This window comes from Thermodesulforhabdus norvegica (genome assembly GCF_900114975.1).
GTDB lineage: Bacteria > Desulfobacterota > Syntrophobacteria > Syntrophobacterales > Thermodesulforhabdaceae > Thermodesulforhabdus > Thermodesulforhabdus norvegica.
This window is the reverse complement of record NZ_FOUU01000003.1, coordinates 121,636-224,382: the sequence shown is the minus strand read 5'-3', so window position 1 is coordinate 224,382 and position 102,747 is coordinate 121,636. Positions and strand designations below refer to the sequence as shown.

Sequence of the window (102,747 nt, the reverse complement as noted above, 5' to 3'; positions counted from 1 at the left end):
CAGTTCACCGATCTTTTCCCTGTGCCGCTTGAGCTCCTTCTGGTAGACCGCCTCCATGGATTTCGGATTGACCTTGAGGGCCTGTGTGCCGAACTCAATGAACGTATCGATCCATTGCTGGATCTCGCTCTGCTTCAGATCGTGCTCGCGCGCCACGTCCACGATGGTCTTGTGACCCTTGAGGACCTCCAGCACGATCTCCCTTTTACGATTGGCTGTCCATCTTTGGATACGAACCGGCTTGACGACTTTCCCTTCCATCACGCTCCCCCTTTCCAGGACCAGATTTACCTCTTATTACTGGTCCAGTCCAGTTGGGGGTCACTATACAAAACATAGCATTACACTTTTTTAATAACAATTACGCGTAGTTAAAACATTAAAATGGGGCGTTTTGCGAAACTTGAGTCAAGGACTTAGGGCAGGTGTTCCCCCAAAATGGAAAACTTGATCTGATAGCACGATCGGCTTGCCTTTTTAAGGATATCCGAAAAGCAGAAGCAGAAAGGAGTTACATAAGGTTTAACAAATCAGCCAGTTTCCAGACAAATTGCCCATACCCTTTGCTGACATACACCCCTATCTGAGCAATCAGTGAGTAAGCCAATGCAAACTGGGCAAGTGCATAGAAAGCTATGGTAAACTGACTTATACTGACCACTCCGATACCGAACTGTGATATGTTGATTATTCCGACACCGAATTGACCTATGGAAATCAGGCCTTTAGCAACGACCGGAGTCCTGTTGGGCCTGTATTTGAATGAAACATGGATTAACGGCAATCCCAGAAATGTTGTTTTAGTTTTGTACTCCAGTCCCCAACCGTCCCATTTGTCCTTAGCAGGATCCGGTGTACCGCAATTCGGGCAAAACAAAGCATCTTCACTGATTTCATACCGACAGACCCTGCATTTTTTCATTTTCTCCCTCGACTCACTCATGAAGACGGAAGGGGGACAAATAAAAATGGTCGGGACGACTGGATTTGAACCAGCGGCCTCTGCGTCCCGAACGCAGCGCTCTACCAAGCTGAGCCACGTCCCGACCTTTAAAAACTTATTATCCTAAAAATCCCGGAATGTCCAGAGACAACCAAACAACGGGGTGGTTCATAAAGATGACCACCCCGTTTCTAAGGAATCAACCTTTCAGAGGACTTGGACCCAGGGACTTTATCTTTTCAACCATCTCCCGGGCAATCTCAACAAACCTGTTGGCCTTTCCTGCCCCCACATTGAACAGTGCCACCCGTTCGGGCTCCAGGCCGATATCCTCGAGAATCTTCTGAACGTATTTGACCTTTTTCTCGGCTTTCTCAACGCCGTGCTTGAACTGGCAACTGTCGGGCTGACACCCCGCCACATAAACTCCGTCGGCTCCGTTTTCGAGAGCCTTCAGAATGTGCAGGCTGTCGAGACGTCCTGTACACAAAAGCTGAACCACCCTGACGTTGGGAGGAAGCTGCCATCCCGCCTTGTCGGCCACCTGAGCGGCCGCCGACGCACAATTGGCACAACAAAAGGCAACTATTTTGGGTTCAAAAGCGCTCATATAAACACTCCTTTTTCTTCCGGTGGACCATAAGTTTCACGCTTCCTGTACAAGAGCACGGGTCATCTCAACAATCTGATCGTCGCTTAACTTCCTGTACATTATGGCTTTGCCCGGACACTCGCTGACGCACATTCCACAACCAACGCAAAGTGACGGATCGATATAAGCCGCTTCCTGAACGCTTTCTATGTAAGGGATACCGAAGGGGCAAGTCCTTACACAGGTAAGGCATACGGCACAGCGATCGGGGTTGACTTCGGCCACCACGCCTCCCGTCATGACCACACCCTGGCGCAGAAAACGCAGGGCTCTGCCTGCCGCCGCCCAGGCTTCAACCACACTTTCTTCCACGCCCTTAGGACCAAGGACGAGACCTGCGGCAAAAACACCTTCCATCTCGGCATCGACAGGGCGCATCTTGGCTGGAGACTCTCTCAGGAAACCCTCATCGTTGAGGCTCACCTTGTACATGGCGGCGAGCCTGTCAATGGGCTCCGCATATATGGCCGACTGCAACGAAATGAAGTCGGGTTCTATAAGGAGCTCCCGGCCCAGGATCGGATCAAAGACCCTTACCTTTATCCTGCCGTCTTCAACCTTAACGACGGGTTTTCTTTCCACATCAAACCTTACGAAAAGAACCCCCTTCTCACGGGCTTCTTTGTATATCTTTTCTCTTTCTCCAAAGGTGCGAATATCTCTATAGAGCACGTAAAGATCCAGATCGGGATTCTTTTCTTTCAGGTCACAGGCCGTTCTAACGGCAAAGGTGCAGCAAAGCCGGCTACAATAAGGACGTTCCGGTTCACGGGACCCAACGCACTGGATAAATACACCGCATCTGGCGCTCTTAAAGGCATCCGGATCGTCTATAAGCTTCTTGGCAAGGTCGGACCATCTGTAAATCTCCGGATGATCTCCGTAACAATATTCCCTGGGACGGAGTGAATGGGCACCGGTGGCTATAATCACGGCACCGTGCTTTACGGCAAGGCGATTCCCATTTTGCACTATGGTTGTTTCAAACTGGCCTCCAAAGCCCCTGGCACTGTCCACATTGGCATTGAGCAACACATTGATCCTCGGGTTGTTTTGAACCCTCTTCGTGAGGTCGGCTACGTAGGATTGAATATCCGTACCCTGCCAGGTCCCGTGGACCTTATGGGCATGCCCTCCCAGTCGATCCTTTTTCTCAACAAGCGTTACCTGAATCCCCTGATCCGCCAGGGCAAGCGCTGCCGTCATTCCCGCTATTCCTCCACCCACAACCAGAGCAGACTGCTCGACGGGAACGGCCTTGACGGGCAGGGGCTCGGTCAGGCGGGCATGGAGTACGGCGGCACGGATCTGGTCTCTGAGACGGGTCCTGTGATTTTCATCGGTGCCGACAATTCTCATGTCCACATAATCGTAAAGGGTCGGGTTAAGGCCCGCCTGTTTCATTGCCCACTCAATCATTTCACGATGCATAATGGGGTTACAGCTTGCGTAAATGAGCCTGTTTACCCCAGAGGCTTTGAGCCACTCCGCAACTTTTGCAAAGGCCTGAGAATCCACAAGATCGATCCGCTCAACCGAGGCAACCCCCTGAAGCTCTTTTCCAAATTTCATAAGATCATCCACAAGGGCGTCAAACCCGGCAGGTCTCCCGGGACACACACTGAAAAGAATTCCCACTCTGGGTTCCTCACCGCTTACATCTCTCAGGCTGACACCCGAAGCACCGTCACCACTTCCACCCAGATAGGCCGCAACTCTTGCAGCCGCTGCCTGAGCTTCAGTAACAGACTGAAATACATCACGAGGACCGGTGGCGGCTCCACAGGCAAATACTCCCGGAACACCGGTTGCACAGGGATCCAGCTCTGCCGTTTCTATATAACCGTATTCCGTAAGCTTCACACCAAGCTTTTCGGCCACTTCTTTGACGCCCGGCGAAGGTCTTAGGCCAACGGACAGAACGACCAGATCGAAAACCTCTTCCTTTTTATCGCCGTTCTCATCTACATACTCCAGAACGAGATCCTCACTCCCGGGACCGCGCTCTATGCTGTGAATTCTGGTTCTGACGAATCTAACGCCTTTTTCTTTGGCATTATTCAGGTACTGCTCATAGCCCTTTCCGTGAGTGCGCATATCCATAAAGAATATAGCCGTATCGGCCTCGGGAACGGCATCCTTGAAGTGCACGGCTTCTTTCAGGGCATACATGCAGCAGACGGAAGAGCAATAAGGTGCATCACACTTGTTAACGTCCCTGGAGCCAACGCACTGAAGCCACGCCACCTTTTTGGGCACCTGACCGTCAGAGGGTCTGGTTACGACACCCTTATTCGGTCCTATGGGCTTCTGCATCCACTCGAATTCAACGCTGGTGATGACGTTGGGGAAGGCAGAGTAGGCGTAGGTATCGTAGACAGAAGGATCGAAAGGCTCAAGGCCGGGAGCAAGGATAATGGCCCCCGCTTCAATCTGCTGGCTTCCCTGAAGTGTCTTAACGGAAACTTTGAAGGAAGGAGCAGAGCCGGAAATGTCTTCAACGGTTGCGCAAGTCATGACTTTTATGTTCGGATGCTGCTGGCATGCAATTGCCCGATTGGTCACCTTACAGCAACTGCAAATTGGATATAGTCTGTGGAGCTTGGGAATCAGGCCTCCAAGGGAATCTCCTTTTTCCAAGACGTACACATTGAAACCCTGATCGGCCAGATCCAGGGCCGCATTCAGCCCTGCTACTCCCCCACCAATTACCACAACATTTTTTAACTCACCTGATCCACCCATAAATTCCCCCGAAGTTTGTGTTGAAAGTTTTACTCATTTATTCTCAAACGACTTTGCACTAAATAGATCATTTCTTGTTTCCCGGCGTGTAAATTCAAGAAGACTTCTTTTCAGAAGACACACTTTCAAAGCGATATCATCGTGTACTTATGTGAAAAAAGCATCAGCGTCAAGCACAAACAATGAGAATAGATTCACAAAGCCCGTCAGGCATCGTATCCCGTGAGGTAGTTTTTGCTAAAGGTTCCCGGAACTACCGGTCTGGATTCAAGCTCCGGCGGTGCAAAGCCCCAGAAGACCTTTAAAAAGGTCATTACTATCCGATAAGTAGCGCCCCACAATATTTCAACGGACACTCCGTCCTGATAAAGGAAGCACGGGAAATCCACCCCTTCGTTTTCATCACGACCCGGAAGACCGTACAGCCTGTAAAGAGCGTATCTCTCTTTAAGAAAGAGATCTTTAACGGGTAACCAGATAACCTTTTCAACCTCTCGTCCGTTAACCCGAAGATTCGGATCGCCTTTGATTCTGCCCAGGAAGGGAATAATCCGTTTTTTGAACATAACAAGGTCCTGAGGCGGCAGTATCCCCAGCGGCTCGATTCTAAAGGGATTAAGCCGGAGCTCTTCCCAGCTTTCCCTAAACGCCGTTGACATAAGCAGCGAAATCAGACGTTTTTTCCCGCCTGCTTTTTCAACAAACCAGGGTTTCTTCAAAAGAACGCCCAACCCGATAAGGGTGTCCACCAAAGGCTCGATTCTGCCTCCGGGAAAGCATAAGTCGCCGGGTTGAGGCACGAATCTGCTTCTTTTGTTAAGCATAATCGACAAATGCCCCGATACCTCCCTGAGGGGAACGAGCACGGAAGAATAATTTCCAAGGTCCTCAAAGCGCAACACATCCAGTATCTCCGGATATATTTCCCGGGAGCGTGCTTCCAGATACTCAAAAGACCTCTCTTCACGGAAATCTAGTTCGGACATTTTTCCAGAAATTCCTCTACATAACGAAAAGACACTTTTTGCCACGGCTTTACTTCGGGTGCAAAAACCTGAATTTTCAAGGCTTCCACAAGCCACCTCAGCTCTTCGTAAAACCTCTTCAGCATCAGAGCATCGGGACGGCTCTGTATGCGCTTTTTAAGCTCCTCCAGCTTCGTTTCAAAAGGCCTTATGGTTCTTTCCTTTTCCACGTCCTTATCAGGGGACGTATAAGCCCGATCAACCCGTATGTTAAGTGCTTTAAGGCACTTCAAGAGCTTATCGAAATCGTCGAAGCAATATTGATTCAGAAAATCAGGCGGAACGAGTTGCTCGAGTTCATTTTCCATACAAGCCATCCGTTCGGAGACTGCCGGCACCTCCTTGCCCTGCTTCTCCCTGTAGCGCTCTATTTTTCGTCTAACAAGGTCACGCTCCCGTAATATTTCACACACCTTCTGAAATCGTTCCATCCCCTTGAGCGCAAGTTCGTGCCGTACACGCTCCAGTTTTTTACGTAACCCATTCATGTCAAAAGGTACAGGGCCACGGAGTTCGAAAAGGTCTTTTATAAGGAAGTCAACAAAAAGGCCGGGGAAGGGCCCCTCTTTTTGCATAAAAAAAAGGGCTCCCCGTAGATCTTCCGGAGGTGTCCAGCACTTTACGAGCTTCTTAAGATCCTGATGCAAAACACGGCGGATTAAAACCAGAATTCCCTTTTCATTGGCAATCATGGCTTCATAGCGAACGGGAAAGAGTCTGATACAGATCCTCCCGAATTCTTCCACAACCCCCGGATAGGCAAACCTTTTGTGGCCCGTCCCATCTTCACCAATCATTATTTCTTCCGGAATATCCTCCGGGAAATCCTCAATCCCTTCCCGTTCCCACTTCTTTCTCGCCCTCTCCCAGAGGTCGTCTTCGTAGGAAATCGGGGCGGTTTTGCGTAGCTCCTCGAGGTCTCTTCCGGAAGCTATTACTCTGCCTTCTCCGTCAACGATTTCAAACCTGAACTGCAGATAAACAGGAAGTTCCACCGATCTCCATTCCTCCGGAGCTATTTTCATGCCCGTAATTCTATAAACGGCCTCGCTGAGCCTGTGCCAGAAGTTCCCCTGCCCCCAGGACATGTCGGCTAGCACTTTTTTGACCGTCTCTGCGAGAGGAATAAATCGCCTTCTGACGTCCCTGGGCATACCCTTAAGGAGGAATGTGACTTTTTCTTCAAGATAACCGGGCACAAGCCAGTCAAAGGGCTCCGCCGGCAGCGACGCAAGCCAATTTACCGGAACAATTGCGGTAACGCCGTCTTCATCGCTGCCGGGACTGAACCGATACACCAGCTCTATCTCCATCTGGCCTATTTTTATCCGCCCCGGAAATAACCGCTCCAGGTCTTCGGAAAGAGCCTCTCTGAGCACGTCCTCACGGGACAGCTTCAGGAAATCATCACCACCCCGGGCTCTGATAAATTTTTCAAAAGCCCTCAGGCTCCAGACGTTTTCCGGAATTCGGCAACTGTAAAACCCATAAAGCCTATCCCGGTCCACAACGAGCCCTCTTCTGCGGATCTTTTCTTCCGTTTCCCTGACTTCCTCTATTATGCGCCGATTATATTCGATAAAGTCAAAAGAACGCCCTATCCTGCCATCTACGAGGGCTTCCGTTATAAATACCTTTCGCGCCTCCCCGGGATTAACCCTCCCGTAAATCACAGGTCTTCGCTCAACCACCGGGAGGCTTCCGAAGTGTACCTTTTCGAAGGCCACCACATTGCCTTTACCGGAATGCCAGTGAACATCAAAGTAACTCTTCCTGCACAGATGAATCCCCACTTCTTCGATCCACTCCGGTTCAATTTCGGCCACAATGCGGGCAAAAGTTCTGCTCGTTTCCACAACTTCCGCGGCAACAATCCACTTCGGTTCCCCTTTTACCCCTGAGGAAGGATGAAGATACAGCTCCTTGCCGTGTACGGTACGATATTTCCCTTTACCCTCATGCATTGCAACCTTTGTAAGGAAACCGCTTATAATACTGCAATGAACATCTTTGTAATCGGCGGTCTTCTTGCTCTTTTTAAGCATCCTTTGCTCTGACAGCACTGCTCTGAGTTCGTCCCTTACAGAGATCCATTCCTGAATACGCCGGTAGGACAAAAAATGCTTCCTGCACCAGGCACGCAGAGCATTCCGACTGGGAGCCCTTTCTGCTTCACGATGATAGGCCTTCCATATATTAAGAAGTGTGACGAAGTCGGATCGAGGATGCACGAACAATCCATGGACCATGTCCGCGATCTCTTCTTCTCCAAAAGGCCGCTCCCTCGGATCCTGTATACTCAATGCCGAAACGATCGTGAGAACCTCATCGGTTGCCCCTCGCCTTCCCGCTTCTATGAGTATCCTGCTGAGGCGGGGATCCAGCGGAAATCGGGCCATCTTCCGGCCCATAGTCGTGAGTTCTGTGTTTTGTTCCACAGCGCCGAGCTCTCTCAGTACCGCATAACCGTCCTTTATTGCGGTTTTGGGAGGAGGATCCATAAAGGGAAACTCGTCAACGCTTCCCAGCCCCAGGTAAAGCATTCTCAGGATTACCTCCGCCAGATTAGACCTTCTGATCTCAGGCGGAGTAAACTCGGGTCGCTGAAGAAAGTCTTCTTCGTCGTACAGCCTCACACATATTCCGGGCTTCGTGCGCCCACACCGGCCTTTGCGCTGTTCGGCACTGGCTCTGGAGATTTTTACAATGGGCAGCGCCTGAGTACCCGTTTTTGGGCTGTACTGAGGAACCCGTGCAAGTCCCGTATCCACGACGCATTCAACGTTTGGAATGGTAAGCGATGTTTCCGCCACGTTGGTTGCAACGATTATCTTTCTGTGAGGAGTAACTGCAAATATATCTGCCTGCTGCCATGCAGCCATTCTGGCATAGAGCGGGTATATTTCCGTGTTATGGTAGGATTTTTCCCTGAGTCTCTGAACCGCTTCTCGAATATCCCGCTCGGTGGGCATAAAGACAAGAATATCGCCCTTTACTTCAGCAACGAGGTCGTCCACCGCATCAACAGCGGCATCAATGTAGGTCACGTCGTCTTCGTCGGGTATCGGCCTGTAGCGAACTTCCACGGGATAGGTACGAGACGGGATTTCCACAACAGGAGCATTGTCGAAAAACCCTGAGAACTTTTCGGGGTCGATGGTCGCCGAAGCAATGATAACCCGCAAGTCCCGCCGAAGCTTTATGACCTGTTTTAACATTCCCAGGATAAAATCTATGTTGAGCGTCCGTTCGTGAGCCTCATCAACAATTATCACATCGTAGGATTCAAAGAGGCGATCGTTATTGGCTTCCGCAAGAAGAATACCGTCGGTCATGAACTTTATGATCGTTTGAGGGCCAAGAGAATCTCGGAACCTAATCCTGTATCCCACAAGCCCTCGGCCGAGGGACTTTAATTCCTCTCCTACTCTGTGAGCAAGGGAAACGGCCGCTATTCGCCTGGGTTGAGTACACCCAATGAAGCCCCGACGGCAAAGCCCTGCTTCAAGACATATCTTGGGCAATTGCGTACTTTTACCCGATCCGGTTGCCCCGGAAACGACAACCACCTGAGATGAGTGCAAAGCAGCAAGGATTTCCTGCCGCTTGCTTGAAATGGGCAGATCGGCCGGATAATTGAGTTCCTCAGGCTTCCATTTAGCTATTCTTTCTACATGGGGTTTAAGCATTTTAAATTACTTGGCAATCATAGCCCTCATCATATCCGCCGCATTTTCCGCATGATTGGAAATTTCCCCAATGTACTCGACGAGGCGAATGAGATGAAACGCCTGAAGAGGGTTATCAAAAGGGAAGGCGAACAGGTCGGCCAGCAACTTTCTCTCCACCTGGTCGGATTGAAACTCGTATTCCCTTATTTGCTTTATTGCATCTTTCACAACCTGGCGTGTTTCTTCCGAGAAGGATTCGAAGTAACTTTCTGCCGCCGAAACCATGGGATGAATTGCCTTCAGAGAATATATGGACCTGTCAACGAGCAAGAGCAAATCGTCAACCAGTTCGTCCGGTACATGGGCAAAACGGTAGGAGAGCCAGTGGAGAACGTTTTGCACAGAATCAAGGACCTTATCCTGCTCCCTCAAGTAGGCGAACAACTGGAACTTATCCATGGGAAGAAGAACGCCTCGAGGAAGATGTCCCCGGATATTTCGTTTTATTATGTCGCCCTGGGACTCCAATACTATAACCTCATTGTGATAACGCTCGAAGTCCCTCTGATCTCCGTCCAGATAAGCAATAACAGCCATACGATATACCTGAGAAACTTCCCGTATAACATCGGCATGCTTCTTCAGTCCCGGGAACGGCGAATGCCTGAAGAGTTTGAGAAACGCTGTTCTCATGTCAAACACTCCTTTGACCAATAGGGATAATTTTTCTCAAAGAAACAAAAATTTGAGAATTTTAAATATTACCATAGTCGGGATGGCCGACAGCGGGAGAGTTACTACCCAATAAAGCACTATACGCCAGACGACCCCAAAGTCAACAGCGCTTATACCTCCTGCAAGACCAACTCCTATGACCGCACCTACTGCGGCATGAGTTGTGGACACGGGAAGGCCCAGCTTAGAAGCCAGCAGGACGGACGTTGCCGTTCCGAAATCAACCGAATACCCCCGTGTATTGGTAAGTGTGGTAATCTTACTGCCCACCGTTTCTATGACCTTGTATCCCCAGGTAAAAACACCCAGTGCTATAAAGGCTCCTCCAACGGCCAGCAGGTATGTTGGAACGGGCACAGTGGGTGACACATTATGGGTCCGGTAAATTGCGTATATACCGGCCACAGGGCCGATGGCGTTTGCTACGTCGTTGGCACCGTGAGAGAACGCTACGTAGCAGGACGTAAATATCTGAAACCTGCGAAATGCCTCTTCGACGACGTCTTCCGAAGAAGTTCTTAAAAACTTCCTTACCCATAAAAAAGCAATTGTTCCTGTAAGCAGGCCACACATGAGAGCTATAATCATCGCTTGTATATTGGTTATATTGAATTTTTTCCCCAGAGGCGTTTTCAGCAACAGGGAAAGAGCAACTATGAAAAATGTGATACCGCCGAGCAGGGGGCTCCAGCGAAGCATTTGCGATAGACGCTCGGGATGCTGTAATATGCGCTTTCTGACAATGTTAAAGGTTAAAAAAGCAAGTATTCCGGCAAATATGGGGGATATAATCCAGCTCAAGATTATGGCAAAGAGCTTTCCCCAGTAAACGGCCTTTATTCCTCCTTCAATGAGTCCGAAGCCCAGAATAGCGCCCACAATCGAGTGAGTTGTGGAAACGGGAAATTCACTCCAGGTTGAAAAAAATACCCAAAATGCCGCCGCCAGAAGAGCAGCCAGTAACCCCAGCATCATAACCTGAGGGTCGGCGGTTATAGCATGGGCATCGATAATATTTTTGCGGATGGTCGTGGTTACATGAGAACCCACGAGGACGGCACCGGCAAAATCGAGAATACCGCCGATAAAAACAGCCTGACGCAAAGTAATAGCCCGGGCCCCTACGGCAGAAGCCATTCCGTTGGCAACATCGTTGGCTCCTATATTCCACGCCATGTAAGCGCCCGCTAAAAAACCGGCGAGAACAATCCAGAACTCCATATCGTCCTCCGGAAACAATCCTCATCAGCCAATTAGATCAGACAAAATTCCGCAAAGGATTACCATAAGCAACCCGGCAGATAAACTCTTTACTGTAACAAAAGAAAAGACTCAACAAGGTAATCCCGGAAGAGGATCTACAATCGGGTTGGATTATTCCGCCTTTTCCAAAGCATCTGCATATCTGGCCATAACAAACAGCAGATCCGCCAATCTGTTCAGAAAAGCGGGCACTTCTTTTCTGATGAATTCACCTCTCTCCCGCAGTTCGGAGCATCGTCTTTCGGCACGCCGTACTATGGTTCTGGCCAGATCAAGCACTGCCCCGGTCAGGCTGTCGCCCGGAAGGACAAAACGGCGGGGTAAGGTTACCTGCTCCTGAAACTTCTCAATCCATCGTTCCAGTCTGGATATGTGTTCCTCGGTGATGCGGTAACGGGAATTCCGGTCGGAACAGGCCAGTTCAGCTCCGAGCACAACAAGGTCCTGCTGTATTTCGGTTATCGTGCTTTTCAGCTCGGACAGCCCGGTAAGCGCTCTGGCAATCCCCAGAGCCGAACTGGCTTCATCAATAGTCCCATAGGTTTCCGGACGAATATGATGCTTGGGAACCCGCTCTCCCGAAAGAAGACTCGTTTCTCCCGAATCGCCTTTTTTCGAAAAGACAAATATTTCTTTCCCTTGAGAAGGCCTTTCCATAACCACCGGCTCCGTCAGTGCTTGGGCATGTCGTAAAGTTTTTTCAAAAAACTTTCACCGTAGAGAGCCCGAATCTCCTGAAGAAGTTTATTGGTGGCATCTTCAATCCGGTTAACTTCTTTTTCGTCCACCATCGCATCGTCCAGATCGGAAAAGGTCTGCTTAAGCCGTTTGAAATGTTGAATTATATCGGGACTGATCTTACCCTCACCGAGCCTTTCATTCAAATCAAGGATTGTATTAATACAGCTCTCCAGCCTATCCTTCGCCCTTTTCGACCTCTCCCTGCGCCGACCGAATCGGAAGATCATCTCCTATTCAGCCTTCAATATCTGCAGTTCTTCCAAGAAGGGTTCGTAAAATTTCCTCAATCGCACCGTTGTATAATGGAGGAGTTCCCCTATGAGGTCAACGTTATTCTTGTTCACAACAAGGTCAACCCCCAGCCTGAAGGCAGCCCAGAAATCTCGCGTCCGTAATTCCTGACCGAGAAGGCAAACATAAAACTTCCGCCTTATGTTCATGGGAAGGCGTTGTAAGTAATGGAGCAAAATATTCCTATCCAGTCCCCCACCGTCAAGAGCCTCATCTATTATCACAACGGAAAAATCCCCCTGTCGCAGTGCAAAAAAGCCGTCCCTACCCCGGTTAACCAAATGTACCTGATATCCTTCCCTTTGCAACGCACCCGAAAGACTTTTACCCAGTTCAACATCTCCGGTACAAACCAGCACTCCACCAGAAATCTCAAGAAAATCCGGACCCTCTTCCAGCTCTTCATATTTCCACTTCTCGATCTCTCTCTCAAAAACATCAGCCACCGCTTCTTCTCTTTCAACGATCACTTCTTCCCGGCAACCGGGGCATTTTACGCGAACCTTTTTTCCGAAGGGCACTTTATCGGCAGGCACGTAAAAACGCTTCTGACACTTCTGACAATACGCAACAATGTAATCCCTTTCTTCGTCGCGAGCCGTACGACCCGTAACCGTTTCATCACGAATCCTGGAAGCCTCCAGAATAAGATACTGCCAGTCGCTGTCAATGGTCACCCTGTTTCGCCATTCCCCTGCCAGAGGAGTCCAGCGAAATTCACCCTGCTTCCACAGGGCGATCTCAAAAAAGGCTTCCTCTCCTTCATGCCGTGCCGTTTCTGCGTGAAATACCCTTCCGTCCCCTATGCAAATGATGCCTTCTCCATCAGGAGATGAAACCTGCAGCCTGACCTCTGCACCACTTGTGCACAAAAATTGAATCAAATCCAGAAGTGAAACACCCGCCAGCGTTCCTCTGAATCCCTGCATAGCCTTATCTCTCCTGTAACTCCGAAGTTATGCCGACTAATAAAAAACAAATAACTCTCGCCTGATTTTTCCGGGAGGCACCTTAAAGACCTGTCTGATTTCTCTCATCACCATCTTTTGCATGGGTGCCGGACCGCAAACGTAGAAGCTTGCGTTATCGGGGTTTACGTATTTTTTAAGAACGCTTCCCGTAACCAGGCCCTGCTCCCAGAAAAATCCGTCCTCTGCCGTTTCTTCCCGCATCTTATCCGTTATCTTCTGCTCACTCAGAACGTGAACGACCCTAAACCTATCCGAGGACTTCACAAACCTGGATAGTTCCGAGTAGGCCACTATGTCCTTTTTGGCCCTGTTACCCCAGATTAGAGTGACCGAAACGGGGATGCTGTTGTCTCTAACATAGCGCATCATGCTGAGAAAAGGCGTAATTCCTATTCCGCCTGCTATGAACACGAGATTTTTCTCCCTTTCAAAGTCGGGCGTGAAGATTCCGTAAGGCCCCTCACATAAAAAGACCGTACCGGGCCTGCAGGTCCGGAGCTTTTTGCTGAAACTACCAACGCCTTTCACGGTACAGCAAAGGGAGTCACTACCTGGAGGGCAGGAAATCGTGAAAGGATGTGGATCGGACCACCCCCATAGCCGGGACTTCATACGAATGATCATAAATTGTCCGGGCCGTCGGCGGGCAAAGGATCCCTGACCTTCAGGTCTGATAAAGCGGCAGGTATGGACATCATGAGTCTCATAGTCAACACCTTCCAGAAACCACCTGAAGTTACGACTGCGCTGCAACAGGTAATTCAGACGATAAACACAGCACCCACCCCATACAAGTGCAAGACCGGCCCAGGGGACAAGTAGCGGAAAGCGCTTTACGTCTGATGCAAGAATCAAAGAATGCCCAAAGGCGGTAAAAATACCGTAGTAAATCATCGAATGCAGGGGCTTCCATATACGAAAAGGGATGAAGCCCCGGGATAATCTCGCCACCTTGGCAGCCGTAACCGAAAGCAGAATAACCAGCAATCCCCATCTGGCGGCAACCAGGGCATTTTCAGAAATTGCCCAGGAGTAAGGAAAAAACTGAAAAAGAAAATCCCAGCTCCACTTTTCACCGATCGATGCGGAAAAAGAAAGAGTCCGAAAGATGACGTGAATTATTGCAAATAAAAGTACTAGAGGCCCAAGAGCAGTATGAAACCGTATCAGCCGATCGAGCCCGAAAGCCCTCTCCACTAACGGGAGACGAACGCCTATTACCGTCATGATTACGGCGGTATAAAGGGCCAGTAGTCCGAAGAGATTTCCCACACCCCCGAGTTTGTTGCCCCAGGGCGCTTTTAGAAAACCCGGGACATATTCAACTCCCCAGGCAACCACCACAATAACGAACAACAGGAATGCCAGGATGCACCAGAGGAACCTCAAAAACTTCAGCCCCCACATCATTCACTCCTTCATACCGAATTAACCAGGTGAGTTCACATTGGACATCTTTTTAGCGAAAAGAGCCAGTGAAAACAAAAAGAAATTGAATTACGACTCTTCTATGGATCCTTCAAAACTTCGGACAGCTTCTCTGAAATCCTCGGGCACTTTGACAGGCCTTTCCGTTTCCCGATCGATCATGACATTTACCACGTGACCATCTGCTATGGGTTCGGTTGCCGAATCTTTGAAAATAGCCAGATCATATCTAAAGCTTGATCGACCTATTTTTGTTATTTTAGCTCCCACGTAAAGAGTCTCATCAAAAAAGGCTCTACCCCTGTAACGACAGCAGGCCTCCACGGTGAAAAAGTCATATCCCTTTGACAGCAATCTCTCATAAGGATATCCGATGGCTTTGAAATAATCGGTCATGGCCACGTCGAAGTAGACAAGATAATTGGCGAAATAAACGTGCCCCTGAGCATCGGTATCGGCATACCTCACCCTTACCTCTGCCTTAAAGCGAAATTCTTCCTGCGAAGCCATAAGTTCCCCCTAAAAACCGAACTGGGCCAACAGAGCATCCACTTCATCCTGGGACCGCAGGGCACCTTCAACACCTTCGTGGGCCGGTCCAATGAGCTCTTCCTTCTCCTTTTTCCGTCCTTCGATCTTTATGCCAAAAGTCTTTATGGCATTTACCAGGCGATCCTGGAGTTCCTGCATAACGTTCAGAACCTTTATCACGGTCTGGCCGCTGAGATCCTGAAAATTTTGAGCAGACAGAATACGGTCAACGTCCTCTTTTTCTTCTGCTAAAGAGCTTTCCAGCTCCTCAATCATGGCAATCATGTCGCCTATGCGCTTTGTTGCCCCGGAGCCTATCGGTTTAAGCCGTTCCAGATGCTTTCTCATACCCTCCAGAACTTCCTGACCCCTTCTTATGCGATCCTTCATTTTCTCCGTGCAATCAAGAGTCGTATTGGCCGCGTCCTCGGTCAATTTCATGAGATATCTGAGCCTGCTTTCAGAATCGGGCAGGTAATCAACGGCGAGTTCTTTCAGTGCCGGATCGAGAATTTTGGCAAAATCCTTAAAAGCCGTGTGCAGATGCCTTGCAATCTTGCCTATTTCCCCAAATATCTCGCTACCTTCCTGAATGCTCGAAAGTTCTTCGAGTATTTCCTCGGCCTTCTCAAAATCTCCCGACGAAAAGGCAACCATGAATTCCTTAACCTTGGCCAGAACCTTTTTTTCAAGGTCGTCTTCGGCAGGAAGGACGCTCTCGAAATCCATGTCGGGATCCGCAGGAGAAAGCAGCCGCTGAATCTGCGGTACGTGGGCCGGATCCACCCTTATCACTACGGAACCGTCGGGTTCGGTTACCGCTTCAACCCCCAGATTGCTCGTGGCTCTCATCAGAGACTCCAAAGGAACCTCTTCGTATTCGACTCTTTTTTCCACGAGCTCCGGTTCCTCCTCGGCAGGAATTTCTTCCGGTTCCCCTACAGAAGTATCTTCAACCGCAGATGGCTTTTCGGGCTCCACGACAAACTTGCTGGTTTGCCAATCCGTGGGCACGGGAAGTCCGAGAATTTCAAAGGTTTCCAGAACGGCCACGCGAATGTCTTCCACGGTCTCCTTTTCAAGCCCGCTTTTCAGGGTGGGAAAAACAAAAGCAAGCATTGTGACTTCATCGGGAGACAGACCCGGATTTTTAACATATTTTTCGATTTCTCTTCCCGTCCGCCTCAGTGCAATCAACCCAGATTTCTCTGCAACTATCTGGAATTCTTTCATGCGAACGGCAATCTCCCGGAGGGCTTCTTCTTGAGAGATTCCTCCTCCCTCAAGCTTTCTCACAATGTCTTCGCATTCGTCCAGTACCGAAATAAGTTCTTTGGCTCCCCTGAGAGGCATATATGCTCCTTTATCCCGTTATCTTTGAACTTTCATTACTTTCATGCCAGAGCGCTCTGGCCGTAAGAGATCTATCGGTAAAGTGTTTAAACTCATCAGGCGTACCCTGGGCCACAATTCTTCCGCCCGCATCTCCGCCTGTCGGACCCAGGTCGATAATATAGTCGCATTGTGCAATAAAATCCAAGTTATGTTCTATGGCAATAATCGTATGTCCCCTGTTCACGAGCTTTTTAAGCACGTTCAGAAGTCTTTTTATATCCAGGTGATGTAATCCCGTCGTGGGCTCGTCGAGAAGAAATATTGAAGGGCGGGAATTTTTCTTTAATTCCTTGACCAGTTTTATCCGTTGAGCTTCCCCTCCAGAAAGTGTTGGACTGGGTTGCCCCAGCCTCAGGTATCCCAGACCCAGCTCATTTACGAGACCCACGGTTTTGACAATTCTCGGATAGGCGGCAAAGTAAACCGGTGCCTCTTCAAAGGTCATTTCAAGCACCTCGGAAATATTTTTTTCCCGGTATCTAACCTCCAGAATATCCCGAGAAAACCTCATACCCCTGCATACGGGACACTCCTTCTTAACATCCGGGAGGAATTTCATCTGCTCGATTACATAACCCATCCCGAGACAGAATTCACACCTGCCACCTCGCAGATTGAAGGAAAAGTGAGCTGGCCGAAAGCCCCGCACCTTTGCCTCGGGAAGAGAGGCAAAGATATTTCTGATATCGTCCCATATTCCGAGATAGGTGGCCGGTATGGATCTGGAGGTTCTTCCTATCGGCTGATGATCCACGCACAAAACGGAGTGAATACCTTCGTAACCTTTAATTCCTGAATGCACAACACCGCCTGCCGAATACCAGAAGGAGCCCGTGATGACTTCCATCAGCAAAGGATAGAGAACATCGTAGACAAGGGTACTCTTTCCGGCTCCTGAAACGCCGGTCACACAGGTAAGTGTGCCCAGAGGAATCCTGAGGTCAACATCTCTGAGATTTCTGAAATTAGTCGAACGAATCTCAAGCCAGTTGTCGTATCTGCCAGCGGCCCTGCGGTAATTTCTTGCATTCCCGGAAGAAACACCAAAAGCCCGGGAAAGGGCGGTCTCCTTGTTATTTACCAGATCCTGAAAAGTACCAACACCCGTTACAATCCCTCCCTGCGTTCCGCCTCCAGGACCCAGCTCTATCAATAAATCCGCATTCTTAAGCGTCTCCAGATCATGCTCCACAACAATAACGCTATTCCCGCGATCACGAAGCAACTTCAGGCCGTCGATCAACCTCTCCGTATCCGCAGGATGAAGCCCTATCGTCGGTTCGTCCAGAATGTAAAGCACACCCGTAAGACCGGAGCCAAGGTGTGCGGCCAGACGAATCCTCTGAAATTCTCCCCCTGAAAGAGTATCTCCCGATCTCGACAGGGTCAGGTATCCAAGCCCTACTCTCCGCAAAAATTCAACACGGCTTCTGACCTCTTCGTAAAGGGAAGATAAAATGGAACCGGAAGAAAGCCCGTAAAGGCGGTCCCACACATCCGAAAATTCCTCTATGGTCATCTTCACCAGATCTGGCAGGGAATAGTCAGCAACGTAAACCGATCTGGCCTGTTCGTTAATTCTCGTTCCCCCGCAGGACGGACAATCCTCTTCAAAAAGATTGTGCAACACATCATCGGGCAGGAGGTCCTGGTCAATGAGCTCTTCAAGTACCGGTATCAGCCCCGGAACACCGTCTCTGCCGTAGAGCACGGTTCTTTCGAGATCGGGCGGCAGATTATCACCATCAACCGTCTGATCAAGCCTCAGAGTGTCGTACCAGTAGTTTTTCCATTTCTTCCGAGCCTTCTGAGGGATAAAAGGCGCCTGTAGCCATGCCTCCAGAATCCTTTTTCCGGAAATTCTCCCTTTACCCAGTACCTTCCCTGCATCGACCCTCCTGACCACCCCCGTACCGCCACATTCGTGGCAGAGACCGTAAGGGCTGTTAAAGGAAAAAAGTCTGGGATCCAGAGGAAGGTACCCTACGCCGCAGTGGAGACACATAAAACGAGTACTCAAGATTTCTTCCCCGGCACCATCCGGGATGACGGCCGTTATGAACCCCTCCCCAATTCTCAGAGCTCTCAAAAGATCTTCCAACAAATTCCCGCCTGCCGATGAAACTCCCAGCGCAACCTCAACGGTGTGGTCTTCGAAGCGTGTAAGGCCCTCTATTTCGCTCAGATTGACCCACTTCCCATCTATCCGGGCTTTTTCAAAGCCGGATCGTCGCAAGCGCCTTATAAGATCACGATATACACCTTTGCGACGGTACACCACAGGTATCAGAAGAATCGCACCCTTCCTATGGTATTCAAGCGCCTTCGAGGCAACCTCATCAATCGACAGGGCTTCAACCTCTCTTCCGCAACGAACGCACCTCTGGCGTCCGGCTTTGGCAAAAAGAAGCCTCAGGAAATGATAAATTTCCGTAAGCGTTCCGACCGTTGACTTCCTCAATCCCCGGGTCAGCCTCTGCTCTACGGCGACGGTAGGGGGAAGCCCGGAAATGGAGTCAACCTCTGGCTTCTCGAAAATTGCAAAATACTGTCTTATGTACGCCGAAAGACATTCCAGATAACGGCGCTGTCCCTCGGCATGCAATACGTCAAATACCAGACTCGACTTGCCGGAACCGCTTAAACCGGTTACGGCCACAAACCTTCCCAGCGGTATCTCCAGGTTATCGATATTCAAATTATTGTGACGAAGGCCGGAAATTTTTACGAAATGACCCGAATGGGCTCTGCGGGCAAGGCCAATATCACAGACGACCCGGTTGCCCGTGTCCTTTTCCCCGGAAGAATCTCTCAGCCTGCGCAACATGTGCCTACCGGTCAAGCTTTCTTTGCATTCGATAAGCTTCCAGGGAGGGCCTTCAAAAACCACTTCTCCGCCCCGTGCACCGCCTTCGGGACCCAGATCCACGATCCAGTCGCAGGCAGAAAGCAGGATCGGGTTATGCTCAACCACGACGACGGTATGACCCCTTTTGACAATCCTCCTGAAAACCTCGACAAGTCTCTCCAGATCTTCCGGATGAAGCCCCCTTGACGGTTCGTCAAGAATTACGAAAAGCCTTTCATCCTTCTTCGCACTTTTCTGGAGTAGAGGCGCCAGCTTGAGTCTTTGAGCCTCACCGGCGGAAAAGGTTGAAAGGGGCTGGCCGAGTCGGAGAGTATCAAGATTGAGCATCTCCAGGGGTTTTAAGGCCTCGAGCAGCTTTTTCTCATATCCAGCCGAACCGCCGAAAAAGGAAAGAACATCTGAAGCAGTTGCTTCCAGAAAATCACCTATAGACCAGCCCTTGTATTTAACCCTGAGCACCTCATCTTTAAAACGCCTGCCTTTACAGGCCGGACAGGGCGAATAAACATCAGCCAGGAACTGCATTTCCTCTCTGATGAACCCTTCACCGCGACAGACATCACACCGACCACCTGGCTGATTGAAGGAGAAAAAAGATGCGGTCAGTCCCTTCATCCTTGCGTCATCGGTTCCGGCAAGCAGCTTTCTGACCCATTCCATCGCCCCCGTATAAGTCAGGAGGTTAGCCCGAGGGTTTCTTCCCACGGGTCGGCGATCCACCAGAAGCATGTCGGAAATATTCTCAAAGCCTTCAACGGCGTCACATTCTCCCGGCGACTCCTTGAGCTCGAGCCCCTTAGCTCGCCTCCACTGCCCATAAAGTGTTGTTTCCACAAGGGTTGTTTTACCGGCACCCGAGACACCGCTTACGGCTACAAAAAGCCCCAGGGGGAAACTCACCGTGATGTTCTTAAGGTTGAAGGATCGGGCTCCCCTTACCGTTACGAAACCATAAGGCATAGCCTGAGTTCTGTGCCGGATGAAATCGTCCCGCAGAGGTTTTCTCAGATAGGGAGCCGTACGGCTTTCCGGGCACTCTTTAACCTGTTCGGGGCTTCCTTCTACAACGATCATCCCACCCTGTCTTCCTCCGCCGGGACCCAGCTCGATCAGATGATCACATCGACCGAGAACCTGAGGATCGTGATCGACTATTACGACGGTATTTCCGTTTTCCACGAAACGCCGCAGGGCCGTCATCAAAGTATCCTGGTCATGGGGATGGAGGCCCAGGCTGGGTTCGTCAAGAATATAAAGAACATTGCTGAGCGAACTGCCCAGGACCTTTACAAAGTGAACCCTCTGAACTTCACCTCCTGAAAGCGTACGGGAAGGCCTGTCCAGCGTGAGATACCCGAGGCGCAGAAAACATAGGGCATCCAGCCTTTTGACTATTTCTTCGAACAAAGCCGCAGAAGAAGGGTCATCTTGAAAAAAACGCCGGTTATCGTGGAAAAATTCCCTGCATTTCTCCACACTCCAGCTCTGCAACTCAAAGATGGGAACGCCCAGAAGTCTGAAATATCGTGCCGCCTCTCCATATCTCGTCCCACCACACTTCCAACAGGGATTGTAAGCCCTATACCTGGACAAAAAAACCCGAACGTGAACCTTGTAAGTCTTCGTTTCAAGCCACGAAAAAAAACCCTTTATCCCGTAATAGTCATCCGTTCCTTCGATGATCTTGAGTTGATCGGCTTCATCGAGTTTTTCGAAAGGCACGTCTAAGGGAATACCCTCACGCCGGCAGAACTCCAGAAGCTCATGATATTCGTACCGATCCGGCGTCCATATGCTTACCGCACCATCCCGGATGCTTTTTTTCCTGTCGGGAATTACCGCATCCATATTCACGCCTATGGTTCGGCCCAAACCACGGCATTCGGGACAGGCTCCAACGGGGCTGTTAAAAGAAAAGATTTCTGGAGTGCACTCGGGTATTTCCCTTCCACAATCGGCACAACTTCTGAGGTTGCTGAATTCCTGTAAAGGCCCGTCGGGGTACAGAACGGCCATGCGCCCTTTCCCCAGCTCGAAGGCCTGCTTAACGGACTCGTAAATTCTCTCTTCCCGTCCTTCCTCCCACACAACCCGGTCCTGTACGATCCAGACGGGCTCATCGGGATTTTCTGGAAAGTCCGGATCATCGAGGCGAACAACCCTGCCGCCCACAACGGCCCTCACGTATCCCATGCTTAAAAGCATCTGCCTGGCAGTTCGATCAAAACCCGATGTTCCGTCGAGAGGAGCCGTTATGTACAGGCGATCGTCCCGGCGGGCTTTTCGAAGGTACTCCAGCACCGTTTCAGGAGATGCGCATTTTACCGGCCGACCACAGTAAGGGCAAAAAGGATCGGACCTGAAGGCATACAGATACTTCAGGAAATCGTTTACCTCGGTAATGGTACCCACCGTGGAGCGGGCATTTTGAACCGTCGTACCGCTTTCAAGAGCTATGCTCGGCGGGATATTTTCAACGGCATCGACATCAGGGCTTCCAATCCGCTCCAGAAACTGCCTCATGTAGGGCGAGAAGGTTTCCACATATCTGCGCTGTCCTTCTGCATGCAGAACATGGAAGGCCAGAGTTGATTTTCCCGAGCCGCTGACCCCGCAGATGCCCGTAATTCCGTATAACGGGATGTTGCAATCAACGTTCTTGAGATTGTGCTGTCGGGCTCCTCTTACTCGAATGAACATGGCCGATCTGCTAGCCAACAGCCTGCTTTCTCATGAAGAGCGCAATTCTTCGATCGCCGTCATAGCTGTCAACGAAAGCAACACCGATCCGACCTTTTTCCCCGTTTGAGCACATCACCTCCGCCCGTTTGACCACCAGATCCTTTATTCCGTTGGGAAGGGGAAAAGAAAGGTTAACCAGATCGCCTCTGGAAAAAAGACGAACACTTGGAACTCTGATGCCCAGCCCTAAAGGCGACATGTCAACAATGGCACCGGATAACTTTGCGCCTTCGGGAAAGTGCCGGCTTTTTATAATACCGATCTCTACCGGTATGTTATCAACCTTAATCCTGAAAGAACGCCGAAAGTTCACAAGATAGGTCGTTTCTGAACCGCAAGAACAGAGCAGACGCACCCGCCCGCCTTTTTTGAACTTTTCTACAGGCACCTGCCTGGTTTTCCCACAAGCATCACAGACAAAACTCACATAGGGCCTCAGCGGGCTTTCCCACACATCTATCTCTTTCGGCCTGTCCGTCTTCCCACGCTCTTTCATAAAACTCCACCAAGGCTAACCGGCACTGAACCGGATGTGGAGTATATCCCCGTCCTTTACGATGTAATCCCTGCCTTCCAGGCGCATCAGCCCTTCTTTTCTGGCCGATGCAAAGGTTCCCACTTTTTTCAGATCTTCGAAATTAATGACCTCGGCCCTTATAAACCCCCTTTCCATGTCGCTGTGTATCGTACCTGCCGCTTTAAGAGCCGTTGTTCCCTCCTGGACGGTCCACGCTCTGATCTCGTCATCACCCACCGTGTAGAAGGTAACCAGTCTCAAGACCGAAAAAGAACGGGAAATAACGAGATCGCAGGCTCTGGATTCTAATCCGTATTCCTCCCGAAAAACTTCGCTTTCATCAGGGTTTAGCCTGTTGAGCTCCAGTTCGAGCCTTGCTCGCACCGCAACCGGCTCAACGTCACCGTAATTTCCCGGAGGTACCTCCGGATCTTCGTCATCGTTGTTCACAACAACGAGAACCGGTTTGCCGGAAAGGAAGGTAAAGCCTCTCAATTCATGAGCACCGGCAAGCTCCGGATATTTCCTGAGCGGTTCTTCCCCATTGAGCACATCCCTGCACTTTTCCAGCAGTTCCAGCTCTCTCTCCGGGATCCTGCGACCTTTCTTTTTTTCCTGCCCGATTTTTTCCAGCCTTTTTTCCACCGTCACCAGATCCGCCAGAACGAATTCCTGGGTCAGTTCTTCCAGATCGCGGCAGGGATCGGGAGGCGGAAAGGCAGGATTGGCAAAATTCCTGAGAACGATAACGAAGGCATCCATGGGTCGGGCGTAATTAAGAAGAGCCGAAACGTAAGACTTCTTATCATCCCGTCCGGAACCCAATCCATGAAAATCGACATAAGTGACCTGTACGGCCGTCTTTTTCCGCCCAGGAAATTGAGACACAAGCCAGTCAAGCCTTGCGTCAGGTACGGGAACGACACCCTGAACCAGTATCTCTTTTCCACCGCCGGATGACCTGTCAACTTCCTGACCCGTTAAAGCCATAAAAAGAGTGGTCTTTCCTGCTCCGGGCAGACCCACAAGGCCGAGCTTCATTTCCTCCCTTTCTCTGCAGGTTTGCTTCAAAATCGGCTTGTATAAACGTTATCGCCGGGAGTCCCCGGAGTCAACAACCTTTAGGCAAAGGAAGGCGCACACCCGGTAAATTCAACTCCTAGAGGTCGTTTTCCCACCATCGTATGAGAATACTTCCCCATGTATATCCGGCACCAAAAGCCGAAAGTACCAGGTAGTCGCCTTTTTTTACTCTTTTTTCCTCCACCACTATGTCGTAAAGACAAAGCGGTATCGTTGCCGCAGTCGTGTTGGCAAACCTGTCTATATTCACCACGACCCGTTCCATAGGAATCCCGGCTCTTTCGGCGGTTGCCTGAATGATCCGCAGATTTGCCTGATGGGGAACCAGGAAGGCCACTTCTTCACCCTTTAGCCCGTTTTTCCTGATTATCTGCTCCGTCACCGAAGCCATTTCCTTCACAGCAACCTTGAAGACCTGACGGCCTTCCTGATAAACGTAATGCTCCCGGTTCTTGACGGTCTCCAGGGACGCAGGACGACGACTACCACCGGCCTTCATGTGCAGGTACGGTTCGCCCGAACCGTCACAGTGCTGTATAAAATCCAGAATTCCGTAGTCCGGATCCGGACATGGTTCAACCAGCACGGCACCAGCCGCATCTCCAAAGAGTACACAGGTATTCCTATCCGTATAATCTATTATCGTGCTCATCACATCACTTCCGATAACCAGGACCCTGTCGTACCGACCGGATTCCACAAATTGTGCGGCAGTACTTAAAGCAAAAACAAAACCGGAACACCCGGCCGAGAGATCATATCCCCATGCTCCGGTAGCCCCCAGATCACGCTGCACAAGGCATGCGGTGGATGGGAAAAACATATCGGGAGTGACCGTAGCAACTATAATCACGTCAACGCTTTCGGCCGAAACCCCGGCCCGATCCAGACATTCTCTGGCCGCCCTGACGGCCATGTAGGAATTGCCCAGCCCCGGCTCCAGAATCCTCCTCTCCCTTATGCCCGTACGGGTCACTATCCATTCATCAGACGTATCAACCATCTTTTCCAGATCTTTATTCGTGAGCCGTTTTTCCGGCAGAAAACGACCAACAGACCTTATATAAGCTTTCCTCCCCGTCCCGCTCACATTTCACTCCTACATAACACCTTTGTAATATCCACCGTCTATGTGTATCGATGCGCCCGTGATGTAGCCCGCCCTTTCGGAAGCCAGGAAAGTAACGAGGGCCGCAAATTCTTCCGGAGTGCCGAGCCGCCCCATCGGGATTTGTGCTTCCCAGCGCTTTATGACTTCCTCGGGTGTCGTTCCTTCCTTCTCGGCAGTCACCTTTGCAAGATTCCTAACGCGATCCGTAAGAGTATACCCCGGGCAAACATTATTCACCGTGACATTGTAGGGAGCCAATTCGTTGGAAAGACTTTTTGCAAATCCCACAACTCCCATACGTATCGTGTTGGAAAGGATAAGCCCGTCAATGGGTTGCTTGACCGATATGGAGGTCATGTTGATTATTCTGCCCCAGCGTTTCTCCTTCATTACGGGCACAACTTCTCGGGTCATTACGATCGTGCTCAGGAGATTCAGACGAAAGCCAAACTCCCACAGATCATCGTCGATTTCCAGAAACTGTTTCGAAGGCGGCCCCCCGGCGTTGTTTACCAGAATGTCAACAGTTCCGTAATATTCAAGAGCCTTCCTGACAAAATCCCGCGCTTCTTCCGGGCGGCTTACATCGGCAGGTATTCCTATCACTTCAGCTCCAGTTTGTCCCTTGATCTCTTCCACAGCCCTTGGAAGCTCGGGATCGTCCAAAGCACATATGGCAAGCCTTGCTCCTTCACGCCCCAACTCCATAGCCACGGCCTTCCCCAGCCCCTGGCTGGCACCCGCCACAAAAGCAACCTTTCCCTTAAGCCCTAAATCCATTCTTAAACCCTCCTCCGCAAACAGGCTAAATTTTAACTAGGGTTCATAAAACTTCTGCATTTCCGGAGTATAATTCTTTGAATCTCTTTCATAAATGCAAAAGGGCGGCGCAATCCGTACTTCCTGACCGGCTCCCTTGACACATTCGGCGTGTACAAGCATGCCCGGACTTTCGGAATCCGAATAAATCACGGTAAGTCGCTTCGGGCGAAACCCCCGTTTCCACGCCGAAACTATCAGGTCATCAAGCCGGAAAGCCGGATAAATCAAAGACACCCTGCCTTTTGGTTTCAGTACCCTTGCCGCAACGGAAAAAACATCGTCGATGGTTGCAAAAAGCTCATGACGTGCCACCGCTTTCTCTTCATCAGGATTCAACCGTCCGGTATTCACCCGACGGTAAGGTGGATTGGAAACAACAAGATCAACGCTTTCCGGATCCAGGAATTTATCTATATCACGAAAGTCACCCCTGTGAAGAATCATTCTTCCGTGGTATCCGTTTTCTCTGATATTCATGTCGGCAAGTTCATACAAAGACTCCTGAATTTCAACCCCTATGACCTTCACCCCGGGATGGCGGTAAAGAAGTATAAGCCCAACGACACCACAACCACAACCGAGATCCAGGACAACATCACCATCCTTTACACGGGTAAGACCTGCAAGAATTACCGAATCAACGGAAAATCGGTAACCTCTTCTTCTCTGATAAACAACCAGCCGCCCTCCAAAAAGAGTATCCCGTGTAATTTCCATCTGTTTTCTACGGGAACAAACGATTTTAATTGAACCCGGCAATTTTTTCTGATTCGTCCATGGAAAACAGCACAAGTCCGCTCACGACCTTTGGATGGAAGTAGGTTGCCTTGTGAGGCATCGTGTAGCCGGATTTTGCAACCCTGCAGACCTGTTCAATCCTGGTAGGATTTATGAAAAAACCGGCCGAATAAGAACCATCCTGCAAGGACTTAAAGGCTTCATCAATATCGCGACAGAAGTGCAGAACCCTCTCGTCTTCCAGTAAGGAAACCGGCAACTCGAGAAGCTCACCGAAAACCAACCTATCCAGAATAACCACATCTACATCGTAGAAACAGGGAGCCACGCCGGAGTCCCTCAGGTAAGCAAATATACTCTCCGTCCTTCCCATAAGAAGAGCCAGAGATCCTCTATCTCTACAGGCACAACCAAAAGCCGTCCTGGAATCTGCAAGAGCCTCCTTTAAACCCTGCCTAACAACTTCCAGACCTTCATCCGTACAGTCAACTTTTTCGACTTCAAAAAATTCCCCGGCTTTCTCCAGGAAGTAATCCCACCTTTCAACGGGAAAAGATACGAACATCCTGTGGGTGGGCAGGATGGTAAGTCCGGGATTTTCCATTGCAGAAAGGTACATCAGACAGTACTCATGGGGCATCGTCGGATCGTTATGATTCCTCAACTCCGAGCGTTTCAAATCCCTGTAGGCCAGAGCGGTTTCGTATCTATGATGACCGTCGGCAATGAAAATATCCCGATCCCGGAAAAATTCACCGATCCTCTTCAAAACACCCGGGTCAGAGAGTTTCCAGATCCTGTGATTCATTCCCTGAACATCTCGAAACCGAACGAGCGGTTCGCCTTTTTCAGAGGCTTCAAACAGATCCGTTACGTAGTCGTCTGGATCGGAATAAAGGGCAAAGACGGGGCTAAACTGAGCCTTACAATATTGCATCAGCTTCAGCCTGTCTTCCTTAACCCTGGAAAAAGTTCTTTCGTGAGGGTAGACATATCCCGAAAAGAACTCCTCAAGCTTCAAAAGGCAGATAAAACCCTTACGGGTATGCAAAGCGGCATCATGGGGCAGTGTAAAGTCCAGTTCATAATAGTAGAAGCAAGGCTCCAGATCCTGAATGAGTATGCCACTGTTGAGCCACTTTTTATAAAGATCGGCTGCCTTTCGGTAAGGGGCATCCCCATCAGTACTTTCGCCCAGGTCACGAGGTAAATCCAGATGAACGAAGTTATATTCACTGCGTTTTCGGAAATCTTCACGTTCTTGAGGGCTTATAACATCATAAGGGGGCGTGATGATGTTTTCCCACCGATCGATCACCTTTTCGTTGTAGCGAATTCCCCTTAGCGGAGCTATACAGGCCATCGGTTTTAATGTCTCCTGATAATCTGTTTTAGCCTGGCGCAGAGCCGGTTTATTACATTAAGCGGCAAAGTTAGCTACCACAGCGCAGTCACTTTTGCAAGCGGCACTAAGAACCTCTCAGGGTTTTAGGAATTCAACATGACACGGCGCAGAAGGCTTGACCATCACGGCCTGAAGTGTTATCTGACAGCGGCAGCAACAACTCAAAAAAATTTTTTCACAAGAAATTGAGGGGTACTGGGATCGATGGAAAAAATCAGGTATCCTTTTTCGGCTCTGGTAGGTCAGGAATTGATGAAGACCGCACTTCTTCTCAACGTAATCGATCCGTCCATAGGCGGGGTTCTGATAAAAGGAGAACGGGGTACTGCAAAATCAACAGGAGTTCGAGCCCTTATAGACCTTCTGCCCGAAATAAGGGTTGTTAAAAACTGTCCCTTCCAGTGTGATCCTGACGACACCGACAGCCTGTGCCCTCTTTGTCGGGATAGGGTACGCAATGGAGAAACCCTGGCCGTAGTTCAGCGACCTATTCGCCTGGTCAACCTTCCCATAGGAACTACAGAAGACCGACTACTGGGAACAATTGACATCGAGGAAGCCATAAAAAAAGGAAAAAAGGCCTTCGAACCGGGCCTGCTGGCGGAAGCCCATAGAGGCATACTCTACGTCGATGAGGTAAACCTGCTGAACGATCAGATCGTCGATCTTCTACTCGACGTTGCGGCGTCGGGGGTCAATATCGTCGAACGAGAGGGTATAAGCTTTACTCACGCAAGCCGCTTTGTTCTGGTAGGGACCATGAACCCCGAGGAGGGAGACCTGAGACCCCAGCTCCTTGACCGCTTTGGCCTTTGTGTTTCCGTGAAAGCTGCGGCATCCGTGGAAGAAAGGCTCGAAATAATAAAGCGCCGCATTGCCTTTGAAACCGACCCGGAGGGTTTCAGAAAGCAGTGGGCGGCCGAAGATACCCGGCTTAGAGAAGTTATCAGGCGGGCAAGAGAAAATCTTAACCGCATCATTATACCCGATGAAATGTACGAGCTTGCCGCCCGCCTGGCAATGGCGATGGAAACAGACGGGCACAGAGCCGAGATTACCATTGTTAAAGCGGCCAGAGCACATGCGGCTCTAAAGGAAAAATCGGAGGTCGGAAAAGAAGACATCCACATGGCCGCAAGGCTCAGCCTGCCTCACAGGGTCAAGAAAAACCCCCTCGAACGCAAAGAATTCGACGAAGAAAAGCTTGTGCAACTGATAGACCAGCACGAAACTCATCAGGACAGAACATCAGGAGAATGGAAACCTCTTTATCAGAACAAACCGCCTCATACCAAAGATAAAGTATCGGCCGCATCGCCTCTTTCCTGCGTAACCCATCTCTGCCCCGGATCTCATATACCCGTCATTCCTCAAATTCCCTGGTATCGCATCCAACCCGGATCACACCCTGGCAGGAGGTTCCCCTTTCCTTCGCGCCACAAATCGGGCATCTGTTCAGGACTTCGGCTGCCCGGTCCTCAGGACCGGGACTTCGACCTCTCCCTATCCGGTACACTCCGTGCGGCCGCACCATACCAGCTTAAAAGAGGTATGAACGGCAAAGTCGTAATAAAAAGCCAGGATTTGAGGTTTAACAGGCGGCGTCGGAAAACGGGACTTACCCTTATGCTTGTCATCGACTCCAGTGCTTCCATGAGAACCAATAATCGAATGAGCAGGACCAAGGGTATAATCGAAGCCCTTATACGGGACATGTATTTACACCGAGACAAACTCGGAATCATTACCTTCAGGCATACCGATGCCGAGGTCCTGCTTCCCCTGACTCACAACATGCACGACGCCATATCCAGAGTTGAAGAACTACCCGTTGGGGGAAGGACTCCTCTGGCAAAGGGCCTGAGTCTTGCTCTCAAGCACCTTAATCAGGAAATGCAAAAAAATCCCGAAGCCGTACCGGTAATAATGGTCTTCTCCGACGGACGCCCCAACGTGAGCTGTTACGGCTCCGATCCGCTGGAAGAAACTTTAGCTCTGGCCCGTGAAATACGCCGCAAAGGAATCCAGGCCGTATACGTGGACACGGAATTGGACCCCATGGCCATGGGATATGGTTACATCATTTCACAGCGCATGAACGCAACATACATACCCATGGACAGACTTTTAAAGGAAAACAGCGGATTATAAATTTAGAAATTTGTGGAGAGATGATAGGCTATACTGTCAAGCTTGATGGTAAAGTCAATGTTTTCCACGTGACAGCAGTCGGGTACCTGAATCTGCACGGGAGCAAAGTTCAATATCCCGTTTATACCCGCAAGAATGAGCTGATTGGCAACGCTTTGAGCTGCACTGGCAGGCGTGGCAATAACCCCTATATGAATATTCCTTTCTTTTACAACCTCTTCGAGCTCATCAACATGGTTGATTATTAGCCCGTTTGGTAGCTTCTTCCCCACCTTTTCAGGATCTATATCAAAGGCTGCGGCGAAGACATAACCATGTTTAATGAAGTTTCCGTGTCTTATGAGGGCAGACCCCAGGTTACCTACTCCAACCATTGCCAGGTTCCAGGTTCGGTTCAGGCCGAGAATTTCTTTTATCTGCGAAATGAGATCCACAACCCGATAACCCACACCTCGAACCCCGAACTCTCCGAAATAGGCAAGGTCTTTCCTGATCTGCGCGGGATTCACCCCACAGTGACGCGCCAGCCTTTCAGAAGATATGACGTCCGTATTGTCTTCAAGAAGGTCTTCCAGCACCCTCAGATAAACGGACAGTCGGTTTATCGTGGCCAGCGGAATCTTCGTAAACTTCATAAAACCACAACCTCTAAAAATCGCTTTTTGAAAACAGGGTGAGCGGAAGATTCACATCCCCCCCTCACCCTGTAACCGGCCCTCGTTAAAAAACCCGCTGATTCTTTAGTGGCCGGCGAGACCGATAAATCCCTGAATAAGCTTGCTCACCGGGTTTGCGTAGATCAGAATCAACGCCACAACCAGTGCGTAAATCGTCAGGGACTCAATCATCGCCAGACCGATCAACATCGTAACCGTGATCTTACCGGATGCCTCAGGGTTCCTGGCAACACCCTCAACCGATCCCTTCACGGCAAGTCCCTGACCGACACCACAACCGGCTGCTGCGAAGGTAATAGCGACGGCTGCTGCAAGAGCCGACCAGGAGAAGAACTTCAATCCCGTTACCGTAACATCTGCACCCACACCGGCTTCCTCTGCAGCACACGCCAGAGCAGCAAAACCAAGCGAGAAGAGCACCGTCAACAACCCAGTCCTACGAAGCATAACACCGTACCTCCTTTGATTTAATTGATTGAGTTTGAAAAATCTATAAACCACCAACACCTCCGGCCTTCCTTCCAAAACCTAGTGTGCTTCTTCCATCGCTCCGGCAAAATACATCATGGAAAGCACGCAAAATATGAAAGCCTGAATAAAGCCCGTGAACAACCCCAGCACCATCATTGGCAGGGGAGCCAGATACATGCCGGCAAGGAAGAACAGAATAGCCAGAACCAGCTCTTCACCAAAGATGTTCCCAAAAAGACGGATGGAAAGACTCATAACCCTTGCAAGATGGCCTATGATTTCGATGGGCATCATCAAAGGCACCAGCCACAGAACCGGTCCCATAAAATGCTTTATATACTTAAGGCCGTGAAACTTTACTCCGATTACATGAGTGTAAACCACAACGATGATTGCACAGGCCAGAGTTGTATTGAGATTTGCCGTAGGAGCATAAAATCCCGGAATCATACCCATGTAGTTACTGCAAAGTATAAAAAGAGCAAGTGAAGCTATAAGAGGAAACACAAAGCGCCCCTCTTCTCCGACAATTCCCACCATGAAGTCCTCAAGCCCACCGAGAACGGTCTCAAAAAAGTTCTGCCCTCCTTCGGGAACAAGCTCTATCTTCCTGCCCACGGCCCAGCCAACGGAGATCAACAGAACCATCAGCAACCACGTGTAGATAACGTGGGGTAACAGCAGTTTCTGTAAAAACGTCTGGGCTTCGTCGGCACTCAGAACCACCGGTAATCCGAGCTTTTGAAGCAGCATGGGTAAAAACAAAACCGGATGTTCCATTTCTCACACCTCTCTTCCCAAAGCCTGTTTTATGAACATCTCAAAGGCCACCACGACGAAACTTATCCCCAGCAGGAAAAGCCCTGCAGCAAAAGGCAGGGGCTTGACCAGCTTCTCGGCAATCACAAGCCACATAATCAACGCCAGGACCACAAACCTCAAATAGTATTTGACCATTACGGCAAACCTATTCCGGGGCTTCTGACCACGACAGAAAATCCTCTTCATCTGCCACTCAAGCAATTCAAAATTACAGGCCATCAGAACCCACCCAAGGAAAACGCTCAGTGCCGCCCCCTTCCAAAGGTAACTCACAACCACCACACTGGCCGAACCCAGCAGCACATGCAGAATCTTTACTTTCCGGACTATTTCATAACCCGCTTCCGTCACAGCCCCCGACGTTCCTCATCTTGCTGGCGTTTTGCAAAGCGATAATAATTTCTGAAACCCGCAATTATACCGAAAATCATAAAAATCACCGTAAGCCACGGCCAGGTCCCGAAGCTGGTATCCAGCCAGAAGCCGATACCCACGCCGATAAAAATCGCAAAGGCAACCGAAAAACCTACGGCCGAGGCCCTGACCAGTTGCCTTACATAGCGCCTAGTCTCTTCTTTCATAAGACCTACTTCGTGTAATTATTCACAACGCTTACTAACACAGGTTTTCTGAATGCGTCAATCTTTTTTTCCTCTCATGTTCTTAAGAACTTTTCGAGCCGCATCAATTGTGCGGTCCAGGTCCTCATAACTATGGGCCGAACTCACAAAAAAAGCTTCAAACTGGGAAGGAGCCAGATAGATGCCATTTTCTAGCATCCCACGCCAGAAAAGAGCGTAAGCATTAGTGTCACTTTTGATGGCATCTTCAAAGTTTTTCACCGCACCGCTCCGGAAAAAACCGCAACCCATAGACCCCACCCTCTGAAGCACCATCTCAACCCCCGCATCCGACACCGCCTCTCTAAGCCCTTTCTCGAGATAGGCCGACTTCTTTTCCAGGTCTTCATAAAAACCGGGGGTTTCGAGAATCTTCAGGGTCGCAAGACCGGCGGCCATTGCCAGAGGATTTCCGGAAAGTGTTCCCGCCTGATAGACCTTCCCCGAAGGAGCAACTTCCCTCATTATTTCAGACCTGCCCCCGTAAGCCCCGACAGGGAGACCTCCTCCGATAATCTTCCCCAGACAGGTTATGTCGGGCATAACGTTGTAATACCGCTGTGCTCCACCCGGAGATAAACGAAAACCCGTTATTACTTCGTCGAATATTAAAAGAGCGCTCCACCTGTCGCAAAGATTTCTCAATCCCTCCAAAAACCCCTTTTCCGGTGGAACGACTCCCATATTACCGGCAACGGGTTCAACGATGACCGCGGCTATCTCCTTTCCCATCTCATCGAATACCTTTTCCACTGCCGACAGGTTATTATAGGGAAGCGACACGGTATGGGTGACGATTTCTTCCGGTACCCCGGGACTTCCGGGAATTCCCAGCGTGACCACTCCCGATCCGGAGCTGACCAGAAGACAGTCACTGTGACCGTGGTAACAACCTCCGAACTTCACAATTTTCTTCCTGCCTGTAACTGCTCTGGCAAGGCGAAGAGCACTCATCGTGGCTTCTGTGCCGGAGTTGACAAATCTTACCATCTCCACCGACGGAACCATTTTCACAACCTGTTCGGCCATATCCACTTCAAGCTTTGTGGGAATACCGTAGGACGTGCCCCGCTCTGCAACATCTTTAATCGCCGAGACCACAGCAGGATGAGCATGGCCGAGTATAAGCGGTCCCCAGGAACAGACGTAGTCAACGTATCGATTGCCGTCTTCGTCCCAGATATAAGCACCCGAAGCACTGCTTACAAAAACGGGAATGCTTCCCACGGCCTTTCCGGATCTTACCGGGCTGTTTACACCACCGGGCATAACAGAGCAGGCCCTTTCGTAAAGCTCTTTCGATTTCTCCACGGTCACCTTTCTACTCCTCCCCTTTCAAACGGGTTATTTCACTATGATAAGCCGAAACCAGCTCATCAAGCCCAAACATTCCCTCAAATTCACCGGCATCATTTATCACCGGAAGTCTGTAATAGCCGGATTTCAGAAATTTTATCAGCACCTGATCCAGGCTCTCGTCCCATCTTATGAAAACCGGATCCGACATCAGTTCCCCTACCACGACCAGATCGGACAGGACGTCTTCCTCCAGAACCACTCCCCGTATTCTCGGAAGCGCCAGTATCCCCTTCAAGCGGAATGACTGATCCACAACGGGAAAGAAGGTTTCGTCGGTTCTGGCCATCAACCGTTTCAGCTCGCCCAGGGTCATATCGATAGGAAGCATCGTCACGGACCGGTCGGTGGGACAGACATCTCTTACCGTGAGCCCTTGCAGAACGTTAACCACCGCCTCGGCCCTGTGAGCAGGCGAAGCGAATTTGTTAAGCACCTGTTTTTCGTAAAGGTGCCATTTTTGAGAAAGGATCATCGTGATGGTCGAGGCGAATATCAGCGGAACCAGCAGACCGTAACCCTGGGTCATCTCACTTACCATCATAAGTGCTCCAAGAGGCGCTTTGGCAACCCCGGCAAAAAAAGCACCCATACCCACCAGGGCAAATGCCCCGGGATGGCTTACGACACCGGGAAAAAGGATATTGCCCAGATGCCCCACGGCACCACCGATCATGGCGCCTATGTAAAGTGAAGGGCCGAAGACACCACCGCTCCCTCCTGACGATATGGTAAAAGAGGTTGCCATAATTTTCATGAAGGCCAGGGCAAACATCAGAGAAACACTTAACTGACCGTAAAGAGCCTGCTGTATTGTGCCGTAACCCCCGCTGAGGACCTGAGGAAACCCGAGTCCTATGAGTCCCACGACCAGACCGCCCAATGCCGGCTTAAAATGATTTTTTAACGGCAAAGGCCGAAAAAAACGGTCTCTGAGGCCGTAAAAAAACTTTACGTAGAGAAATCCGAAGGGAACACATATCAGTGCAAGCATCGCATACAAAAGAAGCTCCTTCGGGTTGGTAAACCTAACATGGGGAATATCAAAGATGGGCTGAAATCCGAATGCCGTGGTAAAAAGTGAATAGGCCACCACGGAAGATATGACGCAGGGAACTATTGCTTCGGACTCAAAATCCTCACGGTAGAGAACTTCAACGGCCGTGAGCGCTCCGCCAATAGGCGCACGAAATATTGCGCCCAGTCCACCGGCACATCCCGCCAGAAGCATTATTCTTCGGTCCCGGGCGCTAAGGTTCAAAACCTGGGCAAGCCAGGATCCAAAACCGGATCCTATCTGAGCTATCGGGCCTTCACGACCGGCGCTACCCCCTGTTGCCAGCGTTACAATTGATGCAAGGCTTTTTACATAGGGCACCCGCCATCTGACCAGGCCCTTACGGTTGTGGAAGGCATCGATCATGGCATCGGTACCGTGACCCTCCGCTTCAGGAGCCCAGGTATAGACGATGAAGCCCGAAATCAACCCGCCTATTGCAGGAAGCAACACCATGAGCCACCTTCGGAATTCGGTAGAAACCTCCCTGCGTACGAGATGCTCCCCCGCAGGATGAGTCAACTTAAATCCCGCCAGGTACTCAAAACAAAAAAACTTGCCCCATTCCAGACAGACGAAAAAGAAGGCGGCTCCGAGGGCGCTCACAACACCGATAATGCTACCGTAAACAATCCACTTGACGCTTCGTCTGGATTCAAGCTTTCGGGCAATCGCCACAATTACCGACATCTGTCTCAAGCCTCCGAAAGACCCCCTTCTTTTGTAGAAGCATCCAGAGGTTCAATAGTGTATTGTTCTACATGAAAGTCGGGTTCTCCTTTAAGATAGATCCTGCCCATTAAGGCCTCTTCGGCTTCCTCAAAGGCCTGACGCTCATCGTCGTAGAAAAGAGCCACAACGTCCGGATGAGCTCTTATAAGGACCTTCCTTCCCAAAAGCTCTTTCCTCTCTCTTTCAAGAGCTCTGAGTATTTCGTGGCAGACCGTCTGCCGGGACTTCACGTAACCCGTACCATCACAGTAAGGGCAGGGCTCCTGCAGAAGCCTCGCAAGGCTTTCACGGGTTCGTTTTCGCGTCATTTCCACCAGGCCAAAATCTGACATTCTCAGAACCTTGGTTTTACTTCGATCCTTCTTGACGGCCTCAACAAGAGCCTGAAATACCCTTTCCCTGTCCGCACCCTTTTCCATGTCGATAAAGTCTATGATTATTATCCCACCGATATTTCTCAGCCGCAGTTGATAGGCTATCTCCTTGACGGCCTCGAGATTTGTTTTCAATATGGTTTCATCAAAGTTCCTCTTTCCCACATAGCGGCCCGTGTTGACATCTATCGCCGTTAGGGCCTCCGTGGTTTCTATCACTATGTAACCGCCTGATTTCAACCACACCTTCTTGTTCAGGGCACGCTGAATTTCCACATCTATGCCGTAGGCTTCGAAAATGGGACGGCTTCCGTTGTAGAGCTCAACGCTGTACTTCAGAGAGGGCATAAAAGAATCCACAAAGCGAATAATTCTGTTGTATTCCCGTTCGGAATCCACCACCACCCGCTCGACTTCCCGGGTGAAAAGATCTCTAACCGCCCTGAGAACAATATCCAGTTCTCTATGCACGAGAGAAGGAACGGGCGAGGCAGCCGCCCTCTTTTGAATTCCCTCCCAGAGTTTTAGAAGAAACTCCATTTCTGCCTTAAGTTTCTCTCTGTCGGCCCCCTCCGCGGCAGTCCTGACTATGAAGCCGTATTCCGGAGGCTTCATGGAACGAACCATTTCACGAAGATTTTCCCTTTCCGTTTCATCCTCTATTCTCCGGGAGACTCCAACGTGCCTGACCATGGGCATCAGCACGAGATGCCTCCCCGGAATTGTCAGGTGCGTCGTGACCCTTGCTCCTTTGTTTCCCAGAGGCTCCTTGGAAATTTGCACGAGAATTTCCTGACCTTCTCTAAGGCGATCTTCTATCGGAACACAGGAGGGCCTTTCCCTATCAAAACCGGTCTCAAGAGAAACCCCTTCATCCTTGTCCACCCCGTTTTCCATCTCATCGACAAAGGCGTCCATGAAGACTTCGTCCGGAGTGAAACACACATCCCCTACGTAGAGAAAGGCCGCCTTAGGAAGGCCGATATCAACAAAGGCCGATTGCATACCGGGCAGAATCTTTACCACCCGTCCCTTATAGATGTTGCCGACAATGGTCTTATCGGACCTTCGCTCAATGTAGAACTCTGCAACGTGACCATCTTCAACGAGAGCCACCCGGGTTTCGTAAGATGCTGCATTGATAATCAGTTCACAAGGCATTGAACACCTCGTGAGTCAACTCTCTCGGTCTCTCATAACCAACTTTGACCATTCTCAATTCCGCTATCCTTTCTTCGTCAATACCTGCATGTCTGAGAATATGTTGCGGCCTGACGATAAGTCCTTCCTTCGTTCTAAGGCCAACCAGAATAGAATTTTTCCCGGTAAATTCCATAACCATCATCACATCCTTCAACAACACCTTTCTGATACCCTTCGCCTTGGGCACCTCAAGGATATCGTTATCTGACAGGCTATTCAGCCACCGTGACAGCGTAAGAACCTCTTCATCTCCAAGCCCTTCAACCCGATACCACATCTCCTCGGGGATATGTATGGTCGGTTTTCCCTGCACTTCGCACACCCGTGCAATTTCTACAGAGCCCGGCAGTTCCGAATTCCATCTCTTAAGAATCTCCTCAGGATCCATCTTATGCGTCAGAGCCAGGTAGCCGGTTTCACAGAGGCTTTCCATGCCCACGGGTACTGCATCCACAAAGGATATCCTGGGATGGGGGTGAAATCCTTTAGAATAGGCGAGTGGAATAGCCGCTCTACGGGCCGCTCGTGCCAGCAATCGCTGAAGGTCCGTTTGAGAAAAGAAACGGGCGAGATCCGTTTTTACATAGTAAAATCGATACCAGAATTCCCCGACTTCACCATCAAGGTGCATTCGCTCTTTTTCGTACTTCCTTTCAAGTTCAAGCTTCAGGGAATCGTTACCCCAGATCACCGGCTTTATCTCCCTGAAATCACAAACACCGCAACCGGTACAGCCCCGATAACGACAGTCACCGGTATACTCGCCGGAGAGCGCCTTTCCGTATTCTTCGAAAATGTATTGTTTATCCACAAGGGTTGATAAATGGTCCCAGGGTAACACTTCTTCAAAGGCGATGCTTCTCAGGGCGTATTCTCCGGGCGATATGCCGAAATCTGCCGCAGCTTCGTACCAGATGTTTTCCCTGAACTGCTCTGTCCATCCATCCATGCGAGCGCCTTTTTCCCAGGCCCTTAAAATTACGTCGAAAAGACGCCTGTCACCTCGTGCCATAACGGCTTCCCAGAAACTCTGCCCCGGATCGTGCCACTTAAGGGTAACCCCTCTAAAGCGCCTCAGACGATCCTTAAGATAGGCCAATTTTTCGGCAATGACCTCTCTGGAAGCCTGACCGCACCACTGAAAAGGAGTATGAGGCTTGGGAACAAAGGTGGAAACGGATACGTTTAATCTTGCCCGGTGGGGTTTCCCGAGTTTCCAGAGTTCCCGACAGAGAGACACAATGCCCTCAAGATCATCCTCTCTTTCTGCAGGCAGGCCTATCATAAAGTAGAGCTTTAACAGCTTCCATCCCGATTTGAAAACCTTCTCCGCCGTAGTCATCAGCTCATCTGTGCTGATATCTTTGTTTATAACCCTTCTGAGCCTTTCGCTACCGGCTTCGGGAGCCAGAGTAAACCCCGTTTTCCTTACCCTTTTGATCGCCCCGATCATTTCTTCCGTAAGGGTTCCAACTCTAAGGGATGGCAGAGAAACGGCCGTACGGTATTTCTCCAGCATTTTCGTAATAAGGGGCAGGAGAACCTGTATTGCCGAATAATCGCCTGTACTCAAAGAAAGAAGAGATGCTTCCTCATATCCGGTTTTCTCAACCCCCCTTAACACTCTCTCGATCACCCTACCCGGGCTCAACTCTCTTACGGGGCGATAGATATATCCTGCCTGACAGAACCTGCACCCTCTCGTACAGCCTCTGGCAATTTCCACCGTGAGCCTGTCATGGACAATTCCCATAACGGGAATGATGTCCCCTTCTGCATCGATGGATCCACCGTCGAGATCCGCGACAATCCTTTTGCTTACACCGGTATAGTCGGGGAATAAAGGTTTTATATCGGCCAGGCGACCGGCAGGAGAGTAAACAGGCGAGAAAAAAGCCGGCACATAGACTCCCGGTATTGAGCGGGCCTCTTCAAGGAAACCCCGGCGCGTTCCCCCCTCTTTTTTCCACTTCCTGTAGAGTTCCACCAGTTCAACAACGACCTCTTCCCCCTCACCGATAACCATCAAATCAAACACCTCGGCTACCGGTTCCGCATGAAAAACGCAGCTACCTCCGGCAACCACCAGGGGATCTCTTTCGCTTCGCTCGGCCGCCCGTAGAGGTATACCGGAAAGATCAAGCACGGTAAGTATGTTCGTATAGCTGAGTTCGTACTGAAGGCTAAACCCCACAAAGTCAAAAGAGGAAAGCGGAGCCCTTTGTTCTATCGAAAGGAGGGGATCCTTACGACTTCTTAAATACCTTTCCATATCAGGCCAGGGCGTATAGGCACGATCGGCCAGAACACCCTCAAGAGAGTTCAGCCTGTGGTAGATGATACGAAGCCCGAGATGGCTGAGTCCCACTTCATACACGTCGGGGAAAACGAGTACCCAACGAACGCTGGCATCACCCCAGCGTTTTTTACAGAAGGAGTACTCCATCCCCACATATCTACCCGGTTTTTCAACCTTCAGCAGATCCATTATCTTCACCGACTGTACTGGAATCGACCGGCATACTTTATGAGACTCCAGAAGTTAAAAGGCCTCAGAAAGGCGTCGCCAATGACCAGATCCATCCTGCCACCCCCATACAAACCCATAACACAGCCATCGCAATATCCATCGGGGATATTTTAAAAGACACCACCCGGGGTATCTTTCCCCTGTAACCCCGGGCAACCATGGCGTCGTGAATGCGCTGTGTTCGTTCATAACTTCTGATAAATATCATGGCCAGAAAATTTCCCGAAATTCTAAAGGTCCTCAAATCGCTACGCGGTCTAAATCCCCTTAACAACATTGCCCGGTACATCCGAAGAGCCTCATCTTTAAACACAAAAATATACCGATAAGCCAAAAGCAGTATCTGTGCAACGCTTTCGGGAACTCCGATGGATTTAAGGGCAAGTATGGTTACCGCATAGGGAGATGTGTCGATCATAATGGGCATGACGGACACGACTATCAGTGCTTTAAGAGAGATCCTTGCCGAAATAACCAGGGCATCCCGGTTCAGCACAAAGGGGTCAAGGGGTTCTAAAATCACCCTGACGGAAGATCCTTCATGCGGCGACAGGACTACGAGAAAAAAGCTCAGGAAAAAAAGAAAAGGCACTACCGCGGTTAGCCTTTTTAAGAGAATTTCTCCGGGGATACGGGTTATAAAAAACAGAAGGAGCGTAAAGAGAAGCTCGGCCAGAAGCACCCGAAGGTCGTCGGTTATGACCACAAAAAACGTAAAAATAACCAAAGAGATTATCTTGCAGCGGGCATCCCAGCGGGAAAAAAAGGTTTTTCCGGCGATTAAACCTGCCGGCGGAATTGCCCTGTCAGTGATAAGGTCTGTCGTACCGCCGTTTTCCGTTCGCCTTTTAAAAAGAACATATCGGAAGCCCGCCAAAAACAGAGGTAAAATAACAAAACCCGCCCAGCACCAAAAAGGGATGACCATTGTTTTCATCTCAGCAACAATTCCGGATAGGATCAGCTTTAAAGCACAACCAGTTCCTCGGGCGATATATTCATAGATACCGCGCCATGGTCGTTTATCAAGTAGGTATTTTCTATCCCCACCACACCCACACCGGGGACAACGAACTTTGGCTCAAAGGCAACGGTCATACCGGCTTCTATGACCGTTTTCTGATTTCGGGCAATAAAAGGAACTTCATCCACCTCTATGCCTATCCCGTGTCCTATGAAGACAACCCTGTTCTGTCCGTATCCCATAAAATAAGGGGCCAGATCCGTAGCGGAAACTCGCTTCATGATCTCATCATAAAGCCCACCACCTGTGGTTCCCGGCAGGGCTTTTCTCCTGAAAAGCTCGTGCAGTTCAAGGGACAAATCAAAGGCTCGGCGGAGTATATCGGGCGGCTTACCAAGCGAGAAGTTTCTCGTCTGGTCATTGAGGTACCCGTGATTGTTTATCATCGTATCGATGCTGACGACTTCATTACTCCCGATCTTTCGAGACGTTGATCCCTGCGAAAAGGCCGGGCTCACCCCCGCTCCCCCCGTGGGAAAGTCTCCGTATGAAGGAAGCGAGGCTTCGCCGCCGCTCAGTATGTGACCAAAGTACATTTCAAGACGCCGGTTTCTGACCCTTATTATTCCCAGGTTCCCCTTAAGTCGCGCTTCATACTCAAGGGTCGCAGACAGCTGCCATTCGTCCATCCCCGGAGCAATAATTTCCCGGGCTTTTTCATAAACCCAATGACCTATACGAGCAGCTCCTCTCATAAGCTCTAATTCTTCCCCGCTTTTTTTCGAACGAACTTTCCTGATACAGGAGCTTACGTCCACAATTTCCGCTCCCTTCAAAAGACGACGAATCTTCTCATACTCAAGGACACTCATTACATCCAGCGCCATGCCCACAGATCGGGGGGGTTGACCGCAAGCCCTGAGCAGAAAATCCCTCAGGTCACCACTTCTCCTCAAAGGTTCTACCGATTTCAGAGGCGTTTCTTTCTTCGCGCGATCGACATTTCTTTTCAGGGCAAACAGAGGATCACCTTCGGAGCCTATTATTATGAAGCCATCTTGAATGGTTCCCGAAAAGTAGAAAACGTCGGCAAGATGATGGATAACGGTTACCTCACAGGGCACGCTTTCGTCTTTCAAAAGCCTCCGAAACCCCTCGATGCGCCTTTCAATTTCTGCCGTTTCAAAGAGCATACCCGGACCTCTTGCTCATCTTATTTCGGAAGCAACACGTTCCACACTGTAAATATCCCTTTCTCCTTTCAGCGTAATCATGACCCTCTTCAAATGCTCCTGATCCTTAACCGCAACGGTTATCAGGCCTTCGTGCAGACCGTCCGGGAGTGGCTTTACCTGAAGGGCTCTCATTTCCGCATCCATTTGCGAAAGAGTAGAACTGATTCCGGCAAGAATACCCTTCTTATTGGCAAAGACCAGCCTGAGCGAAGCAGAATAAAGATCTTCTGAACTCGTGTCCCATTCAACATCAATCAATCTTTCCGGCTCGGCATTGGCAATGTTTTTACAGGACCTCCTGTGGACACTTACACCCCGTCCTCTGGTCACATAGCCAACTATAGGCTCACCCGGGAGAGGCGTACAGCAACGGGCAAAGCGGGTCAAGACGCTTCCTCCGCCAACCACACGGACTCCGTCGCCTTTTTCCTTCCTCCTGCCGGGAACTTCTGCTTCGCCGATAGATTGATCTTCTACCTTTGTCGAGACCTGCCCACTTTCGGGAAGGAGCCTTCCCAGAACCTGCCCCGGGCTTATCTTTTTAAAACCGACGCTGGCCAGGAGATCGTCTACAGATTTCAGGGAAAAAGCCCTGGCCACCTCAAGCAACTCAGGGGAATTCACATATTCATTGAAATTCACCCCTTTTTTTCTGAACTCCTTCTCACAGAGCTCCCGACCGATAGCTATGGCCTGTTCCTGTTCGGCCATATTAATCCAGTGTCTGATTCGGTTTCTGGCCTTGGAAGTCTTTACAAATTGCAGCCAGTCCTTACTGGGTCTCTGATTCTTGGAAGTTATAATTTCTACGGTATCACCGCTCTGGAGCTCGTACTTAAGGGGAACTATTTTCCCGTTTACCCGGGCACCGATACACCTGTGGCCCACCTCCGTGTGAATAAGGTAGGCGAAATCGACAGGGGTTGATCCTTTAGGCAGAACTTTTATGTCGCCCTGAGGCGTAAAAACATAGACTTCGTCGGGAAAGAGATCCAGACTGATGGACCTGAAAACCTCGCCGGGATCCCTGAGCCTATCCTTCCACTCAAGAATCTGACGAAGCCACGTGTACTTCTGAATCTCTTCCACCTTCGTCGGATCGAAGGGGCGGCCTTCCTTGTAGAGCCAGTGGGCGGCAATGCCCTCGTTGGCTATCCTGTCCATTTCTTCGGTCCTTATCTGGACTTCCATGGGGTAGCCAAGAGGCCCCTTTACCGTCGTGTGGAGAGACTGATAACGATTGGGTTTGGGCCTGAGTATGAAATCTTTGTATCTTCCGGGCAGAGGCTCCCACATCGAGTGAATTATGCTTAGCACCTCATAACAATCCTTCACACTCTTTACGATGACACGAAAGGCTATCAAGTCGTACACCCGATTTATGTCTATGTTTTGCCCTTTTATCTTTTTGTAAATGCTGTAAATGTGCTTCGGCCTGCCCAGTATTCTGGCTTCTATCTGGTTTTCTCCAAGAACCCTTTCGAGTATCTCTTTCACCCGCTGTATGTAAAGATTGCGTTCCTCTTCGGTCTGTTTAAGGGCATTTTCTATGGCGTAATATTCCTCGGGATTAAGAATCATCAGTGACCGATTTTCCAGCTCTTTTTTCATCCATTCTATACCCAGACGGGCCGCAAGAGGGGCATAAATATCGAGAGTTTCTCTTGCCAGATCCAGCGGATCAAAGACCTCTTTAAGATCCTGGCGTTCCGTTAGCATCTGCATTCTGTGAAGCCGATCTGCCAGCTTTACGAGAATTACCCTGATATCCTTAGCCACTGCCAGGATCATTTTTCGGAGATATTCTGCCTGCTGTTCTTCTTTTTTGCTGTAATTCAGACGGTTAAGGCGATCGACTCCTTCTACTATTGTGGCCACCCTGTCCCCGAGATGCTGTTTGATTGTTTCTTTGGTCACTCCGTTAACGGCAAGGATGTTGTGGAGAATGCCTGAGGCGATAGCTTCTTCGTCCAGATGCATCCCGGCAAGAATGGAAGCAACGGCAAGTTCGTGGAGCATAAAATGCGACTTTAGGGGGGAAGGCGACTTTCTGTAAGCCCGAGCCGCCAGAACATAGGCTTTTTCGACCAGTCTTATGTTCGCATCGGGGTAATATGAGCGAATCCGGTCAATTATGTCGAAAAACATCACGTCCTGCACAGCGGTTCTCCCGTAAGTTCTTCTATTTCCCGGAGCAGCGCGTAAAGCAGTTCAGCTTCAGCAATCTTTTTTACAACCCTTCCCTTTTTAAAAATGATACCCTTTCCTCGCCCGCCGGCAATCCCCACATCGGCTTCTCTTGCCTCCCCGGGCCCGTTAACCACGCAACCCATAACGGCTACTTTCAGAGGTTTTTTTATCGTGGCGGTTCTTTTTTCTATTTCACAGGCGAGGGTCAAAACATCTATCTCGGTACGACCGCAGGTCGGGCAACTGATCACCTCCACACCGCGCTCCCTAAGTCCCAGTGAACGAAGAATTCCGTAGGCTATGGGCATTTCTTCTTCAGGAGGTCCCGTAATGGAGACCCTTATCGTGTCCCCAATTCCGTGGTAAAGAAGGACACCGAGGCCCACGGCAGACTTTACCGCTCCCTGCACCAGTGTACCGGCTTCGGTAACTCCCAGATGAAGCGGATAGTCCACTTTTTCGGAAAGAAGCATGTAAGCCCGTATGGTATCCATAACGCTGGAAGACTTTATGGATATCTTGATGAGGTTAAAACCTTCGTCTTCCAGGATTCTCACATTTCTTAAGGCGCTTTCAACGAGAGCTTCCGGCGAAGGCCGACCATATCGGGCCAGGATATCCTTCTCCAGCGAGCCGCTGTTTACCCCCACTCTGATGGGAACACGGCGATCCAGGGCTTCCTTTACCACACGCCTGATCTTTTCCCTTCCGCCAATGTTTCCGGGATTGAGGCGAAGGCCGTCAACCCCGGCTCTGAGGGCGGCAAGGGCAAGACGATAATCAAAGTGAATGTCCGCAATGAGAGGTATGGAAATGGCCTTTTTAATGCGCTCCAGAGTCGATGCGGCATCCATGTCCGGCACCGCAACTCTTACAACCTCGCACCCCCGGGCTTCCAGTCTCCGGATCTGAGACACCGTGGCATCAAAATCTCTCGTGTCGGTGTTCGTCATGGATTGAACGACTACGGGAGCATCTCCCCCGATTGCCACACTACCCACATAAATTTTTTTTGTTCTTCTACTGCCGATTCTGCTATGAATCATTGGCATTGTCTCCCGGAACCAAATAAATTTATCGCAGCCGATGCCCGTGAGGGGCATGAACATTAGCATATAGGAGCATGAGCATGAACACAACGCCAAGTAGAAAGATCTCCGTGCTTTTCTGTGCTTCTGAGGCAACCCCTTTTGTAAAGAGTGGAGGACTGGGAGATGTAGTCGGAAGCCTGCCCAAAGCCTTAAAAAAATTAGGATGCGACGTCAGAATATTCATCCCTCTTTACAGATCCATTCGAGACAACTTCTCGCAGATCCGGCCTCTGGAAGACAAAATTTTCATACCCGTCGGAATACACCACTACACAGGTCACCTATGGGAAACCTTAACCCCGGACGGCATTATCGCCTACCTTCTGGAAAAAGACGAGTTCTTCGACAGGACATACCTTTACGGAAACCCGGACCCCACAAGAGGCGACTATGAAGACAATGCCGAAAGGTTCATCTTTTTCAGCAGAGCAGTTTATTCGCTCTGCCTTCACACAAAGTGGATCCCCGACATACTCCACATACATGACTGGCAGGCCGCATTGGTCGCGGCCTATCTTGTACATCACTGGCGTAGAGACCCATCCTTCCAGACCGTAAAATCGGTTCTTACAATTCATAACCTGGCCTTCCAGGGAATCTTCCCCGGTTCCTATTATGGCATGACTCATCTCCCGACAGAATTCTTCAACATGGAAGGGATGGAGTACTGGGGACAGTGTAATTTTCTAAAAGCCGGGATAGTCTGCTCCGACTTCATAACAACTGTAAGCCCTACCTACATGAAGCAAATCCAGACTCCGGAATACGGCCACGGGCTCGACGGAGTCCTTAAAAATCGAAGCGACAGACTCAAGGGAATCCTTAACGGAATAGACAACGAAGTATGGAACCCCTCTCAGGATCCTTACCTACCTGCCCCCTTCGACAGTGACAACCTCCAGGGAAAAAGGATTTGTAAAAAGCACCTCTTAAAGAAAATAGGGCTCCCGATCGATCAGATCGAACGACCCTTGTTTGCAACCATTGGCAGGATGACGCATCAAAAGGGTTACGACCTGATCCACGCCGTAGCTCCAAGAATATTCGAGCAAGGCGGCACAATGGTCGTACTGGGCACCGGAGATCCCCATCTGGCTTCGCTCTTTAGAGAACTCAGGAACGCTTATCCCGACCAGTGTTCGGTTCATTTCGACTTCGACGAACCGCTGGCACACCTCATTGAAGCCGGCGCAGACATCTTTCTCATGCCTTCCAGATTTGAACCCTGCGGACTCAATCAGATGTACAGCCTGAGGTACGGCACGGTGCCAGTGGTTCACGCAACGGGCGGCCTCGAAGATTCCGTCATCGACGTAAGAGAAAACCCTCAGGAAGGCACGGGATTTAAATTCCGCAAATATTCGGCAGAAGAATTCTGGAATGCCCTAAAGGATGCACTTGCCTTTTATGAAAAGCCGGAAAAATGGCAGCAGATACAGAAACGGGGAATGAAAAAGGATTTTTCCTGGGACAGGTCTGCCCGGGAATATCTTGACGTCTATCGGAAAGTGCTGGAGTAATCAGAACTTTGATAAAACTCTAAAATAAGTCATCGGGCTTTCATTTTGAGACGGCCCGGTTTTGTGCTATAGGTAAAAAGCGCCAGCTAAAGGCAGGGCGGAAGTTTAAAGGATTACCAGATCAAGAGGGAGGTTTCTGATGGAACGCACACTGTCCATTATCAAGCCGGATGCTGTATCAAAGGGCGTGATGGGAAAAATCATTGACAGATTCGAACGCGAAGGACTCAAAATCGTGGCAATGAAAATGGTAAAGCTTACCAAAGAGGAAGCCAAAGCGTTCTACTCGGTACACAGGGATAAGCCTTTTTTTGACAGCCTTACGGACTTTATGTCTTCCGGCCCTGTCGTCGTTATGGTCCTTGAAGGAGAAAAGGCAATAGAAAGAAACCGTGAAATAATGGGCGCAACGAACCCGAAAGATGCGGCTCCCGGAACTTTAAGGCACCAGTTTGCAACGGACGTTGAGAAGAATGCCGTTCACGGCTCCGATGCACCGGAGACGGCACAGCGGGAAATAGCCTTTTTCTTCAGCGAGCAGGAACTTGTAAGGCTTACATGAGACGAAACCCATGAAAAGGGCAACGATCTTTAAGATAATTGTCGCACTGATTTTAATCGGCCCGGTCAGGGCCCAGCAGTTAGGAACGCCCATAACCGTGCCTTATTTTGAACCGCCGCGACACATGGATCTCTGCGGAGAACCCGTTCCTCTTCATCGCCAGGATGTAATGGAAAGATTCGATAGGGAATTCACAATTGTGGTTTATGCGCACGCTCAGGTCTATCTGTGGCTCAAACGAGCAGAAAGGTATTTCCCCTGGCTGGAAAGACAACTCCGGGAAAAAGGCCTCCCGGAGGATCTAAAATACGTGGCGGTAGCGGAGAGCGATCTTCTGCATGAGGCGAGATCTCCTGCCGGAGCCGCAGGACAATGGCAGTTTATCGAACCTACGGGAAAACGCTACGGCTTACGCGTGGATTCCCTGGTTGACGAAAGATACGACTATCAGAAATCCGCACTCCGGGCGATGAACTACCTCAAAGACCTCTATGAGCAGTTCAACAGCTGGGCTCTTGCTCTTGCGGCTTATAATTGTGGAGAAGATCTGGTCGCCCGAAGCATCCAGGAACAGGGCGTATCAAGCTACTATGATCTGGTATTGCCAAAGGAGACGGAAAGGTATGTTTTCAGAATACTGGCGATTAAAGAAGTTTTAAGCCATCCGGAAAAGTACGGATATTTTCTGCCGCCGGGAAAAGGTTACCCGCCTCTTGAATTTGACGACGTAAGCGTTAATCTTGACACCTATGTTCCCGTTGTAGAAGTCGCCCGTGCTGCAGGAGTTTCTCTGAGAGAATTCAAAAGGCTCAATCCCTCCTTCAGGGCAAAAGAAATACCGCCCGGCTACTATGTGATACGCGTACCTCATGGAACCGGACCGCAGTTTAAAACGGCCCTTTCCGAACTGGAAAGACGCTATAAAACCAAGATTGTTTATCACGTAGTAAAAAGGGGCGAGACTCTTTCTTCAATAGCCCGCCGCTACGGAGTCTCGGTCTATGCGTTGAAGAAGTGGAATAACATCAAAGGTGATTTAATAACAGTCGGGCAAAAATTGAAGATAAAAAGGTAAGAAAGATGGAAGAGCTCTATAGAAAGGCCGCAGAAAGAATTGCCCGAGCACGTTACGGGGCAGCCCTCACCGGCGCGGGAATTTCCGTCGAAAGCGGAATACCCGACTTCAGAAGCCCGGACGGACTGTGGTCCAGGTACGACCCCATGGAGTACGGCTATATAGAATCCTTTCGAAGAAATCCCGGCCGGGTATGGAAAATGCTAATTGAAATGACGGGACTTCTTGACAGGGCCATGCCGAACCCTGCTCACATCGGGCTTGCAGAGCTCGAAAAGCTGGGATGTGTGAAAACCGTAATCACTCAAAATATCGACAGTCTTCACCAGAAAGCCGGGAACACGGATGTTATCGAATTCCACGGCCACGCCAGAACCCTGAGATGCGACGATTGTTCAAAACGCTATGACCCCGGGGAAGTTTCCCTCGAAAGTCTGCCACCAAGGTGTAGCTGTGGAGGCCCCCTGCGCCCCGATGTTGTCTTCTTCGGAGAACCCATTCCTCCGATTGCCCTTCACCGGGCAATGGACGTGGCACGATCCTGCGATGTGATGATGGTTATCGGCACATCGGCAACTGTGGCCCCCGCATCGACCATTCCTGTAATTGCAAAGGAAAACGGAGCTTTCATCATCGAAATAAATCCATCGCCATCGGCCTTAACAGGGCATGTAACCGATGTTTACATTCCCGAGTCTGCAGGAAAGGCAGTGTCCGAAATTGTCGCCATCGTAAGAGAAATAAAAGGTTATCAGGAGTTATAAATGTTTTGCTTCGGCGGTTTTTTCCTGATTTCTTCTGTTTTACCGTCAACCAATGGATCCGGCATATTTGAACTCTTAGGACACACGGGGATTCTCGTAAGAATTGTACTGTTAATCCTTATCGTTATGTCCGTATGCTGCTGGGGTATTATTATTGCCAAGTTCATCAGATTTCGCCGTGTGCGAAAGGAAACGATATCTTTTATCCTGCGATTCCACCAGCAGAAAAATCTTTCGGTCTTTTACAGGGAAGCATCAGCCTTCTCGGAAACACCGCTCGTTCATGTTTTCAGAGCAGGATACGGCGAACTCGTAAGGGCAATCAGAGGAAAAGAAGGGGAAAAATTGCGCCCGGAAGCCGGAGAACTCGTGAGGGACAGTATTTTCAGAACCATGCACACGGCTCTGCTGATAGAAAGAGGACGACTTGAAAAATGGCTCGGCCTTCTGGCTTCAACGGGTAGCAGTGCTCCCTTCATCGGCCTCTTTGGCACCGTATGGGGCATAATGAACAGTTTCAGAAACATCGGCCTTCAGGGAAGTGCCAACCTCGCAGTGGTAGCTCCCGGCATTGCCGAAGCTTTAATCGCAACGGCCGTGGGTCTTGCAACAGCCATACCCGCCGTAATCTTCTATAACTACTTTTCTCAGAAAATCAGAGCCGTAGAAATCGAGACACGTCACTTTATAAGCGATTTCATGAACTTCGTAGATCGTGACCTCATGCGGCGAATCGCTTCTTCACCCCAGGGTGAAGAGGTTCACGGAATCGTCACGGCCGGTGAAACAGGAAGGGCCGTACTATGAGAGATTATCTTTACGAAGAGAAAGATCCCCATCTCGTCTCGGATATAAACGTTACCCCCTTTGTCGATGTGATGCTGGTGCTTCTTGTGATTTTCATGGTAACGGCTCCTCTGATGATGCAGGGCTTCGACGTAAAGGTCCCGGCGGCAGAAGCTCCAGCCATTGAGTCCCCTGAAGAACGCCTGGTTGTGACCGTAGATGCGACGGGTAAAATTTACATCGACGAATACGAAGTAGCCCTTGAAGATCTCGCACCGAAGCTCAGAGCAATTTATGCCAATCGGCAAGATCATAAAGGCATCTTTCTGAGGGCCGATAGGGCTCTTAGCTACGGTACCGTTATGACCGTTATGTCAAAGATAAGAGAAGCCGGAATAGAAGACATTGGACTCATTACGGAACCTCCTGAAAAACGATGAGACGCTCCGTTTTCGGAAGTAATGGAGAAACCCGGGAATATGCCAAGGGCGTTGGTATATCGGCCCTGATACATATGAGTCTTGTCGTTATCTTGCTGTGGATGCCCTTTGTAAACCGAACGGAAAGCCGACAATACATATCGAACGTTTATCGCGTACATCTCATATCGGCGAAAGAAGTTGACCGGGGAAAGGCTGTTTCAAAGGTAAAGACGAGCCGAACGGCCTCAACGACCAGATCGCCTGCCCCCCGGCAACCCGTCCAGCCCTTATATCCGGTGCAGAAAATAGATATCCCCGATACGAAAACCGAAGGCGTCCCGGGACTTGCCTTAAAGCCACTGGAACCAGCACCGGAGCTTGAGCCTCAGGCGAAGAAACCTTCACAGAAAATTGCTTCCTGGGAAAAACTCATCCCGGTCATTCCCGTCAAAAAATCAGGGGAAGAAACGGCAGAAAACCGTAAAACCGAAAGGACCGTGGAAGAAGGCGACGCCGAGTACGGGCTTGCAAGAAGGCTTTATTACAGCGAAGTGTGGAGGGCCATACAGAAACAGTGGGCGCTACCTGTGGAATTTTTAGGCAGAGGCGATCTTGAAGCCGTTATTGTGATTAAAGTAAGACGTGATGGGAAAATTCTTTCAATGCGCTTTGAAAAAAAATCGGGAAACTCCCTTTTTGACGATTCGGCCTGGAAGGCCGTCAAGAAAGCCGATCCATTGCCGCCCTTTCCGAGGATTTACAGCCCTCCAGCCGAAGAAATCGGAATCAGGTTCAGACCCGAGCTTGCCGGAGGATAAACAGATCATGAAAAGCCATCTCCTTGTGTTACTCTCGGTGTTTTTTCTATGCCTGCTTTGGGGAGTGAAAATTCAAAGCCGCGTTTACATCGACATAACTGAGCCTAATTTCAGAAAACTCCCTGTAGCCGTACCCGACTTTAAGAGAGAGGGAGCCGAAAATCCCGAATTATCCTCAGCGATGGCGGAACTTTTGCGGAGGGATCTTGACTTTTCCGGAGCCTTTTCCTGTCTGGATCCTGCAGGATTTCTGGAAGACCCTCAAAAAATGGGAACCACCGCCGAAGAGATATCTTTTGCTTCCTGGAAGAGGTTGGGAGCAGAATTCCTCGTTAGGGGATCGTACCTTGCGTCGGGTGGACAATTGCACCTGGAATTAAGGCTTTTTGACGTGGTTGCAGGAAAAATGGTCTTAGGGCAGGCCTATGACGGCGGAATTAAGGACTACCGGCGCATGATACATCACTTTGCCGATATGATCATGAAGTATCTGACGGGAACACCCGGAGTTTTTTCCACCAAAATAGCCTTCGTCAACAAAGACGGGGGGTTACAGCGCCTTTACGTGGTTGATTTTGACGGATCAAATCCTCTTCTGCTGACCCCCGAAGAAAAACTCGTGCTCTCACCCAGCTGGAGCCCCGACGGAAACCTGATTGCCTATACCGCCTACAGAAGCGAAAAAACAATGGGCATTTCCCTTCTTTCGGTCTTTACCGGCGCAGTTCGCACCGTTTATGAATCCTCCGGCGTGATAGCAGCGCCCCGTTTTCACCCATCTCAGCCGCTTCTGGCCGTGAGCTTATCCGCCGAGGACAATCCCGACATTTACATAATGGACGCATCCACGGGAAGGATAATAAAGAAAGCCGTAGGGGGATGGGCCATTGAGTTACCCGGCAGCTGGTCTCCGGATGGGAAAAAAATTGCCTACGTCTCAGGAGAAACCGGCTCCCCGCAAATATACATAGTGGATGTCGAAACTGGTCGCAGGTCACGGCTTACTTTCTACGGCAATTACAACACATCTCCTGCATGGTCGCCTGACGGAAGCTGGATAGCCTACAGTGGCAGGACGGACGGTCATCATCACATATTCCTCATTCGTCCCGACGGCACCGATCTTATTCAGCTAACGTCCGGAAACCACAACGACGAAGCACCCGTGTGGTCTCCGGACGGCCGAATGATTGCTTTTCAGTCGAACAGATCTGGAAATTACGCTATATGGATTATGTTGAAAAACGGTCAAAACCTAAGGCGGCTGACTGACATAAAGGGCGATCAATTACTACCGGCCTGGTCACCTCGTCCAACACAACCTTGAGTCAGGGAGGGATTTGCAATGAAACGATGTGCAGCGGTTCTAATTTCCGTGTTTGTCTTTATGATTGCAGGATGTGCAAAACGAGTAGCCTATACGCCTGCCCCGGGCGCCGTGCCGCCCGGAGAAGCCGGAGCAGGCATTGAGCAGGGCAAAATAATTGAGGATCCAAGATGGAGAGCTCTCGGTATAACCACCGAAGAAGAAAAACAGGAATTTCTCGCCGCAAAGGAAGTTTTTGAAAACCGGGACATTCACTTTGCCTTCGACTCCTACGAGTTAACCGAAGAAGCCAAAAGAATACTGGAAGAAAAAGCCGAGTTTCTCAAGCGTTATCCTCTTGTCACGGTAACCATCGAGGGTCACTGTGATGAACGCGGGACGAACGAATACAATCTGGCCCTAGGCGAACGCAGAGCTCACAGTGCCTGGCAGTATCTGGTCAACCTGGGCATAGATCCCAACCGCATGACCACCATAAGCTACGGAGAAGAAAAACCCATAGCACTGGGTCATGACGAAGAATCGTGGGCAAAAAACAGACGGGCCCATTTCGTACTTCACTATTGAGGATACCGGAGTGCTCGGTCAGAATTAACAACAGTTAAAAAGGAAGGTAAGTCATGCGATATGCTATCCCGGTTTTCCTGATCCTGATTACGGCTTTTTCTATGGGGTGCGTGACGACTCAGGAACAAACCCTCTTACAGCAAAGACTTGCCATGTTAGAGCAACGCGTCGGAGAGCTGGAGAAAAAAGTTCAAAATACCGAAGAAGAAAGGAAGGCAAAAGCCGATCTCATGGCACGCCTTGATAATCTGCAGTTACAGATGGGGCGCATGGAAGGGCGTTTGCAGGAACTTGAGCATAAGATTGAAAAGGGACAGATGCCCGTTACGACATCACCTGTAATCGCCAGGCCGCCAGAGCCTGCCCGGCAAGAGACGCCTTCAATGTCCCCTGAGGAAGCACTCTACTCAGAAGCTTTAAAGGCCTTTCAACAAAAGAATTATTCGCTATCAGAAGAAAAATTTAAACAATTTGCCGATAATTACCCGGATTCGTCCCTTGCGGACAACGCCTTTTTCTGGCTCGGTGAAATCTACTTTATAAGAGGAAACTATCTCAAAGCTATTGAATATTACCAGCAGGTGATAGACAAATACCCAAAGGGCAACAAGGTAGCCAGTTCGCTCTACAAGCAGGCCAAAGCCTGGGAGGCTCTGGGAGACAGAACGGCAGCGCGAATACTTTACGAAAAGGTCATTGAGAAGGCCCCGAACAGCGCTGAAGCCCGACTGGCAAAAGAGGCTCTGGAATCCCTGAAAAAGTCACCACAATAGAAAAACAACGGGACAACATCCGGCGTGAGCAAAACATCTGTGAAAAAAGGGCCGACAAATCAGAGCACTTACGATGTTGCTGCTTTGCTCACGACTACCGAATTGGAATTTCTACCTAACTCGTACAAAAGGGCAGCCGGTTACATTTCGAAGATAACCCCGGGCTTCTACGTACTTTGCGCCTGCGTACTCCTTATTTTTTGCACGCCCTACCCTTCCGGGGCGGATGAACCGAGATTACAGGTAGCATTGATAAGCTTTATCGGTAATCGGTCCTTTTCGGACAGCCGGTTAAAGGGCCTTATGAAAACCAGGGAGAAAGGGCTACTGGGGATTTTTGAAAAGGCCTATTACGACGAAGAGATCTTCGAATCCGACCTAAAAAGAATAGAAGATTTTTACCGTTCTGAAGGGTTTTACGATGTTCAGGTCAGCAAAGGAGAAGTGAAACAGATCGGCCCAAAGCTGATCAGGCTTACGGTAAAAGTCCATGAAGGCGAACCCGTGAGGATATCCTCAATAGATCTAACGGTAAACGGCGAAAAAAACACATCCTGGCACGATGAGCTTTTGAAGTTAATACCCCTGAAAAAAGGTCAGAGATTTCGCATTGAAGACTTCGATAAAACGGAGAAGAATATTCTAAAGTATCTGGCCGACTGGGGTTATCCAAAGGCTCAGGTCAAAAGAAAAGCCAGAATATTCAAGCAATCTCTGCAAGCCAGGGTTTCAATATCCGTCGAAACAGGGCCTCCCTGTACCTTTGGCACCCTTCGAATCGAGGGCCTTAACAGGGTCAACCCGAAAGAAATATGGCTCAACCTTCAATTCAAGCCCGGAGAACGCTTTTCGGCCCGGAAGATTCAGAACTCCCAGAGAAAACTGTACGATACCCAGCTTTTTACCTACGTGGACATTAGGGTTGAAGGCCTGGACACAGAGGAAACAGAACTTCCGGTCGTGATAACGGTGGTCGAAGCCCGACCTTATACCGTCAGGGCGGGAGTCGGTTACGGCACCGAAGAGCAACTGCGAGGTAAACTCGAGCTGGAGGCACGGAGGTTCTTAGGAGACGGTCGTACACTCCGGGGCCTGTTAAAAGGGAGCTTCATAGAACAGCTGGCCGAATTACAATTTTATCAACCTCACTTCCCCGGCAAAGATCAATCTATCGAATGGAATACCGGCTGGGACCATGAGGATCAGGAAAGCTACACCGTCAACACCTTCTACAGCAGGCCCAGGTTTAATGTAAAAATCAGCAACAAGTGGTCCTGGTATGCAGGCCATAACCTGGAGTTCAACGACCTGACCGGCGTGGACATAGCCCCTGACACCGATGACCTCTTAGATCGCCAGAAGGATAACTATTTCATCTCCTCCATTGTATCCGGATTTACCGGTCGTTACGTCGACGACATCCTCGATCCCAATAGAGGCTTTCAGATCTTTTCTTCCACCGAATGGGCATCTTCTCTGACCGGCTCTGATGTAGCTTTTATAAAAACCACCTGGGAAGGAAGGGCTTATATCCCTTTATCAAGTTTCGTTCTGGCACTGCGTGCGCGTTGGGGAACGATTGTAAATCTGGAAAATGATCAGAAGATACCCATATTCAAGCGCTTCTTCGCCGGCGGAAGTAACAGCGTAAGGGGTTATCCCTACCAGAAACTGGGGCCTCTTGACAGCGAAGGAAACCCTCTGGGAGGATCAAGCGTTCTGGAAGCAAACGTCGACTTAAGGTTTCCCCTGAAAATAAAGGGGCGGTCCTTTCAGGGCGTGCTTTTCTTCGACATGGGCCAGGTCTATCCCGGCCAGTTATCACTTGATCCCACCGACCTGAGATACACCATCGGAGCCGGTTTACGGTACCAGACTCCCATCGGGCCTATAAGAGTTGACCTGGGTTATCAGCTGAACCCACCTGATCAGGACTTTTTCGGCCCTCTACAGATCTACTTCAGCATAGGTCAGGCCTTCTGACGGAGTGCCGACAAAGGGAGGGGAAAAGCCATGATCAGCTTAGACGAAAGAGATAGGGAAATTCTGAAAGCTCACGGGATAACCGAAGAGGACATCCGCAACTACCTGCATCATTTTGAAAAAAACGATTGGTATGTCACACTGGACAGACCCTGCACGGTTGGAGACGGTATAATAAGGGTCAAGCCCGAAGAGGAAAGAAAGCTGGTAGGGCTTTTCGAAGCCGAAGCAAGGAAAGGACGGACAATGAAATTCGTTCCCGCCTCGGGAGCTGCCAGCCGGATGTTTCAGTGCCTGTGGCATTTACTCGAGCGCCCTGGCATCGAGTCCTATTCCGATCTCCTCAGAGAAGCAGAACGAGATAAGGAACTTCGGGAAGCGGCACTGTTCTTCGAAAGAATTAAAGAGTTTGCCTTTTCCGATGCCGTGATCGATTGCTGCAATCGCCTTTGCGGCTACACGCTCAATGAGTTTATGTCAAAAGGCCCTTTAAAAAAACTGGCAAAAGCAATCCTTGATGATATAGGTCTCGGACATCTTCCCAAGGCATTAATTCCCTTCCACTCCTACCCCGACGGCCCTCGCACCGCTTTTGAGGAGCACGTTATTGAGGCCTGCGGATATGTAAAGGATGCAAAAGGAGTGGCCCGATTGCACTTCACGGTCGGTCATAACCAGCTCAACCGGTTTGTCAAAGCAAGAACCGAGATTGTGGAGAAAATGTTCGCAAAACGACCGGAATGCAAACCCGAAATTGACTTTTCCGTCCAGAGCTCTTCCACGGATACTCCCGCGGTTGACCCGGAAAACAGACTCTTTAGAGACGAAAAGGGGCGACTCTTACTCCGCCCGGGCGGTCACGGGGCTTTATTAAAAAACCTTCAAAACTGTAACGGCGACATAGTCTTCATAAAAAACATCGACAATGTGCTACCCGACGACAGAAAACCACCGGTCATTCACTGGCAAAAGGTTCTCGGGGGCCTGCTTATACGACTTGAAAAAGACATTTTTAAGACGGTCGAAAAGATAGAAAGCTATGGTAGCGGCATCAGGTCTGATTTTGAAAAACTCTGCAATTCTTTAGGGATAGAAGTACCGCCTCAGAGCAGGCTTTCCGCAAAAGAAATGAAACGGATTCTCGACCGCCCCAAGAGAGTATGCGGAGTTGTAAGGAATGTCGGAGCTCCGGGTGGAGGCCCCTTCTGGGTAAGGGATGCTCAGGGCCGGCTTTCCAAACAAATCGTGGAACAATCCCAGGTAAGGATGACCGACCCTGATCAGCGTTCGATATGGGAGTCCAGCACGCATTTTAACCCCGTTCACATCGTCTGTTCTCTCCGGGACCACAGAGGAAGACCCTATAACCTGGAAGACTTCGTCGATTACGATGCGGTCATAATCACCCGCAAGCACTACAAGGGTAAACCCATAAAAGTAATAGAACATCCGGGGCTGTGGAACGGCAGTATGGCACACTGGATAACCCTTTTCGTGGAAATCCCTTCTGAAACATTCAGACCTGTAAAAAAGATAACGGACCTTCTGGATTAGTTATATTGAGGGAACGAAATTTGCTTCTCCAGATCCGGGGGAGGAAGACGGTGAAGTCGAGTAGTGTCAGAAACAGGCCCATAAGCTTTGACGACTTTGCTATAAACGGCTATCCCGGGAGCGTTAAATCGGAAAAGTCTTTCGGTAAAGAGCTTGACTCCCTGAAAGCCCGTGTTTCAAGAGCTTCGCAATCACAGAACCGGCCCTTTTATGAAGTTGGTCTCCACAGCACTGCCGGTCCCGACAAACCCGCAACCACGACAGCCAAAGCCCTGGAGGCATACTCAAAGTCCATGTCTCTGGGTGAACAAATCAGGGTATATGCAAAAGAACAACTGCTAAGCAACCCGGGAGGAGACTTCTACGACGAAAATTCCCCTGATGGATTGTACAAAGGCGATCACGATTCCTTTGCGAGCAGACTAAGGAAAGATTTTTCCGATGCTTTAGCAAACGTGCGCAATTTTTTCCTCGACCTTACGGTGGGCTCTTCATTCAGGTACGTAAACGCAGAAGGCAAAATAGAAGAAGCCCGGAAGCCTGGGCTGCTGTCGTCGATAGGCAATTTTTTCAAACACCTTGTGAGCGGGATTACCTTCGGGGCTTATGTTCCTGAAGGAGAAAGCAGACCATCGGGCTTCGCAAACCGCATCGGCCACTTCTTCAAGAGCCTCTACAGGGCCATTGTCGGTGACGGGGTTACCGGGGTCGTTAAAAGCCTGAACCACGCGACCGAAGACTTGACGCTGGCAGCCTGGAACGCCCTCGAAATGGTACCTGATGCAACTCTGGGCAACACATCCTCAGGCCGCAAGGTCGTTACGGCCTTTTTTGACACGGGTCAGGTCATTCTCGACTACGTTACGGATGTAGCTCCGGGCGGCGAAGCATGGAGCCGAGTCCACAGCGGTAATATTTTCAAAGGAGAAATGCCCTTCGTTACAAACATAAGGCAACCCACAAACTCCCAGGTCCCACCATGGCAGACCGTAAGAAATACTCCCTTCAGAAAAGCCGTTGAAACCCTCGGCACACTTGCGGTAGATATCCTGGGATTTTTCTCACTAAAAAGATGGCTGATGAACTCAGGGGATTCGGGAGATCACAGGTGAAGCGGCATTTAGCTTTTTTTTCGCTGATATCACCAATGCTGACCGGGATTTTCGCTTTCTTTGCGCTCTTTCTTCTATCACCCAATCCCGACAGCATCTACGCCCGAAGTGAAGACATCTTCCGAAGAGATGAGCTCCTTATGGGAACCGTTGTGAGTATCCAGATCGTTCATTCCGACTCAAAAACCGCCTCAGGCCTCATCGATCGGACCTTTTCGATAATGAAAGAGATGGTAAACAGAATGGACGCCCACAGAGAAGACAGCGAGGTTTCCCTGCTTAACCGTGAAGGGGCAAAGAGGCCCGTCAGGGTGAGTAAGGAACTTTTTGACGTCATTTCTCTCGCCCTGAAGGTCAGTAAAATCTCAGATGGCGCTTTTGACATAACCGTAGGTCCCCTTATCAAACTCTGGCCTGTATACAAACGATCGGGGTTCACAATTCCAGACCCTTCGCTAGTCCAGAAGACACTCCAAAAGGTGGGATGGCAATACATTTTACTGAACCCCCAGAAGCAAACGGTAATGTTTACCAAAGAAGGCGTTTCCATTGACCTCGGAGGCATCGCAAAGGGTTACATAGTAGACAGAGCTGTTGAATTCCTGAAAAGTCAGGGCGTTAATGGAGCACTTGTAAACGCCGGCGGGGATATATACGCCCTGGGCACTGCTCCTCAGGGTAAGCCCTGGCGTATCGGAATTCAGCATCCCAGAGACCCCCGTAAACTCATCGCCGTGCTCGAACTCAGGGACCTCGGAGTGGTCACATCGGGAGACTATGAACGGTATGTGATAAAAAACGGGATACGGTACACCCATATAATCGACCCGCGTACCGGTTTTACCGTTCGGGAGACTGCAAGTGTATCCGTCGTCGGAAAACCGGCGGCCTTTATAGACGCACTGGCCACTGCCGTCATGGTTGAAGGCGCAGAAAAAGGAATGTCCCTTCTTGAATCGTTACCATCGGTGGAGGCTCTCATAATAACACAGGACAAAAAAAATCCCTCCGAACTGCTCTACACCTGCACCCCGGGTTTCCTTGACTACACAGTGTGGAGGGCCTTTTCGGATCCCAAACGGCAGTAGCTCATTCCCCAACCCTATCCGACCTTCTGCCTTCAATCCGAAGGCTTATTAAGGTCCTTACGGTATCAAAATAAGCCCTGATAATCCCCTGCCGGCCGGGATCCCTCAAAAGAGCGGCCTGAAGCCGCAGCAGAGAGTTCAGCAGGTTTGCATAATGCGGTTGATTACCGCTCAAGGATTCACGAAAACCCTCTTCGCCGTCGGTCACGCTTTCTCTGGGACCTTTTCTGTTTTGCAAAAAGTCCTTTATGGCCTCCAGGGCCGCTTCCAGGCCGAGAACGTCTCCTTTTGATACCAGCTTGGGTAGCACAGACCGCTGAATATAGTCCACACAGTCCCAAACATGATTTTTGTAAAACTCCTCGTAAAAGAATAGAGAGTTTCTGATACCATAGTAGTTACTTATAGGCGATTCCATGAAGTCTCCAATAGAACTTCCCCCTTTGTGGTAAACAACAGACAAAGGATTATAGAGTATTTCAAATCCGCAACGACGCGCTCTCAGGCATATCTCGTTATCTTCAAAGTAAAGAAAGTAATCTTCCCTGAGAAGTCCGTAGGATCTTAAGAAGTCGCTTTTAATAAGCATACTGGCGCCAGACACGAAAGAAACATTCAATATCTTTTCCACATCTTTAGCTTCCGAAATACCTCTATAAGAAACACTGCTCCCGTCAAATTGGACCTTTTCCACATCGGGATAGCAACGGAGTTGAGATCCCACGATGGCAACGTTCTGAAAATATTCTGCAAGGGAGACAAGGTAATACATGGCAAGGTCGCCAATTATGGTGTCGTTATTGAGAAGCCAGACGTAGTCGGCACCCCAGGCCAGCGCCATTTTTATTCCCTCATTGCACCCTCCTCCGAAGCCCTTATTGACACCAAGCCGTTTGAAAAAGACTTCTCCTTTGAACTCTGCATGGGATGGTACATTTTCGGTAACTCTATAATAAGACCGCCCGACATCATCACAAAAGGCTTTTATTTCGTTAGAAAGGTCAATCTTTGACGCATTATCCACGACCACCACATTAAAACGCTCATAACGCTCTTTCATGAAGACGGAAGAAAGGGCTTCTAATGTGTCACCCCAGCCGTTGTAATTTACAATAACGACGGTGACTCTGGGTTCCTTTTTAAGAACATAGTTTACTTTCCCCATCCAGCGATTATGGAGAAGACGAATATTGGGAATTGAATGGTCGAAGCGGCCCGGCGTGGCACTTTCCAGGTGATAAACTACACTTTTCGGCGTGTAAACCACTCGATACCCTGCCTCTCTGACCCTCAAACAAAAATCCACATCTTCATAGCCGTTTACAAAACGCTCATCAAACCCTCCCATCTTTTCAAAAACATCTCTCCTGACGAGCATACATGCCGCGGTCACGACATCGTAATCTCGCTCAACATTTGCTTCAGGGAAATCGGAGGGCTTTCCAGCGTAAACGTGAAACGGATTCAGCGGGAAAGGAAAATTTCTGAACAAAACCCCGGCATGCTGAATTGTCCCGTTCGGGTAAAGTAACTTTGCTCCAACAACCGCAATCCTTTCATCCCTTTCCGCAACCTCGACAAGAGCATCCAGCCAGCCCGGAAGAGGAACCGTATCGTTATTCAGAAAAAGCAGGTATTTCCCCCTCGATATTGCAGCCCCTCTGTTGCATGCAACAGCAAAACCGGAATTTTTTTCGTTCCTCAGCGTTCTTACAAAAGGATATTGTCGGGAAATATATCTGAGATAATCAGGAGTAGCATCCTGGGATGCATCGTCAATTATTATTAATTCGAAAGGAATTTTAGACTTTATTTTTAGTATTGAACTAACACATTTTTTTGTAAGATTAAGATTACCGTAAACAGGAATAATTATAGTCACAAGCACAATCAACTTTTGGTCATTGTTAGTTATTTGTTTTGAATATAGTTTAGTATTTATCACACTTACTTACTTTTTATATTAGTACTTTGATATATTACACATATACTTACATGCAATATAACCATCAGTACGGACACATATTTCACATACACAATTACAATATTTCACAATGCTAAATAACATCAAAATATACTTCTTCCCACTTTTTTACATGTTTTTCTAATAGGTATTTATCCATGACATATTCATACGCATTTTTTGATATTTTTTCTCTTAGACTCACATTATTTATCAACTCATCTATGGCGTCATACCATACTTCATAGGATTCTTCACAAAGAATTCCCGTCTCGAATTCTACTATACTATTGGCATACGGATCAATACGTGAATAGATGCTTGGGACCCTACATACTGAATACTCAAGAAACTTTATATTGCTTTTGCACATGTTGAATTTACATGTGCGCAGAGGTACAACAGCAATATCCCAACTAGCTCTTTTCAGCCATCTTACATACCCATAATAATTCCGCACAAAAGTATAGTACTCAACCTGAGGCCAAGTGCGCAAGTCTTCTGGTATACAACCTACAAAGTGAAATAATATTTTGTTTCCATATTTGCGTATAAGTCTCTTGATCGCCGGGATAATAACCTGGATATCTGCTTCATGGGTTGGCGTACCACCAAAACCAATCACGCATACATCTTTCTTCTTTTTGCTGAGATTATGTCGAACTTGCCATAAATCTACATCTATGTAATTAGGAAGCACATAAATGTTATGATTGTATATCGATAACTCGTGTTTAAGGCGGTCAGTAGATACAGTTACAGCATCAGCATCTTTTATTGCTGCTACGATAAATGGCTTTAGTAACGTATAAGTTGCATAATCAGGATGGAATTCTGGAACGTTGATCAGCAAATCATCAATCTCATATATCAATTTAGTACCGTAATTTCTTAGCTGGCGTAAGATCTTCCAGTACACTGCCGCATTTCTTTGCACAATTAATATATCAGGTGGTTCCACATGATTGAGAATCACATCAATGTTATCTCCTATTTTAAAACAAGCTAATCTTTTAAATCTACTCCTAAACTTCCTTACAGGAGTTATAATCCTCAGAACAGGACATGCAGTACGTTCATCGCCATCTAGAATACATACTGCCTTTACTAAGTTTTTGCGTAGCCCGACATTTTCTACAGACATAACTCTTGTCATAGACTCACCTTTACTATATCAGCTAGATACTTCGCATAACATTTTAATATATGATTCTGATTTATTAATAATCAGGCACTATTCTTGCTTAATATCAGCCTAACCACTACACACATATGCAAATTTTCATGCAACTAAAAACGCATTATGAAAACAACATACTGATCTTCACAATATCAACGATGCCATACTGGGGAAAGCTCTGTCTAATACAGGTTTATGTTTCTCATACTGCCCTCTCACTGCATCTATTATCTCTAAGGTTTTTATACTGCAGTTTGTACTAGCTTTTGTTAAGCTCAGTATTATGCCGTTGAGAACTTTTAACCATTGATAGCCACCATATGCCTTGCTGATATTGTCAACCCGGAAGTGCTTGAGCTTATAGTCAACAAAACTTTCCACTAAGCTAACATTTCGCATGTTAAGCTCAACATTTGGCCTCAGATATCGCTGTATTTTTCCAATAGCATACTTAGTACGCTTAATCACGTCATCATAATTGACGAATAACCTCGACGTGGATCTCGTAAAATACTCGGCAGACAGCATATACCTAGCCCATAGTACCACTCCGTACACAACGGGTATCTTATCTCTATTCAAGAGTGATAATGCCACCTCAAGAGGATTTCTGTACATGATTATCACCTTAACAGCACATCCCATCTCACACAAAACCTTATCCCAAAAGGGAAACAACAAACACAACCTCGGGTCCTTCATACCAAATACTACACTATGCTCATAATCCTGTCTTATAACATCCATAGCAGCAGATATCATATTTTTATCAGCAGTCAATGCTTCTATAGAGTCGCTTGATGGTAAATTCAGATCAGTACATGTCATATTCAACTTTGGTAGAAGCTTTGACCTGTTAAAATCAACTATATTCTTATTTTCATAGTAGCCCTTTTTGTTGTATTTATTAGCTTCCAACAACAGCTTACCCATATTTACACCAAGATGATGAAGTACCCCTGCCATAGCAGAAGTGCCACTCCGATGCATACCTAGCACGACAATCGCCACTTTACCATCATAACCATCATATTCGCATGATGGTGGGTACACACGTCTGTTACTACTATCAGCTACTCTTAGCATCTAAATACCCTCATACATTTTACTAGTTTTATCTTGTTATTACCCTGCATACTATTGTTTACTATATCATTAATTCACAGATCAATTACAAATTGTTCAATTAACTACCTTATGCCACAAGAACATTACCTTTTAATGTGATATTTATAAACAAATACTAATACAAAATAGCCTTTTCAATATTACACTCTTATTGACACTATAACAACCACTCGTATCAACTTTACAACATATAATTTTACCTAATATATGAAGTTATATCTATAAAATCACCTATCTTTTACCACTAGATTCATATCAGAAGGTTCGTCTTCACATTATTTCACCAATGTACAAATAGCTACATTCATATCAGCAGACATTCACATTTTAACCATACTCAATGGTACCATATGTGATACTGCTTATTATTCCTTACTCACGTTATGACCTAATTAACATAATACTCATACAATGAAATATTACATTATCAACCATACTAATATTTATCAACACTAGATCCTTATTTAACACTATTTTTCGCACAACAAGAGAATATCTTGTTCAGATACTCAATATCTTCGTTGTTAAGTTCTTCTACAAATGAACCTATCTTACCTTTACGCACCTTTGGAGCATCATTTCTTGGCCTTAACCATGGATAAGGAAAAGTCCGAGATTGCTCTAGTTGCTTCATTTTATCGAACCGAGCATTTTCAACAGCTCTCCGGATTGATTCTTTTGACACACTGAAACCATAATACTTCAACAGCTTCTCAATTACCAATTCCATATTTCGATGGCACTCTTCATAGGTAATCTTAAGAAATCCAAAACGTCTGATAAGATAATCCCACATTACCCTAAATTTCTGAAGATTATGTGCACCAAAATAAGGATCTCTGATGAAATCAGAGATCGATCCTTTGTAATTAAAAAAGTCCTTGAAACGACCGGTCACTTGTGCATACAAGCTCACCATAACATCCCTAGGATCTCGCTCTAAATAAACAAGTCTATCGACATCACCATAGCGCCTAATACGATCTTCTATGCTAAAGTTGTGTGGGGGACAAGCTGGGTCGTTAAATTCAAATCCATCATGATGAAACACAATTTCTTTATCAACACCTAACTGATATAGTATGTAACGTATCCATGTACGCCCTGATTTTGGATAGGAAACAAAATGCCTAATCAGCGAATGACGTTGTTCTCTCACATTTTGCCTCTCAAAGATCTTTAGAAGTCCCATTTCTGATCGTCTTCCTCTGCTAGACTCATTGTTTATCTCACGAAATCCAGCTGCTAGTATCATGTCTTCCAAAGAGTCTTCCATGTAGAGTTTCTGTGTAGTGCGGATAGCAAAATACTTTTTAGACATATTTAAAAGCTTGAGTAATACATTCTTGCGACTCTCAGGTGGTAAGTGATGGTGAACACCTAGATAAATAACAATATCATAGTGTTTTAGTAGTATATCTGCATTAGAATTATAAAAATCATCCCAATTAGATATGTCGGCATGTCTAAAGATCGCATTATTCCACCTTGCACAAATAGCTTTAGCAGTCATTACCATTCCAGGATCAAGGTCAAAGCCATGTATTATTTTCGCACCTCTTTTCAAGAATTCTCTGGCAATTAGACCTTCCGCTGCTCCAATATCGATAATAGTCGAACCATGTGCCTGATCAAGCAAAGATTCAAGACCTGCAATACGGTGCTCAAGTGGCCATTTGCCGTATAATCCAAATGAAGGAGCATATGTATAGTGATGCCGACCATCATAGTGAATTAAACGTAATAATTGACGCGCGTATTCTTCCCATGAATAGGAGCAAATGACCTGCCGCGCTGACTCGGCCAGCTGTCTACACAATTCAGGCTCTCTCTGTAATCTTAAAACGTTTTTAGCAATTTCTCTGGGGTTTGGCTCTTTTAATATTAAAGCTGTGCGTTCATGATAGGCAATCGGACCAGTACCAAGAGGAGTGCAAACCACCGGGGTTCCACTGGCCATGGCCTCTGCTACCAGATTAGACCAGCCGGCATGCATCTCTGTCATTACTACACAATCGACATTATGGTAAAATCGACAGAGGTCTTCATCAAAAATCTCTCCTAATAGCTGGAGCCGCCCTTGACGAATAAAGATCTCATATCTTTTTTCTAACCCATGGACATCCTTGCCATAAAGCTTCAGCACCATATTAAGTGGTAAATATCGTAGAGACTCAACAAGAGGTTCAGGATTTTTGGATGCCAGACCACCAATGATCCAACTTCCGGGTTTTAGTGGATGTGATCTATAAGTAGAAGGGCGAAAAGAATTTGTATCAACAGCTCCGATAAGAGTATAAAACCTACTACCGGTGAAGTCAGTGAAAGATCCGGGAGGCCAATGGTCGTTGTTAAAAATAACTATATCAGGTTTGAAATATCGATTAACAATTTTAAAACGATCAAATCTCGATTGATCATTTAATATGTGCTGCACTCTGATCCCAAAATTTCTTTTTTGAAATACACGCAAGGTTCTAATAGCCCATTCGGGGAAGCCAGCACCAGGAACCATGACAGAATCCCACTGTTGTTGTAGCGCTTGATCTAAAGAAACAACGGGAAATGATGGCGACCACTCCCTTTTTTGTTTGACGTCGCCAGTCAAATCCACGAAAACTATTTCATGTCCCCACTTCCTAAGGACCCTACCTACCCGTTCGAATCGAAGTAGCCCGCCGTTAAGGGTAAACCCCGCAACGACTACCAAAATTCGTCGTGGTCCAAGCAAAGGAACGCTTGCAGAACATGGGTCATGATAGATTTTACGAAGAACGCATATCCTTCCCACCGTATCAACGTGCTGAAAACGCCCACTTTCCATTATCTCACGAATCAGCCTAAATGGACCACATTTGGGATCAGTGGCGTCGTGAAAAACGATTAAACCACCTAAAAGAACATGTGGTTCCCAATATTGAAAATCCCTTTTAACGCTTTCATACCTGTGATCCCCATCTATAAAAAGAAGACCTATCGGCCGTCGCCATGCCTGTGCTACATCGTGGCTACTCATGTTAATCAGGGCTACATCTCTGAAAGCTCTGGTAATTAGCATCGTACGGTAAAAAGATCCTCTATCTTGGCTTCCAAACTTCCCTCCATAGTATCCTATAAACTCTTCATGGGGATCGATACAATAAATCATTGGTTTGCTTATTGTGGAAATTTTTCTGACTCCTGATGCTAAGGCAATTGCGGACTTTCCTCTATAGGAACCTATCTCCACGATGCAACCTTCTAACACTTCAGAAGCCAAGCGACTAAGCAGACGACACTCTTCAAGACTAACCCCTCCATGTAACTTATCAATAATACCCCACAGGCTAGGTGAAGAATGACAAGCATTTTCTAATTTCATCAGTCATTTACTCCGCCGCAAATTATTCAATCATTGAATGTTTTTTCACAAACCACCAACTCCCCACTTTAGCCAATCATTTTAAGCCTTACCTTAGTTTTGTGCAATGCACACTTCGTGCCATATCAAAGAAATTTGCCGTCACTGAGATTTTATGCCCAGAATTACTGTAATTCTTATTATATAATCTCACAGCGGCTCAAGACTATCATCAAAGTCCAAAAAATCGACATGCAGAACGCCTAGATATGCAAAAAATAATTTAGGTCCGGATTTCGTTAACCACGAAGGATTAGAATCCTGTTGGTCGGAACCCCACAAGTACCACGTTAATAATGGCGGCATTAAGTCACCATAAAATTCTACTCTGAAAAATCCTATGATTTGCAGAATATTTCCTGCGTTTGCCCTCCGTTTCGACCGAGGACGCATCTACCAGTCGCTGAGGAATCCAACATACAACAATACCCTTTGGCTCTTGACAAAATCGGAAGTCATTCGGTACAAGCTCGAATTCGCCGATATTTTTATTTGTGGGTCAGGCATTATCATATTTCAGACGGAAAGGGAGATGGTACACCCATGAAGAGAACCTATCAGCCCAGTAATCTTCGCAGGAAACGCACTCACGGTTTTCTTAAAAGAATGTCCACAAAGGGCGGTCAGAGGGTTTTGAAAAGACGCAGGGCCAAGGGACGGAAGCGGCTCACGGTGTAAGTGTGGATAAAGCAATTTCGGAAAAGCGGCAGTACCGCTTTCGCCCCTATGAAAGGTTGAGGCGCCGATCGGAATTTGAACTGGTAAGAAAAGAAGGTTCACGATTTAAGGGGAAGACCTTCATTCTGAACTACATGGAGAGCGGGAATAGTTTCCACAGGCTTGGCATTATCGTGCCGGGCAAGTATTATCGAAAGGCAGTCCAGAGAAACAGAATAAAACGGTGTGTGCGTGAGTGGTTCCGCACTCACAAGCACGACTTAAAGACTCCGGGCAAGGACCTCGTTGTGGTTGCCCTGCCCGGCCGTCAGGATTTCAGTTGCAAATCCGTTATGAAGGAGCTCTCGGATCTGTGCAGACGGGCCGGATTAATGAACTGGGAGGGTTAGTCCTGAGCTATTTCATTATGGCTTACCGCATTTTTCTTTCTCCCCTTAAGGGTGGCCCTACATGCCGCTTTATCCCATCCTGTTCACAATACGCTCTGGATGCTTATAGAGTCCATGGACTTATCAAAGGATCCTATCTTACCGTCAAACGTTTGCTTAAATGTCATCCCTTTCATCCTGGCGGTTATGACCCAATTCCTCCTAAGGAGTGGAGTAAAGAGTAATGGAAAAAAGAGCCTTACTTGCCTTTTTGCTGTCCATTATGATTCTTCTTCTATGGGACCTGTACTTTACGCCCAAGAAGGAACCCGTTAAACCTGAAAAAACGAAGCAGGAAGAAATGATTCCAGAACAGGAGGCTGCCGAGCAACAGGAAGAACACCGAGCCAGCGTTGACGCAGAAGTCCTGCCTTCCTTCAAGATGGAGCAGATTGAAAAAGAGGTAAAAACATGGATAGTCGATACTCCGGTATATGAAGCCAGGATTCTTCAGCCCGGCGCAAGGCTTTTTTCCCTTACTCTCAAGAAACATAAATCACGGGCAGGAGAAGATGCACCTTTCATGGAGCTCATTACCGCAAAGCCTTACGGCTACCTGCCTCTGGCCGTGGAGCTTCTCCATCATCAGGATTTTAACCTCTCCACGATGTCCTATACCGGTCCCGAAGAGACAAAGGTAAAGCTGGACGGTCAGGATAACAAAACTATGGAATTTCGAGCCGTGGCAGATGGAGCCGTTGAAGTTGTTAAGCGGTATTCCTGGAAGGGCGGGAGTTACGACATTGATTTGACGGTGGAAGTCACAAATTTGTCTTCGGAACCGCTTCGGGACAGCCTGAGCCTCAGTTCCTACTACCTGCCCTACGAAGAAAACGAGCCATCCTACAATCATTCCCGGCTTGCCTATTACGCCAATCGAGAGTTAACGAAAATCGACATGAAAAAGATCAGAAAAGAGGCCGTAACGCTTGAAAACTCCGTTAACTGGATAGGCTTCGAAAACAATTACTTCATACAGGCTCTGATCCCCATGACGAATGAGCCTTACACGCTCGTGGGAAGGGTAATCAGGCCTGACGTGGGGCTCCTGCAACTGGTCTATGTTTCGCCGGAATTCACCCTTTCGCCGGGTGAAGCACGTTCCTGGAGTTTCCGGCTTTACATGGGTCCAAAAGAGATGGAAGAGCTCGAAAAGGCGGGACATCTTTTAACCGCTTCGATCGATTACGGCTGGGTTGGCTTCCTGGCAAGACCGCTTTTGAAATTTCTCGTATGGATCTACAGGTACACCCACAACTACGGTGTTGCCATCATCCTTCTCACGGTGATTATAAAGCTCATTTTCTGGCCTCTTACCCACAAGAGTTACAAGTCCATGCAGAAAATGAAAGAAATTCAGCCTTTGATAGCAAAGCTGAGGGAAAAGTATAAAGATGATCGGGAAAAGCTCAATCAGGAGCTGCTGCAACTTTACAGGACCTACAAAATCAATCCCATGGGCGGGTGCCTCCCCATTATCATTCAGATCCCATTCTTTTTTGCCCTCTACCGGATGCTTTATGGCTCGGTGGAGCTAAGGCATCAGCCTTTCTGCCTCTGGATTAACGACCTCACAGCGCCGGATCGGCTCTTTATCGGCTTTCACATTCCTTACCTGGGTGGAGTTCCCGTACTTACCCTGCTTATGGGGCTTTCCATGTTCATTCAGCAAAAGATGAGCCCTTCTCCGGGGGATCCCCGACAGGAGAGGATCATGCTCCTGATGCCCGTCATCTTTACCGTCTTCTTTATCAACTTTCCCTCAGGACTTGTGCTATACTGGTTTGTGAATAATGTCCTGTCCATCGTGCAGCAGTTCTGGATCAACCGCGCAACGTCGTAAAGTCTGTGGCCCCGGCTCAGTTGACATCGAATGGAGGAAAACGTTATGTCATCAGTGCTTGAAATTGAAGAAAAATCTGTTGAAGAGGCCATCAAAGTGGCCTGCGAAACCCTGAAACTTCCCCGTGAGATGCTGGAGATCGAGATTATTTCCAAAGGTTCTTCGGGTATTTTCGGAATAGTAGGAGCAAAAAAGGCGAAAATCCGTGTCCGTCCCAAAGCGCCGTCTTATGAAATGGCGGCAGAGAAAGCCAAAGAGATCCTGTCCAACATTCTTGATTACGTCAATCTGCCCACAATAGTTGAGGCCGAGGCAAGAAAAGACCATGTTTATTTAAATATCGTGAGCAACGGGTCGGGACTCCTTATAGGCAAGCAGGGGCAGACTCTTTCAGCTTTGCAATACCTTGTTAGCCGCATGCTCTCCAAGGAGATGGGTCAGAACATCCCCGTTGTGGTTGATACGGAAAACTACAGGGCGAGAAGAGAAAAGAGCCTTCGTGAACTTGCAATGCAATTAGGTAAAAAGGCCAAGAAAACCAGAAAACCCGTGGCCACAGCACCCATGAGCGCTCAGGACCGTCGCATCGTCCACCTGACCCTTAAAGACGACCCCATGCTGAAAACAAGAAGCAAAGGCGAAGGAAATATGCGCCGAGTGGTCATATATCCTGTAAAGGCTTCGGGAAGTAAGTCCAGAGAAAAAGGTAATTCGTCACGATAGGTAAAACTTTGACTGCGCACGATGGACGGGATTTTTTCTTCGATAGAGCAGGAAGCCCGACAAAGGGTTTCACGGGCCTATGATTCGAGACCTTACCGCAAAGGACACAATATGTGCAATTGCTACCCCCCTGGGCCTGGGGGGTATTGGCATTGTCCGCATAAGCGGTAAAGCATCCCGGGAAATTCTTTCTAAAATCTTCAGACCATCCAGGGCAAAGTTCCCTCTTAAGTCACATCGCCTTTATCACGGGTGGGTTTATGATCCCGGCACCGGAGAACGCCTGGACGAAGTCCTCGTAAGCTACATGAAGGCTCCCCATACCTACACCCGGGAAGACGTGGTGGAAATAAACTGTCACAGTGGATACGTTATCCTTGAGGAAATTCTACGCCTGGTACTCAAATGCGGCGCCCGCCTTGCCGATCCCGGTGAATTTACCTACAGGGCTTTTCTGCACGGAAGGATTGATCTTGCTCAGGCGGAAGCGGTTGCGGACATTGTAGAAAGCAAATCCCGAAGAGCTCTGGACATTGCCCGGCGACAACTGGAAGGTGCCCTCTCATCGCTCGTTTCAAGCTGGCTTGATCTTCTTACGGATATAATGGCACATCTCGAGGCAGCCATAGACTTCGAAGAGGATACGGAAGGAGAGATTGAAGAAACCCTGCAACTTGCCGAGAGGCTCAAAAAAGAACTGATCGATCCCATCGAAAAAACTGAACGGGAGAGCAGAGAACTTTCAATACTTCGGGAGGGCGTACGGCTTGCGCTGGTCGGAAAACCCAACGTGGGCAAGTCCTCGATTATGAATGCTCTGCTTAAAAGAGAGAGGGCACTGGTCACTCATTTTCCAGGTACAACCAGAGACATCATAGAAGACACCTTCGTTCTGGAGGGCATCCCGATAACCATTATGGACACGGCAGGGATCCGCAGGGATGCCGACTACATAGAACGACTGGGAATAGAACGAGCGATTTCCAGAATCGGGGAAGCCAACATAATCCTCTGGATACTTGATCTTTCCGTACCTCTATCAAAAGAGGACGACGAGATCTTCGAACTTTTAAAAAAATCTTCACAATCTCTGGCCGTGGTTCTTAACAAAGCGGATCTTGCTCATGCCTTCGGCCCCGAAGATGTAAAAAAACGGTATGGAATTGACAGTGCTCTGGTTACAATATCAGCGATACGGCCCGGGGATGTGGATATGTTGAAGGGGTTTATAAAGAACCGGTTTCTTAAAGAGGCCGTTGAGGCCGTATCGGAATCTTTCGTGGTAAGTAAACATCATCGGGAATATTTGAATACGGCCGTGGAAGCCCTTTTGCGGGTATACGGGCTGATGCTCGAAGGTGCTTCGCCGGAGATTGTACTGGTAGAGCTCTACGATGCGAAAAAAGCCCTTGAAACAATCCTTGGGAAAGGAGACGTCGGGGAAGGAATTCTGGACCGTATATTCTCCAGATTCTGCATCGGCAAGTGATTTTCGCGTTCCCTCGTGGTTTCCCGATCGCCTGACTGATTATGCATCACGGTATGGAATCGTCCTTACTGACCAGGCCGTGAGGCTTCTCTGTATGCATGCCGGACTGCTCATGTACTGGAACAGAAAGGTAAACCTCACCGGCATGGCTTCATGGGATGAAATTCTTCTCCGACACTATATGGATTCTCTCGTTCCCCTGTCAATGTTACCTCCGGGAAAGCTGCTACTGGACATAGGATCCGGCGCCGGGTTCCCCGGAATTCCCGCCAAAGCCTTATATCCCGAAACGCATGTGGTTCTGTGCGATATGAAGAGAAAAAAAACGAGTTTTTTAAAGACCTTTATAGCCTACAGCGGGCTCAGGAATGTCTCCGTCGTTCAGGCAAGCTGGGAGTCTCTCCTGGCAAACCCGGAAAGTTCAGGCATTTTCGTTTCGGAAGGCTACGATCTCATCATATCCCGGGCTCTTAAGTTAACGACCCGGGACATTTCTCTAATTCTGGACAGGGGTATCAGGGACAGGGGAGCTCTTGTGCTCTGGACAGGCCCCAAAGCCCTTAAAGAGGCCAGGGGCAACCTTAAGGGAATCAATTTCGAAGTAAGGGAATACGATTTGCTCGAAGGGCTTCCCAGAGCGGTTCTGATTTTCAGAAAAATGTGACAGGATGGAATATGGTGGACAGCGGCACAAGATCGAAACAGAAGATCCTCATTGTGGATGACGATCCGGTGGCGGGTTCTTTTCTCATACACGCACTCCAGAGCAGAGGCTACCAGGTCGTCTACTTCCAGCATCCCACGGATGCCCTTGATTGTGCCAGAAGAGAGTCTTTTGCCCTGGCCTTTGTTGACGTTCACATGCCAGAAATGAGCGGTCTTGAGCTCATTTCTCTTTTAAAAAGGGACAATCCCGAAATAGAGATCGTTCTCGTAAGCGGCTACGGGTCTCTGGACGACGCCGTAAAGGTAATAAAGATCGGCATTAACGACTATCTTAAAAAACCCTTCTCCATAGAAGAAGTATCTTTTTGCCTGAATCGTTTTGAAGAAAGAAGACGCATAAGCGATCGGCTCCGTAGAACGGAAGAGAAGTACGAACAACTGGTGCAAAATCTTCCTCTGGTCATATTCGTTCTGAATCAGAACATGGAGCTTACCTTTATAAATAAAGCCTGTGAAAGCCTGCTGGGTTACACCCCTTATGAAGCCATAGCCCTTCACCGACGATTTCCGGAAATTATTCATTCAGAAGACAGAGAGAGAATAGTCTCGAGGTTCCGGAACTTTTTTCAGGGAGAATGTGTTCCCTTCAAGGAAGAGTGCCGCCTTGTTCACAAGAAAGGTCATACGGTCTATACACTTATTCAGACTTTACCGTTGCGTTCCTATTCGGAGAAGGAGCCCTGCGAACTGGAGGGTATTATAATCGACATCACCGATAGGGTATTTTACGAGCGCTCCATCGTTCAGCAGGAAAAACTGAAAACCCTGGGTGCTATAGCTACCGAGGTTGCCCACGAAATCAGGAATCCTCTCACGTCAATAGGCGGTTTTGCACGCCGAATCAAGGCCAAATATCCGGATCTCCGGGAGGCGGACATTATCCTGCAAGAAACCCACAGGCTGGAAAAGCTCCTCAACCGAATCAGGAACTACCTCCAGCCTGTTGACCTTAAGAAGGTCTACATCAACGCAAATTCCGTAATAGAACGCTGTTACGAGCTTCTGCAACCCGAAATGGAACACAAGGGCGTTACCTGTGCCATGGAGCTGGATGAAAACCCACCCTATATCTTCGTGGATCCCAACATACTTCTTCAGGTATTGATAAATCTCTTCAAAAATGCCATAGAAGGAAGCAAAAAGCACAAAAAGTTCTGGGTTCGCTCCTTTGTGACGGAAAACCACGTTCATATTCAATGTGCAACACCCCTCGAAGAGGGAATTACGGTGGATTGCGAAACGATCTTTCTGCCCTTTTCGGAAGGCGGAAGAAGTGTGGGGCTGCCCCTGTCTCACAGACTCGTAAAAAACATGGGAGGGCTCCTTACGTGCACTCAGGAAGACCATGAAGCGGTTTTTACCGTCACCTTCCCCATAGCAAAACCTCACGAATGTGATCAGAGTGAGTTTAACGGTGCTGAAGTGGAAGGTGACCGATCGGACCTTCAGGTTTGATAGAATTGGCACAAAAGAGTTGACACGAAAATGACCCTGTGGTTTGAGAATACACGTGAAAAAATAAACAATGTTATTGCTGTCCTCAGTTCTTCAGAAGGAGGGATATTTCCATGCTTAGTGCCGTTCTTGCCATTGGGGGTCTGGGGCTTGTTGCGGGACTTGGTCTCGCCGTGGCATCGAGGATCTTTTATGTTTACGTGGATCCGAGAATTGATGAAGTGCTTAATGTTCTTCCCGGAGCCAACTGTGGAGGTTGTGGGTATCCCGGCTGTGCAGGCGCTGCTGAAGCGATAGTCAAGGGCGAGGCTCCTCCAAATGTTTGTGTTGCCGGGGGAGATGAAGTCGCTGCAAAGGTTGCGGAGATAATGGGGCTTGAGTTTGCCGGGTCTCTACCTCAATTTGCCGAAGTGGGCTGTCACTTCAGTGTGGAAGAGGCGGAGGTCAAGTACGAATACGAAGGAGTTATGGACTGCCGTGCGGCAGTACTCTTCGACCGCGGTCAGAAGGTCTGTGAAGTAGGGTGTCTTGGCCTCGGAACCTGTGTAAGGGCCTGTCCTTTCAATGCCCTCAAGATGGGGGAAAAGCTTCCGGAGGTGGATCCTCAAAAGTGCACCGGCTGTGGAACCTGCGAAAGGGTATGTCCCAAGAATGTTATTCGGGTAATAAAGATCACTCAGAGGCTTACTTCCTTCAACGAAGAGGGTCAGTGTCTTGCGCCCTGTCAGCAGGTATGCCCTGCCGAAATAAACATTCCTCTTTATATTAAAAAGATTCGCGAAGGTGATTACGAAGGGGCTCTTATGACCATAAAGGAAAGAAATCCAATTCCCCTCAGTATTGGAAGAGTATGCCCCAGACCCTGTGAAACTGCCTGTCGCCGTCAGTATGTGGACGAGCCGGTGGCAATAAATTACCTGAAGCGTTTTGCGGCGGACTATGAGATGAATTCAGGCAAGAGATATCCTCTGGCCATGGCTCCTCCGACAGACAAGCGCGTTGCCATTGTTGGTGGAGGACCTGCGGGGCTCTCGGCCGCTTATTTCCTGAGGCGTCTCGGCCATCAGGTAACGATTTTTGAGGCCATGCCCAAGCTGGGAGGCATGCTCAGGTACGGTATTCCCGAATACCGGTTGCCCAAGAAGATTCTCGACTGGGAAATCGAAGGGATTCTCAAACTGGGCATTGAAGCGCGTACCAACCTGAAGCTGGGCAGAGACTTCACAATTCAGTCTCTCGTTGCGGCCGGCTACGATGCGATACTTCTTGCAATAGGTGCCTGGAAGGACACAAGGCTCAGGGTAGAAGGTGAAGATTTGAAGGGATGCTACACGGGAATTCAGTTTCTTGCCATGGTTGCTCAGGGAAATCCGCCTCCTATAGGGAAACGTGCGGTGGTGATCGGCGGCGGTAACACGGCGATTGACTGCGTGAGGACTCTATTGCGGCTGGGTTGCAAGGATGTAACAATTGTTTACCGTCGTACCAGGAAGGAAATGCCGGCCAATGAAGAAGAAATAGTGGCCGCCGAGCACGAAGGCGTGAAATTCCACTTTCTTGCCGCACCCAACCGGGTGATAGGCCGTGAAAACGGCAACGTGACCCATCTGGAATACATCAAGATGGAACTGGGAGAACCCGACGCCAGCGGCCGTCGCCGCCCCGTTCCGATACCCAATTCGGAAACCCTGCTGGAAACCGATATGGTGATTACGGCCATCGGTCAGTCTCCTGATGTGTCCTTCACAGAGGTTGACCCGCGTTCCAAAGACATTGCTCTTACCCGCTGGAACACGATAGATACCGATCCCAGAACCCTTCAGTGCAAAACGGTTCCGTACATCTTTGCAGCCGGTGATGTTTATCTCGGTCCCGACCTGGTTGTCTCTGCAGTCGGGACGGGAAGGCGTGCAGCCGTGGCCATTCACAACTATCTCATGACGGGAACGGCAACAATTCCCGAAAAAGCGTTGCTCGGAAAGAGAATCCCCGAAAGCGAGATAAAAGAGGTCCCCGGTGTAGAAAAAAGACCCCGTGTCCACCAGCCCGAACTTCCCGTCGAAGCCCGCGTGGACAACTTCGATGAGGTTGAACACACCATAAGCGAGGAACAGGCTCTTTACGAAAGTGCAAGATGCCTTTTCTGTGGAATTACCTGTTTTCACGAGCAGCCCATTCCTGAAAAGGGTCTGGTGGTTTTGAAAGAAAAGGAAAAAGCAGCATGATAATTAACCGGGCAGGGTGATCGCTACCCTGCCCTTCCGGCTGGAGTTCGCCATGCACGAAATCAATCACCACGAACACCATAGATTGGAGGATCGTGAAAAGTTCATCAAGCGCATAGAGCACTGGATTCGACACAATGATGAACATCTGACGGGTTATGAAGACTGGAAGAGATGGTGTGAAGAGACCGGCCTTAAAGAGGTTTCAGAAATTCTGGATAAGGTTTGTGCCGGTGTAAGAGAACAGAACGAGTTGCTGAAGCAGGCCCTGGAAAGCCTCAGGCAAAGCCAAAAGTAATGTGCTTTGTGTCACGAATTGTCTTGACCGGATCGGGGGTTTGTTGTAGAGGTTGGAAGGGGGTGGCGGTTTCCAGCTGAGATACCTGGATCGGCAAACTTTTATTATGAGGCGGAAATGGACTGGAGGGAGTTCCTGGCGAAAAACCGGGAACGTATTGTAAGGGAATGGTTTGAACATATCTTACAAACCTACCCGGAAGAGACGGCTAGGTTTGTGCGATCCGAGAAGAACCCTTTTTTAAACCCCGTGGGATCGGCCATAAAAGAAGGCGTAGAAGGCATTATAGACTGGATGATTGACGAAAAATCCAGAGATGACGAACTGCTTTCTTTTCTTGACAGAATCATAAGAGTTCGGGCGGTACAGGGATTCAAGCCTTCTGAAGCCGTGGGCTTCATTCCTTCTTTCAAATTGGTAATCCGTTCCGTTTCTGAAAAATCCAGGCCTTCATTGAGTGAAAAGTCCATCCGGGATATTGACGAGGTTGTTGATTCAATAATGTTGAAGTCCTTTGATATATACATGGCTTGCCGGGAAACGCTCTACGAACTGAGGGTTCAGGAAGTAAAAAACAGAACCTTCAGACTTTTGCAACGGGCAGGGCTGGTGTACGAGATCTCCGATTCGGACGAATCTTCCGGATCGGGAGATCCCGTTGGCGAAAATTAAACGGTAATGTTCAACCAGTGAGGAGGAGCGAGGTAAGGTGCTATGGGGATGAAATTTGCGCTTAACGTCGTCCTGGGGCTTGCCCTTTTTGTTTTTGTGGGGGTTAAGCTCCTCGGTCTGGAGTACCTTTTCGGCGTAATTGTGCCTTATACGGCCGTTACGCTGTTTTTCCTCGGTTTTATCTATAAGGTCTTTATGTGGGCCAGGTCGGCGGTACCCTTCCGAATTCCCACCACGACGGGTCAGCAATATTCATTGTCCTGGATCAAACCGTCCAAGATCGACAGCCCTTATACGAAATGGGGTGTGGTCGGGCGAATGGCCCTTGAGATTTTGGTATTCCGGTCACTCTTCAGAAACACCAAGATGATGAAGCGAGAAGGTAAGATTACCTATCACTGGGAAAAGTGGCTCTGGATTGCGGCGCTGGCATTTCACTATTCCTTCCTGGTGATTTTTTTGAGGCATCTCAGGTTTTTCACTGATCCAGTGCCCGGTTTTATCAGCTTTCTGGAGCAGGCCGATACGTTTTTTGAGATGGCCCTGCCGGGGCTTTTAATGAGCGATATCATTATCGTAGCTGCGGCTACGTACCTGCTTATCCGGAGAATTATAATACCTCAGGTAAAATACGTTTCCCTGCCCTCGGACTACTTCGCCCTTTTTCTTATTCTGGCTCTGGTTTTGAGCGGTATCTTTATGAGGTACTTCTGGAGGGTTGATATAGTAAAAATTAAGGAATTGACCATGGGCCTTGCGACATTCCATCCCACGGTTCCCGAGGGTATAAGCGTATTCTTTTACATGCATCTTTTCTTTGTAAGTGTGCTTTTTGCTTATTTTCCCTTCAGCAAGCTTATGCATATGCCCGGCGTATTTCTCAGCCCTACCAGAAACCTGCCCAATAACAGCAGGATGGTCCGTCATGTGAATCCGTGGGATTATCCCGTTAAAGTTCACACTTATGAAGAATATGAAGAGGAGTTCAGGGAAAAGATGGTAGAGGCGGGAATTCCGGTAGAGAAACCGCTTGAAAAACCGGTAGAGGAACAAGAGGAGTAGGAGAATATGGCCAAGCTTCCCAAGAGTAACGAGCTTTTTGAAAGCATTGATCATACCCCACCAGAGAAATGGTGGATGGACGTTCCGGTTAACCTGAAACCGGGAAACTACTGTTACGCAGCGAAGCCCAGGCTTCTGGAAGAAGTGGGGCTTCCCAATCCCAGGGAATGGAATCCTCTCGATGAGGACTGGAAACTGCCGCCCAACTGGAAAGAAATTTTTCTGGAAGGTATCAAGGAGCGTCTGGAGCGGTTCAGAACTTTCAGGCTTTTTATGGATATCTGCGTAAGGTGCGGAGCCTGTGCTGATAAGTGCCACTTCTTCATCGGGAGTGGCGATCCCAAGAACATGCCCGTCTTGAGGGCCGAGCTTTTGAGGTCCATTTACCGGAAGTATTTCACCGTGGGCGGTAAGATGTTCGGCCGCAGAGGTGGCGCCCGTGAGCTTACCGAAGACGTATTCAAGGAGATATGGCACTATGCTTTTCAGTGCACCGAGTGTCGTCGATGCTCGGTATTCTGTCCTTACGGAATTGACACGGCGGAAGTCACGATCATAGCAAGGGAACTTATCAATCTGCTCGGTTGCAATATCGACTGGATCATGGGGCCTGTGGCCAATTGCTACCGCACGGGTAACCATCTCGGCATTCAGCCCCATGCCTTCCGGGATATGATCGAATTTTTCTGCGACGAAATCGAAGAGGTTACCGGTATCAGACCCGAACCCACTTTTAACCGCAAGGGTGCAGAGATTTTATTTGTTACACCGTCGGGTGACGTCTTTGCAGATCCCGGAACTTACACCTGCATGGGATATCTCATGCTCTTCCACGAACTGGGTCTGGATTACACCTGGAGCACCTATGCGTCGGAAGGCGGAAACTTCGGTTTCTTCACGTCTCATGAGATGGCGAAACGCCTTTACTACAAGATCTACTCTGAAGCCAAACGTCTCGGCGTCAAGTACATCATTGGCGGTGAATGCGGTCACATGTGGCGCCTCGTACATCAGTACCTGAACACCTGGTGGGGGCCGCCGGACTTCCTGGAGGTGCCGGTTTCACCCATAACGGGCACAAAGTTTGAGCATGCAAAGGCAACCAAGATGATTCATATAGTCGAGTTCACCGCTGACCTCATTCGTCACGGTAAACTCAAACTTGATCCAAGCAGGAACGACCACCTTAGTGTTACCTTCCACGATTCCTGCAACGTATCACGCGGTATGGGCATGTTTGAAGAACCCAGGTATGTTTTGAAGCACGTGTGCAACAACTTTTATGAGATGCCTCCGGAAACCATACGTGAGCAGACCTTCTGCTGTGGAAGCGGTTCCGGTCTGAATACCGACGAGTTCATGGAAATGAGAATGCGTGGTGGATTGCCCAGGGCAAATGCCGTAAAGCATGTCCATGATAAGCACGGCGTGAATATGCTCTGTTGCATCTGCGCAATCGACCGAGCAGTTCTTACACCTCTTATGAACTACTGGGTACCCGGCGTTGGAGTTACCGGTTTGCATGAGCTTGTAGGAAACGCCCTTGTTATGGAAGGCGAAAAGAAACGAACCACGGATCTCCGTGGAGAACCCCTGCCCGGCATGGAGGAGGAAGTAGAAGATGAGGATCTATGATGCAAAACCCATTCTTATAGGGTTGGCAATATTTCTGGGGCTGAGCACCTTTCCCTTCTGGTACAACGGCGGAAAGGCCGCTACACCCCCGCAACCCAGCCTTGAGACCCCTGAAATTCAGAAGATGGAGAAAAAGGAGTGCGTGGCGGCGAGAGATTACATGAGAACATCTCACATGGTCATGCTCAACGACTGGCGTACCGAGGTTGTGCGTAACGGCAGACGATATTATGTGACGGCCGGTGGGGCAACCTATCCGGCAAGCCTTCAGCTAGCGTGCATGAAATGCCATTCCAACAAGGCGCAGTTTTGCGATACCTGTCATAATTACATCGGTCTTAAACCTTATTGCTGGGATTGCCATCTGGAACCACCGCAGGGTCAACAGGTTGAGCAAGTTGCAAAAGGGGAGTAAGGCATGAATAAAGATAGAAGAACATTTTTGAAGATAAGCGGAGCATGTGCTGTTGGGCTTTCGGCGCTACCGTTTGTGAAAGCTGTAGCGCAGGAAAAAAAGGGCCCGGCTTATGTGAACCTGCCCGAAGCCATTACCGGAAAGCGCTGGGCTATGGTAGTGGACGTGCCGAAGTGCCAGGAGTATCAGAGACGGCACGGCGAATGTACCCGCTGTAGTGAGGCCTGTCATACCGTTCATAATGTCCCTACCATAGAAGGCGAAGAAGAAATAAAATGGATATGGCAGGATACCTTTGAACACGCCTTCCCGGGGACGGCTCATGAATACGTGCCTGAAGAGCTCAGGGAGGGACCTTTTATTCTGCTCTGCAACCATTGTGCAAATCCGCCCTGCGTGCAGGTATGTCCCACAAAGGCGACTTTCCAGAGAGAAGACGGCATTGTGATGATGGATCACCACAGGTGCATCGGATGCAGGTACTGCATGGCCGGCTGTCCCTTCGGGGCAAGAAGCTTCAACTGGAGAGATCCTCGTCCTTACATTAAGCAGTTGAATTACGATTTTCCCACACGGCGTCGGGGTGTTGTCGAGAAGTGCACCTTCTGTCCTGAGCGGCTTGCCGTCGGGCTGCAACCGGCCTGCGTTGAAGCATGCCCTGCTAAAGCCCTTATCTTCGGAGACCTTGAAGACCCGGTGTCTGAGGTAAGAAGGATTCTCAAGGAAAAATTCACGCTCCGTAGAAAGTTCGAACTTGGAACTTATCCCAATGTTTATTACATCGTTTAACGTCAAGGTATGAGGGAGAGCTATGCTGGACAGGGTTTTTACCACTGCAGGAGAACAGTTTAAGAGGTTACTCCTGGGTCTGCTTGTGTTGATGGGCCTGGGCTTTATTTGTTACCTCTTTCAGTTCACCAAGGGTTTGACCATAACCGGTATGGGCCGTGACGTATCCTGGGGTCTTTATATTGCTCAGTTTACCTTTCTCGTCGGTGTTGCGGCATCTGCCGTTATGGTTGTTTTGCCCTATTATCTTCACAACTACAAAGTTTTCGGGCGTATCACGATCTTGGGTGAGTTTCTGGCCATAGCTGCCGTATCAATGTGTTTGCTTTTCATTATAGTCGACCTCGGTATGCCTCACAGGCTTTTTAATGTGCTGAGGTATCCCACCCCCAACTCAATACTTTTCTGGGACATGATCGTTCTTAACGGTTACCTGCTTCTTAATATTCTCATCGGCTGGAATGTGCTGGATGCCGAAAGGATGGGCGTTGCCCCTCCCAGGTGGGTAAAACCTCTCATTTACATTTCCATCCCCTGGGCGATAAGCATTCACACGGTTACGGCTTTCCTGTACGCCGGGCTTCCGGGTCGTCATTACTGGCTCACCGCCATTATGGCTGCTCGTTTTCTTGCATCGGCATTCTCTTCGGGTCCTGCTTTTCTGATATTGCTTGCTCTTTTTATCAGAAAGCGCACCAAGTTCGATCCGGGTGAAGAGGCCATACAGGCTCTGGCAAAGATCGTCACCTATGCCTTGATTATCAGCGTGTTCTTCGTATTCCTTGAGCTCTTTACGGCCTATTACAGCCAGATTCCCAGCCATACGATGCACTTTGACTATCTCCTCTTCGGTCTACACGGTCACGCCAAGCTCGTGCCCTGGACCTGGCTGTCCAACATTCTTGCGGTCGTAGCTCTCGTGCTTCTGATAAATCCGAACACGAGAAAACAGGAACAAACGCTGAAGATCGGATGTCTTGCCACGTTTTTCAGCCTCTGGATTGAGAAAGGTATAACCCTTGTTATCGCGGGATTTATTCCAAATCCCTTTGAGCGTATAACCGAGTATATGCCCACGATACCCGAGGTCTTTATAACACTGGGTGTCTGGGCTACGGGCTTCTTTATCCTTGCCGTTCTGTACAAGATCGCCGTTGCAATAAAGGAAGAGGTTGCAGCCTAGAGCACTTGAGTGAACGTAATTCCGGAACCCACCTGCACAGGCCAAAGTGCCTGTGCAGGTGGGTTTTGTGTTAGCGAAGATTGGAGGAAGACATGGATATCACGGTGGTTTTGCCTCAAAAGGAAATACCCCGAAGATGGTACAACGTTCTTGCCGATCTCCCCACCCCTCTCGACCCGCCCCTCCATCCTATCACGAAAAGGCCGGTAAGACCGGAGGATCTGGAAGCAATCTTTCCGACGAAGCTCATAGAGCAGGAAGTCAGCAACGAGAGGTGGATTGACATACCCGAAGAGGTGCTCCGGACCTATTGCCTGTGGCGCCCGACACCACTCAGGCGGGCTTATTTCCTGGAAAAAGCTCTGGGTACCCCTGCTCGCATCTACGTAAAAGACGAAAGTGTAAGCCCGCCCGGAAGTCATAAACCCAACACGGCAGTCCCTCAGGCCTATTACAACAAAATGGAAGGAACTAGGAAGATCTGTACCGAAACCGGTGCGGGTCAGTGGGGAAGCGCCCTTGCCTTTGCCTGTTCACGGTTTGGCCTTGAATGTGAAGTTTACATGGTAAGGGTTAGCTATAACCAGAAACCCTGCAGGCGCAGGATGATGGAAATATGGGGCGCCAGATGCATACCCAGCCCGAGCGATCGGACGGAAACGGGCAGAAAAATTCTGGCAGAAGATCCCGATTCACCAGGAAGTCTCGGCATAGCCATAAGCGAGGCCATTGAAGTCGCCGTGAGTTCTAAAGACTCAAAATACGCCCTTGGAAGTGTCCTCAATCACGTCCTTCTTCACCAAACGATCATCGGTCTGGAAGCCCGCAAGCAGCTGGAAAGCATCGGTGAATACCCGGACGTGATCATAGGCTGTGCCGGAGGCGGAAGCAACTTTGCAGGACTTGCCCTTCCTTTCGTGAAAGATCGAATTGAAGGGAAGGAGATAAAAATCATTGCAGTAGAACCGGCCTCCTGCCCCACTCTCACGAAGGGAAAATTTCTTTACGATTTCGGCGACACATCGGGTAAGACACCTCTCCTACCGATGTACACCCTGGGCCATAATTTTATGCCACCTCCTCTTCATGCCGGAGGTCTTCGTTACCACGGGATGGCACCGATTGTGAGCAAGCTTTTCAAGGAAGGAATAATCGAAGCCAGAGCTGTAAATCAGCTGGAATCCTTTGCAGCCGGAGTTGCCTGGGCACGCGCCGAAGGAACGATTCCTGCTCCCGAGACGAACCACGCAATCGCCGCAGTTATCGAAGAAGCAAAACTCGCAAAAGAAGAGGGCCGTGAAAGGGTTATAGTGTTTACCTTCAGCGGTCATGGGCTACTCGACATGGGTGCTTATGAAGCGTATCTGGAAGGAGGGCTCTCAAATCACGCCCTTTCAGAAGAAGAAATTCAAAAAACATTGAAAGAAGTTAATGCCATCACGAGACAGGAGTAAACAGAAAATACCACCTCAGGGCGGGTGTCGTCACCCGCCCAATTATTTTCTTTGCCGATCTCTAGAAATACAGGAAATTAAAGCTCCGGTGGTCCGGAAGGAATAAGGCATACGAAGGTGAGTACTTCGGTGCCGGTATTCCTGATCTGATGTTCTTCTCCTCCCGGAATAAAAATGGCCGTTCCTTCCTCAATAGGAACCCACTGCCCCTTTTGCCAGACCGAACCACTTCCCTTATGGACGAATATCTCATGCTCCCAGTCATGAGCATGCAGAGGTGTATGGCCGCCGGGTTCGAGCTCAAAAATTCTCATGCAAAATTTTCCGGCGCCGTCATCTTTTCCGATCAAAACCCTTCCACGCACACCTTTTACTCCACCACCGTCCATCACTCTGGCAGGAACATCCCGATAGCGGACGACCTTCATCTGGTTTTCTCCTTTTCCAAACTTTTTATATCCTCTTCCGGAGGAAACAACTTCAGCAGCCTGCGGGCAAGCTGCTTCAGTTCGGGATCACGAAGCTCTTTTATGAATTTTTTGGATTCAGGAGTCAACGGATAGGTCTTAGCCTTCCTGAGCCGTCTTTTCTTTTTTTTGCCCTCTCGCTTCACTTCGGGTTCGGAAACCCCTGAACCTTTATCCCAAGCTTCAACGGGACCAACTTTGACGACCAGCTTACTAACCACTTCAACGGGAAAGCGGGAATTGATCTTGCAGATCAGATCCCGGGCATTCAGTTCCATGTGATGTTTCCAGACGCTGTCCAGCACATGTATCTTGAGTACGCCTTTTTTGAGGCTTACGGGAACCGCATACCTTGCTACCTGTTCTCCCACAATGTCTTCCCAACGGCCCAGAACACCACCCAGAGAAAAGGGCTGTTTTTCTATGAGTCTCTGAACAAGTTCGGAGACCGGAACCGGTTCTCTGGAAGTTTCCGACATTGTTATAAAAACCGTTAGCTTCCTTTGTCGTTTGCCCTCTGCCTATGCAATGCAGATACGAGGGTTTCAACCATTTTTTCTATACGCAGAATGCGAAACCTTATCTCATCCAGGTCATTGACGGCCGAATCTTGCTTTCGTCCCGATCCACCGTAAGTTTCCAGAAAGGCTTCGTAAAAAAAATCATCCATCAATGTAATGTAGTGCAACCACACCCTGTAGCCGATATAACCGATCAGGAAAACCACCATACAGGCCAAAAAGACATGGTAGAAAGCCCTGAAACTCAAGGCAACATACCGACCCAGATTGTGAACCGTAAAATCACCCTGAATAATTCCTGAAGCGAAGAAATAGAACCTGTAAAGACTGAGAATCCACCCCGACATAAGTAGAAGAAAGATTAGCTTTTTGATCACATTCCAATGATAACCTGCATAATTTACATCATAATTCGCAAGGCGGTGGTTGCAGGAAACCATAAGGTTTTCGGAAGGAAGTCTCTCCAACAACCACTTCATCCTTCTGTAAGGGTGAAGAAAGCCGTTTATCTCTTCGGGAGAGACCGTCGTCGGGTTTTTTATAGACCTTCGTCCTGAAAGTCTGATTACCGCAAACTCCTGGATTAGACCCCAGAGCAAAAAAAGACAGGAATAAACAAAAGAAAAAACGACAAAAAAACAAACGAAAGAACCCCATGGGGATTCAGTAACCCACTTGGCATTCCACCATGGGGTTTTATGCGTGAGGATTGGAATGTTAAGGTTAAGCAGGTGCAGGAGCACAGCCTTTACGGGCACCGCAAGCGCCGTGCTCAAACAGAGAAAAGCAAGCTTTTCCATTGTAAAACGAAACCGATAACTCCCGATGGATGCACTCATTCCCGGTACCCGAAAGCATAACCGGCTCCTGCACTTCCTTGATTGCTTTAAGCCCTTCCCGTCATTTCTTTAGGTATTCGGCCGGTTCTTATACACTCAGAGCGCAGGCGCCGGCCTACAATTTTTTCCACCATCCGGCCTATTCTCAAAACATGATCCACATCCACTCCTGTGTCAATACCCATTTCGTCCATCATAACGACCATGTCTTCCGTACAGACCAGCCCAACGATTTCAGGGTCCTTGTAATAGTATTCTCCCGTACCCCCTACGGGAACGCCGTCCACGAAGTTTGCCGGCTGTCCGCCGATGCCTCCAAGGGTCGATTCGAAATGGGTAACTCCGGCAAGCAGAGCCGCAAGGACGTTTGCAAGCCCCCAGCCCCTGGTGGTGTGAAAATGGGCAACATGTTTTGACGGGTCGGGTATTTCATCAAGCACCATGGAGAAATATTCGTAGACCCTGTCCGGTGAGGCAGATCCGTCGTGATCTGCATGCTCCACGTCATCGGCACCCATATCCAGCCATCGTTTGGTAAATTCCACAGCGGTTTTCATGTCCGTCCTTCCGGCTATGGGACATCCCCAGATGGTGCTCACAGTGCCGCAGATCTTCATACCTGCGTCCTTCACCTTGGGGAACCATTCTTCACACATCTTCCAGTACTCATCCAGGGTAAGGCCGGAGTTGACCTTATGATGAGCCTCACTGGTTGAAACCATCACAAGTATCCTGTCCGGCCCGTATCCTTCTTTTCTTGCCTGGATTGCCCGCTCGATGGCCTTTTCCCTGATTGTTATGGCCGTAATCTCAACCTGATCTATAAGATGCTTAACCCGCTTGGAGTTCCTGAGTTTTTTCAACAGTTCGTCAGCGTCCTTAAATTGAGGCATGCGTTTCGGGTTTCCGAAGTTGGTTACTTCAATGCGCTTGAACCCTGCCAAAATCAGTTCTTCGGCCACCCACAACTTGGCGTCAGTAGGGATAAACTTTTCCTCATGTTGAAATCCGTCTCTCACCGTAATGTCGCCCAGTACGACCTTCTTCGGATACTGCAGTTTTGCCATGTTCCCCTCCGTTTAAAATCTGAGATTCCCAAAGGCGGGTTCACCTATGGGCTTAAGCAGGCTCACCTCAAAAGCAAAAGCGAGCCAGTCCCTTATTTCCCGAAACTTCAATACGCGATCGTTAAGCAGTCTTGCTCCACAGAAAAACGGATGTGCCTCGCCATCGTACTTTTCGATCATCTTCTGTCTGAAGGCCTGTTTTTCACCTTCCGTCATGGGATTGCCGCTTGCAGCACGTTTCCTTTCTTCAATGGAGAGCAGAACTTCGGCGGCAGATCTCCCACTCATAACGGAAGTGCGTGCCCGCATTGTTGAGAAAAGGAAATGAGGCCTGTAAGCACGCCCGCACATACCGTAGTTGGCGGCACCGTTATCTGGCCCTATAACGAGCTGAATTTTCGGAACCTGAGCACACGACACGGCTCTGACCATATCGGCACCGTATTTTCCGATGCCCATATGTTCGGATTCGGACCCGACCATGTAGCTGGGAGAGCTCTGGATAAAAAGAAGAGGTATCTTTTCCTGGCAACAACGGATAATCCACTCGGTAGCCTTTCGTGCGGCTTCGACAAAAATTATTCCCAGCCCGTTGGCCGCAATAACCCCCACGGGAATCCCTTTGATTCTTATCTTCCCGGTGACTATGTTATCGCCTCTTCCCGGTGCGTACATCTTCTTGTATTCGATAAAATGGCTGTCATCGGCTATGGCCTGAATGAAGGCCCTGACGTTTATCCCCTGATGGATTTTCGCCGGCAGGATTTCGTATATCGTTTCCACCGGGACTCTGGGGGGCACCTCTGCATAGCGATGGATGTGGAGCTTTTGAGGTGGCTCCATGGAAAGGATTTCTCTGACAATCTGGATTCCTTCATCCTGGGTTTTACAAAAATAATCCGCTCCTCCGGATATCTGTGTATGCACCCGGGCGCCACCCAGATCTTCGGCGCTTATGACTTCACCCGTTGCCGCCTTGACCAGAGGGGGTCCTCCCAGAAAGGAGTAGGCCAGTTTATCTATCATCACCGCCTGGCATGCCATAAACACGATGTAGGCTCCACCGGCCGTGTTCCCTCCGGTGCTCAGGGTGATCTGCTTGAGCCCTTTGGCAGACATTCGGGCCATATTGTAAAACATGGAGCCGAAATGGCCGTCGTCGGGAAAAACATCGGCCTGCATAGGAAGGTAGGCCCCTCCGGAGTCGGCAATATAGACGCAGTTGAGCCCGCACTGCTCGGCTATTGCTTGAGCTCTCATGTGTTTTTTCAAGGTTATCGGGAAGTAGGTGCCTGCTTTTACACGGCTGTCGTTGGCTATAATCATGGTCCAGTTACCGTGGATCTTCCCTATACCGGTAACAATACCGCCACAGGGCACGTCCTCTACATCGGGATAATTCATACCGAACCCGGCGATGACCCCCAGTTCGTAAAATTCCGTGCCGGGATCAATGAGCTTTTGAATAAGCTGCCGCACGGGCTGTTTGCCCTGTTTTGCCAGGCGCTGTACTGCCTCTTCCCCGCCGGGCCACATGGCCCTGTACATAAGCTCATCCAGTTTGCGTTCCTCTTCCTCCCAAAACATTCTGTTTTCAACCCTGGGATCACTCATACAAAGCCCCCCTTTCGCCTCGAGGGATAGATAATCAGACCGTTAACGCCCTTTGTACACGGGTTTCCGTTTCTCCTTGAAAGCCCTGAGTCCCTCAAGTCTGTCTTCCGTCGGAATGGTTATCCAGTAAGCATTGGATTCAATGGCAAGGCCAGTGTGAATATCCACTTCCAGACCGTAGTTTATAGCGTATTTTGCCTGCTGAATGGCTATAGGTCCGGTTTCGCAGATCATCGAAGCCATTTCCATACACTCATCCATTAGCCTTTCTGGAGGGCATATTTTGTTGACAAGCCCTATGTCGAGGGCCTCCTGGGCATCAACCCTGCGGCCGGTAAAAATCAGCTCCTTGGCCTTGCCGCGGCCGATAAGCCTTGGGAGGCGCTGAGTTCCACCGGCTCCGGGGATAATGGCAAGCCGCGTCTCTGTCAGGCCCATGGTTGCCGTCGTAGAAGCAATTCTGATGTCGCAGGCCAGGGCAAGCTCCGTTCCGCCTCCAAGAGCAACACCGTTTATAGCCGCAATCACGGGTTTGTTCATGAATTCAATAAAGGTAAAGAGGTTCCTGATGGTAAAGATAAATTCCCGAACCTGATCTTCCGTCATGGTTGCACGCTCTTTGAGATCTGCCCCGGCACAGAAGGCTTTTTCCCCGGCACCTGTTATGATAACGACCCTTACGTACCTGTCGAAATGCAGGGCCTCCACCTTCTCTTTAAGTGCCCTCAGCATAGGAAAATTAAAGGCGTTCATGACTTCGGGTCTGTTAAGAGTAAGGATCACCACCTGATCTCGACGATCTTCCAATACCAGCTGTTGGCCGCTCATTCTCCATCTCCTCTTTTCAGAAGCTAAACCATCTTTTTCCTGGCAAAGGCTTCCCTTGTAAGCTCACGGGCAATAATCATCCGCCTGATCTCGTTGGTTCCCGCACCAATTTCATAGAGTTTTGCATCACGCCACAACTTCTGAACGGGGAATTCAAGACAGTAGCCGTACCCGCCGTGGATCTGCACGGCCTGGCTGCACACCCACGTGGCCGTCTCCGAGGCAAAAAGTATTGCAGCGGCCGCAAGCTTCGTGAGCTCCGTGCCCTTGCCGCCTCGTGGCGACCGCTGCGCCAGCTCGGCGGCGCGATATATGAGAAGCCTCGCTGCCTCGATCCTGGCATACATGTCGGCAAGCTTCTGCTGGATCATCTGAAAATTGGCAATGGGCTGACCGAATTGCTCACGCTGAACCGAATACTCAATGGAATATTCCAGAGCCTGCTCGGCCATACCGAGGCTACCACCCGCAAGCACGATTCTCTCAACGTCAAGCCCGCTGGTCATAACGGCCACACCCATGTTTTCCTGCCCTACAAGGTTCTCTGCAGGTACTTCACAGTCCTCAAAAACCAGTTCTCCCGTCGGAGAGCCTCTCATTCCGCACTTCTTGATCTTTCTGGACACGGAAAATCCGGGGAAGTCCTTTTCAACTATGAAGGCACTAATACCCTTGGCACCGAGTTCGGGCTGGGTCTTAGCATAAACAAGAAATATGTCAGCAACAGGCCCGTTGGTTATAAACATCTTGGTACCGTTGAGTATGTACTTATCTCCTTTTCTTACGGCACGGGTTCTGATGCTCATGGCATCTGAACCCGCATTGGGCTCCGTAAGTGCCAGAGCCCCTATTTTTTCACCCCTGACCATAGGCGGAAGATACTTTTCTTTCAGGTACTCACTGGCGTTCTTATGGATGTTGTGGGCGCAGAGATTCGAGTGAGCGGCATAGGTCATGGCCAGAGCGGGACATATCCGGCTCATCTGCTCTACCGCCAGAACCTGCATCAGCACATCACCACCGAGTCCCCCGTACTTTTCGTCTATGGTTATGCCGAGTATCCCGATTTCCGCGCACTTTTTAAAAAAATCGGGGGGAAACCAATCCTCTTCGTCTATCTTTTCCTGCAAGGGTCCCAGCTCCTGAAGAGCCCACTTATAAACGGTTTCTTTGATCATACGTTGTTCTTCGGTCAATTCGAAATCCATAAAACTCCCCTCCCTCAAAAACTAAAGCGATTAGTAAAACCTGAAAGGGTAGCCCTAAACCGGAACGAAGGTACCACGAAAAACACTCCAAAGGTCACGGGGATTGCAAGACGACAGGAACGGAAACAACGGAACAGCAAAACCAATTCTCACAGCAGTCGAACCAGGAACCTTCAAATTTTTACTTACGCCAAAGGAAAGCTCGATGTCAATGATGGCATCAAATTATTTTTGATAATCGAAAAAGGCTGGCAGGGGTTGGGGTTTTTTGAGAAAAATCTTCGCGGCGCTTTCTCTGCAGTGCTGCCCCACTTTCATCCGTTCTTTCACTGCCCGGTCAAGCATAGCAGGCAGGCCTCCGAAATAGGCGGGATGAATTCCCAGGGCTTTTTTCCATACGAAACCACTTTCCATGCAGAGATAAATACAGAGAGAAGGATCGAGTTTTCTCAATTGAGATGCCATGAAATGATACAGTTTTATTCTTATATCTCTGAAGTAACGCCTTTTTCCATCCGGAGAAGGTACAAACTCACCGCTTATGAGCTTCCAGCTGGGCCTCTTTAACAGAATTGCATCTTTCAGTTCAGGCATGTACCTGAAGCCCCCAAGACTGACGTAAACAACCCTTTCAACTGGAACCATGTCCCCTATCATCTGAACGACTTCGGCATACTCTTTCTCCCACCCCGGAAAGTAGAAAAGAGGGTCGAAGTGAAAGGCCAGGAAATAGCCTCGCTCCGCGCAACTCCTTGCGGCTCGAAGCCTGTCTTCCAGAGATGCGGCTCTGGATTCCTCGTTAACGGAAATGGAAGGGGCATTAAGAGACCAGCTCACTATCGTGTGACCATTATGATTAAGATCCAGTAAGCGTGAATAATGATCCGTCTTGGTTTTCAACTCGAGAACGGCGTTTTCCTTCCCGGCAAAAAAGGGAACAAGAAACTCACTCAGGCCCGTCCACGGGTCAAGAAGAAGAGAGTCGGTAAACTCTCCCGTTCCAATCCTGAACAGAAGATCGGGATTGGCCGAGAGGACCTCCGCTACCTCGCAAAGCATATCCCGGACATTACCGAAAATGGTCATGGTCGGTCTGTTGAGATAGGCCTGGAGAATACAATAAGTGCATCCGACGGAGCAATTTTCGCCGAAATGCAAAATGATGTATCCACAGCAGTGATAGAAGCGCGTTGCCGGACAGGATCTCAAGAAACGACCCTTAAATTCGATAACCTCAAGGACCCTTCGATCAGAAAGACCGGTCCGGGAGTGCAATTCTTCCTCCGTTACCCTTACTACGGGAACATGTTCGGGCAGGTTCATACGTAAATTTCGGGCGATAGGACCGTCCCAGACTCTTTCGGATATAAGAACCCTTCTGGGAAGATACCTATTCATCGGAATCCTCAAGGATTTTTTTCAGGCCCGATATGGTCTCTTTTCGCAGGAGCTTCTCCAGTCGATTCCTGAGTTCTTCAACATCGGCAAAAGATACGTTCAGGTTCCACTCATCACCTTCGAAAAACTCGGGTGGTTTAAGAGTTATATCAGGCGGCAGGGAAAGTTCTTTCAGGATCTTTCGAAAACTTCGTTCACGACGATCAAGAGCCGGATAGAGGCGCCTTCGCAAAAAGCTCCTCAGAAACTCGGTCTTATTCCTCGGGGTCAATCCGGAATCGTGGATAACCCTACGCACTTCCTCCTGCTCAATCACTTCGGCCCGGGAAGTATTATCAAGCCTTGCAATGTCATCAATAAGCTCGACCAGCTCTCTCTGGAGACTTACACTACACTTCAGAATACTCAGCAGTTCAACACAGGCTCTTCTGGATCTTTCGTCCCACCATACGATCCTGAAAAGCACCTTCTCGGATACACGACCTGCCACCACCTCTGCCACTTCATCCTGATCGAGCCCCGCAATTAGAAGCATGGTCTTGAACATGCGGGGTTTTCGGGGAATTTTCAGTAGAGGAAAGAAGCGCTCTTTAATCTCGTCGGGAGGGTAAAAATAAGAAAGCGCCTTTACAATACGGGCCTTTTCAATAATGTCAGGATCACGACGAGACAGAAGCTCAAAGACCTTCCAGGAAAGCAACTCTCTTTCGGGAATACTTTCAGGAAATACGATACAGGGAACCCTGCCATTCCTTCTTTCGGCCCACAGGATCCGGCAATAACCGTCAACGAGAAGGTACTGTGTCCCCTGCCTTCTGACCCACAGAGGACACAAAAGCACACCCGTGCGTTCAATAAAGTCTATAACGGCTTCAGCACGGTGAGCCGAAAAGTGGAACAATTCGCTTTTTGCTATCTCCTCTGGACTCAACCAGCAAAACTCAAAAGCTAAACTCATCTATCATCCAGCCCTTTACCGGAAAGCCTTACAAGTGCTTCAAGGTATCTCCTTCTCGTATTTTCGATCACCTCCTCGGGAAAATGAGGAGCCGGTTCTCCCGGTTTCCAGCCCGAGCCGATGAGAAAATCTCTTACATACTGCTTATCAAAGCTTTCCGGGTTGGTGCCCACCCTGTAAGTGTCTTTGGGCCAGAAGCGACTTGAATCCGGCGTCAGAACTTCATCTACTAGGGTAATTTCCCCATCAACCAAACCGAACTCGAACTTGGTATCCGCTATGATGATGCCTCGTTTTTCGGCATAGTCCGAAGCCCGTTTGTAGAGTTCAATACTGAGATCTCTCAGTCTTTCCGCGATGTCCTTTCCAACAATGTTCACCATTTCGTCAAAGGTTATGTTCTCATCATGCAGACCCTGTTCGGCTTTAGTGGACGGGGTGAAGATAGGCTCCGGAAGTTTTTCCGCAAGTTTCAACCCTTTGGGCAAAGTTATTCCACAGACGGTACCGTTCTTTTGATAATCCTTCCAGCCCGAACCGATGATGTAACCCCGGACTATGCATTCCACCGGGAACACCCGGGCCTTTTTAACCAGCATGGTCCTGCCGCGAAGCAAGTCCTCATACTCTCTACACTGATGTGGAAAGTCCCGGACCTCTGCCGATATAAGATGATTGGGGCAGACATCACGTAGATAGTCCAGCCAGAACAAAGAAAGCATGGTAAGGATACGGCCTTTGTCCGGAATTGGATCGGGCATCACAACGTCAAAAGCGGAAATTCTATCGGTTGCAACGATAAGAAGCCTGTCCCCGAGGTCGTAAATGTCTCTGACCTTACCGCGTCCCAGTAGCTTCAAACCCTCTATGTTCGTCTCATACACAGCCTTTCCCATTAGCCGTCCCCTTTCCTGCCTGGTAAAATTTAATGAGAAACTCTGCATCCTTTGGAGAAAGGTCAAAACGAAGGATTGCTTCGTTTATAATGGATTTCAGGGACCTTTGAGGGTCCTCCTGCATTTTTTCCGAAACCCATATTATAGCCTTCCTTACGGATTCACCTTCGGGCATGATGGTGGTCATAACATCCTCTCCCCTTCTGCTCTATTCTTTCCAGGATAATAAATTCTTCCGGTATCTCCCACAAAAATCGACTGGGCTTACAGAACCTTCCCTGCCGGCTCAGAGCCCAGGTAATGTGGAGCCTTTCAATAGCTCTGGTCATGGCCACGTACATAAGCCGGCGTTCTTCTTCCACCCCCTTGATGTTTTCCTGCAAGGAATCTTCGTCGAAGAGAGATCTCCAGTGAGGAATCAGGCCTTCTTCTACTCCGGCCACGAAAACTATCCTGAATTCCAGCCCTTTTGCGGCATGAAAGGTCATGAGCTTAACCCCTTCCTTGCCGTCCTGATCTTCATCCTGTTCTTCTCTGATGAGGGCACATTCTTCAAGGAATTCTTCTATGCCGGAGCTTTTCGACGCAACGTAAGTCAAAAGCTCGACATTTTCCAGTCTATTAATAAAATCCTCCCTGTCCCGGGCATACTCCTGCAGATAGGACTCGTAACCAACCTTGTCCATTACGAAGGATATAGCCTCTTTCGGCGACAACCCTGCAATCACACTGAGATGTTCTTTTAGTTGAGTCAGTTCCGCCGCGGCTTTTCCCGTTATCGTCCCTGATTGAAGGGCCAGCCAGCAAGCATCCTGAAGTGACGTCCCCGGTGATCTGAAGGAGTTAATCTTCTTGAGCGTCCCTGCTCCCACACCCCGGCGAGGAACGTTTATAATCCGCTCAAAGGCCAGATCGTCTCTCGGATTAACCGCACTGACGAGATAGGCATTTATATCCTGAATCTCCTTGCTCTCGTAAAAGCCCCTGGCACCGACGATCCTATAAGGTATGCGCAACTTCCGAAAGGCTTCTTCAAAAGCCTTTGAACAAAACCTCGTCCTGTAAAGCACCGCCATATCATGCCACGGAATTCCGTGCCCGGAAAAATATTCTCTGCACTTATGGGCAATCCACTCGGCTTCATCGCGTTCGTCAAAAAGCTCCTTTGCCAATATGGGAGGACCCTCTTTGAGGCTGTAACAGCGTTTTTCCATTTTCATGCGGTTATGGGCGATCAGGGCATTTGATGCAGAAACAATCGTTGACGTGGAGCGATAATTCTGCTCCAGCTTTACAATACTGCATCCGGGAAAGGACTCCGGAAAGGTCAGAAAAAACCGGGGTTCAGCTCCTCTGAAGGTGTATATGCTCTGGTAGTCGTCGCCCACCACGGTAAGGTTTCCGTTTCTGACCAGGAGCTCCATAATGTCGTTTTGAAGCCTGTTGGAGTCCTGAAACTCATCCACAAGTATGTAATCAAAAAGTTCCTGGTAATGCCTTCTTACATCAGGCCACTTCTGCATAATCTCCTTGACCAACAGGAGAATATCGTCGAAATCGACGGCATTCTGGCTCCTGAGGATTTCATTGTAGCGATCATAAATTCCCCTGATTCCCGGCACACTCATCTTTTTGCTTTCCATGAATGCGTAAGGATCTCCGCTGTTCTTTGCCATTGAAATTAGCCACTTAGCGGGCTGAAGATATTTCTTATCGACATTTAACTCCAGTAAAACCCCTTTCAGAATTGTTGTCTGCTGAGAATCGCTCCTCACGGAAATGGGTCTCTCAAGGCCCACCCTATGGCACTCCTGCTTAAGTATCCTGAAACAGGCACTGTGAAAGGTCCTGACCCAGGGAAAGGCTTCCTCATCCAGCCCCGTCATGGCTCTGAGGCGCGACTTCATCTCATCGGCGGCTTTATTGGTAAAGGTTATGGCAAGAATCCTTTGAGGCGAATAGCCGCATTCTTTCACAAGGTACGCAATCTTCGCCGTCAATGTTCGCGTCTTTCCGCTTCCCGCACCGGCAGCAACTATTACGGGACTGGAGGTACACCTAACGGCCTTTTCCTGTTCCGGAGACAAACCGACCATTTCCATATTGAGCAAATCCCCCTGATTACAAATCTGAACACGAAGGTCATAAAGATAGTCTCAAACAAAGTACGCCACAAGCTCAATCTGGCTCCGTACTGCCGTGAGCGATGAAAATAAGGGATAATCAAAGATTCTGGCTAAGGCGCGAAAATCCCGCTCGTTTCGGCCGGGTTCGCCGTAGAAAGCAGGTGTAATTTTACGATGATCAATATGCTTGAGGTGCACGAAGAGCTACCTGATGTCTGGCGAAACGGGTGCCGGAGTTACAATCCCGGGGGCGATTTTTCAGTAGTCGTTCGAAGCGCAAAAGTACAGAGAAAACTCCAGCAGCCCTGATCAAAGGATTGGACTTTACAGAAAATTCGCCAGAAGGACACCTCATTTCTACAGGCTATTCCTTCGCAGATCGAACTTGGGAATCGCTATTGGAGCTTACCCAAAAACGGAGCCCACGTATTCGGGAACCGTTAAAAGGTTAATGCAAAGGGCTTTAAAGACGGCAAGTCCGTAACCATCGTAGATAAGTGTGAATCAGGATCCCTCAAAAGGAGGCCGATGCTTAACGCCCAAGTCCTGGGACGTCGAAGACCCTCACAATTCTCCCCGGCAGGTGCACGCCTTCCGACAAAAATTACAAAAATGTTTCTGTAAAAAACAGCTAGCTCATCGCAATCCTCTCAAATCGGGTCGAATTTTCCGACCATTCCACCCTTATAGATACCTGAAACAATTAAGCCGTTAACCGTTCTCGGTAAACCCACTCCGAGAAAGGCGTCCCGATGAATTTAGTCAGCACCAGCTCGGCCTCACAAATTAAATAATTATCCTACATCACTAAACAATACGGATTCGACAAACCTAAGAGAGACTTTGTTATATCGTTCCCAGGGGCGCTTTTAGAATACCAGAGGAAGCAACCTCTCTGACCCTTAGGGTACCAGAGTGCCCACCATTGGTTTACTATCAGACATCTGCGGATCAAATTACCGATAGGTGAAAGGAAAGAACTTATCACGCTCTTTCCAGATTTTTCCGAGACGGCCTTTCACAGCGTTAAAATCTTCGGAAAAACCTGCGCCTAAAAGGCCTTCAAAATGGGTGACATTAAAACCTTTTAGTCGGCTGACTTCTGCCTCTATTTGCTTCATTCCTTCCATTATTTCCTGTTCCGAGGCAAGCTCTTCATTGCACAAAGCGGCAAGAGGTAAAAGACCGAAAAGGCGCCTTGGACCCTTAAGATTAAGGGCAACGGTCAGTGACTTAACCCAGGCCTGGCGCTTACGATCTCTTTCTCTCAGAATTCTACCGAGATTAAACAGAATGAGTTGAAAAGGATGAGAGAATTCATCATTATTCAGCAGCCGATTAATTGTATCCACAGGTATTATCATTCCCTCATCCGTGTCCGCTGCGAACCGCATAAGAGCTGCAAGCTCATACTTTCCTAAGCTGCATTTCAGGTTATCCAGGGTTTTTACATTGAGATAGGGCAAGAGATATTCCCGGGCTTCCTTGAATTGGCCCGCATCCAGGTATCCATATATCATGTAATTAAATTCTCTGCGCCAGTCTTCGCAATACTCTCTGATTTGTCCATCACCGAAGGCCTTCTGGGCTCTTCTCACATACTCTTCGAGACGGGTCAGATAAGAAGGGCCGAGAAAGCCGTAATTCTGCGCAACCGTTCCGTACATTCGACCCAATACGGGATAAGCCTCAAAAGAATCACAATTGTAGAGTGTCTCAAGCTTCTCCAGTACCGACCTGAATCCTTCCGGTAACTCTTCACTGAACCGAAAATTCAGGTGCCGCATCTGCACAAATAGCCTGTTGTGATAATCAGCAAGAAATTCAAGCTGTTGAGGGGTTCTGGCAATCTTTGCCAGGGCCTGATCTGCCAGCACACGCCAACTTCTGGCCTCATCAACAGCCCCTTCGGTACAGGCGTATGCCCAACCACAGAGCGAAATATGCCAGAGAGCCAGGGGATCAACCCGACTTGAAGCCTTTTCGACCACGACCAATAAAGGCCTGACGAGATACTCTCCCAGATCGGGATGGTAGCTTCGGATATAGCATAGTCTCGACAGGTTTTCTGCAAAAAGCCTGGCGTTTTCCGGTGATTCAAGAATATACCCCACCGTTTTGATATATCTGTCCCGAAAAAGACGGTACTTCGTCACCTTAAGTTCGATCCGTCCTATCTTAGAGGCCATCAATTCCGGACTGGACATCATAGAGGCTGTATTAAGGGTTTTTTCCCGGGAGCCAGGGACACAGGAAGCCAGAACCCATTCAAGCTCTTCCAGACCGGATACGGGAATGGTTTCCACGCCACAACGAATCCGTACCCGCTGAGCCGGTAAACCGGCCCCATAGACAAGAACTTTAAACCCGTGTCGCGCCGCAATGGCAGCCTTTTTACCGATAAAGCCCGGTTCGGAAAATTTACCGGAAGTGGTTACTCCCCCGGAAAAGAGTAAAGGCAATCCTTCCTCCCCGATTTCTCTGTGGGCACAGATGGCACCGGCACAAACCGCAAGTCCCGGCGACGATCCGCATATTTGAAGACTCTCGTGATCGGGCAAAAGAGGTATAATTAAAAGGTCACAATTTAGGTAGCCAGATGTCAGCTCAACGGCCTTTTCCACAGATCTCCGGGCCTGCTCATCGGCAACGCGTAACCACCAGGAAGGCAACGCCGACAACGATCCGCAATTCCCAGCACCTACCAGAAAACAGCATACTCGGCCTGCGGCTTCTTCGCGCACCCCGGGATTGACCATTACCCATGGGGCCACAGCCCAATTCATGGATTGAAAGAAATCGGCGGAAATGCCGTGGCTCAGAGCAAAATCATCAACGAAGTGCTCCAGGTTGAGTTTACCGCGAAGTTCAACACGGGTAAGAGTTGCGGCAAATAATATTGCTTTCAGGAATTCCCACAGCCTGACGGGGAGTTCGGTTTCGCATCGCCCTATCAGTAAGCCGAGATCTTCTGCATCTTCCTGCCACCGCCAGTTATAGGGAGCCACATGGCCCGTCATTATCCTCTCATTCAGGCCTCCCCAACTATTCCATACCAGGAGCTCACGAATTGACCAGCTGGAGGGTATTATCGGGTACATATCAGGAGGGCCAGGTCGCCATGGTTTTTGACATCTTCGGAAAACCCCGAAAATATCACCCGGAAGAAGCCAGTTTCCGGGTCAAAGAAGGCAAAGTCGGCTCTTAACAGCACATCCCCTTTATCCCTGTGTTTCCACAGGGCGTGTATTCCGGCATCGTCAGAAAACTCACCCGAAACCTGACCGCCTATCACCAGCCGATCTCCCTTTTCATCCCAGAATGTAACCCGACCCGGAATTGTTTTAACGTAAACTCTAAAAGTTGTAAGGTATGCCACATTTACCGGCACAATCCTGAATTCTTCCGTCGAATCGGCAGCAGCCAGTTGACAAGAGATTTCGTAATCGTCGGTGGGCTTTGCAAGGGCCAGCATGTCTAAAAGCGTCGAAGCATTTTCGGGAAGTTTTGCTTCAACAAAGCTTTTATCGTCAAGATTCGCTATAAGGTCGGCAACATCGGCCCTATAACCGTTCATAATCTCATCCCAGACCTTGAATACAAAAATGGCCGCAACTTCAGCTTCCATTTTTCGAAAATATCGCTGAACCGGCGTAGGAATATCCCGATGCTCTCGGAATGTATCGGAGTGGTTGAATTGGAAGGTTCCCTCATACCTGGCTAAATATTTAGTGGGGAAAGGAAAGGTGTTCCACATTTCGGCAAATAGTCCCCGGTCTATCTCAACATCCCCGTCAAAGGCGAGAGACTCCTCAAAATGCACAGGGGCAACTCGGACCAGGTCGTCGTCCAGTTTTTCAACAACAAGGACGAGAATGGGATTGTGATACCTGTCTTCTTCGTCATACCCGGCAAGAGACTCATCGGTGCGCCAGAGCTGGCCGGGGGCAACCACAGAGGGCCTTGTCAAGGGCTCCGTCTGTTCAAACAGCATCGGGACCGGGCCTGCATCAACCCATTCCCGGCAGAACAAGCACTTTCTCAAGTGAGCTTCCTCCAGTTCTCGATCGGGGGGACAAAATCGCAGTTCCATCATCCGCCTTAACGCCGCCTTCTGCTCCAGAATCTTATCCATTCTTACTCCCGATTTTACCCGGCCGATTAACCAGATCGGGTTAAGCGCCGGGCTTCACGACTATCTTGAGAATTCGATTGACAGGGTCTTATATAACACACCAAGGATTTCATTTGTTATTACGGTTTTCCAGTGACTTTTTGCAAAATTCCAGAAGATATTCCATGAAGTCGTTAAAAATTTCCCGATCTAGATCGGGGGGCGATAAGTTGGGTTCGGTTACGCAACAGTCCCTTATCTTTTCATAAGCCTTTTCCTTTATGTAAGCTGCAGAAGATGCGCTCGAATAATTCATCTCATCAGCTATACGCTCAAGGGTCTTTCCTTCACGCAAGTGTTTGAGAATAACCTCTTTTTCTTTATCACTCAACCTGGCGGCACAACACCCGGCAAGATTCCTAATAAAGCTCTTCATCAAGTTACGCTCTTTCTCCCGATAATCGGCATTCCAATTTCCGTCCGGGAATCCTTCGAATTCTAAATCACCGCCATCGCAGCTCGTTACCACGGGCAAATTTAAAAAGCTCATTATGTATCCCGCCAGGTCTTTCACCCCGACCCACAGATGCCTTGAATGACGACGGGCAACCAGGCGCCAGAAATACTCGGCCACCCTGATAACGGTTTTTTCCTCATAGATGTTTTTCTCCGACACATCTTCCGGAAAAGCCCACTCGCTGTATCCGACACTTCCGCCCGTGTAAATATTCCCCGGGTCACAAGATACTGCACCATCAAAGGAGTAATAAACGGCGTTGCCGAATCTGGCAAAGGAGATTTCAGGATGAGAAGAAAGCACAGTTCTCAACCGGGAGTAAAGGTAACGGGCCGGAGAAACGCCTTTTACTCTAATTTTATCCCTTAAATGGTTCAGATAGGATTGCACAATCCACGACACAACATAGCGATTCCCGGCTTTTATAAAATTTTCAAAGGGCTTCTTTTCTTCCCATTCATCAGCATGTTCACAGAGATAAATCCACAGATCTGCAGCCAGATCTTCAGGCGCAGTGTTAAATTGTGAACTAAAGCTCTGAAGCCCTGCGTCGCGAATTCTGCGGCTCAAAAATTGGGAAATCCTTTGTATAATAGGCCAGGCCTGTTCTGTTTTGAGCCATTCCTGCCACGTCATTTAAATGCTCTCTTAGCTTAAACACCCTGCTTAACACATTCCTCCGGCACAGTTCCCATGTACCTGAGCTGTCCTATCCACTTTGCGCTAAAGGGAAGGCTAAAGGCGAACTTCTCAAGCAGGAAGGATGTTCTCGCCATGAGTTTTGACGTATGCTCGAGAACACATCCGGCACGAATATAACGAGCTCCGCTAACATACTTAGACGTGCACGGGCAGACCCTGTGATAGGTTTCGGCGGGATAAACTTCGAGAACGAATATGGGATGACTTGAGCCGGCGGACCGCTTCTTTGCGGGAAAACTCCCGGTAATCTTTTTCAAAACGCTATCAGGTGCCCCCATAAAAAACATTCCGGGTTTCCACAGTTTGATACCCAGAAAGCTTAACCCTTCGGAGATTTTCCCCAGATCCGGTTCAACCAGGCGCCATATTTCGTCGCTATAGGTCACAACGCGACCTCACCTAAAGATTCAGGTCACCTTGGTTATTTCACTTATTGGTAACGCAACATAAATAAAAACATCTTTCCTGTCAATCGATCCAGAACTACCCTGGATCAGTTCAGGACACTTTTCAACAAGCGCTCATATACCTTTGAAATGGATACTCCAGACAGATCGGAAAAGGCTCTCAGAAGGTATATCAACAGGTTAAACTATAAACCTTGCGACAATTTCCTGGGAAGGCCCGGTAAAATGGACCCAGGCTAACCGTGAAGGCCAGTTGCCCGGGCCGTTTATACATAGGTGGGTGTTTCACTCTTCAAGCTCGTAAGACCAAAAATGGGCTATATTCATGTGTTTCACAAATTCTTCGATCTCCGGAGGAAAATCATGAGCCACCATAACCGGAAAAAGCTCGAACTCCTCCTGTTCTGCTATCTTCCCGGCATATTTTTCGAACCTTCTTATCTCTTTTTTCGACGGCCTGACCTTGCACTCGCCTAAAATTAGAACCTTTCGGCCGTCCTTTTTTCCATAACCGTAAATGTTTACCTGAATCTGTTTGTTGCCTACCGCTACATATTTTCTTACGAGTTTCCCCTCAACCTCAACACCGTATCTCTCCCGAAGCAGACGGGGTAGCCTGGTATACGTTCTGTTTTCAAGACTGTATCCTACGGAATGAGATATTCCCTCGAGTCTCTCTTCAATGGCATCAACCCTTTTTACAAGGATTCGTATCTCTTCCTCCGTCTTCTTCTGCGCCTCCGCAAGCTGCTCTACCTTCAAAGCAAGAGAATTAAGCCTCTCGTCCGTCCTACGCTGCGCCTCCGCCAACTCCTCAACCCTGGCCTCTGTGCGCCT

General features: G+C 48.9%; 87 protein-coding genes and 1 tRNA gene. 32 read left to right on the top strand and 56 right to left on the bottom strand.

The genetic code is table 11. The features are described from left to right. The 22 genes from BM091_RS07050 to BM091_RS06945 form a co-directional block, all read right to left on the bottom strand. Positions 1 to 279 (bottom strand): helix-turn-helix domain-containing protein (locus BM091_RS07050; protein ID WP_281243980.1); only part of this gene is annotated, 279 nt, incomplete at its 3' end. Between the two features lie 232 nt (positions 280 to 511). Next, the gene (locus BM091_RS07045) at positions 512 to 922 is read right to left on the bottom strand and encodes a zinc ribbon domain-containing protein (protein ID WP_093394563.1); all 411 of its coding nucleotides are present in this window, start codon (positions 920 to 922) and stop codon (positions 512 to 514) included. A gap of 47 nt (positions 923 to 969) precedes the next feature. After that, positions 970 to 1,046: transfer RNA gene (locus tag BM091_RS07040), tRNA-Pro, on the bottom strand. A 96-nt stretch (positions 1,047 to 1,142) separates the two neighbouring features. After that, on the bottom strand, positions 1,143 to 1,553 hold the full coding sequence (locus tag BM091_RS07035; RefSeq protein WP_093394561.1) for a hydrogenase iron-sulfur subunit: 411 nt from the start codon (positions 1,551 to 1,553) through the stop codon (positions 1,143 to 1,145). Positions 1,554 to 1,589: 36 nt separating this feature from the next. Next, the gene (locus BM091_RS07030) at positions 1,590 to 4,340 is read right to left on the bottom strand and encodes an FAD-dependent oxidoreductase (protein ID WP_093394559.1); all 2,751 of its coding nucleotides are present in this window, start codon (positions 4,338 to 4,340) and stop codon (positions 1,590 to 1,592) included. A 206-nt stretch (positions 4,341 to 4,546) separates the two neighbouring features. Further along, positions 4,547 to 5,326 (bottom strand): NUDIX hydrolase, encoded by a 780-nt coding sequence (locus BM091_RS07025; RefSeq protein ID WP_093394558.1) that lies wholly within the window; start codon positions 5,324 to 5,326, stop codon positions 4,547 to 4,549. Further along, positions 5,314 to 9,054, bottom strand: coding sequence for an ATP-dependent RNA helicase HrpA (gene hrpA / locus BM091_RS07020; protein ID WP_093394556.1), 3,741 nt, complete (start codon positions 9,052 to 9,054; stop codon positions 5,314 to 5,316). The genes BM091_RS07025 and hrpA overlap by 13 nt, the downstream gene beginning before the upstream one ends. Positions 9,055 to 9,060: 6 nt before the next feature. Further along, positions 9,061 to 9,729 (bottom strand): TIGR00153 family protein, encoded by a 669-nt coding sequence (locus tag BM091_RS07015; protein ID WP_093394555.1) that lies wholly within the window; start codon positions 9,727 to 9,729, stop codon positions 9,061 to 9,063. A gap of 36 nt (positions 9,730 to 9,765) precedes the next feature. Beyond that, a complete protein-coding gene (locus BM091_RS07010) occupies positions 9,766 to 10,992 on the bottom strand; it encodes an inorganic phosphate transporter (protein WP_093394553.1) in 1,227 nt (408 codons plus the stop codon). A gap of 153 nt (positions 10,993 to 11,145) precedes the next feature. After that, positions 11,146 to 11,691 carry a cob(I)yrinic acid a,c-diamide adenosyltransferase gene (locus BM091_RS07005; protein ID WP_093394552.1) on the bottom strand — a complete coding sequence of 182 codons (546 nt, stop codon included), beginning with the start codon at positions 11,689 to 11,691 and terminating at the stop codon, positions 11,146 to 11,148. A gap of 14 nt (positions 11,692 to 11,705) precedes the next feature. Further along, positions 11,706 to 12,002, bottom strand: a complete 297-nt coding sequence (locus tag BM091_RS07000) for a hypothetical protein (RefSeq protein WP_093394550.1) — start codon at positions 12,000 to 12,002, stop codon at positions 11,706 to 11,708. A 3-nt stretch (positions 12,003 to 12,005) separates the two neighbouring features. Further along, complete coding sequence (locus BM091_RS06995; protein ID WP_093394549.1) at positions 12,006 to 12,995, bottom strand: response regulator; 990 nt, start codon at positions 12,993 to 12,995, stop codon at positions 12,006 to 12,008. Between the two features lie 36 nt (positions 12,996 to 13,031). Continuing rightward, positions 13,032 to 14,447 carry a ferredoxin reductase family protein gene (locus tag BM091_RS06990; RefSeq protein WP_093394547.1) on the bottom strand — a complete coding sequence of 472 codons (1,416 nt, stop codon included), beginning with the start codon at positions 14,445 to 14,447 and terminating at the stop codon, positions 13,032 to 13,034. An 87-nt stretch (positions 14,448 to 14,534) separates the two neighbouring features. Beyond that, entirely contained in the window at positions 14,535 to 14,975 is a 441-nt protein-coding gene (locus tag BM091_RS06985; RefSeq protein ID WP_093394546.1) for an acyl-CoA thioesterase, read from the bottom strand. Between the two features lie 9 nt (positions 14,976 to 14,984). Next, positions 14,985 to 16,349, bottom strand: a complete 1,365-nt coding sequence (locus BM091_RS06980) for a protein phosphatase CheZ (protein WP_093394544.1) — start codon at positions 16,347 to 16,349, stop codon at positions 14,985 to 14,987. A gap of 10 nt (positions 16,350 to 16,359) precedes the next feature. Further along, on the bottom strand, positions 16,360 to 21,960 hold the full coding sequence (gene uvrA, locus BM091_RS06975; protein ID WP_093394543.1) for an excinuclease ABC subunit UvrA: 5,601 nt from the start codon (positions 21,958 to 21,960) through the stop codon (positions 16,360 to 16,362). Positions 21,961 to 21,970: 10 nt separating this feature from the next. Further along, positions 21,971 to 22,498 carry a PilZ domain-containing protein gene (locus BM091_RS06970; RefSeq protein WP_093394541.1) on the bottom strand — a complete coding sequence of 176 codons (528 nt, stop codon included), beginning with the start codon at positions 22,496 to 22,498 and terminating at the stop codon, positions 21,971 to 21,973. 15 nt (positions 22,499 to 22,513) lie between these two features. Continuing rightward, on the bottom strand, positions 22,514 to 23,560 hold the full coding sequence (locus tag BM091_RS06965; protein ID WP_093394540.1) for a DUF933 domain-containing protein: 1,047 nt from the start codon (positions 23,558 to 23,560) through the stop codon (positions 22,514 to 22,516). Between the two features lie 118 nt (positions 23,561 to 23,678). Continuing rightward, positions 23,679 to 24,692 (bottom strand): beta-ketoacyl-ACP synthase III, encoded by a 1,014-nt coding sequence (locus BM091_RS06960; protein ID WP_093394538.1) that lies wholly within the window; start codon positions 24,690 to 24,692, stop codon positions 23,679 to 23,681. 9 nt (positions 24,693 to 24,701) lie between these two features. Continuing rightward, a complete protein-coding gene (locus BM091_RS06955; protein WP_093394537.1) occupies positions 24,702 to 25,493 on the bottom strand; it encodes an SDR family oxidoreductase in 792 nt (263 codons plus the stop codon). Positions 25,494 to 25,529: 36 nt separating this feature from the next. Further along, positions 25,530 to 26,252, bottom strand: coding sequence for a tRNA1(Val) (adenine(37)-N6)-methyltransferase (locus BM091_RS06950; protein WP_093394535.1), 723 nt, complete (start codon positions 26,250 to 26,252; stop codon positions 25,530 to 25,532). Positions 26,253 to 26,277: 25 nt separating this feature from the next. Next, a complete protein-coding gene (locus tag BM091_RS06945; protein WP_093394534.1) occupies positions 26,278 to 27,636 on the bottom strand; it encodes a DUF1015 domain-containing protein in 1,359 nt (452 codons plus the stop codon). 246 nt (positions 27,637 to 27,882) lie between these two features. Between BM091_RS06945 and BM091_RS06940 the strand changes: the two genes are divergently transcribed. After that, entirely contained in the window at positions 27,883 to 29,829 is a 1,947-nt protein-coding gene (locus BM091_RS06940) for a magnesium chelatase subunit D family protein (RefSeq protein WP_093394532.1), read from the top strand. Between the two features lie 2 nt (positions 29,830 to 29,831). Here BM091_RS06940 and BM091_RS06935 read toward each other — a convergent pair whose 3' ends face one another. From BM091_RS06935 to ispG, 13 genes are all read right to left on the bottom strand, one after another. Continuing rightward, entirely contained in the window at positions 29,832 to 30,464 is a 633-nt protein-coding gene (locus BM091_RS06935) for a redox-sensing transcriptional repressor Rex (RefSeq protein WP_093394531.1), read from the bottom strand. 105 nt (positions 30,465 to 30,569) lie between these two features. Continuing rightward, positions 30,570 to 30,953 carry an ATP synthase F0 subunit C gene (gene atpE / locus BM091_RS06930; RefSeq protein WP_093394529.1) on the bottom strand — a complete coding sequence of 128 codons (384 nt, stop codon included), beginning with the start codon at positions 30,951 to 30,953 and terminating at the stop codon, positions 30,570 to 30,572. A gap of 81 nt (positions 30,954 to 31,034) precedes the next feature. Then, entirely contained in the window at positions 31,035 to 31,757 is a 723-nt protein-coding gene (atpB, locus tag BM091_RS06925) for a F0F1 ATP synthase subunit A (RefSeq protein WP_093394528.1), read from the bottom strand. A gap of 3 nt (positions 31,758 to 31,760) precedes the next feature. Then, positions 31,761 to 32,150 (bottom strand): ATP synthase subunit I, encoded by a 390-nt coding sequence (locus BM091_RS06920; RefSeq protein WP_093394526.1) that lies wholly within the window; start codon positions 32,148 to 32,150, stop codon positions 31,761 to 31,763. Then, positions 32,147 to 32,380, bottom strand: coding sequence for an AtpZ/AtpI family protein (locus tag BM091_RS06915; RefSeq protein WP_093394525.1), 234 nt, complete (start codon positions 32,378 to 32,380; stop codon positions 32,147 to 32,149). The genes BM091_RS06920 and BM091_RS06915 overlap by 4 nt, the downstream gene beginning before the upstream one ends. A gap of 57 nt (positions 32,381 to 32,437) precedes the next feature. Continuing rightward, entirely contained in the window at positions 32,438 to 33,736 is a 1,299-nt protein-coding gene (gene hemL / locus BM091_RS06910) for a glutamate-1-semialdehyde 2,1-aminomutase (RefSeq protein WP_093394523.1), read from the bottom strand. A gap of 4 nt (positions 33,737 to 33,740) precedes the next feature. Beyond that, the gene (locus tag BM091_RS06905) at positions 33,741 to 35,522 is read right to left on the bottom strand and encodes a chloride channel protein (protein WP_093394522.1); all 1,782 of its coding nucleotides are present in this window, start codon (positions 35,520 to 35,522) and stop codon (positions 33,741 to 33,743) included. A 5-nt stretch (positions 35,523 to 35,527) separates the two neighbouring features. Next, entirely contained in the window at positions 35,528 to 37,099 is a 1,572-nt protein-coding gene (locus tag BM091_RS06900) for an Rne/Rng family ribonuclease (protein WP_093394521.1), read from the bottom strand. Continuing rightward, on the bottom strand, positions 37,089 to 39,629 hold the full coding sequence (locus tag BM091_RS06895; RefSeq protein ID WP_093394519.1) for a TIGR03960 family B12-binding radical SAM protein: 2,541 nt from the start codon (positions 39,627 to 39,629) through the stop codon (positions 37,089 to 37,091). The genes BM091_RS06900 and BM091_RS06895 overlap by 11 nt, the downstream gene beginning before the upstream one ends. Positions 39,630 to 39,693: 64 nt before the next feature. Continuing rightward, positions 39,694 to 40,599, bottom strand: coding sequence for a cobalt ECF transporter T component CbiQ (cbiQ, locus tag BM091_RS06890; RefSeq protein ID WP_177193561.1), 906 nt, complete (start codon positions 40,597 to 40,599; stop codon positions 39,694 to 39,696). Positions 40,600 to 40,637: 38 nt separating this feature from the next. Continuing rightward, positions 40,638 to 41,828: a M24 family metallopeptidase gene (locus tag BM091_RS06885; protein WP_093394516.1), complete on the bottom strand. Its 1,191-nt coding sequence runs from the start codon at positions 41,826 to 41,828 to the stop codon at positions 40,638 to 40,640. A gap of 15 nt (positions 41,829 to 41,843) precedes the next feature. Then, positions 41,844 to 44,030 (bottom strand): RelA/SpoT family protein, encoded by a 2,187-nt coding sequence (locus tag BM091_RS06880; protein ID WP_245735295.1) that lies wholly within the window; start codon positions 44,028 to 44,030, stop codon positions 41,844 to 41,846. Continuing rightward, entirely contained in the window at positions 44,018 to 45,106 is a 1,089-nt protein-coding gene (gene ispG, locus BM091_RS06875) for a flavodoxin-dependent (E)-4-hydroxy-3-methylbut-2-enyl-diphosphate synthase (RefSeq protein ID WP_093394515.1), read from the bottom strand. Before ispG ends, BM091_RS06880 begins: the two co-directional genes overlap by 13 nt. An 83-nt stretch (positions 45,107 to 45,189) precedes the next feature. Between ispG and glgA the strand changes: the two genes are divergently transcribed. The 14 genes from glgA (at position 45,190) to BM091_RS06805 (ending at position 59,502) form a co-directional block, all read left to right on the top strand. Beyond that, positions 45,190 to 46,671: a glycogen synthase GlgA gene (gene glgA / locus BM091_RS06870; protein ID WP_177193560.1), complete on the top strand. Its 1,482-nt coding sequence runs from the start codon at positions 45,190 to 45,192 to the stop codon at positions 46,669 to 46,671. Between the two features lie 139 nt (positions 46,672 to 46,810). Beyond that, positions 46,811 to 47,233 (top strand): nucleoside-diphosphate kinase, encoded by a 423-nt coding sequence (gene ndk, locus BM091_RS06865; protein WP_093394512.1) that lies wholly within the window; start codon positions 46,811 to 46,813, stop codon positions 47,231 to 47,233. 10 nt (positions 47,234 to 47,243) lie between these two features. After that, positions 47,244 to 48,308 carry a lytic transglycosylase domain-containing protein gene (locus BM091_RS14400; RefSeq protein WP_093394511.1) on the top strand — a complete coding sequence of 355 codons (1,065 nt, stop codon included), beginning with the start codon at positions 47,244 to 47,246 and terminating at the stop codon, positions 48,306 to 48,308. Positions 48,309 to 48,313: 5 nt separating this feature from the next. Continuing rightward, the gene (locus BM091_RS06855) at positions 48,314 to 49,072 is read left to right on the top strand and encodes an SIR2 family NAD-dependent protein deacylase (RefSeq protein ID WP_093394509.1); all 759 of its coding nucleotides are present in this window, start codon (positions 48,314 to 48,316) and stop codon (positions 49,070 to 49,072) included. Then, positions 49,073 to 49,879, top strand: a complete 807-nt coding sequence (gene tolQ / locus BM091_RS06850; protein WP_093394508.1) for a protein TolQ — start codon at positions 49,073 to 49,075, stop codon at positions 49,877 to 49,879. It abuts the gene before it with no gap. Next, positions 49,876 to 50,298 (top strand): protein TolR, encoded by a 423-nt coding sequence (gene tolR, locus BM091_RS06845; RefSeq protein ID WP_093394506.1) that lies wholly within the window; start codon positions 49,876 to 49,878, stop codon positions 50,296 to 50,298. Before tolQ ends, tolR begins: the two co-directional genes overlap by 4 nt. After that, positions 50,295 to 51,098: an energy transducer TonB gene (locus BM091_RS06840; protein ID WP_093394505.1), complete on the top strand. Its 804-nt coding sequence runs from the start codon at positions 50,295 to 50,297 to the stop codon at positions 51,096 to 51,098. The genes tolR and BM091_RS06840 overlap by 4 nt, the downstream gene beginning before the upstream one ends. 7 nt (positions 51,099 to 51,105) lie before the next feature. Beyond that, positions 51,106 to 52,425, top strand: coding sequence for a Tol-Pal system beta propeller repeat protein TolB (gene tolB / locus BM091_RS06835; RefSeq protein WP_093394504.1), 1,320 nt, complete (start codon positions 51,106 to 51,108; stop codon positions 52,423 to 52,425). Between the two features lie 18 nt (positions 52,426 to 52,443). Next, a complete protein-coding gene (pal, locus tag BM091_RS06830; protein ID WP_093394502.1) occupies positions 52,444 to 52,992 on the top strand; it encodes a peptidoglycan-associated lipoprotein Pal in 549 nt (182 codons plus the stop codon). Between the two features lie 53 nt (positions 52,993 to 53,045). Then, positions 53,046 to 53,765, top strand: a complete 720-nt coding sequence (gene ybgF, locus BM091_RS06825) for a tol-pal system protein YbgF (protein ID WP_093394500.1) — start codon at positions 53,046 to 53,048, stop codon at positions 53,763 to 53,765. A 39-nt stretch (positions 53,766 to 53,804) separates the two neighbouring features. Next, positions 53,805 to 55,748 (top strand): outer membrane protein assembly factor BamA, encoded by a 1,944-nt coding sequence (gene bamA, locus BM091_RS06820; protein ID WP_177193559.1) that lies wholly within the window; start codon positions 53,805 to 53,807, stop codon positions 55,746 to 55,748. Between the two features lie 30 nt (positions 55,749 to 55,778). Then, on the top strand, positions 55,779 to 57,302 hold the full coding sequence (locus BM091_RS06815) for a DUF4301 family protein (protein ID WP_093394497.1): 1,524 nt from the start codon (positions 55,779 to 55,781) through the stop codon (positions 57,300 to 57,302). A 50-nt stretch (positions 57,303 to 57,352) separates the two neighbouring features. Further along, entirely contained in the window at positions 57,353 to 58,414 is a 1,062-nt protein-coding gene (locus BM091_RS06810) for a hypothetical protein (protein WP_093394496.1), read from the top strand. Further along, entirely contained in the window at positions 58,411 to 59,502 is a 1,092-nt protein-coding gene (locus tag BM091_RS06805) for an FAD:protein FMN transferase (protein ID WP_177193558.1), read from the top strand. Before BM091_RS06810 ends, BM091_RS06805 begins: the two co-directional genes overlap by 4 nt. A 1-nt stretch (position 59,503) precedes the next feature. Here BM091_RS06805 and BM091_RS06800 read toward each other — a convergent pair whose 3' ends face one another. The 4 genes from BM091_RS06800 to BM091_RS06785 all read right to left on the bottom strand — a co-directional run bounded on the left by BM091_RS06800 (position 59,504) and on the right by BM091_RS06785 (position 67,134). After that, on the bottom strand, positions 59,504 to 61,390 hold the full coding sequence (locus tag BM091_RS06800) for a glycosyltransferase family 2 protein (protein ID WP_177193557.1): 1,887 nt from the start codon (positions 61,388 to 61,390) through the stop codon (positions 59,504 to 59,506). Positions 61,391 to 61,559: 169 nt separating this feature from the next. Continuing rightward, positions 61,560 to 62,621: a glycosyltransferase gene (locus BM091_RS06795; RefSeq protein ID WP_093394491.1), complete on the bottom strand. Its 1,062-nt coding sequence runs from the start codon at positions 62,619 to 62,621 to the stop codon at positions 61,560 to 61,562. A 168-nt stretch (positions 62,622 to 62,789) separates the two neighbouring features. Further along, positions 62,790 to 63,731: a sulfotransferase family protein gene (locus tag BM091_RS06790; protein WP_093394490.1), complete on the bottom strand. Its 942-nt coding sequence runs from the start codon at positions 63,729 to 63,731 to the stop codon at positions 62,790 to 62,792. Positions 63,732 to 64,233: 502 nt separating this feature from the next. Continuing rightward, positions 64,234 to 67,134 carry a class I SAM-dependent methyltransferase gene (locus BM091_RS06785; RefSeq protein WP_093394488.1) on the bottom strand — a complete coding sequence of 967 codons (2,901 nt, stop codon included), beginning with the start codon at positions 67,132 to 67,134 and terminating at the stop codon, positions 64,234 to 64,236. A gap of 582 nt (positions 67,135 to 67,716) precedes the next feature. Between BM091_RS06785 and rpmH the strand changes: the two genes are divergently transcribed. From rpmH to BM091_RS06700, 17 genes are all read left to right on the top strand, one after another. Continuing rightward, a complete protein-coding gene (gene rpmH / locus BM091_RS06780; protein WP_093394487.1) occupies positions 67,717 to 67,851 on the top strand; it encodes a 50S ribosomal protein L34 in 135 nt (44 codons plus the stop codon). Positions 67,852 to 67,853: 2 nt separating this feature from the next. Beyond that, the gene (gene rnpA, locus BM091_RS06775) at positions 67,854 to 68,240 is read left to right on the top strand and encodes a ribonuclease P protein component (protein WP_093394485.1); all 387 of its coding nucleotides are present in this window, start codon (positions 67,854 to 67,856) and stop codon (positions 68,238 to 68,240) included. Next, positions 68,228 to 68,464: a membrane protein insertion efficiency factor YidD gene (gene yidD, locus BM091_RS06770; protein WP_093394572.1), complete on the top strand. Its 237-nt coding sequence runs from the start codon at positions 68,228 to 68,230 to the stop codon at positions 68,462 to 68,464. Before rnpA ends, yidD begins: the two co-directional genes overlap by 13 nt. Continuing rightward, entirely contained in the window at positions 68,464 to 70,122 is a 1,659-nt protein-coding gene (gene yidC / locus BM091_RS06765; RefSeq protein ID WP_093394484.1) for a membrane protein insertase YidC, read from the top strand. The genes yidD and yidC overlap by 1 nt, the downstream gene beginning before the upstream one ends. Positions 70,123 to 70,167: 45 nt before the next feature. Beyond that, complete coding sequence (gene jag, locus BM091_RS06760; RefSeq protein ID WP_177193556.1) at positions 70,168 to 70,845, top strand: RNA-binding cell elongation regulator Jag/EloR; 678 nt, start codon at positions 70,168 to 70,170, stop codon at positions 70,843 to 70,845. A gap of 79 nt (positions 70,846 to 70,924) precedes the next feature. Then, the gene (gene mnmE / locus BM091_RS06755; protein ID WP_093394481.1) at positions 70,925 to 72,334 is read left to right on the top strand and encodes a tRNA uridine-5-carboxymethylaminomethyl(34) synthesis GTPase MnmE; all 1,410 of its coding nucleotides are present in this window, start codon (positions 70,925 to 70,927) and stop codon (positions 72,332 to 72,334) included. 94 nt (positions 72,335 to 72,428) lie between these two features. Beyond that, positions 72,429 to 72,998 (top strand): 16S rRNA (guanine(527)-N(7))-methyltransferase RsmG, encoded by a 570-nt coding sequence (locus BM091_RS06750; RefSeq protein WP_177193555.1) that lies wholly within the window; start codon positions 72,429 to 72,431, stop codon positions 72,996 to 72,998. A gap of 11 nt (positions 72,999 to 73,009) precedes the next feature. Continuing rightward, positions 73,010 to 74,515 (top strand): hybrid sensor histidine kinase/response regulator, encoded by a 1,506-nt coding sequence (locus BM091_RS06745; protein ID WP_093394478.1) that lies wholly within the window; start codon positions 73,010 to 73,012, stop codon positions 74,513 to 74,515. Between the two features lie 113 nt (positions 74,516 to 74,628). After that, positions 74,629 to 76,740, top strand: coding sequence for an RnfABCDGE type electron transport complex subunit B (locus BM091_RS06740; protein ID WP_093394476.1), 2,112 nt, complete (start codon positions 74,629 to 74,631; stop codon positions 76,738 to 76,740). Positions 76,741 to 76,792: 52 nt separating this feature from the next. Then, positions 76,793 to 77,038, top strand: a complete 246-nt coding sequence (locus BM091_RS06735) for a DUF8180 domain-containing protein (RefSeq protein WP_093394474.1) — start codon at positions 76,793 to 76,795, stop codon at positions 77,036 to 77,038. Positions 77,039 to 77,155: 117 nt separating this feature from the next. Next, positions 77,156 to 77,710 carry an RsbRD N-terminal domain-containing protein gene (locus BM091_RS06730; RefSeq protein WP_093394473.1) on the top strand — a complete coding sequence of 185 codons (555 nt, stop codon included), beginning with the start codon at positions 77,156 to 77,158 and terminating at the stop codon, positions 77,708 to 77,710. 42 nt (positions 77,711 to 77,752) lie between these two features. Next, positions 77,753 to 78,772: a sulfate reduction electron transfer complex DsrMKJOP subunit DsrM gene (gene dsrM, locus BM091_RS06725; protein ID WP_093394471.1), complete on the top strand. Its 1,020-nt coding sequence runs from the start codon at positions 77,753 to 77,755 to the stop codon at positions 78,770 to 78,772. Positions 78,773 to 78,778: 6 nt separating this feature from the next. Then, positions 78,779 to 80,407, top strand: a complete 1,629-nt coding sequence (gene dsrK, locus BM091_RS06720) for a sulfate reduction electron transfer complex DsrMKJOP subunit DsrK (protein WP_093394469.1) — start codon at positions 78,779 to 78,781, stop codon at positions 80,405 to 80,407. Further along, entirely contained in the window at positions 80,394 to 80,822 is a 429-nt protein-coding gene (gene dsrJ / locus BM091_RS06715; protein ID WP_093394467.1) for a sulfate reduction electron transfer complex DsrMKJOP subunit DsrJ, read from the top strand. The genes dsrK and dsrJ overlap by 14 nt, the downstream gene beginning before the upstream one ends. A gap of 3 nt (positions 80,823 to 80,825) precedes the next feature. After that, on the top strand, positions 80,826 to 81,611 hold the full coding sequence (gene dsrO / locus BM091_RS06710; RefSeq protein ID WP_093394466.1) for a sulfate reduction electron transfer complex DsrMKJOP subunit DsrO: 786 nt from the start codon (positions 80,826 to 80,828) through the stop codon (positions 81,609 to 81,611). 22 nt (positions 81,612 to 81,633) lie between these two features. Continuing rightward, positions 81,634 to 82,794: a sulfate reduction electron transfer complex DsrMKJOP subunit DsrP gene (dsrP, locus tag BM091_RS06705; protein WP_093394464.1), complete on the top strand. Its 1,161-nt coding sequence runs from the start codon at positions 81,634 to 81,636 to the stop codon at positions 82,792 to 82,794. Between the two features lie 92 nt (positions 82,795 to 82,886). Further along, complete coding sequence (locus tag BM091_RS06700; protein WP_093394463.1) at positions 82,887 to 84,248, top strand: TrpB-like pyridoxal phosphate-dependent enzyme; 1,362 nt, start codon at positions 82,887 to 82,889, stop codon at positions 84,246 to 84,248. Positions 84,249 to 84,325: 77 nt separating this feature from the next. Here BM091_RS06700 and BM091_RS06695 read toward each other — a convergent pair whose 3' ends face one another. The 17 genes from BM091_RS06695 to BM091_RS06615 form a co-directional block, all read right to left on the bottom strand. After that, positions 84,326 to 84,676 carry a cupin domain-containing protein gene (locus tag BM091_RS06695; RefSeq protein WP_093394461.1) on the bottom strand — a complete coding sequence of 117 codons (351 nt, stop codon included), beginning with the start codon at positions 84,674 to 84,676 and terminating at the stop codon, positions 84,326 to 84,328. Beyond that, the gene (locus BM091_RS06690; protein WP_093394460.1) at positions 84,673 to 85,194 is read right to left on the bottom strand and encodes a DciA family protein; all 522 of its coding nucleotides are present in this window, start codon (positions 85,192 to 85,194) and stop codon (positions 84,673 to 84,675) included. The genes BM091_RS06695 and BM091_RS06690 overlap by 4 nt, the downstream gene beginning before the upstream one ends. A gap of 14 nt (positions 85,195 to 85,208) precedes the next feature. Further along, positions 85,209 to 86,075: a hypothetical protein gene (locus tag BM091_RS06685; RefSeq protein WP_093394458.1), complete on the bottom strand. Its 867-nt coding sequence runs from the start codon at positions 86,073 to 86,075 to the stop codon at positions 85,209 to 85,211. A 47-nt stretch (positions 86,076 to 86,122) separates the two neighbouring features. Beyond that, the gene (locus BM091_RS06680) at positions 86,123 to 87,142 is read right to left on the bottom strand and encodes a beta/alpha barrel domain-containing protein (RefSeq protein ID WP_093394457.1); all 1,020 of its coding nucleotides are present in this window, start codon (positions 87,140 to 87,142) and stop codon (positions 86,123 to 86,125) included. Between the two features lie 12 nt (positions 87,143 to 87,154). After that, positions 87,155 to 88,756, bottom strand: coding sequence for an acyl-CoA carboxylase subunit beta (locus BM091_RS06675; protein ID WP_093394455.1), 1,602 nt, complete (start codon positions 88,754 to 88,756; stop codon positions 87,155 to 87,157). A 42-nt stretch (positions 88,757 to 88,798) separates the two neighbouring features. Further along, the gene (locus tag BM091_RS06670) at positions 88,799 to 89,584 is read right to left on the bottom strand and encodes an enoyl-CoA hydratase (RefSeq protein ID WP_093394454.1); all 786 of its coding nucleotides are present in this window, start codon (positions 89,582 to 89,584) and stop codon (positions 88,799 to 88,801) included. A gap of 23 nt (positions 89,585 to 89,607) precedes the next feature. Beyond that, the gene (locus tag BM091_RS06665) at positions 89,608 to 90,792 is read right to left on the bottom strand and encodes an acyl-CoA dehydrogenase family protein (protein WP_093394452.1); all 1,185 of its coding nucleotides are present in this window, start codon (positions 90,790 to 90,792) and stop codon (positions 89,608 to 89,610) included. Between the two features lie 225 nt (positions 90,793 to 91,017). Continuing rightward, entirely contained in the window at positions 91,018 to 92,190 is a 1,173-nt protein-coding gene (locus BM091_RS06660; protein ID WP_093394451.1) for an SPL family radical SAM protein, read from the bottom strand. Continuing rightward, positions 92,183 to 93,148, bottom strand: a complete 966-nt coding sequence (locus BM091_RS06655) for a hypothetical protein (protein WP_143083116.1) — start codon at positions 93,146 to 93,148, stop codon at positions 92,183 to 92,185. The genes BM091_RS06660 and BM091_RS06655 overlap by 8 nt, the downstream gene beginning before the upstream one ends. Then, on the bottom strand, positions 93,145 to 94,044 hold the full coding sequence (locus BM091_RS06650; protein ID WP_093394448.1) for a phosphoribosylaminoimidazolesuccinocarboxamide synthase: 900 nt from the start codon (positions 94,042 to 94,044) through the stop codon (positions 93,145 to 93,147). The genes BM091_RS06655 and BM091_RS06650 overlap by 4 nt, the downstream gene beginning before the upstream one ends. Then, positions 94,025 to 94,231: a hypothetical protein gene (locus BM091_RS06645; protein ID WP_093394446.1), complete on the bottom strand. Its 207-nt coding sequence runs from the start codon at positions 94,229 to 94,231 to the stop codon at positions 94,025 to 94,027. Before BM091_RS06645 ends, BM091_RS06650 begins: the two co-directional genes overlap by 20 nt. Further along, positions 94,206 to 96,146, bottom strand: coding sequence for an ATP-dependent helicase (locus BM091_RS06640; RefSeq protein ID WP_093394445.1), 1,941 nt, complete (start codon positions 96,144 to 96,146; stop codon positions 94,206 to 94,208). The genes BM091_RS06645 and BM091_RS06640 overlap by 26 nt, the downstream gene beginning before the upstream one ends. Before the next feature lie 980 nt (positions 96,147 to 97,126). After that, positions 97,127 to 99,190 carry a hypothetical protein gene (locus BM091_RS06635; RefSeq protein WP_093394443.1) on the bottom strand — a complete coding sequence of 688 codons (2,064 nt, stop codon included), beginning with the start codon at positions 99,188 to 99,190 and terminating at the stop codon, positions 97,127 to 97,129. Positions 99,191 to 99,258: 68 nt separating this feature from the next. Beyond that, positions 99,259 to 100,305, bottom strand: coding sequence for a hypothetical protein (locus BM091_RS06630; RefSeq protein WP_093394442.1), 1,047 nt, complete (start codon positions 100,303 to 100,305; stop codon positions 99,259 to 99,261). A 109-nt stretch (positions 100,306 to 100,414) separates the two neighbouring features. Beyond that, positions 100,415 to 101,437: an RNA polymerase sigma factor sigma-70 region 4 domain-containing protein gene (locus BM091_RS06625; protein ID WP_093394441.1), complete on the bottom strand. Its 1,023-nt coding sequence runs from the start codon at positions 101,435 to 101,437 to the stop codon at positions 100,415 to 100,417. 17 nt (positions 101,438 to 101,454) lie between these two features. After that, on the bottom strand, positions 101,455 to 101,889 hold the full coding sequence (locus BM091_RS06620; protein ID WP_093394439.1) for a hypothetical protein: 435 nt from the start codon (positions 101,887 to 101,889) through the stop codon (positions 101,455 to 101,457). 306 nt (positions 101,890 to 102,195) lie between these two features. Then, on the bottom strand, positions 102,196 to 102,747 hold a 552-nt coding region (locus tag BM091_RS06615; protein WP_093394438.1), incomplete at its 5' end, for a hypothetical protein.

Bases quoted from the DNA above. Each gene is read 5' to 3' on its own strand.
- BM091_RS06885 (WP_093394516.1), bottom strand. From the start codon at position 41,828: ATGCTCTTTGAAACGGCAGAAATTGAAAGGCGCATCGAGGGGTTTCGG.
- BM091_RS07035 (WP_093394561.1), bottom strand. From the start codon at position 1,553: ATGAGCGCTTTTGAACCCAAAATAGTTGCCTTTTGTTGTGCCAATTGT.
- BM091_RS14400 (WP_093394511.1), top strand. From the start codon at position 47,244: ATGAAAAGGGCAACGATCTTTAAGATAATTGTCGCACTGATTTTAATC.
- BM091_RS07045 (WP_093394563.1), bottom strand. From the start codon at position 922: ATGAAAAAATGCAGGGTCTGTCGGTATGAAATCAGTGAAGATGCTTTG.
- yidC (WP_093394484.1), top strand. From the start codon at position 68,464: ATGGAAAAAAGAGCCTTACTTGCCTTTTTGCTGTCCATTATGATTCTT.
- BM091_RS06970 (WP_093394541.1), bottom strand. From the start codon at position 22,498: ATGAAAGAGCGTGGGAAGACGGACAGGCCGAAAGAGATAGATGTGTGG.
- BM091_RS06635 (WP_093394443.1), bottom strand. From the start codon at position 99,190: ATGACGGGCCATGTGGCTCCCTATAACTGGCGGTGGCAGGAAGATGCA.
- BM091_RS06840 (WP_093394505.1), top strand. From the start codon at position 50,295: ATGAGACGCTCCGTTTTCGGAAGTAATGGAGAAACCCGGGAATATGCC.
- BM091_RS06855 (WP_093394509.1), top strand. From the start codon at position 48,314: ATGGAAGAGCTCTATAGAAAGGCCGCAGAAAGAATTGCCCGAGCACGT.
- BM091_RS06735 (WP_093394474.1), top strand. From the start codon at position 76,793: ATGCACGAAATCAATCACCACGAACACCATAGATTGGAGGATCGTGAA.
- BM091_RS06945 (WP_093394534.1), bottom strand. From the start codon at position 27,636: ATGGCCTGTATAGCTCCGCTAAGGGGAATTCGCTACAACGAAAAGGTG.
- tolQ (WP_093394508.1), top strand. From the start codon at position 49,073: ATGTTTTGCTTCGGCGGTTTTTTCCTGATTTCTTCTGTTTTACCGTCA.
- ispG (WP_093394515.1), bottom strand. From the start codon at position 45,106: ATGATTCATAGCAGAATCGGCAGTAGAAGAACAAAAAAAATTTATGTG.
- atpE (WP_093394529.1), bottom strand. From the start codon at position 30,953: ATGCTTCGTAGGACTGGGTTGTTGACGGTGCTCTTCTCGCTTGGTTTT.
- BM091_RS06700 (WP_093394463.1), top strand. From the start codon at position 82,887: ATGGATATCACGGTGGTTTTGCCTCAAAAGGAAATACCCCGAAGATGG.
- BM091_RS06990 (WP_093394547.1), bottom strand. From the start codon at position 14,447: ATGATGTGGGGGCTGAAGTTTTTGAGGTTCCTCTGGTGCATCCTGGCA.
- BM091_RS06815 (WP_093394497.1), top strand. From the start codon at position 55,779: ATGATCAGCTTAGACGAAAGAGATAGGGAAATTCTGAAAGCTCACGGG.
- BM091_RS06790 (WP_093394490.1), bottom strand. From the start codon at position 63,731: ATGCTAAGAGTAGCTGATAGTAGTAACAGACGTGTGTACCCACCATCA.
- ybgF (WP_093394500.1), top strand. From the start codon at position 53,046: ATGCGATATGCTATCCCGGTTTTCCTGATCCTGATTACGGCTTTTTCT.
- rpmH (WP_093394487.1), top strand. From the start codon at position 67,717: ATGAAGAGAACCTATCAGCCCAGTAATCTTCGCAGGAAACGCACTCAC.
- BM091_RS06650 (WP_093394448.1), bottom strand. From the start codon at position 94,044: ATGGGAAAGGCTGTGTATGAGACGAACATAGAGGGTTTGAAGCTACTG.
- BM091_RS07025 (WP_093394558.1), bottom strand. From the start codon at position 5,326: ATGTCCGAACTAGATTTCCGTGAAGAGAGGTCTTTTGAGTATCTGGAA.
- tolB (WP_093394504.1), top strand. From the start codon at position 51,106: ATGAAAAGCCATCTCCTTGTGTTACTCTCGGTGTTTTTTCTATGCCTG.
- dsrP (WP_093394464.1), top strand. From the start codon at position 81,634: ATGCTGGACAGGGTTTTTACCACTGCAGGAGAACAGTTTAAGAGGTTA.
- BM091_RS06645 (WP_093394446.1), bottom strand. From the start codon at position 94,231: ATGACCACCATCATGCCCGAAGGTGAATCCGTAAGGAAGGCTATAATA.
- BM091_RS06980 (WP_093394544.1), bottom strand. From the start codon at position 16,349: ATGCCTCTCAGGGGAGCCAAAGAACTTATTTCGGTACTGGACGAATGC.
- BM091_RS07030 (WP_093394559.1), bottom strand. From the start codon at position 4,340: ATGGGTGGATCAGGTGAGTTAAAAAATGTTGTGGTAATTGGTGGGGGA.
- BM091_RS06690 (WP_093394460.1), bottom strand. From the start codon at position 85,194: ATGTCGGAAACTTCCAGAGAACCGGTTCCGGTCTCCGAACTTGTTCAG.
- BM091_RS06905 (WP_093394522.1), bottom strand. From the start codon at position 35,522: ATGTCGGTAATTGTGGCGATTGCCCGAAAGCTTGAATCCAGACGAAGC.
- ndk (WP_093394512.1), top strand. From the start codon at position 46,811: ATGGAACGCACACTGTCCATTATCAAGCCGGATGCTGTATCAAAGGGC.
- BM091_RS06665 (WP_093394452.1), bottom strand. From the start codon at position 90,792: ATGGATTTCGAATTGACCGAAGAACAACGTATGATCAAAGAAACCGTT.
- BM091_RS06915 (WP_093394525.1), bottom strand. From the start codon at position 32,380: ATGAAAGAAGAGACTAGGCGCTATGTAAGGCAACTGGTCAGGGCCTCG.
- BM091_RS06965 (WP_093394540.1), bottom strand. From the start codon at position 23,560: ATGAAGCTCGGCCTTGTGGGTCTGCCCGGAGCAGGAAAGACCACTCTT.
- BM091_RS07010 (WP_093394553.1), bottom strand. From the start codon at position 10,992: ATGGAGTTCTGGATTGTTCTCGCCGGTTTTTTAGCGGGCGCTTACATG.
- dsrJ (WP_093394467.1), top strand. From the start codon at position 80,394: ATGAGGATCTATGATGCAAAACCCATTCTTATAGGGTTGGCAATATTT.
- dsrO (WP_093394466.1), top strand. From the start codon at position 80,826: ATGAATAAAGATAGAAGAACATTTTTGAAGATAAGCGGAGCATGTGCT.
- BM091_RS06745 (WP_093394478.1), top strand. From the start codon at position 73,010: ATGGTGGACAGCGGCACAAGATCGAAACAGAAGATCCTCATTGTGGAT.
- BM091_RS07000 (WP_093394550.1), bottom strand. From the start codon at position 12,002: ATGATCTTCCGATTCGGTCGGCGCAGGGAGAGGTCGAAAAGGGCGAAG.
- BM091_RS06675 (WP_093394455.1), bottom strand. From the start codon at position 88,756: ATGAGTGATCCCAGGGTTGAAAACAGAATGTTTTGGGAGGAAGAGGAA.
- BM091_RS06630 (WP_093394442.1), bottom strand. From the start codon at position 100,305: ATGGATAAGATTCTGGAGCAGAAGGCGGCGTTAAGGCGGATGATGGAA.
- BM091_RS07005 (WP_093394552.1), bottom strand. From the start codon at position 11,691: ATGGAAAGGCCTTCTCAAGGGAAAGAAATATTTGTCTTTTCGAAAAAA.
- cbiQ (WP_177193561.1), bottom strand. From the start codon at position 40,599: ATGGTCATCCCTTTTTGGTGCTGGGCGGGTTTTGTTATTTTACCTCTG.
- BM091_RS06670 (WP_093394454.1), bottom strand. From the start codon at position 89,584: ATGAGCGGCCAACAGCTGGTATTGGAAGATCGTCGAGATCAGGTGGTG.
- BM091_RS06900 (WP_093394521.1), bottom strand. From the start codon at position 37,099: ATGCCTTGTGAACTGATTATCAATGCAGCATCTTACGAAACCCGGGTG.
- tolR (WP_093394506.1), top strand. From the start codon at position 49,876: ATGAGAGATTATCTTTACGAAGAGAAAGATCCCCATCTCGTCTCGGAT.
- BM091_RS06935 (WP_093394531.1), bottom strand. From the start codon at position 30,464: ATGAAGTTTACGAAGATTCCGCTGGCCACGATAAACCGACTGTCCGTT.
- BM091_RS06685 (WP_093394458.1), bottom strand. From the start codon at position 86,075: ATGAGTGCATCCATCGGGAGTTATCGGTTTCGTTTTACAATGGAAAAG.
- dsrM (WP_093394471.1), top strand. From the start codon at position 77,753: ATGGGGATGAAATTTGCGCTTAACGTCGTCCTGGGGCTTGCCCTTTTT.
- BM091_RS06740 (WP_093394476.1), top strand. From the start codon at position 74,629: ATGCTTAGTGCCGTTCTTGCCATTGGGGGTCTGGGGCTTGTTGCGGGA.
- BM091_RS06895 (WP_093394519.1), bottom strand. From the start codon at position 39,629: ATGGATCTGCTGAAGGTTGAAAAACCGGGTAGATATGTGGGGATGGAG.
- uvrA (WP_093394543.1), bottom strand. From the start codon at position 21,960: ATGTTCATTCGAGTAAGAGGAGCCCGACAGCACAATCTCAAGAACGTT.
- jag (WP_177193556.1), top strand. From the start codon at position 70,168: ATGTCATCAGTGCTTGAAATTGAAGAAAAATCTGTTGAAGAGGCCATC.
- BM091_RS06750 (WP_177193555.1), top strand. From the start codon at position 72,429: ATGCATGCCGGACTGCTCATGTACTGGAACAGAAAGGTAAACCTCACC.
- BM091_RS06655 (WP_143083116.1), bottom strand. From the start codon at position 93,148: ATGAGTTTAGCTTTTGAGTTTTGCTGGTTGAGTCCAGAGGAGATAGCA.
- BM091_RS06795 (WP_093394491.1), bottom strand. From the start codon at position 62,621: ATGACAAGAGTTATGTCTGTAGAAAATGTCGGGCTACGCAAAAACTTA.
- BM091_RS06785 (WP_093394488.1), bottom strand. From the start codon at position 67,134: ATGAAATTAGAAAATGCTTGTCATTCTTCACCTAGCCTGTGGGGTATT.
- BM091_RS06950 (WP_093394535.1), bottom strand. From the start codon at position 26,252: ATGGAAATTACACGGGATACTCTTTTTGGAGGGCGGCTGGTTGTTTAT.
- BM091_RS06730 (WP_093394473.1), top strand. From the start codon at position 77,156: ATGGACTGGAGGGAGTTCCTGGCGAAAAACCGGGAACGTATTGTAAGG.
- BM091_RS06955 (WP_093394537.1), bottom strand. From the start codon at position 25,493: ATGGATTTAGGGCTTAAGGGAAAGGTTGCTTTTGTGGCGGGTGCCAGC.
- BM091_RS06695 (WP_093394461.1), bottom strand. From the start codon at position 84,676: ATGAAGGTCGTCCGCTATCGGGATGTTCCTGCCAGAGTGATGGACGGT.
- pal (WP_093394502.1), top strand. From the start codon at position 52,444: ATGAAACGATGTGCAGCGGTTCTAATTTCCGTGTTTGTCTTTATGATT.
- hrpA (WP_093394556.1), bottom strand. From the start codon at position 9,054: ATGCTTAAACCCCATGTAGAAAGAATAGCTAAATGGAAGCCTGAGGAA.
- glgA (WP_177193560.1), top strand. From the start codon at position 45,190: ATGAACACAACGCCAAGTAGAAAGATCTCCGTGCTTTTCTGTGCTTCT.
- dsrK (WP_093394469.1), top strand. From the start codon at position 78,779: ATGGCCAAGCTTCCCAAGAGTAACGAGCTTTTTGAAAGCATTGATCAT.
- BM091_RS06660 (WP_093394451.1), bottom strand. From the start codon at position 92,190: ATGAATAGGTATCTTCCCAGAAGGGTTCTTATATCCGAAAGAGTCTGG.
- mnmE (WP_093394481.1), top strand. From the start codon at position 70,925: ATGATTCGAGACCTTACCGCAAAGGACACAATATGTGCAATTGCTACC.
- BM091_RS06625 (WP_093394441.1), bottom strand. From the start codon at position 101,437: ATGACGTGGCAGGAATGGCTCAAAACAGAACAGGCCTGGCCTATTATA.
- BM091_RS06985 (WP_093394546.1), bottom strand. From the start codon at position 14,975: ATGGCTTCGCAGGAAGAATTTCGCTTTAAGGCAGAGGTAAGGGTGAGG.
- BM091_RS06640 (WP_093394445.1), bottom strand. From the start codon at position 96,146: ATGGAAATGGTCGGTTTGTCTCCGGAACAGGAAAAGGCCGTTAGGTGT.
- BM091_RS06680 (WP_093394457.1), bottom strand. From the start codon at position 87,142: ATGGCAAAACTGCAGTATCCGAAGAAGGTCGTACTGGGCGACATTACG.
- BM091_RS06940 (WP_093394532.1), top strand. From the start codon at position 27,883: ATGGAAAAAATCAGGTATCCTTTTTCGGCTCTGGTAGGTCAGGAATTG.
- BM091_RS06995 (WP_093394549.1), bottom strand. From the start codon at position 12,995: ATGCAGGGATTCAGAGGAACGCTGGCGGGTGTTTCACTTCTGGATTTG.
- BM091_RS07015 (WP_093394555.1), bottom strand. From the start codon at position 9,729: ATGAGAACAGCGTTTCTCAAACTCTTCAGGCATTCGCCGTTCCCGGGA.
- atpB (WP_093394528.1), bottom strand. From the start codon at position 31,757: ATGGAACATCCGGTTTTGTTTTTACCCATGCTGCTTCAAAAGCTCGGA.